At 69.0% G+C, this 114245-nt stretch carries 96 protein-coding genes and 16 pseudogenes; 57 read left to right on the top strand and 55 right to left on the bottom strand.

Features of this window, described 5'->3' with window-relative positions; all coding sequences use genetic code 11:
- Positions 1-471 precede the first annotated feature (471 nt).
- Positions 472-1089: a TOPRIM nucleotidyl transferase/hydrolase domain-containing protein gene (locus tag ACFVT1_RS31640; RefSeq protein WP_389801530.1), complete on the bottom strand. Its 618-nt coding sequence runs from the start codon at positions 1087-1089 to the stop codon at positions 472-474.
- 772 nt (positions 1090-1861) lie between these two features.
- Positions 1862-2833, bottom strand: a complete 972-nt coding sequence (locus ACFVT1_RS31635; RefSeq protein ID WP_389801527.1) for an SDR family NAD(P)-dependent oxidoreductase — start codon at positions 2831-2833, stop codon at positions 1862-1864.
- A gap of 55 nt (positions 2834-2888) precedes the next feature.
- Here ACFVT1_RS31635 and ACFVT1_RS31630 point away from each other — a divergent pair, with 55 nt between their 5' ends.
- On the top strand, positions 2889-3311 hold the full coding sequence (locus ACFVT1_RS31630; protein ID WP_389801524.1) for a MerR family transcriptional regulator: 423 nt from the start codon (positions 2889-2891) through the stop codon (positions 3309-3311).
- 431 nt (positions 3312-3742) lie between these two features.
- Entirely contained in the window at positions 3743-5173 is a 1431-nt protein-coding gene (locus ACFVT1_RS31625) for an alpha/beta hydrolase (protein ID WP_389801522.1), read from the top strand.
- Positions 5174-5814: 641 nt separating this feature from the next.
- On the opposite strand, the gene sigJ is transcribed toward ACFVT1_RS31625, so the two are convergent.
- A complete protein-coding gene (gene sigJ / locus ACFVT1_RS31620) occupies positions 5815-6732 on the bottom strand; it encodes an RNA polymerase sigma factor SigJ (protein ID WP_389801519.1) in 918 nt (305 codons plus the stop codon).
- A 101-nt stretch (positions 6733-6833) separates the two neighbouring features.
- Here sigJ and ACFVT1_RS31615 point away from each other — a divergent pair, with 101 nt between their 5' ends.
- Positions 6834-7214, top strand: coding sequence for a hypothetical protein (locus ACFVT1_RS31615; RefSeq protein ID WP_389801516.1), 381 nt, complete (start codon positions 6834-6836; stop codon positions 7212-7214).
- Between the two features lie 46 nt (positions 7215-7260).
- Here the strand turns inward: ACFVT1_RS31615 and ACFVT1_RS31610 are convergent.
- Positions 7261-7464: pseudogene (locus ACFVT1_RS31610) on the bottom strand (transposase); the annotation flags it as partial.
- 414 nt (positions 7465-7878) lie between these two features.
- Here ACFVT1_RS31610 and ACFVT1_RS31605 point away from each other — a divergent pair.
- From ACFVT1_RS31605 to ACFVT1_RS31595, 3 genes are all read left to right on the top strand, one after another.
- Positions 7879-9702: an ABC transporter ATP-binding protein gene (locus ACFVT1_RS31605; protein ID WP_389801514.1), complete on the top strand. Its 1824-nt coding sequence runs from the start codon at positions 7879-7881 to the stop codon at positions 9700-9702.
- Between the two features lie 332 nt (positions 9703-10034).
- A complete protein-coding gene (locus tag ACFVT1_RS31600; RefSeq protein ID WP_362211628.1) occupies positions 10035-10238 on the top strand; it encodes a hypothetical protein in 204 nt (67 codons plus the stop codon).
- Positions 10239-10261: 23 nt separating this feature from the next.
- Complete coding sequence (locus ACFVT1_RS31595; RefSeq protein ID WP_389801509.1) at positions 10262-11617, top strand: hypothetical protein; 1356 nt, start codon at positions 10262-10264, stop codon at positions 11615-11617.
- Positions 11618-12378: 761 nt separating this feature from the next.
- Here the strand turns inward: ACFVT1_RS31595 and ACFVT1_RS31590 are convergent.
- A complete protein-coding gene (locus tag ACFVT1_RS31590; RefSeq protein ID WP_389801506.1) occupies positions 12379-13953 on the bottom strand; it encodes a TIGR03086 family metal-binding protein in 1575 nt (524 codons plus the stop codon).
- 545 nt (positions 13954-14498) lie between these two features.
- On the opposite strand from ACFVT1_RS31590, the gene ACFVT1_RS31585 reads away from it, so the two are divergent.
- Together ACFVT1_RS31585 and ACFVT1_RS31580 are read left to right on the top strand one after the other, a co-directional pair.
- Positions 14499-14897 carry a GNAT family N-acetyltransferase gene (locus tag ACFVT1_RS31585; RefSeq protein WP_389801539.1) on the top strand — a complete coding sequence of 133 codons (399 nt, stop codon included), beginning with the start codon at positions 14499-14501 and terminating at the stop codon, positions 14895-14897.
- A gap of 881 nt (positions 14898-15778) precedes the next feature.
- Positions 15779-16985, top strand: a pseudogene (locus tag ACFVT1_RS31580) (NAD(P)/FAD-dependent oxidoreductase).
- Positions 16986-17244: 259 nt separating this feature from the next.
- On the opposite strand, the gene ACFVT1_RS31575 reads toward ACFVT1_RS31580, so the two are convergent.
- Positions 17245-18732, bottom strand: a complete 1488-nt coding sequence (locus ACFVT1_RS31575) for a carboxylesterase/lipase family protein (protein ID WP_389801503.1) — start codon at positions 18730-18732, stop codon at positions 17245-17247.
- Between the two features lie 86 nt (positions 18733-18818).
- On the opposite strand from ACFVT1_RS31575, the gene ACFVT1_RS31570 reads away from it, so the two are divergent.
- The gene (locus ACFVT1_RS31570; RefSeq protein WP_389801500.1) at positions 18819-19421 is read left to right on the top strand and encodes a TetR/AcrR family transcriptional regulator; all 603 of its coding nucleotides are present in this window, start codon (positions 18819-18821) and stop codon (positions 19419-19421) included.
- A 121-nt stretch (positions 19422-19542) separates the two neighbouring features.
- Here ACFVT1_RS31570 and ACFVT1_RS31565 read toward each other — a convergent pair whose 3' ends face one another.
- The gene (locus ACFVT1_RS31565) at positions 19543-20469 is read right to left on the bottom strand and encodes an NADP-dependent oxidoreductase (RefSeq protein ID WP_389801497.1); all 927 of its coding nucleotides are present in this window, start codon (positions 20467-20469) and stop codon (positions 19543-19545) included.
- A 152-nt stretch (positions 20470-20621) separates the two neighbouring features.
- Here ACFVT1_RS31565 and ACFVT1_RS31560 point away from each other — a divergent pair, with 152 nt between their 5' ends.
- Entirely contained in the window at positions 20622-21302 is a 681-nt protein-coding gene (locus ACFVT1_RS31560; RefSeq protein WP_389801494.1) for a TetR/AcrR family transcriptional regulator, read from the top strand.
- Positions 21303-21372: 70 nt separating this feature from the next.
- On the opposite strand, the gene ACFVT1_RS31555 is transcribed toward ACFVT1_RS31560, so the two are convergent.
- The 4 genes from ACFVT1_RS31555 to ACFVT1_RS31540 all read right to left on the bottom strand — a co-directional run bounded on the left by ACFVT1_RS31555 (position 21373) and on the right by ACFVT1_RS31540 (position 25818).
- Positions 21373-21633: a hypothetical protein gene (locus ACFVT1_RS31555; protein ID WP_389801491.1), complete on the bottom strand. Its 261-nt coding sequence runs from the start codon at positions 21631-21633 to the stop codon at positions 21373-21375.
- Between the two features lie 158 nt (positions 21634-21791).
- Positions 21792-23582 carry a glycoside hydrolase family 3 protein gene (locus tag ACFVT1_RS31550; RefSeq protein WP_389801489.1) on the bottom strand — a complete coding sequence of 597 codons (1791 nt, stop codon included), beginning with the start codon at positions 23580-23582 and terminating at the stop codon, positions 21792-21794.
- Between the two features lie 47 nt (positions 23583-23629).
- Complete coding sequence (locus ACFVT1_RS31545) at positions 23630-24955, bottom strand: MFS transporter (protein WP_389801486.1); 1326 nt, start codon at positions 24953-24955, stop codon at positions 23630-23632.
- Positions 24956-25026: 71 nt separating this feature from the next.
- The gene (locus ACFVT1_RS31540; protein ID WP_389801483.1) at positions 25027-25818 is read right to left on the bottom strand and encodes a tyrosine-protein phosphatase; all 792 of its coding nucleotides are present in this window, start codon (positions 25816-25818) and stop codon (positions 25027-25029) included.
- 188 nt (positions 25819-26006) lie between these two features.
- Here ACFVT1_RS31540 and ACFVT1_RS31535 point away from each other — a divergent pair, with 188 nt between their 5' ends.
- Positions 26007-26795 carry a GntR family transcriptional regulator gene (locus tag ACFVT1_RS31535; RefSeq protein WP_389801480.1) on the top strand — a complete coding sequence of 263 codons (789 nt, stop codon included), beginning with the start codon at positions 26007-26009 and terminating at the stop codon, positions 26793-26795.
- 432 nt (positions 26796-27227) lie between these two features.
- On the top strand, positions 27228-27365 hold the full coding sequence (locus ACFVT1_RS31530; RefSeq protein WP_389801478.1) for a hypothetical protein: 138 nt from the start codon (positions 27228-27230) through the stop codon (positions 27363-27365).
- Positions 27366-27664: 299 nt separating this feature from the next.
- Here ACFVT1_RS31530 and ACFVT1_RS31525 read toward each other — a convergent pair.
- Positions 27665-27811 (bottom strand): annotated as a pseudogene (locus ACFVT1_RS31525) (XRE family transcriptional regulator); the annotation flags it as partial.
- On the opposite strand from ACFVT1_RS31525, the pseudogene ACFVT1_RS31520 reads away from it, so the two are divergent.
- Positions 27803-27958: pseudogene (locus ACFVT1_RS31520) on the top strand (SAM-dependent methyltransferase); the annotation flags it as partial. The pseudogenes ACFVT1_RS31525 and ACFVT1_RS31520 overlap by 9 nt on opposite strands.
- Positions 27959-28483: 525 nt before the next feature.
- Here the strand turns inward: ACFVT1_RS31520 and ACFVT1_RS31515 are convergent.
- Positions 28484-29479 (bottom strand): hypothetical protein, encoded by a 996-nt coding sequence (locus tag ACFVT1_RS31515; RefSeq protein WP_389801475.1) that lies wholly within the window; start codon positions 29477-29479, stop codon positions 28484-28486.
- A gap of 458 nt (positions 29480-29937) precedes the next feature.
- On the opposite strand from ACFVT1_RS31515, the gene ACFVT1_RS31510 reads away from it, so the two are divergent.
- The 4 genes from ACFVT1_RS31510 to thpR all read left to right on the top strand — a co-directional run bounded on the left by ACFVT1_RS31510 (position 29938) and on the right by thpR (position 32651).
- Positions 29938-30603: a hypothetical protein gene (locus ACFVT1_RS31510; protein ID WP_389801473.1), complete on the top strand. Its 666-nt coding sequence runs from the start codon at positions 29938-29940 to the stop codon at positions 30601-30603.
- A 520-nt stretch (positions 30604-31123) separates the two neighbouring features.
- Positions 31124-31399 carry a hypothetical protein gene (locus ACFVT1_RS31505; RefSeq protein ID WP_389801470.1) on the top strand — a complete coding sequence of 92 codons (276 nt, stop codon included), beginning with the start codon at positions 31124-31126 and terminating at the stop codon, positions 31397-31399.
- On the top strand, positions 31396-31668 hold the full coding sequence (locus ACFVT1_RS31500) for a hypothetical protein (RefSeq protein ID WP_389801467.1): 273 nt from the start codon (positions 31396-31398) through the stop codon (positions 31666-31668). Before ACFVT1_RS31505 ends, ACFVT1_RS31500 begins: the two co-directional genes overlap by 4 nt.
- 386 nt (positions 31669-32054) lie before the next feature.
- A complete protein-coding gene (thpR, locus tag ACFVT1_RS31495) occupies positions 32055-32651 on the top strand; it encodes an RNA 2',3'-cyclic phosphodiesterase (protein ID WP_389801464.1) in 597 nt (198 codons plus the stop codon).
- 301 nt (positions 32652-32952) lie between these two features.
- Here thpR and ACFVT1_RS31490 read toward each other — a convergent pair whose 3' ends face one another.
- Positions 32953-33222, bottom strand: a complete 270-nt coding sequence (locus ACFVT1_RS31490; protein ID WP_389801461.1) for a hypothetical protein — start codon at positions 33220-33222, stop codon at positions 32953-32955.
- A gap of 373 nt (positions 33223-33595) precedes the next feature.
- Positions 33596-34531 (bottom strand): LysR family transcriptional regulator, encoded by a 936-nt coding sequence (locus ACFVT1_RS31485; RefSeq protein ID WP_389801458.1) that lies wholly within the window; start codon positions 34529-34531, stop codon positions 33596-33598.
- Between the two features lie 127 nt (positions 34532-34658).
- Between ACFVT1_RS31485 and ACFVT1_RS31480 the strand changes: the two genes are divergently transcribed.
- The 6 genes from ACFVT1_RS31480 to tpg all read left to right on the top strand — a co-directional run bounded on the left by ACFVT1_RS31480 (position 34659) and on the right by tpg (position 38976).
- The gene (locus ACFVT1_RS31480; protein WP_389801456.1) at positions 34659-35903 is read left to right on the top strand and encodes an MFS transporter; all 1245 of its coding nucleotides are present in this window, start codon (positions 34659-34661) and stop codon (positions 35901-35903) included.
- A 106-nt stretch (positions 35904-36009) separates the two neighbouring features.
- On the top strand, positions 36010-36609 hold the full coding sequence (locus ACFVT1_RS31475) for a cysteine hydrolase family protein (RefSeq protein WP_389801453.1): 600 nt from the start codon (positions 36010-36012) through the stop codon (positions 36607-36609).
- 361 nt (positions 36610-36970) lie between these two features.
- Positions 36971-37381, top strand: coding sequence for a helix-turn-helix domain-containing protein (locus ACFVT1_RS31470; RefSeq protein WP_389801450.1), 411 nt, complete (start codon positions 36971-36973; stop codon positions 37379-37381).
- A gap of 10 nt (positions 37382-37391) precedes the next feature.
- Positions 37392-38030 (top strand): hypothetical protein, encoded by a 639-nt coding sequence (locus ACFVT1_RS31465; protein WP_389801448.1) that lies wholly within the window; start codon positions 37392-37394, stop codon positions 38028-38030.
- Positions 38031-38082: 52 nt separating this feature from the next.
- A complete protein-coding gene (locus tag ACFVT1_RS31460; RefSeq protein ID WP_389801446.1) occupies positions 38083-38478 on the top strand; it encodes a hypothetical protein in 396 nt (131 codons plus the stop codon).
- 3 nt (positions 38479-38481) lie between these two features.
- A complete protein-coding gene (tpg, locus tag ACFVT1_RS31455) occupies positions 38482-38976 on the top strand; it encodes a telomere-protecting terminal protein Tpg (protein WP_389801443.1) in 495 nt (164 codons plus the stop codon).
- Positions 38977-39426: 450 nt separating this feature from the next.
- Here the strand turns inward: tpg and ACFVT1_RS31450 are convergent, their stop codons facing one another.
- The 3 genes from ACFVT1_RS31450 to ACFVT1_RS31440 form a co-directional block, all read right to left on the bottom strand.
- Entirely contained in the window at positions 39427-39867 is a 441-nt protein-coding gene (locus ACFVT1_RS31450) for a hypothetical protein (RefSeq protein ID WP_389801440.1), read from the bottom strand.
- Positions 39868-39878: 11 nt separating this feature from the next.
- Positions 39879-40166, bottom strand: coding sequence for a hypothetical protein (locus ACFVT1_RS31445; protein ID WP_389801437.1), 288 nt, complete (start codon positions 40164-40166; stop codon positions 39879-39881).
- 100 nt (positions 40167-40266) lie between these two features.
- Positions 40267-40872: a hypothetical protein gene (locus tag ACFVT1_RS31440; RefSeq protein WP_389801434.1), complete on the bottom strand. Its 606-nt coding sequence runs from the start codon at positions 40870-40872 to the stop codon at positions 40267-40269.
- A gap of 502 nt (positions 40873-41374) precedes the next feature.
- Between ACFVT1_RS31440 and ACFVT1_RS31435 the strand changes: the two genes are divergently transcribed.
- From ACFVT1_RS31435 to ACFVT1_RS31425, 3 genes and pseudogenes are all read left to right on the top strand, one after another.
- Positions 41375-41899: a hypothetical protein gene (locus ACFVT1_RS31435; protein WP_389801431.1), complete on the top strand. Its 525-nt coding sequence runs from the start codon at positions 41375-41377 to the stop codon at positions 41897-41899.
- 1007 nt (positions 41900-42906) lie between these two features.
- A pseudogene (locus tag ACFVT1_RS31430) lies at positions 42907-43029 on the top strand (hypothetical protein); the annotation flags it as partial.
- A gap of 136 nt (positions 43030-43165) precedes the next feature.
- Complete coding sequence (locus ACFVT1_RS31425; protein WP_389801542.1) at positions 43166-43861, top strand: hypothetical protein; 696 nt, start codon at positions 43166-43168, stop codon at positions 43859-43861.
- Positions 43862-43947: 86 nt separating this feature from the next.
- Here ACFVT1_RS31425 and ACFVT1_RS31420 read toward each other — a convergent pair whose 3' ends face one another.
- Positions 43948-44814 (bottom strand): alpha/beta fold hydrolase, encoded by an 867-nt coding sequence (locus ACFVT1_RS31420; RefSeq protein WP_389801428.1) that lies wholly within the window; start codon positions 44812-44814, stop codon positions 43948-43950.
- A 189-nt stretch (positions 44815-45003) separates the two neighbouring features.
- Here ACFVT1_RS31420 and ACFVT1_RS31415 point away from each other — a divergent pair, with 189 nt between their 5' ends.
- On the top strand, positions 45004-45678 hold the full coding sequence (locus ACFVT1_RS31415) for a transposase family protein (RefSeq protein WP_389801425.1): 675 nt from the start codon (positions 45004-45006) through the stop codon (positions 45676-45678).
- A gap of 319 nt (positions 45679-45997) precedes the next feature.
- Positions 45998-46610 (top strand): annotated as a pseudogene (locus ACFVT1_RS31410) (IS5 family transposase); the annotation flags it as partial.
- On the opposite strand, the pseudogene ACFVT1_RS31405 reads toward ACFVT1_RS31410, so the two are convergent.
- Positions 46606-46822 (bottom strand): annotated as a pseudogene (locus ACFVT1_RS31405) (transposase); the annotation flags it as partial. The pseudogenes ACFVT1_RS31410 and ACFVT1_RS31405 sit on opposite strands and share 5 nt — an antisense overlap.
- A gap of 131 nt (positions 46823-46953) precedes the next feature.
- On the opposite strand from ACFVT1_RS31405, the gene ACFVT1_RS31400 reads away from it, so the two are divergent.
- Positions 46954-47319 (top strand): hypothetical protein, encoded by a 366-nt coding sequence (locus ACFVT1_RS31400; RefSeq protein ID WP_384380804.1) that lies wholly within the window; start codon positions 46954-46956, stop codon positions 47317-47319.
- A 15-nt stretch (positions 47320-47334) separates the two neighbouring features.
- Here the strand turns inward: ACFVT1_RS31400 and ACFVT1_RS31395 are convergent.
- Positions 47335-47520, bottom strand: a pseudogene (locus ACFVT1_RS31395) (IS5/IS1182 family transposase); the annotation flags it as partial.
- A gap of 129 nt (positions 47521-47649) precedes the next feature.
- Positions 47650-48015: a DUF4440 domain-containing protein gene (locus tag ACFVT1_RS31390; protein ID WP_389801421.1), complete on the bottom strand. Its 366-nt coding sequence runs from the start codon at positions 48013-48015 to the stop codon at positions 47650-47652.
- A gap of 780 nt (positions 48016-48795) precedes the next feature.
- Between ACFVT1_RS31390 and ACFVT1_RS31385 the strand changes: the two genes are divergently transcribed.
- Both ACFVT1_RS31385 and ACFVT1_RS31380 read left to right on the top strand, forming a co-directional pair.
- Positions 48796-49905: a trypsin-like serine peptidase gene (locus tag ACFVT1_RS31385; RefSeq protein WP_389801419.1), complete on the top strand. Its 1110-nt coding sequence runs from the start codon at positions 48796-48798 to the stop codon at positions 49903-49905.
- A gap of 58 nt (positions 49906-49963) precedes the next feature.
- Positions 49964-50149 (top strand): hypothetical protein, encoded by a 186-nt coding sequence (locus tag ACFVT1_RS31380; RefSeq protein WP_389801416.1) that lies wholly within the window; start codon positions 49964-49966, stop codon positions 50147-50149.
- A 322-nt stretch (positions 50150-50471) separates the two neighbouring features.
- Here the strand turns inward: ACFVT1_RS31380 and ACFVT1_RS31375 are convergent, their stop codons facing one another.
- The 3 genes from ACFVT1_RS31375 to ACFVT1_RS31365 form a co-directional block, all read right to left on the bottom strand.
- Positions 50472-50657 carry a hypothetical protein gene (locus ACFVT1_RS31375; protein WP_389801414.1) on the bottom strand — a complete coding sequence of 62 codons (186 nt, stop codon included), beginning with the start codon at positions 50655-50657 and terminating at the stop codon, positions 50472-50474.
- A 73-nt stretch (positions 50658-50730) separates the two neighbouring features.
- Positions 50731-51309 (bottom strand): hypothetical protein, encoded by a 579-nt coding sequence (locus tag ACFVT1_RS31370; protein ID WP_389801412.1) that lies wholly within the window; start codon positions 51307-51309, stop codon positions 50731-50733.
- 278 nt (positions 51310-51587) lie between these two features.
- Positions 51588-52223, bottom strand: a complete 636-nt coding sequence (locus ACFVT1_RS31365; protein WP_389801408.1) for a hypothetical protein — start codon at positions 52221-52223, stop codon at positions 51588-51590.
- A 764-nt stretch (positions 52224-52987) separates the two neighbouring features.
- On the opposite strand from ACFVT1_RS31365, the gene ACFVT1_RS31360 reads away from it, so the two are divergent.
- On the top strand, positions 52988-54259 hold the full coding sequence (locus ACFVT1_RS31360; protein WP_389801406.1) for a transposase: 1272 nt from the start codon (positions 52988-52990) through the stop codon (positions 54257-54259).
- Positions 54259-54972, top strand: a complete 714-nt coding sequence (locus ACFVT1_RS31355; protein ID WP_389801403.1) for a tyrosine-type recombinase/integrase — start codon at positions 54259-54261, stop codon at positions 54970-54972. The genes ACFVT1_RS31360 and ACFVT1_RS31355 overlap by 1 nt, the downstream gene beginning before the upstream one ends.
- Positions 54973-56152: 1180 nt before the next feature.
- Here ACFVT1_RS31355 and ACFVT1_RS31350 read toward each other — a convergent pair.
- Entirely contained in the window at positions 56153-58501 is a 2349-nt protein-coding gene (locus ACFVT1_RS31350) for an ATP-binding protein (RefSeq protein WP_389801401.1), read from the bottom strand.
- Positions 58502-58715: 214 nt separating this feature from the next.
- On the opposite strand from ACFVT1_RS31350, the gene ACFVT1_RS31345 reads away from it, so the two are divergent.
- On the top strand, positions 58716-59573 hold the full coding sequence (locus tag ACFVT1_RS31345) for a hypothetical protein (RefSeq protein ID WP_389801399.1): 858 nt from the start codon (positions 58716-58718) through the stop codon (positions 59571-59573).
- Between the two features lie 1381 nt (positions 59574-60954).
- On the opposite strand, the gene ACFVT1_RS31340 is transcribed toward ACFVT1_RS31345, so the two are convergent.
- The 3 genes from ACFVT1_RS31340 to ACFVT1_RS31330 form a co-directional block, all read right to left on the bottom strand.
- Entirely contained in the window at positions 60955-61947 is a 993-nt protein-coding gene (locus ACFVT1_RS31340; protein ID WP_389801396.1) for an LLM class flavin-dependent oxidoreductase, read from the bottom strand.
- 419 nt (positions 61948-62366) lie between these two features.
- A complete protein-coding gene (locus ACFVT1_RS31335) occupies positions 62367-62906 on the bottom strand; it encodes a hypothetical protein (protein ID WP_389801394.1) in 540 nt (179 codons plus the stop codon).
- Between the two features lie 116 nt (positions 62907-63022).
- On the bottom strand, positions 63023-63526 hold the full coding sequence (locus tag ACFVT1_RS31330) for a GNAT family N-acetyltransferase (RefSeq protein WP_389801391.1): 504 nt from the start codon (positions 63524-63526) through the stop codon (positions 63023-63025).
- A gap of 51 nt (positions 63527-63577) precedes the next feature.
- Here ACFVT1_RS31330 and ACFVT1_RS31325 point away from each other — a divergent pair, with 51 nt between their 5' ends.
- From ACFVT1_RS31325 to ACFVT1_RS31305, 5 genes are all read left to right on the top strand, one after another.
- Complete coding sequence (locus tag ACFVT1_RS31325) at positions 63578-64156, top strand: TetR/AcrR family transcriptional regulator (protein WP_389801389.1); 579 nt, start codon at positions 63578-63580, stop codon at positions 64154-64156.
- Positions 64157-65013: 857 nt separating this feature from the next.
- The gene (locus ACFVT1_RS31320) at positions 65014-65310 is read left to right on the top strand and encodes a trypco2 family protein (protein ID WP_389801387.1); all 297 of its coding nucleotides are present in this window, start codon (positions 65014-65016) and stop codon (positions 65308-65310) included.
- Complete coding sequence (locus ACFVT1_RS31315; RefSeq protein ID WP_389801384.1) at positions 65307-68210, top strand: NACHT domain-containing protein; 2904 nt, start codon at positions 65307-65309, stop codon at positions 68208-68210. Before ACFVT1_RS31320 ends, ACFVT1_RS31315 begins: the two co-directional genes overlap by 4 nt.
- 54 nt (positions 68211-68264) lie before the next feature.
- The gene (locus tag ACFVT1_RS31310) at positions 68265-69323 is read left to right on the top strand and encodes a DUF6801 domain-containing protein (RefSeq protein WP_389801536.1); all 1059 of its coding nucleotides are present in this window, start codon (positions 68265-68267) and stop codon (positions 69321-69323) included.
- Between the two features lie 460 nt (positions 69324-69783).
- A complete protein-coding gene (locus ACFVT1_RS31305) occupies positions 69784-70239 on the top strand; it encodes a GNAT family N-acetyltransferase (protein ID WP_389801381.1) in 456 nt (151 codons plus the stop codon).
- Between the two features lie 466 nt (positions 70240-70705).
- Here the strand turns inward: ACFVT1_RS31305 and ACFVT1_RS31300 are convergent, their stop codons facing one another.
- From ACFVT1_RS31300 to ACFVT1_RS31290, 3 genes are all read right to left on the bottom strand, one after another.
- Positions 70706-71443, bottom strand: a complete 738-nt coding sequence (locus tag ACFVT1_RS31300; RefSeq protein ID WP_389801378.1) for an NAD(P)H-binding protein — start codon at positions 71441-71443, stop codon at positions 70706-70708.
- Between the two features lie 466 nt (positions 71444-71909).
- Positions 71910-72131, bottom strand: a complete 222-nt coding sequence (locus ACFVT1_RS31295) for a hypothetical protein (protein WP_389801375.1) — start codon at positions 72129-72131, stop codon at positions 71910-71912.
- Between the two features lie 660 nt (positions 72132-72791).
- Positions 72792-73238: a hypothetical protein gene (locus tag ACFVT1_RS31290; RefSeq protein WP_389801372.1), complete on the bottom strand. Its 447-nt coding sequence runs from the start codon at positions 73236-73238 to the stop codon at positions 72792-72794.
- Between the two features lie 487 nt (positions 73239-73725).
- Here ACFVT1_RS31290 and ACFVT1_RS31285 point away from each other — a divergent pair, with 487 nt between their 5' ends.
- Positions 73726-74199, top strand: a complete 474-nt coding sequence (locus ACFVT1_RS31285; RefSeq protein ID WP_389801370.1) for a hypothetical protein — start codon at positions 73726-73728, stop codon at positions 74197-74199.
- Between the two features lie 943 nt (positions 74200-75142).
- Here the strand turns inward: ACFVT1_RS31285 and ACFVT1_RS31280 are convergent.
- Positions 75143-75307 carry a hypothetical protein gene (locus ACFVT1_RS31280; protein WP_389801367.1) on the bottom strand — a complete coding sequence of 55 codons (165 nt, stop codon included), beginning with the start codon at positions 75305-75307 and terminating at the stop codon, positions 75143-75145.
- A gap of 35 nt (positions 75308-75342) precedes the next feature.
- On the bottom strand, positions 75343-75663 hold the full coding sequence (locus ACFVT1_RS31275) for a hypothetical protein (RefSeq protein ID WP_389801364.1): 321 nt from the start codon (positions 75661-75663) through the stop codon (positions 75343-75345).
- Positions 75664-75763: 100 nt separating this feature from the next.
- Between ACFVT1_RS31275 and ACFVT1_RS31270 the strand changes: the two genes are divergently transcribed.
- The 6 genes and pseudogenes from ACFVT1_RS31270 to ACFVT1_RS31245 all read left to right on the top strand — a co-directional run bounded on the left by ACFVT1_RS31270 (position 75764) and on the right by ACFVT1_RS31245 (position 80412).
- Positions 75764-76888: a reverse transcriptase domain-containing protein gene (locus ACFVT1_RS31270; protein WP_389801361.1), complete on the top strand. Its 1125-nt coding sequence runs from the start codon at positions 75764-75766 to the stop codon at positions 76886-76888.
- A gap of 477 nt (positions 76889-77365) precedes the next feature.
- Entirely contained in the window at positions 77366-78325 is a 960-nt protein-coding gene (locus ACFVT1_RS31265; RefSeq protein ID WP_389801358.1) for a helix-turn-helix domain-containing protein, read from the top strand.
- Positions 78326-78595: 270 nt separating this feature from the next.
- Complete coding sequence (locus ACFVT1_RS31260) at positions 78596-78766, top strand: hypothetical protein (RefSeq protein ID WP_389801356.1); 171 nt, start codon at positions 78596-78598, stop codon at positions 78764-78766.
- A gap of 305 nt (positions 78767-79071) precedes the next feature.
- A pseudogene (locus tag ACFVT1_RS31255) lies at positions 79072-80001 on the top strand (IS256 family transposase); the annotation flags it as partial.
- Positions 79990-80158: pseudogene (locus ACFVT1_RS31250) on the top strand (IS5/IS1182 family transposase); the annotation flags it as partial. The pseudogenes ACFVT1_RS31255 and ACFVT1_RS31250, both read left to right, overlap by 12 nt.
- Positions 80155-80412, top strand: coding sequence for a hypothetical protein (locus tag ACFVT1_RS31245; RefSeq protein ID WP_389801353.1), 258 nt, complete (start codon positions 80155-80157; stop codon positions 80410-80412). The pseudogene ACFVT1_RS31250 and the gene ACFVT1_RS31245, both read left to right, overlap by 4 nt.
- A 68-nt stretch (positions 80413-80480) precedes the next feature.
- Here the strand turns inward: ACFVT1_RS31245 and ACFVT1_RS31240 are convergent, their stop codons facing one another.
- The 9 genes from ACFVT1_RS31240 to ACFVT1_RS31200 all read right to left on the bottom strand — a co-directional run bounded on the left by ACFVT1_RS31240 (position 80481) and on the right by ACFVT1_RS31200 (position 91640).
- Positions 80481-80672 carry a hypothetical protein gene (locus tag ACFVT1_RS31240; protein WP_389801350.1) on the bottom strand — a complete coding sequence of 64 codons (192 nt, stop codon included), beginning with the start codon at positions 80670-80672 and terminating at the stop codon, positions 80481-80483.
- A 674-nt stretch (positions 80673-81346) separates the two neighbouring features.
- The gene (locus ACFVT1_RS31235; RefSeq protein ID WP_389801348.1) at positions 81347-82738 is read right to left on the bottom strand and encodes a serine hydrolase domain-containing protein; all 1392 of its coding nucleotides are present in this window, start codon (positions 82736-82738) and stop codon (positions 81347-81349) included.
- 140 nt (positions 82739-82878) lie between these two features.
- A complete protein-coding gene (locus ACFVT1_RS31230; RefSeq protein WP_389801345.1) occupies positions 82879-83772 on the bottom strand; it encodes a serine hydrolase in 894 nt (297 codons plus the stop codon).
- A 73-nt stretch (positions 83773-83845) separates the two neighbouring features.
- Positions 83846-85102 carry an MFS transporter gene (locus ACFVT1_RS31225; protein WP_389801342.1) on the bottom strand — a complete coding sequence of 419 codons (1257 nt, stop codon included), beginning with the start codon at positions 85100-85102 and terminating at the stop codon, positions 83846-83848.
- Positions 85103-85187: 85 nt separating this feature from the next.
- Complete coding sequence (locus tag ACFVT1_RS31220; RefSeq protein WP_389801339.1) at positions 85188-86831, bottom strand: helix-turn-helix domain-containing protein; 1644 nt, start codon at positions 86829-86831, stop codon at positions 85188-85190.
- A gap of 142 nt (positions 86832-86973) precedes the next feature.
- On the bottom strand, positions 86974-88077 hold the full coding sequence (gene menC, locus ACFVT1_RS31215; protein WP_389801337.1) for an o-succinylbenzoate synthase: 1104 nt from the start codon (positions 88075-88077) through the stop codon (positions 86974-86976).
- Entirely contained in the window at positions 88074-88925 is an 852-nt protein-coding gene (locus ACFVT1_RS31210) for a GNAT family N-acetyltransferase (protein ID WP_389801334.1), read from the bottom strand. Before ACFVT1_RS31210 ends, menC begins: the two co-directional genes overlap by 4 nt.
- 130 nt (positions 88926-89055) lie before the next feature.
- Positions 89056-90168, bottom strand: a complete 1113-nt coding sequence (locus ACFVT1_RS31205) for a M20 family metallopeptidase (RefSeq protein WP_389801331.1) — start codon at positions 90166-90168, stop codon at positions 89056-89058.
- Entirely contained in the window at positions 90165-91640 is a 1476-nt protein-coding gene (locus ACFVT1_RS31200; RefSeq protein WP_389801329.1) for an amidohydrolase family protein, read from the bottom strand. The genes ACFVT1_RS31205 and ACFVT1_RS31200 overlap by 4 nt, the downstream gene beginning before the upstream one ends.
- A gap of 102 nt (positions 91641-91742) precedes the next feature.
- On the opposite strand from ACFVT1_RS31200, the pseudogene ACFVT1_RS31195 reads away from it, so the two are divergent.
- Positions 91743-92078: pseudogene (locus ACFVT1_RS31195) on the top strand (transposase); the annotation flags it as partial.
- 18 nt (positions 92079-92096) lie between these two features.
- Positions 92097-92399, top strand: a pseudogene (locus ACFVT1_RS31190) (response regulator transcription factor); the annotation flags it as partial.
- 192 nt (positions 92400-92591) lie between these two features.
- On the opposite strand, the gene ACFVT1_RS31185 reads toward ACFVT1_RS31190, so the two are convergent.
- Both ACFVT1_RS31185 and ACFVT1_RS31180 read right to left on the bottom strand, forming a co-directional pair.
- Entirely contained in the window at positions 92592-93314 is a 723-nt protein-coding gene (locus ACFVT1_RS31185; protein ID WP_389801326.1) for a response regulator, read from the bottom strand.
- Entirely contained in the window at positions 93311-94537 is a 1227-nt protein-coding gene (locus ACFVT1_RS31180) for a sensor histidine kinase (RefSeq protein WP_389801323.1), read from the bottom strand. The genes ACFVT1_RS31185 and ACFVT1_RS31180 overlap by 4 nt, the downstream gene beginning before the upstream one ends.
- A gap of 274 nt (positions 94538-94811) precedes the next feature.
- On the opposite strand from ACFVT1_RS31180, the gene ACFVT1_RS31175 reads away from it, so the two are divergent.
- A complete protein-coding gene (locus tag ACFVT1_RS31175) occupies positions 94812-97025 on the top strand; it encodes an MMPL family transporter (protein WP_389801320.1) in 2214 nt (737 codons plus the stop codon).
- Between the two features lie 337 nt (positions 97026-97362).
- Positions 97363-99102, top strand: a complete 1740-nt coding sequence (locus ACFVT1_RS31170) for an alpha/beta hydrolase (protein ID WP_389801317.1) — start codon at positions 97363-97365, stop codon at positions 99100-99102.
- Between the two features lie 72 nt (positions 99103-99174).
- Here ACFVT1_RS31170 and ACFVT1_RS31165 read toward each other — a convergent pair whose 3' ends face one another.
- Positions 99175-99636 carry a hypothetical protein gene (locus ACFVT1_RS31165; RefSeq protein WP_389801314.1) on the bottom strand — a complete coding sequence of 154 codons (462 nt, stop codon included), beginning with the start codon at positions 99634-99636 and terminating at the stop codon, positions 99175-99177.
- Positions 99637-100105: 469 nt separating this feature from the next.
- On the opposite strand from ACFVT1_RS31165, the gene ACFVT1_RS31160 reads away from it, so the two are divergent.
- The 3 genes from ACFVT1_RS31160 to ACFVT1_RS31150 are packed head-to-tail and all read left to right on the top strand — an operon-like array spanning position 100106 to position 103189.
- Entirely contained in the window at positions 100106-100831 is a 726-nt protein-coding gene (locus ACFVT1_RS31160; protein WP_389801311.1) for a FadR/GntR family transcriptional regulator, read from the top strand.
- 46 nt (positions 100832-100877) lie between these two features.
- Positions 100878-102077 (top strand): CynX/NimT family MFS transporter, encoded by a 1200-nt coding sequence (locus tag ACFVT1_RS31155; protein ID WP_389801308.1) that lies wholly within the window; start codon positions 100878-100880, stop codon positions 102075-102077.
- On the top strand, positions 102074-103189 hold the full coding sequence (locus tag ACFVT1_RS31150; protein ID WP_389801305.1) for a hypothetical protein: 1116 nt from the start codon (positions 102074-102076) through the stop codon (positions 103187-103189). Before ACFVT1_RS31155 ends, ACFVT1_RS31150 begins: the two co-directional genes overlap by 4 nt.
- Before the next feature lie 471 nt (positions 103190-103660).
- Here the strand turns inward: ACFVT1_RS31150 and ACFVT1_RS31145 are convergent, their stop codons facing one another.
- Genes ACFVT1_RS31145 through ACFVT1_RS31135 form a run of 3 tightly spaced genes read right to left on the bottom strand, consistent with a single transcriptional unit; the run spans position 103661 to position 104294 of the window.
- Positions 103661-103903, bottom strand: a complete 243-nt coding sequence (locus tag ACFVT1_RS31145; protein ID WP_389801303.1) for a hypothetical protein — start codon at positions 103901-103903, stop codon at positions 103661-103663.
- Positions 103904-103928: 25 nt separating this feature from the next.
- Positions 103929-104114 carry an NUDIX domain-containing protein gene (locus ACFVT1_RS31140; protein WP_389801301.1) on the bottom strand — a complete coding sequence of 62 codons (186 nt, stop codon included), beginning with the start codon at positions 104112-104114 and terminating at the stop codon, positions 103929-103931.
- Positions 104115-104123: 9 nt separating this feature from the next.
- On the bottom strand, positions 104124-104294 hold the full coding sequence (locus ACFVT1_RS31135) for a hypothetical protein (RefSeq protein ID WP_389801299.1): 171 nt from the start codon (positions 104292-104294) through the stop codon (positions 104124-104126).
- Between the two features lie 385 nt (positions 104295-104679).
- Here ACFVT1_RS31135 and ACFVT1_RS31130 point away from each other — a divergent pair.
- Positions 104680-104951: pseudogene (locus ACFVT1_RS31130) on the top strand (hypothetical protein); the annotation flags it as partial.
- 46 nt (positions 104952-104997) lie between these two features.
- On the opposite strand, the gene ACFVT1_RS31125 reads toward ACFVT1_RS31130, so the two are convergent.
- The 3 genes and pseudogenes from ACFVT1_RS31125 to ACFVT1_RS31115 form a co-directional block, all read right to left on the bottom strand.
- The gene (locus tag ACFVT1_RS31125) at positions 104998-106380 is read right to left on the bottom strand and encodes a carotenoid oxygenase family protein (protein WP_389801297.1); all 1383 of its coding nucleotides are present in this window, start codon (positions 106378-106380) and stop codon (positions 104998-105000) included.
- A gap of 31 nt (positions 106381-106411) precedes the next feature.
- Positions 106412-107023 carry a TetR/AcrR family transcriptional regulator gene (locus ACFVT1_RS31120; RefSeq protein ID WP_389801296.1) on the bottom strand — a complete coding sequence of 204 codons (612 nt, stop codon included), beginning with the start codon at positions 107021-107023 and terminating at the stop codon, positions 106412-106414.
- A gap of 67 nt (positions 107024-107090) precedes the next feature.
- Positions 107091-107279 (bottom strand): annotated as a pseudogene (locus tag ACFVT1_RS31115) (transposase); the annotation flags it as partial.
- Between the two features lie 62 nt (positions 107280-107341).
- Between ACFVT1_RS31115 and ACFVT1_RS31110 the strand changes: the two are divergent.
- Positions 107342-108533 (top strand): annotated as a pseudogene (locus ACFVT1_RS31110) (IS3 family transposase).
- Between the two features lie 41 nt (positions 108534-108574).
- Here the strand turns inward: ACFVT1_RS31110 and ACFVT1_RS31105 are convergent.
- A complete protein-coding gene (locus ACFVT1_RS31105) occupies positions 108575-109054 on the bottom strand; it encodes an SRPBCC family protein (RefSeq protein WP_389801293.1) in 480 nt (159 codons plus the stop codon).
- Between the two features lie 46 nt (positions 109055-109100).
- Here ACFVT1_RS31105 and ACFVT1_RS31100 point away from each other — a divergent pair, with 46 nt between their 5' ends.
- Together ACFVT1_RS31100 and ACFVT1_RS31095 are read left to right on the top strand one after the other, a co-directional pair.
- Positions 109101-109709: a TetR/AcrR family transcriptional regulator gene (locus ACFVT1_RS31100; RefSeq protein ID WP_389801291.1), complete on the top strand. Its 609-nt coding sequence runs from the start codon at positions 109101-109103 to the stop codon at positions 109707-109709.
- 502 nt (positions 109710-110211) lie between these two features.
- On the top strand, positions 110212-111204 hold the full coding sequence (locus ACFVT1_RS31095; protein ID WP_389801289.1) for a hypothetical protein: 993 nt from the start codon (positions 110212-110214) through the stop codon (positions 111202-111204).
- Here the strand turns inward: ACFVT1_RS31095 and ACFVT1_RS31090 are convergent.
- Together ACFVT1_RS31090 and ACFVT1_RS31085 are read right to left on the bottom strand one after the other, a co-directional pair.
- Positions 111176-112224, bottom strand: a pseudogene (locus tag ACFVT1_RS31090) (ISAzo13 family transposase); the annotation flags it as partial. The gene ACFVT1_RS31095 and the pseudogene ACFVT1_RS31090 overlap by 29 nt on opposite strands.
- Positions 112225-112385: 161 nt before the next feature.
- Complete coding sequence (locus ACFVT1_RS31085) at positions 112386-114074, bottom strand: ISAzo13 family transposase (protein ID WP_389801286.1); 1689 nt, start codon at positions 114072-114074, stop codon at positions 112386-112388.
- Between the last annotated feature and the right edge of the window lie 171 nt (positions 114075-114245).

The raw sequence follows: 114245 nt of genomic DNA, 5'->3' as shown, positions 1-114245 counted from the left end.
ACACTGATCCTGAGTCAGGTCGTGACGGAGCGATGTGACAGAAATCGAATGCCGAGATCAGCGTCGGCGCCATTCCTCGCAGGGGGGAAGAGATCAGATAGGTCCATGATGCTGCCCACCACCGAGGCGGTAGCAGGCTTTCTGCTTCGTCCCCTTGAACTGGGCGCAGGCCGCAGTCCCGTTGGGCGGCTTCGGTTCACCGGACTGGCCGCGCTGTCCCCGCAGCGTTTCCACTGCGACACCGGGCGTCCCCCCTTCCTCGCCCGTCCAGGAGGGCCGCTTTCACTCGCCGGCCTTCGTTGCACGGCCCGGATTCCTTGTACGGCCACCGGGCCCAGTAGGCGTGTCCCTTCCTCCCGGAGACCTCATCCACATCGTGGCTGGAGCTTGACCAGACGGCGGCACCCGGTCAAGTCATTGGCGACCCGTGCTCAACCACCGTGGTCACAACAGCCCTCCTCGTCCACCAAGTCACAGGCTTGTGAGGAGGTCGTCGAGCGGCGTTGGTACCTGCTCGGGGTCGAGGGCCTCGACCAGGAGGCGGCCGTAGCGGATCTTGCGGCCTTTCTTCGTGCCGAGGAAGCGCCGCAACTGCTGCTGCCGGGGGCGAGCGTGCTGTGCGGGCTGGTGCAGGAAGGTCTGCCAGGCGCGTAGGTCGCCCTCGGTCCGGACGATCTCCTCGACCTTTGCCGTGCCGAGCGCGCGGATGAGCTCGTCCTCCAGGTCTGCCGCGCACACGAAGATGCCTCGGCGTGGCGCCTGTGCCCGCTGCAGGCCGCGGTCGAAGAAGCGCTGCTCGCGCTCGTCGCACAGTCCTGCCAGGTGCAGGCCGAGACCGGGTGGCCCGAGAAGGCCGGCGTAGCGGCCGACGCTCATCGCCCCGCCCATCGACACCACGCACACCCCCTCGGCGGCCAGGTCCCGGCCACGCCGTGCGGCCAGCGCCTCAACGGCCGCGAGGTCGCTCGGCCCTTCCAGCAGCACCGCCGTCCGCACCCCCAGCCGCGCAGCCAGATCACTCGCCGACCCGCCAGGGCCGCCGCTCGCCCAGCCACTGACCGCGTCCTGGAAATCCCGCATCTCCGCCATGGAGGGAGTCTGCACTTCCACCGACGGCACGGCACGGGATTATTCGACGGCCCCGCCCGGCATGGCCGGCGCCTCGTCACCTGGGCAGCCATCACCCCGAAAATCAAAGGCGCTTGGGATGGGCGAGGAGACGTACCGGCAGTTGGAGAAGACCGGACACCGGGGCCGTAGCAGCACGAGCTCTTCGACTGGTACCAGGACCGCTGCTTTGCGTGGGCGGAGTGGGCGCCGCCTGCCTTTGGCGCAACCCTCGATCGGCTGTGCGCGGCCGAGCAGCACACTCACGGGTGCTGGGAGGCAGAAGACCCGATTCGCGGCGCTCCTGAGACCGGAACTCCGAGCCAGTCGATCCCGTGACAACCACGGCCTGCCGGCCCCGCGACATCACGCCTCCGAGGTCAGTAGCGGCCCACAGGGTCGTGGAGTGCGCTGCGATCGACGGCCGGGGCGAGGCCCGCGTCAGCAAAGCAGGAGTGCCGCGCACCCCGACGGAGACGGCCCCGCTTCCTCGGCCCTCAAGTGCGAGGAGGTGTATTGCACCGACCAGGCGACGGTCGAACGGGCGACCCCGGATGCCTGACGCCACGGCATCCCTTCACGCCGGGAGAACCACGCCGGCGCGGCCGGCAAGCCGAGCCGGTACCTCGGACGCGCCTACGCCGCCTCCGGGACGACCGGCCCGGGCCCGGGATGGTCGTTATGAGGCCGAGGGCGGCTCGTACCACCCTGAACGCCGCAGCGGAAGACAGTGCGGCATAGGCAGAGCACGTGTTCATCGGGGGATCGGCGTGGCACCGGTCGCGGCGACGGACAGGTCCCAGAGCTGGGCGGCCTCGTCGGGGTCGATGGCGTACGCGCGGACGCCGCCGTCGTCCATGGGCTGGCCGGGGGCGGAGATGCGGGCGACGTCGCAGTCCTCCAGATAGAGCCCGCCCCGGCCGTCGAGGAGCAGGGACGTGGCGGCCCACAGGCCGGTGGCGGCGCCCTGGGAGGGGGTCTTGAAGTCGGCGCCGATCACGTTGCCGTGCTCGTCCACCCAACCGCGATCGATCTGCTCCTGAAGGGGCATCTCGCGCTGGAGACCGGTGATGATCTTGCCTGGGTGGAGTGCGAACGCGCGGACGCCGTCGTTGTGCCCGAGGGCGTCGAGGTGCACGGCGAACAGAGCGTTCGCGGTCTTGGACTGACCGTAGGCCAGCCACTTGTCGTAGCCGGTGCGGAGGTGCGGGTCGTGCCGGCGGATGGCGGTCAGGGTGTGTCCGGCGGAGCTGTTGACGACGACGCGCGCGCCGCCTGCGGCGGCCAGGAGCGGGTAGAGCTCGCAGGCGAGCGTGAAATGCCCGAAGTGGTTGACGGTGAGCTGGCCTTCCCAGCCGGGCCCGACGCGCCGCTCCGGTATGGCCATGACGCCCGCGACGGCCATCAGGAGGTCGAGCCGGTCGAGACAGCCGCTGATGTACGCGGCGGCCGAGCGGACGCTGCCGAGGTCGGCCAGGTCCATGGGGACGACCTCGCAGTCCTTCACCTCCTGGAGAGCGGCACGGGCGATGTGGGGGCGGCGGGCTGGAACGATGACCCGGGCCCCGGCGGCCGTCAGAGCCCGGGTGGTCTCCAGGCCGAGCCCGGAGTAGCCCCCGGTCACCACAGCCGTCATGCCGGAAAGGTCGCGGTCGGCCACGATGTCCTCGGCGGGGGTGGCAGCGGAGAAGGGCGAGCCGAGCGGCCGCTGATCAGTAATGGTCATGCCCCTGACGCTACGATCTAGAGCCGGGTCTAGATCAAGTCCAGGAGTGAGCGGCATGACGGCCACCGAAGCTGCCTCGCAGTCGCTGAGCATCGGCGAGGTGGCCGAACGAACCGGACTGAGCGTGCACGCCCTGCGCTTCTACGAGCGCGAGGGCCTGCTGGTCGGGCCGGTCCAGCGCACGTCGGGTGGCAGGCGGCGCTACACATCCATCGATGTCGACTGGCTGCTGATCTGCGTCAAGCTCCGCGAATCCGGTATGCCGCTGGCTGACCTCAAGCACTTCGCCGAACTGGTTCGGCAAGGTCCGGGCAACGAGGCAGAACGCTTGCGACTGCTCGATGCCCATCGACAGCGCGTCGACGCACAGATCCAGGCGCTGGAGGAGTGCCGATCCGTCATCGCATGGAAGGTCGGCGTCTACGCCGAGCATCTCGCCCGCGGCAAGGCCGGCGGGCTCTGGGACCCGACAGCCTGAGGCAAAGCCTGGACAGCCACGTCGTACGCGCTGTGCCGGCGACGGTGCGACAGGCCATGGCTCCACGGCTACAAGCGCCTGCCTTACCGAAAGCGTCAACGACGTCCTGTCCCACAGCAATTGGAAACGAATTGGCCGACCGGAGGTCCGGCGGCGGCGAGTACCCCCCTGGCCCCCGGATCATCCACACATTCCGTAAGGTCCGTTGTCCGGCGGACCTACGGCACCCCTGGTTCGTCCCTGACTTGCCCCGGAACGGCCCCTGACAACGGCACCAGGCGGCCGACAGTGCACCTAGCGTGCTCAAGGAGTCCAGGCCGGGTCGGCACATTTCTTGAGCACGTTCCTCACGTCCAGTCTCGTCAGGAGGATGGTTCATGCCGTTCAGAGGCAGGTCCGCGCTACGGCGCGCCGCCGTACGAAGCACAGCCATGGTCGCGGGAACCGCGATCGCCGCCATCGCCGGTTTCGCCACCGCACCCATCGTGAACGCGGCGCCGGTGACCGCCAGAGCCCTGCAGTGGGCTCCGTGCGACGACCCGGACAACCCGGGCGCCGAGTGCGCCACCCTCACGGTGCCGATCGACTGGGCCCACCCGGACGGGCCGACGTTCGGCCTGTCCGTGGCCCGCCGCCAGGCCACCGACCCCGGTGCACGTGTCGGCTCGATGGTGTTCGGCCCCGGCGGTCCCGGCGACTCCGGCGTGGTACGGGTGGTGAGAGGCATCAGCCGGTTCAGTCCCGAGATCCGCCGCAGGTTCGACATCGTCAGTTTCGACCCGCGCGGCGTGGGCCGCAGCAACCCGGTGACCTGCTCCAACGACCTGCTCGCCCAGCGGCCGTCACCGGAGCTGGCAAGCCAAGCGGACTTCGACGCCACGCTGGCCTACAACAAGCGGCTCCGCGCCGACTGCCGGGCACGCACCGGCCCCGTGTACGACCACCTTGACACCGCCCAGACGGTCCAGGACCTGGACGCCCTGCGGGCCGCCCTCGGCGAGGCCGAACTGACCTTCCACGGCAGCTCGTACGGCACACTGCTCGGGGCGGAATACGCCGAGGCCTATCCGCACCGGGTACGGGCGATGGTGCTGGAGAGCGTGATGGACCACAGCGTTTCCACCACCCCTGAGTTCCTGCGGTCCGGGGCGACCGCTGCACAGGACTCCTTCGACGAGTTCGTGAAATGGTGCGCGGGCGACTCGACCTGCGCACTGCACGGTCGCGACGTCCGCACGGTCTGGCAGGGGCTGCTGACCCGGGCCCAACACGGCGAGCTGGAGAACCCCACCAAGCCGGGAACCCCCCTCTCGTCAGCGGATCTGGTCAACAAGATCGCCTTCGGGAAGTTCTACGTCGTCGACTACGCAGGCCTGGCGAAGGACATCGCCGCGATGGCGTCGAGCAGCCCGCTCCCCGCCTCGCCCACCTCGGTAGCGCCGCTTCCGCCGACGACCCCCGTCTTCTGCGCAGACTGGCACCTGCCGGTGCACGACTACCAGGAATACGCCTCACTCGTCGGCGTGATGAACAGGACCGCACCCGACCTGCCCTCCCTGCTGCCGATCCAGATGACAGCGGCGTGCCTGGGCGCGCCGACCGCTAACCCGCAGCACCCCCTGGAGGCCCGTGGCGCCCCGCCGATCCTGGTGTCCAACGCACTCCACGACCCCGCCACCGGCTACCCCTGGGCGGTCTCGGTGGCCCGGCAACTCGGCCGCAGCGGCGTGCTCCTCACCTACGAGGGCCAGGGCCACGGCAGCGTCACCAGGGGCCCCTGCATGGAGCACGCCGTCGACGGCTATCTGACCGACCTGGCAGCGCCGCCACGCGGCACCAGGTGCCCGGCCGTGCCGTTCTGAACGGGCAGGCCTCCCGGCAACCCCGGCGGACGACGCGGACCGGCGGCTGGAGCGCCGAGTAGCCGGGGGAATCTCACCCCCGGCCACTCGGTACACCAGAGGGCCTCCCGACGCTCGTACGGCTTCAATACCCACGAGTTGTTCAGGAGGCCCTGCTCTCGTGCACCTGCCACGCCAGGCTCCGCCGAACGAGACTCCGGTTCGACCTGCAAACCCCGAGATCGGTAGGAAGCCAGCTCCTTATCGCTTCCTGGTTCTCTGTGCAGTGCGAGTGGCGTGCCGACTTGGTCCTGTCCGCGCCAGGTGTGTTCTTGGGCGACGCGCAGCCCGTGGTCGTCTCCGACGGCCTTCCTCTGCTGAAGCTCGGCATGCGGTCGACCGGGGCTGCGACCACGACAAGTACCGCCGCCTCGTCCGGGGTATCCGGAGTGAAGCCGCTGATCGCCCGCCGCAGCATCGAGCAAGGGTCCGGCCGGGGCTCTCAACGGCGTTTCGTGGAACGTGCGTTCGTCCATCTGCGCTGGTTCCGTCGGCTGCGGATCCGCTCGGAGGTACGCGACGACATCCACGAAGCATCCCTCACCCTCGGATGCACGACCACCTGCCAGCGGCGACTGCACGCTCTGCCGAGTGAGGGCCGATTAGCCCTCCCGCGCCCACGGCCGCAGCTTCTCCGGGTTCCGGACCACCCAGATCCGGGTGACACGCCCGTCGGAGACGTCGAACGAGGCTACGGTCATGACGACGCCGGCACGCTGGGCCACCAGGCCCGGCACACCGTTGACCGACCGCTCCAGGAGTTCGAGCCCAGGAGCCTTGTCGGCAATGGCGACCATGTACTGGGCGATGCGCGCGCCGCCCTCGACCGGGCGCAGGACGGTGCCGACCATGCCGCCGCCGTCGGCGGTCATCACGGCGGCCGGGTCGAGGAGACCGACGAGGGCTGCGATGTCCTTGGTCTCCCACGCCTCTTTGACGTGCCTCACCACGTCGGCCCGGCCGGTCGCCGTCACCGGAGCGCGCGCGACGCCCACCCGCCGCCGGGCAGAGGCCGCCAGCTGCTTGCACGCCGCGGGGGTCCGGTCGAGAACGTCGGCGATCTCGGCGAACGGGTACCGGAAGACGTCGTGCAGGACGAACGCCACCCGCTCGGCGGGCGTCATCGACTCCAGGACGACGAGGAAGGCCAAGGCCACCGACTCGTCCAGGACGATCTGGTCGGCGGGGTCTGCTGGGCCGGTGGGGTCGGAGCCGCCCGCGTGGTCCCACTCGGTGCGGTTGGGCAGCGGCTCGGGCAGCCACGCGCCGACATAGCGTTCGCGGCGGGCCCGAGCCGAGCCGAGCAGGTCCAGGCAGATGCGGCTGGTCACCGTCGTCAGCCAGGCGCCGGGGGACAGGATCTCCTCCTGCCGGCTTCGTGGCAGCCCGTACCAGCGTGCGTAGGCATCCTGTACGGCGTCCTCGGCCTCGGTCACCGAACCGAGCAACCGGTAAGCGACATTGATCAGTTGTCGCCGCTCGCCGGCTATCTCCGCTGTGCTGGTCCCGACAGTCCCCATGCTTCCGGCCGCCCCCTCGCCTTACCTTTCGCAGGCCCGCGTCGTCGGGCTGGTGAGACCTTATCGATCTACTGCCCGAGGGCGGAAAAGGGGACTGTGACATGGACACTCAGATGACGGCGACAGCGACGGCGAGCGCACAGCGGAGCTCCTCGTTCCTGCAGGTCGCGATCGCCCTGCAGACCCTGACCATCTTCCTTCAGGCGGTCTCCGCCGGACTGCTGCTGACCTCGTCCTACGGAGAGACGCTGCACAGTGCCGGAGCCCGTGTGATGTACGGGGCGTCGATGCTGTACGTACTCGCGGCGGTGCTGGCGTGGAAGCCGGGCGGCGGCTCGCCCCGGCCTGTCTGGCACGCGTCAGGTTTCCTCGTTCTCGCCTCGGTCCAGGTCGTGCTCGGCATCGCGCACGTCCCGTCGGTTCATCTTCCCCTGGGTGTCTTGATGTTCGGCCTGAGTGTGCTGGCGCTGGCCCGGCGCTGAGGTCCGGTACGGGGCCCGCCGGGCGACGCGTGTTGCGTAGGCAGGTGCGGATCCTGCGGGAGCCGTGGCCTTTGTCGCCGAAGATGTGGTCGGGTCGGGGGCGAGTGCGCGGGCGGCCGGGGCCGGCGCGCGCGATGTGGATCGTGTCCATGACTTGCTCGAAGCGTGTGGAGTCGTTGACGTTGCCGCCGGTGAGGACGGATCCGAGAGGCCGGTCCCGCCAGGCTCCTGCGCGTAGGGCAGTTACCAGTCCGAGTGATCAAGTACGACGAGTCGTTCGACCTCCGAGGTCAGAGGATCAGGCTAGGCCGTTTCGTTTGACTCGCCTCGCAGTGTCCTGCGTTTGCGCGAGTGAGGGGGCTCTACGGCTACAGGTAGTGCTGTCGCCGCGGAACTGAAGTTCCGCATGTTCAGCCGGTGACCTACGGCATCGCGCCGGCGCGGGTGCAGCCGGGTCTGACGCTTCGTGAGGCGCCGGAGCGCCTCGGCGTCGGTTTCGATCCCGATGCCGGCCTTCTCGGGCAGCTGCGGTGACCGAGGCTTTTGTGCCTCCCCGAAAATCAGAACGGGTCATCCGATCGAGTGGTGAGAGGCCGGAAAGAGCGGGCGTTCGTCAAGAATGGTGTCGGAGGCGCTGACGGCGGGGCTCGGAAAGGGGCCGACGGTGGCTGATCGACGTGTGGGTGTCCTGGTGTCCTCGGCGGCATTTGCTGTCCGTCTTGCCTGGCTGGCAGACCGGCGGGCGCTGGTCCATGTGGTCCTGGTGCAGGTTCTCCTGGCGGGCGCGGTGGCCGGGGGGCTGGTTGTGGTGCAGACGGTGTTCGGGTCGGTGCTGGCGCACGGCCCTGCGGGAGCAGGGCGGTCGCCCCTGCTGGTGCCGGCTGTCATCGTGCTGCTGGTGGCGGGCGCCGCGGCCGGTGCCCTGCGGTTGTCCGGGGCGGCACGGATGGCGGTTCTGACGGTGAAAGTGGACCGCCTGGTGGCGGGGATGGTGCTCCAGGCCGCGGTAGCGGCCGAGCTGCCCCGGTTCGAGGAGCCCGGATTCCACGATGGTCTGCAGCGTGCGGTGTTCGCCTCGCGTCGCCAGCCCGCCATGGCAGTCGTCCTCCTTGTCACCGCTTTCCAGGCGGCCTTGACCGTGGCGGCGGTGGGGGGAGCTTTCGTGGTCATGGCGTGGTGGCTGCTCCCGCTCGTGCTGCTCAGCGCCCTTCCCGCGATCAGGGCAGCGGGCAATGAGCGCAGCGCCCACCACGACCTGCACCACGGGCTGTCGGAGAACCGGCGGCTGCGGGAGTATCTCGAGCAGTTGCTCACCGGCCGTAGTGAGGCCAAGGAGATCCGGGCTCTGGACCTTGGGGCGGTGCTGACCGGGCGCTGGCAGGACCAGTACGCGCGCGAGGTCCAGGACACCGAGGCTTTGCTGAAGGCTCATGCGCGGCGCCGGATGGCTGCCCAGGCCACCGGAGGGGCGTTGACCTGTCTGGCGGTTGGCGGCCTGTGGTGGATGGCCGGTAACCATCTGCTGCCCCTGTCGGTGGCTGGGACGGCCGTGGCGGGAGTGTGGCTGCTCTCGGTACGGCTCAACGCGTTCGCGGGCATGCTCACCGGTATCGGTGAGAATCTGCTGCGTCTGACCGATCTGAGGAGCTTCACCACCTCGGCCCCCGGCATCCCGGAAGAGGCGACAGCACTGACCTGCGGGCAGAGGCCGTCGACGGGGACGGAGCTGGGGCCGTTGCGCGCTGAGCGCCTGAGCTACACCTACCCCGGCGCGGACAGCCCAGCGGTGAGGGAGGTGAGTCTGGAGGTGAAGCCGGGGCAGGTCGTGGCTCTCGTGGGGGTGAACGGGTCGGGCAAGACGACGCTCGCCAATCTCCTGGCCGGGCTCTACCCGCCGGACAGCGGCCGCCTGCTGCACGACGGGGTCCCGGTCACGGACCTCAGGGCCCATCGAGCGCGGACCGCGGTGGTCTTCCAGGACTTCACCCGCTACAAGTTCCCGGCCCTGGACAACGTCGCCTTCGGCCGCCCCCACGGCACCGCCGACCCTCACCGGGTACGGGAAGCGGCACGGCAGGCCGGCGCACTGGACTTCCTCCGAGAGCTCCCGGACAGCCTGCACACGCCGCTGGGCAAGGAATTCACCGGGGGCGCGGACCTGTCCGGCGGGCAGTGGCAACGCCTGGCCCTGGCCCGCGCCTTCTACCGCGACGCTCCCCTCGTCATCCTCGACGAACCCACCGCGGCCCTCGACGCGCACGCGGAGGACCAGCTCTTCACCCGCCTGCGCCAGCTCTTCACAGGCCGCACGGTGGTACTGATCTCTCACCGGCTGCGCAGCGTCCGCCACGCCGACCGCATCTACGTCCTGCAGGCCGGCCGCGTCGTCGAAGAGGGCAGCCACGACACCCTGCTGCGAGCGGACGCCCACTACGCGGCCCTCTTCCGCACCCAGGCCAGCGCCTACCACGACACCAACACCCCGTGACTCATCGGGAACCGCCGCCCACATCCCGCGATCAGCGAGTCGGCCTTCCCTCATTGTTTGTGACAGGTTCAGTTGACTCCGCATCGGCCATGATCGGCATCCGTTCCGGCGACGCCCCCCGGCAGAGGGCCGACCATGGGCCTGGCGAGGGACGGCCGCCTTCAGCTGCGCCCTTCTCTGTGACCTGTCCATCCGCCGTGTTCGCCAGTCGAACATCCGATGGCGCCCACTTCGATGCCGGCGGGGGCTCAGAACACCTGCCACAGACACATAGCCAAGCTTCATACGTGTGGGTGATACACACAGAGTCGCCGATCCTGCACTCTTTACGCATGGTCACCTACCTGCAAGAGACGCGTCCCCTCACCCCCGACACAGAGATGATCGCGGAGATCGAAGAGATCTTCACCGACGCCTTCATCGCCCCCAGCGCCTGCCGGATCCAAGGAGAAGGCTGCACCGGATCCGTCGGCTGCTGCCCCGGGCTCGTGTGTGTGTCCACCAACGGCTTCAGCGGCTTCTGTCAGCAGCCGTAGCCATGCTGCAACCGGGAGTGGTCGTGGCTGAGCTGGGCAGTGGCGGGGTCCTGGTGGACACCGGCAGGCCCGCCGCGGCCTACCTCAGTCCGACCGCCCTCGGCTGGCTCCGAGGCCGGCCCCCCGCCGCCGAACACCACGCCCAGCACACCCACTGCTTCACCCAGTGGCGGGCCGCCGGCCTCATCACACCAGACACCGAACCCGCCGAACCCGCGGTGCACGACGACCTGCAGGCACAGGCAACCGACTGCGCCGCGCTGGCGCCGTACCCGGTGCTCGTGGTGGCGATGGCCGCCACCTGCAGCTTCTGCACCCAGCTGACCGCCGATCTCACAGCGAATGCCTCCAGCCTGGCGCGCCTCGACGTGTCCGTGCTTCTGGTCGACGGTGACGACACCCGCCTGCTCGGCCGGCCCCTGGCCGGACCCGCACACCAGCACCTGACCCGCCTCGGCCAACGCGCGGCGCACCAGGGCACTCCCACCGCCGTGCTCCTGGCCCCTGGACGGCCACCCCGGGTACTCACCGGTTTCAACGAGGTCAGCCACGCCCTGGTCGAGCTCAGCGGCGCCGACCCGCAGGCCACCGTCGTCGAGGCGCCCACCAGCTGTTCGGTGAACGTCGCGGCCCAGCCTGTCGACGCGGTCCTCACCGCCCGGGTCAACGGCACCCGTCTGGGCATTGCGGTACGCGGTCACGAATCCCTCCAGATCGCCGAATCCGCCACCGGCGGTCTCTGCGACACCGGCTACACGCCCGTCACCCTCACCGTCGAACGCCCCGGCACCTTCTACCTCCTCTTCCGCGGCGGCGAACTCCTCACCCGGGCCCGTACCCCCATCGCCCTGCAGCAGAGCCTCGATGCAGTCCTCGCCGGCTATGCACGTCACACGTCGCCGGATCGGGGCGCGATCCCGCTGCTGTGCGGGGCCGCCGTGCACGACGGAGGGCATGCCGTCCTCTTTCCCCGCACCTGGATGTCCGACCTCGTCAAGCGCGCCCGGCAGTTGAACCAGGCCGGCTGGCGGCTACCGCCCGAGCCCTACACCACACTGCGGACCGTCCCCGCCACCGGTGTTCTCCACCTGCCTGATCGGGCCCGGCCCGGGCAACCCGGCCCGGCCGTCACCGCGGTTCTGACCGAACCGCCCCACGCCGGCTCCCCATCCACACGGGCCTGGCTGCTGGCATCCATCGTCAACTGGATCGCACGCCCGGCCACCACCGATGCCATTCACACGCTGGCCACATCCCTGGAACCCCTGCCCGTCCACACCGGCACCTGGCAAGAAGCCCTCACCCACCTGACACGCCCTCATACCCCCGAAGACGACCCGCACAGCAGGCACAACTCCTCGGGAAGCCGGAAAGAGTAGCCGGAGCGCGTATTCCCCGGCCCGGCTGATGGCGGAGGCCCCGGGAGTACAGCGCCCCGGGGCCTCCGCCGTGCGGAGCCGGTCGAGGGCAAATAGGCGTTGGGGCCGATGGCTGGTCTGGCCTGGCACGGGAAGGGACCGAAGGTGCCGACGCTGCGGGATCTTGCGCGCTATGCGGCTCCGAGAGCTTCCAGCCGCGAAACGAGCCCCCCCGGCCGACTGCCTGCTGCGGACGAGCGGTGGGTGTTCATGCCGAAGCGGACGGGCCGGCGCGCCATGGTCCACCTGCCCGGTGACGGCACCGTGCTCCTGGACGGTTTGACGGACGGTTCGGCTGCCCCGGGGCGGGGCTGTAGCCACAGGTACGCTGCCGTCGCTGGTGGTGGGCGCCGCAGACCATGGAGTCGAGCCCGTCAGCGTCTATCTGTGGGAACGGATGCTCGGCGACGCCAGCACGGCAACCTGCCGGAGCTTCGGCTACGACCTGCTGAGGCGGCACCGGGTGCTTCCTCGGCATTATGTCGAACGGAACCAGCCGCCGAGGTGGTGGCGGCGCACGATCGAACCCCCTCGGCCAGGTGCACGGAGAGGTGCTCGCTCTGCGTGGGTGTGTCTGACTTGTCGAATGCCGGGGCCACGCGCATTTCAGGGTGTGTGGCAGGCCCGCCTCCAGGGAGCCCCGCGATGTGGCGGCGCTCCCCGGACCGCGGTCCCCGTCCCGGAACTGGGGCGGATGCTCTCGCGCTGGGGCTGCTGGACTGTCAGGAGAGGGTACGACCAAGGTAGGCGGCCAGACGGTCGAGTGCGCTCGCGTCTTCGGGCACCGACTGTGGCGGAGCGAAGGACCCGGCGGTGGTTCGGGGCAGGTCGCCGTAGATCTCCCGTACGACCGGAAGGGCCGACTCGGCAAGATCCGGGACGAAGCCGTGGGGGCGTCCGATGGCTCGGGCCAGGTCCCAGCCATGGACCAGCATCTCGATCACCAACTGCTCGACCAGCCGTATCCCCGGCGCCGGCCCGTACCTCTGCTTGAGCATGCCCGGTCGGCCGAAGGCGCTCAGTGCGTTCCGCGAAGCGGTACGGAACGCCTCGACGTGGTCGTCGCCGAGGTGATCGGCGGTGAAGTCGGAGCGAGGGTCGCCGTTGGCCAGGCCGGCCCACAGCAGGTTCTCCCAGACCAGATGGTTGAGCAAGGTGCGTACGTCCCAGTCGGCACATGGCGTCGGTCGGCCGAACTGGGCCGGGGCCACGGCGGAGATGAGGGTGCTGACGGCATCCAGGACCTTTTCGCAGGCGTTGAGCACGCCTGCCGGTTCCCATGCGTCGTCCCCGGCGTCGTACACCTCACCGAGTTTCGCGGCACGCGCACCGGGCGAGGGGTTGGATAGCAGCGCCGTCTTCAGCCATTGACCGGCGGCAGCCATGCTCGGCCGCCTGGGCCGGCCGTTGATGACGCACAGCAGCTGCCAGTACCGCTCGACGTGTGTGTCGGAGGCGACGTCGAGCTGTTCCAGAAGCAGGCTCCGCGCCTGCTCATCGTCAACGAGCACCTTGGCCGTCGTAGACGCCTGTGTGGGAATCCAGGCCGCGACGATGGCGGCGACGACGGGGTCGGCCGCCGGCGAGTCCGGGGCGATGCCCTCCTCCGTTGCTGTTTCCACCCGCTGCAGCCAGTCGTCGGTCGCGTGCTGGGCCTCCTGCAGCACGCCTCCGTCGTGCTCGCCCGGGTTGCGCTCGGCGGCATACCGGGCCATGCGGCGCATACCAGCGCGCAGAGCAGGGTCCCTTACGAGTTCGCCCAGTTCGAGCCACGCGTCCACCTGCTCGTCGGTGGGGTCGGCGGGAAGGTCCGGGGCCACCGCCAGCAGGCCCTGACGGTAGGTCGGAACATCGAGCTCCCCAAGGGCTTCCGTCACGAAGTCGTGGATGATGGTGCGGCGTTCGGCGGCGGACATGCGCGCCAGGTCGGTCATGGTGGTGAGTCCCTCGGTGGTGGTGTCTCGGCGGGTGACGGAGCGCAGCACGGCCTGCTGCGATCGCAGCGTGCGGATCTGCGCCTCCAGCGCATCGACGTGGGTCGCGGCCACCTCCGCCAAGGTGTGTTCGCGCTCCAGTACGTCCCGGATCGTCGCCAGGCCCAGGCCGAGATCCCGCAGTGTGCGTGCCAGTTGCAGACGGGCCAGGGCTTCGGTGCCGTAGACCCGGTAGCCGGCGGAAGTCCGCTGAGCCGGGTGCACTACCCCGACGTCGGACCAGTGCCGGATGACTTTCACTGTCAGCCCGGTCTTCCGCGCGACTTCTCCAATGCTCCAGAACGTGTCGTCACCGACGTGCATGCGCTCCATCCTTGGGTCTCCCACGGTGGGAGAGTCAACCAGCCGGGCACTCGGCCTTCGCCGCGGCTCCGAACCGCACTTTCGTGGCACCGGATGACCGATCGGCCGGTGAAGCACAAAATCCGGCCGAGTGCCGGGCGAACACGACGCAGCGACGTACCGGTTGCGTGGGTACCTACCGGTGAACATGGGTGGGGAGAGCCACCTGTACGCCGAGAGGCGGCCTGGTGTCCCAGTTGTCAATGGGTCACGACCCTGCGGGCCGGGGACCCTGCAAGCTGAGGTTGACCGGCGCGATGCGAGCCAGCCGCCGGCCGCAGGCTCTCATCGCGTTTCTGACAGAGGAAGGTGAGGGTGAGGTCGAATCCTTCGATCTCACCCTCACCTTCCTGCGCAGCAAGCGCGAACAGGACCGGCGCTTCCAGCGCGCTGGACCCGTCTCCCTGGGAATGTCCGTCCTGCCTCGCGCACGAGATGACGGACGAGCGGTGGCAGGACACCGCGGTCGGGACGAGTCCAGATGCCCAGCGACCTACGATGCGGCCATGACGATCACGTATGAGTGGCGCGGTGACTTCGACAACACAGACCTCAACGCACTTCATGCGGAGGCGTTCGGGCACGGCCAAACGCTCACCGACTGGCACACACAAGTGAATCGTCACAGCCTCGGCTGGGTCTGCGCGCGGAAGGCGGGCAGGCTGGTGGGCTTTGTCAACGTCGCCTGGGACGGCGGTGCCCATGCCTTCATCCTCGACACGATGGTCGCTCAGGACCTGCGCGAGGCCGGCGTCGGAACCGAACTCGTGGCAGCAGCAGCCCGAGGTGCCTGTTCGGCGAACTGCGAGTGGCTCCACGTTGATTTCGAAGAGCACCTGCGCCCCTTCTACTTCAACGCCTGCGGCTTCAGGCCGACGGACGCAGGACTCATCGCTCTGCGCTGAACCAACTCCGTCCCCGACCACGGGCGCGGTTGGCGCAGAGAAGGATCAAGATCCGCAATGTGCGCACCGTCGACGTGGCCGTCCGCGGCTGGGTGCCCGGCCGAAGCCGGCTCGCCGGACTTCCCGGCGCAGTCCTCGTGGGTGCAGCGGCAACAGGACGGTGGCCTGCGGTACACAGGTAGCGGCGGCGCCGGGCGGAGCGACAGAGAACGCACAGCCCCGCCCGCCTGCTCCAGGCCGCCGCGACCGGCATGGCATCTTCGTCCGCCCGCTCACGGACCCGCCGCTCCCGCTCCTCGGCGACTTCGAGATTTCTGATCCGCACGGTGGGCTGCCTCCACATCAACCAGTCCGAATCGCTCGACCTGGCGGCAGTTCCAGCTCGAACCAGACCACTTTGCCGGTCGAGAGCCGTGTCGCTCCCCACCGCCGGGCCAGCCGGTCCACGACGAGCAGGCCGCGGCCGCCCACCTCCAGCGGCGGCGAGTGGTCCGGGCCGGTCGGCCCTGCAGGTCACCCTCTCCGTCCTGGAGCACTACGCCTACCGCCCCCGCCAATGCGGCCTGTATCTGCGACCCATCCCATCACCACGACCCCACCCTCCGCAGTGACTCCGCAGGTCATTCAGAGTGGCGGTCGCCCTCCGGGGCGGCCGGGGATCGCAACCACTCGGGCCCGGTGGAGCACGCGAGCGGCCCCCACGACGCGGCGGTCGCCCTCCGGGGCGGCCGAGGATCGCAACTCGATATGGCCTTCTTGATCCGGAGATTTCCGACGGATATCGATTCGAACTGTGGTGTGCATCACATCGATCTCTTGTCGCGGACGGGTGGTCCGCTTCCATCTGGTGGTCGTCGGAAGCGATGGAGGAGGACGGAACGATGAGCACACAGCAGGAAACCGGCGTGACGGTCACACACCGTGTGGTGGTTCTGGGGGCTGGGTACACGGGCATGTCCGCGGCCATCCAACTGGCGGCCCGGGGCAAGCGGCGCGAGGGGATGCAGGTGACCGTGGTGAATGCGCAGGAGCGGTTCACCGAGTGCATGCGGCTGCACATGACCGCGACCGGGCAGCGGCTTGCCGAGCTGAGCATCCCGGAGCTGCTGGGGGGCACGGGGGAGCGATTCGTACGGGGCTGGGTGACGGTGGTGGACGCGGACGCCAAGACTGTGCGGATCGACGACGACCGGGTCCTGCACTACGACACGTTGGTGTACGGGCTGGGCAGTGTGGCCGACACGTCGGCGGTGCCGGGGGCCGAGGACCACGCGTACATCCTGAGCAGCGCCCGGGACGCCGAGTTGCTCGCCGACCGGCGGGGGCAGCTCGGCAGCGGCACGGTGGTGGTCGCCGGTAGTGGGCTGACCGGCATCGAGTCGGCCGCGGAGATTGCCGAGCGGCACCCGGAGTTGGACGTCGTGCTGCTGGGCCGGGCCGAGCCAGGTGCGGCCATGAAGCCCAAGGCCAAGGCTGTACGTGCACGCCGCGCTCGACCGGCTGGGCGTCCAGGTGCGCGCCGGGGTCGAGGTGGTGAAGGTGCTGCCCAACGGAGTGGAACTGGCAGGCGGGGAGAGCATCGCCGCCGACGCGGTCCTGTGGACGAGCGGTACGCGGGTGCCGCCGCTGGCGGCCGCAGCCGGGCTGGCCGTCGACCGGCGCGGACGCGTTGTCACCGACGCCGCACTGCGGTCGGTGTCCCACCCCGACGTGTACGCGATCGGTGACGCGGCCGCGATCCGCCAGGGCTACGGCCTGATACACGGCACCTGCCAGGGCGGCATGCCGACCGGGGTGCACGCTGCGCTGTCCATCGACCGTGTGCTCAAGGGCAAGCAGCCCAAGCCGTTCCGCTTCGGCTTTTACCACACGCCGGTGAGCCTGGGACGCGGCGATGCGGTGGTGCAGTTCGCCCGCCCCGATGACAGCCCGCGCCGAATCTGCCCGACCGGCCGCCTGGCCGTCTGGTACAAGGAGACGGTGACCGCCTCGCCCTGGCGGGCCTGTGGCCGTATGAAGAAGATGCCCGCCTCGGGTGCGTTCTGGCCCCGCGGGGGCCGCTTCACCCGTGTTCGGGAGGCCCGGTGACCAACCTGTCGGCCCTCCCCGACCGGCAGGTCTTCCACAAGCACCGCAGACGGCTGTTCTCCGTGGCCTACCGCCTCCTGGGCACTCGGTGAACCTCACGATGGGTGCCCCGGCCGCGAGCACGGCGAGCAGATGGCCACCGCGGTGAGTACGTGATCCCCGCTACATTGTGGCTGGTGTCTGAGCTGGAGCACCGGGGCCATGGTGGACAACTCCATGCCCCACCTGCCGGGAAGACCCAGGCGGACCGGATCCTCGTCTACGTGAGGTCAAAGGGGGCCGGGTCGTGTCCCTCCCAGACCTGGCGAGAGGCCTCTTCTGGGTAAGGCAAGGTCTTCGACTCGATATCCAGGACGCGAGTCAGCTGTCGCTCGGGCCGGTGGGCGGGCCACCCGGGGTCGCCGGTCGTGGCGAAGCGGACCCATGCCCGCTGCAGTGCTGAGGATACTGCCGAGACCTCCGGCGTTGGCCGGTCGCCGAAGAAGTGCCGGCCGGCGGGGCTGTCCAACGTGCCGAACGCCAGGGGAACGTCGAGGCTGTGGCAGGCGCCCAGGACTCCGCCGGACGCCGGAGCCGCCAGTTGCAGCTCGAAGAGAAACGACGTGCCTCCAGCCGCTTGGTTCGCCTGGGCCAGCTTGAGTGAGGGCATCCGGAAGAGGGCATCGGAGTACACCAGTTCGAGCAGTTCTTCGGGGGTGGCCTGTGGGTAGGCGGCGCGGTAGGCGTCGGCGCCGTCCGGTGCCGGGGCGAACAGATCGAGGGCCGTGTGGGCCTCGTCCTCGGTGAAGGTGCCCAGCCGCCCCATCATGACGCTGAACAGCCGGAATTCATCTCGGGTGTGGCCGACGAGGAGCTCGATCCCGCCTGTACGGCCGCCGGTCAGCGCTCTCCAGGGCGTTTCGGTGAGCACCACGCCGTCGAGGACCGGGCACACGGCGACGCCGATCTGCGAGAGCCGACCCCAACTCTTGCGGTGGCGGGGAAGGCCGACGCCGAGGGCGGTGAGCTCGCCGGCCAGTCGCAAGGGGTCGATGCCGGACAGGGCTTCAGCGTCAGGTGCCGCACCGACCCGGCCCGCGAGCGCGGCGGCGACTTCTTCCGCCAGCGCGCGGGTGCACAGCGATCCCGGCACCGAGTGCACGATGGCCCTGCGGACCAACCCGTGCGCCCGCTCCATCGTCAGCAGGGCCGCGATCGACCCCGCCCCTGCGGACTGTCCCGCTACTGTGACCCGGTCAGGGTCTCCGCCGAAAGCGGCGATGTTGCGCTGTACCCATTCCAAGGCCGCGATCTGGTCGAGGAACCCGCGATTGGCCGGGGCGCCCTCGACAAGAGCGAAACCCTCGACCGCCACCCGGTAGTTGATGCTCACCAGGACCAGGCCCGCGCTGGTCAGGGCCGCAGGGTTGTACATCGGGTCACTGGAGGCCCCTGCGATGTAGGCACCACCGTGGATCCACACCAGCACGGGCAGTCCGGCCGCCCCCGGGGCCGGGGTGCTGACGTTGAGTGTGAGCCAGTCGTTACCGACTGAGCTCTCGGCCGTCGGTCCCGCCTGCGGAACCACGGGGCCGAACTCCGTGGCCTGCCTCGTCCCGTCCCACCCCTCTACCGGGGCAGGCGCCTGGAAGCGCAGCGGCCCGACCGGCGGCTGAGCATAGGGGATGCCACGGAACACCGCATGCTCTCCCCGCCAGCACCCTTCGACGAGGCCCTCCGCAGTCCGTGCTCTCGGTCGTTCGGACATGCCACATCCTTCCTCCACGAACGGACTCCCAGCTTTTACCGGTCAGCTGTATTATGTCAACTGTATTGAAACAGAGGAGTCCAACGATGCCCAAGCAGGTGGATCACCGCGAACGCCGCGAGACGATCGCCCGAGCGCTGTGGCGCGTAGTGGAACAACGCGGCATCGCGCACGCGAGCGTCCGCGAAGTAGCCCAGGAAGCAGGCATGTCCCACGGTGCGGTGCAGCACTACTTCGCCACCCGAGAAGAGATGTTGGTCTTCGCCATGGACTTCGCGTCCGAACAGACATCACTACGCGTCGCCGAAGGCGTCAGAGAACTCGGCAACCCACCACACCCCCGTGACATGCTCCGAGTGATGCTTGCGGAGATGCTCCCTCTGCATCCCGACGCACGCGCGACGAGCCGGATGAGCGCCGCCTACGTCCTGGAGGCACTGCACAACGCGAACATCCATACGCGCGCACGCGACGGGTTGACTCACGGCCGCGACCTCGTCGAGCAGATCGTCCGCCAGGCAATCACCGATGGCCACATCAGCCCCGACCGCGACCCGGCGACAGAGACCAACCTGCTCCTGGCCCTCACCGGCTTGACCCCGCTCATCGAACTGGGTGTGATCGAGCCCCAAGAGGCCCTGACCGCCGTCGACCAGCACCTCAACCGACTGTTCACCAGCAAGACCTGACCGCACCCAATCGCCGGCCGGCGCCGGCGCGCGGTCCTGCCCAGGTCGCGCCGGCGAAGGCCACGGTAGCCGTGGCCGCCCTGCTTCGGGCCGCTGGTTGCGGCCCGAAGCATCCGCCGTGTCAGGGCACGGTGATTACGATCTTGCCGCGCGCGTGGCCGGTGGCGCTGACGTCATGAGCTGTGGCGGCCTCCTTCAGCGGGAACACGGCGTGCAGCGGGACGGTGAGGCGGCCGTGGTCGGCGAGGTCGGCCGCCCGCGGTAGTCCTGCCCAGCCCGGCGACTCTCCAGCTTCGGAGCGGGAGAACCGCACTCCGTGCCGGCCGGCGTCGAAGTCCGCGATGGTCACCACGCGGTGCGGGTCGCCGGCGATGGCCACCAGTTCGGCAAGAGAGCCCTTACCGGCCGCGTCCAGAACCACATCGACACCGAGCGGAGCCAGTGGGGCAAGGCGATCGGCCAGCCCCGCCCCGTAGGTGACCGGTACGACGCCGAGCTGGTCGAGGAAGCCGTGGTTGCCTTCGCTCGCGGTGCCGATCACGGTGAGGCCGCGGGCCTGGGCGAGTTGCGCGGCCGTGGTGCCGACGCCTCCGGCGGCACCGTCGATCAACAAGGTCATGCCTTCGGCGGCTTCCAGCGCGTCCAGTACACGTGTGGCCGTGTCGATATTGCCCGCGGCGCCACCCGCTTCCTCGAAGGACCATGACTGAGGCTTGGACGCCCACGCTTCCAGCACGGCGTACTGGGCCGCGGCACCTCCCTGATCCACGAAGGGGACGAGGCCGAAGACGGCATCTCCCACGGCGGTGCCGGTCACCCCCTCTCCCACCTCGTCGACAATTCCCGCGGCATCCATGCCGGGTACATGAGGGAAGTCCACGGTGGCGATGTCCCGCAGCATCCCTGAGCGCAGGTACCAGTCAGCAGGGGTGACGCCGGTGGCACGCACCGCGATGCGGACCTGACCTGGCCCGGCGTGCGGCTCTTCGACCTCCTCGAAGCAAAGGACCTCGGATCCGCCATAGCGGTGGTACTGCACAGCAAACACGGACAACCTCCATACACATGGCACGTAGTTCAGCAGGAGAACTCGCAGCCGCTCACCTCTGCGGCAGAGAGCTGACCGCGGGGCACCGCGGCACCAGGTCACGCTAACCCGCTAAACGGTCGGCCTCTTCCGTTTGTGATTAAGTGGGAGACATGCCTGCCCAACTGTCTCGGAACCCGCCCCCCTCCGCCTCCGGCCCTCCCGCCCCGGGGCAGAGAGCCGACGCCCGGCACAACCGCGCCCGGCTCCTCCAGGCCGCCCGCGAGGCGTACGCCCTCAACGGCACCGACGTATCTTCCAGCGCAATCGCCCGCAGAGCGGGCGTGGGTGCCGCCACCCTCTACCGGCACTTCCCGACACGCGGCTCACTGATCGCCGCTGCGTTCTCCGAACAACTCAGCCAGTGCGTCGCAGCCCTCGACGAGGCCCTTCAGGACGACGATCCCTGGCACGGACTTCGCAACGTCCTCACCAAGGTGTGCGCGATGCAGGCCCAGGACCGCGGGTTCAGCGCCGCGTTCCTCTCCCAATTTCCCGACGCGCCCGACGTCCATCGTGAGCGTGCCCGCGCCGAGGCATGCCTTGCCCAGCTGGTACAGCGTGCGAAGGACACCGGACAGCTGCGCAAGGACTTCGACCCCAGCGACGTCACCCTCCTGCTCCTGGCCAACAACGGCGTCCTGCGAGAGTCCCCGGCGGCCTCCATGGCCGCATCCCGCCGCCTGCTCGCCTACTTCCTCCAGTCCTGCCTGCCGACGGACGGCACCCCCCTGCCCCAGCCCGCGCCACTCCGCCTTGACGACCTCTACAAGCCACCGCATCGAACGGGGTGACCGCCGGCGTCCGCCCGGGGGCACGCGCCCCTGACGTGGATGTTCCTCAGACCCCACCACCGCACTGCCGTCATTTCTGCTCGACATTTCGGAGCTCGTGATCGCCAATCGCCTCCGAAGACCGTCGACAAACGCTGTTCCTGGAAATCAACGAAGCCGGCAGGCGGCCGTCGCCCTCAACGCCGAGCGCATGGGTGAGCAGCGTGTGCCCGAAGCACCTTTCGTGCGGATCCGTTCCGGATGCGAGAAGCACGGTGAGCGCCTCGTAGCGACTGGCCTCCACCGCCTTGTGCGCAGGCGTCCCATTCGAGTCGTTGGACGTGTCGATCACCTGAGAAAGCCTACGAGGACGCTGCTTATGCAGGCCGGGGCCCTGACACTTTCGCAACAGGCCCAACGGCTCGGATTGGGTGAGAGCGGCCTGCCCGTCCTGTATGCCCCAGAGGCGAGCCTTCCGCTGCTGCACCCGCGGATGTGACCGGGAGGGCGTCAGTGCGCGACCGCGCTGTGCCCGTAACGGAACAGCGGTTCGGAGGTATCGAACGGGACATCCTCGCGGGAGTCCTCGACGGCCCGCATGGAGGAGGGCAGGTCGAAGGGGAGGGTGCCTTCCGCGGTCGTGCGGCCGAAGGCCACGTCGAGGACGATGTCGTCGTCGGCGCCGAAGCTGCCGAGGAGCAGTATCGCTCCGGTGGCGAGCCCGGTGAGGACCGCGGGCCGGTCGAGGTGCACGTCGATCACTGTGGGGACGGTCGCGGACAGCGCCTGCAGCCGGGCCAGTTCGGCGGCGGGGAATTCGAGGGACCCGGCGTGGAAATGCTGCTCCAGGAATCCGTCTCGCTTCTCGTACGGGGCGGTCAGACGCAGTACCGCGAGGTCGGCGTCCTCCGGGCGGTCGACGAGACGGCCGTATCGGGCGGCGACTTCGGGGGCGATGTTCTCCACGTAGAGGGCCGGTGTTTCGGGCAGCGCCGTCAGTGTCTTCGCACGGTCGGTGAGCTGGACGAGGGAACGCAGCTGGACCCGGCGGCCCAGGCGACGGGTCTCGGCCGCACCGACCAGGGCGCTTGCCGCGTCGGTGTCGACATAGGGGTCGTCGAAGAGGCCGAGGCGGAACTTGTCGCGCAGAATGCGGCGTACGGAGGTGTCGATGCGTTCCTCGCTGACGGCGCCGGAGCGGACGGCGTCGACGATCCAGTCGGGGCGGGTCTCGCCGCCGAGCTGGTCGACGCCGGCGTCGAGCTGCATGAGGACCTGCTCGGGGAGGGAAAGGTCCTCGACTCCCCAGTTGCGGGGCGGGAGCCGGACGATACCGGGGATCTCCATGCCAGTAAGGGAGTTGAAGTCGGTGCACACCACGCCTTCGAAGCCGTAGCGGCCACGGAGAAGCCCGGTGATGACCTCGTGGTTGAAGTTCGCGGCGACCTCGGGCAGGCCGCTGCCGGTGGGGATCGAGTAGCAGGGCATGACCTGAGCGGTGCCGGCGGCGAAGGCCGCTTCCCAGGGCTTGAGGTGGTATTCGAGGTTGTCGCCGGGGAAGGCCTGATACTTGCCGTAGGCGAAGTGGGAGTCCTCCCCGCCCGCCTGCGGGCCGTGGCCGGGGAAGTGCTTGGTCATGCAGGCCACGCTGTCCGGCCCCAGGGCGTCGCCCTGCATACCGCGGATGTAGGCGGCGAGCATCCGCGCGGCACGGTCGGCGTCCTCGCCGAAGGTGCCGCTGATGCGGGCCCAGCGCGGCTCGGTCGCCAGGTCGGCCATCGGATGGATGGCCACGCGGATTCCGACGGAGCGCAGTTCCCGGGCGGCGGCCGCGGCGAATTCCTCGACGAGCGTGGGGTCGTCGGTCGCGGCCAGGCCGATCGGTTCGGGGCCGGGGCTGAATCCGCCGTCGGTGTGGGCGGTCATGGGGTTGGCGGTGAATCCGTGGCGGGGGTCGGAGGAGAGGGTCACGGGGATGCCCAGACGGGTGTCGGCGGCGAGGTCCTGGACGTGGTTGTTCCACGCGGCCATGGCGCCGGCGGAGGGGACCTGGATCATTGCGAAGTGGGTGAGGTGCCGTTCGGCGATGAGGTCGGCACCGGACGGCATGAAGCCGTCGTCGCCGGCGGCCATCCGGCCGTGGCACATCTGACCGGCCTTCTCCTTGAGCGTCATCCGGCCGAGGAGGTCGTCGACGCGGTCGTCGACGGGGAGGTGGGGGTCTTCGTACGGCTCCATGGTGCCGTTGTGATTGAGGTCGCGAAACGGTGTGCCGTCGTGGTGGCGGAGGCGGGAGGTCACGGTCGTGCCTTTCGTCGGATGCCGGGGGATGCGGTGGTGACGGAGTGTCAGTCGCGGGCGAGGCGGGGGTGCCGGATCAGCGGGGTCAGGGCCACGGCCGCGAGTGCGGCGAGGGCCCCGCCGAGGTAGAGGGCGAAGTAGTTCTTGCCGTCGGCCGCCGGTCCGATCGGGTCCGTGCCGAGGTCCAGGAGGAGCGGGGCGAGCAGGGGGGCGATGGACTGCGGCAGGGATTTGGCGATGTTGAACACGCCGAGCCAGCGGCCGGCGTCGGTGCTGGTGGGCATGGTGCGCAGGACCAGGGCCATGTCGACGGCGTAGAAGGCGCCGAGGCCGATGGCGGCGACGGCGGTGGAGAGGTAGATCGGCCACACGGACGCGGACAGCATCTTGATGACCATGGCGGTGGCCATCAGCAGGCCGGAGGCAACGACGAAGGCCCGGTAGGCGCCGGTGCGGGAGGCCAGCTTCCCGAACGCCGCCGCGGCGACGACGTTGCCGACGACGGAGAACATGCCGGTGACCGAAACGAGGGCGGCGGCCTCGGCCGTCGACATCTCCAGGCGGGACATCAGGTAGTAGAGGCCGAACGTGCCGATCAGGGCGTTGGCGCCCTGGAGCAGGAAGCGCTGTAGCCAGACCGCGGTGAAGGCCGGGGAAGTGCGCGGGTCGAACAGCAGGCTGGTGAAGATCGAGCGCAGGCTCACCGGGCGCCGCTCCCCGGCGGGGACGGCCTGCTCGCCGCGCAGCAGGGTCCAGGACACGGCGGCGCCTGCGGCACCGGCGATGCCGGGGATCAGCAGCAGGACCGCCGTGTTGTCGGGTATGAGGCCGACGAGGAAGAAGGCGGGGAAGACGGAGGCGAACTGGGCGGCTCCGAACAGTCCGGACACGGTGGCCTGTTGCGTGGCCGGCACCCGGTCGGCGATCACCGCCGCGAGGGCGGCGAGGGCCGCGTTGTACGCGGCCTGGGCGAGGACCCAGCCCAGCATCAGCTGGGCGGCCGAGCTTGCCGTGGCCATCACCACGGTGGCCGGCAGCCCCGCGGCGAGACCGCCGAGGATCCACGGCCTGCGTCTGCCGAATCGCCCGACGGTGCGGTCCGACAGGTGGCCGAAGACCGGGTTGAGGACAAACGCGGCGACGGCCCCTGCCGCCATGACGGTGCCCAGCACGCTCTCCTTGGCATCCGGTGCGATCTCGTTGACCTTCAGGCTGAGGGAGGCGACCAGAGGCATGGCGAACCCGATCCCGATGAGGAGCTCGGTGAAGACCAGCCCGGCGATGACCCGGCGTGGAGCAGGGACCTCGCCCTGGGGAAGGCGGTCGGGGGGCAGGGGTTCGGGGACGGGGGCCTTGCGCAGGATGTCGGTCATGAGAGGGGGTTCTCCTGTCGGGCGGAAGGCGGCGGGGCGTGGGGGAGTAGAGGAACGAGGGAGAGGACGGGTCAGGGAGCCGCAGTGGCGGTCGTGGGCAGGGCAGCCTTGGCGCGGAAGCGGTCGATGACCGCAGGCTCGGCCCCGCAGCTCAACAGGAAGCCCTCGGCGCTGCCGTGACGGGCCCGCACGGTCTTCTGGAAGACCTCGATCGCCTCCCGCGGGGCCTGGAGCAGTGGCGCGGGGACGACCGGTCGTCCCGCCGTCCCGTGCCCCTCGTCGCCGCCCGTGTCGTCGGCCGTACCGGCGTTCAGCGCGATGCGATGCCGAGTGGAAAGCGCGGCGAGGATCTCCGGGAGCGCCATGGCCGTACGGACGTAGTCGTCGGCGATCCCGTCGTCGGACACTCCGGCGAGTTCCAGCAGCAGTGCCACCGCGAAACCGGTGCGGTCCTTCCCCGCGGCGCAGTGCACGAGTGCCGCGCCCGGCCCGGCGGCGGCCCGGACCGTGTCGGCGACGGCCGTGGGGGCGGACTCGGCCAGGTCGGCGTAGAACCGGCCCAGGTCGGCGGAGGTCCGCAGGGAGGCGATGTCCGGGCTGGCCCCGGCGCCCGTGTCGTCCGGAACGATGGGCGCCCGGACGACGGTGATGCCCGCCTCTTCGGCGGCCGCCCAGTCGTCGTCCCGCTCGTCGGGGCTGCGCAGGTCCACGACGACGCGGATGCCGTGGGTGAGCAGCTCCCCGATGGTGCCGGCGTCGGCGACGGGATCGGGCTGGGCGGAGCGGAACAGGATCCCCGGGCGGATGCGGTCGCCCCGGGGGTCGGCGACGGAGGCGGGGTCGCGGAAGTTCAGCAGCGGCATGGGAGCCTTCCTGAGTCGGTCACTTCGCAGAACAAGTAAGACATCTAGATGTCTACATGCCTGCTGTGGGGTTCTGTGTAGAACTCAGTGGTCGGTCCGCTGAACCTTGGATGAACGGGCGTTCCACCGGGCCGCCTTCATGTGTGATCGAGCAGGTCGTCGCCGTGGCGACCTCGTAGGATCCAGGGGTGTCGAACCGCAGAAGAGCCGCCCCGATCTACCTGCAGCTCGCCCGGCGGATCCAGGACCGGATCGACTGCGGCGACCTCTCAGCAGGCTCCCGGCTGCCCAGCGAGGCGGAACTGTGCGAGGAGTTCGGCGTCAACCGGCTGACGATCCGCCAGGCCATCGCCGAGCTCGAACGAGCCGCCTCCATCGAGATTCGCCGGGGTGTGGGAACGTTCGTCCGCACCCCCATCGCGCGCTTCTCGATCGCGGTCGACCCGCGAAGCCAGCGCTTCGACATGGGCAGCCTCACCACTGCCGTCCCCCACGGCACGGCGGCCGACGCCGGTGACGTCGTGGACGGCGGCGAACGGATCACCGCCCTCACCCCCGCGCCCAACACCCCGGCCGACATCGAGGCCGCGGCCCACCTGAGATGCGATCCCGGCGAACTCTCACGCCTGGAGAGCGTCATCGTCATCGGCGCCGAGCCGTGGGGCGTCAGCAGCTACTGGCTGAAGTCCTCCCTCCTGCCTGAGAAGTTGTCCGCCCCTGCGCGGGTGGACAATGTCGTCCGGGTCCTGACCCGGAGCGCCGGCGTCGTCCTGGAATACGACTGGCGGGCCTTCAGCGCCATCGGAGCCGACATCGGCGACGCCGACCTGCTCGGCGTCCCCGCGGGCACCCCGCTCCTGGTCCGCGAAGGCGTGAGTTGCGCTCCCGGCGGGCAGCCCGTGCTGTTTGTGCGACGCCGCATCAACGGCGAACGCGCCCGCTTCGTCCTCAACTTCCGCCCGGACGGGGAAGGCTGAGGAACAAAGCGGCCTGCCTGGCTCCGTCGGGTCGCGTCCTCGTAGATACAGGTTGCGCGCGTGTCTGACGGCTGTGCTCAACGGCGAGCACCGGCCGGGGACGCGCCCGCCCTGTGCGACGGGCACGGCAGGTACCCGCCGCGCTCCTCCCAGGAGGACTTCCACCGACCCGGTACCGAGGTACGGAGAACGACTGCACGGACCCAGAGCGGGACGCGATCCGCGTCTACGTCCGCCGGGGCGGCAGACGTGTGATTGCTGCCTGTCACGAGTCAGTGCTCAGGGCCTTCGCGGCTGTATCCGAAGACACGTCATGGCCTGAGGCAGGAATAGGAAGAGGCCCGGCCGGGCCTCGCGGGCCTTCGGGCCGGGCCCTCCACCGAATGCCGCTGGAAGGCCGTATCCACAGGTGCATCGCAGGAGCCCGCGGTCATGGCCTTCCCCGGAGCACCGCAGCAGAGTCACGTCCCGCCGCCGTACGCGGCCCGGCTGTTCGACGCGCAGGCCGTCGGCGCCAACGAGCAGCAACTGCAGAAATCGGCGCCGAAGGACTCCAGAAGATGTACTTGAGGGACCGCGGCCGTGCTGTGCCCCCGGCCTCTTGGTGGAGCTCACCGAAATCGCCTGCACCGAGCCTGGCCTACTATCGCCGCACAGCACCGCAGGCCGCTGCACCTCCCTGAGCCGCAGCACGACAGCTGTCACATAGGCAGGCTTGTTGTCATCGGGGAGGCCGCGGCCCGTTGTCGATCACTGCGGCCGGCTGCTCGGCGTGAGCTCCCCGGGCGTCGCCTACAGCGACCACGACCTGGTCGTCTTCCTCGAAAAGGCCGGCGTCACCGACGCGCATACAGCATCTCTCGCTGAGTTCACCGGCGGCTCCCGGCCTGCGGCGATCGATGAGGGTCGGTGCGTACGTGGGCACGTATCCCTTGCAGGCCGAACAGGATGAGGAGTTCAACCGCGCCACCGTCGGCGCTGCCCAGCCAGTGGGGCAGGGACGCGTCTACCCGAGCCCGCGGGAAGTTGCCGCGGCTATGGACCTGGCTCCGGAGACATGGACGGTCGAGCGGGCCGACGCACCCCGCCGGATCGCAACCGGGCCACACGGGCGCACCGCCGAGGTCACCGACCACGTCCTCCTCATCCGCCGCACCGCCTGACACGGCGGCCGGCGCCCGCCCCCCGAAGGGCCGACCCGCTGCGCCGAGGAGCCCGAGCCGGCTCAGTGAGGCATACGCCGCAGCGAGCGTTCAGCCAGGGCCCGCCCGGGCATCGCGGCGGATCACCCGGGAGTCTCGTATCACGGCCTGGACCGGGACAGGCCCCTCGGTGCGCACACCGGATCGACCCCGACTTGATCGGCGGCGGCCCCGATCACCTCAGCGGTCACTATGCCCGCGTGCGGACCAGTCGGGGCCGCCGCCCCGCCATTCGGTCAACGGTGCAGTAGCGACGTCGACATCCTCCAGACCCGCGCGGCGTCTTCTTTTCTGGTGACGGAAAGGCTGCTGAACGAGCACTTGTGACAAGCCGGGTGCCTCGGTTGTGGCAACCAGGCTGCTTCAACCACTCAAATTCGCCGGCTCATCCGGCCTGCCGGTGACAACTCCTGAGCTCCGGCTCACTCCACCAGGTCCGGTCCGCAACGCTGCGAAGCTGCCGCGCTTCGAAGGACCGCCCGTAGATCAGCCGACCGTCTCGGTGCCTTTCTGCGCAGCTGACTCGGCGGCGTGAATGCCGTCGTCCAGGACGATGCGGACGGTGCGCTGTCCCGTTCCGGGAGTGATGGTGTCGAGTTCCGTGGCAATCCGGCTGTAGGCGGTGGCGGCCAGTGCCCAGTCGGCAGTGAGCGGGTCCGCCTGATCGCGCGTTTGCCAAAGGGCGATGAGCAGGGCAATCAAGGAACGGCCGGAGAGGGCTGCTTGTACACGTCCGTCCTTGACGTCATCCACGGAGGGCGGGGTACGGAAGTGGGTCTGGTTGGAGCTCAGCCCGGTGAGGTACTCCCAGGTGTCGCGGTGGCAAATGAGCTCGGCGAGGGCGACTCCGGCCGCCTTCATCAGTCGTGCTCCGTGCAGGACTTCCGGCGAGGGAGCCGGGGTGGTTGCCTCTTCCTGCTGCCGTCCCTGCTGAGGGATGGTAGGCAGAGGAGGGCGCGTCGTTGCCGTTCCTTGGTAGGCCTCTTCTGATGCCGCCTTCAGCGCAGCACCGTCCAACGCCCCACTTCGGTCGCCTTCGACGCGACCCGTACCGCCCGTGCGGTCCGGGCCGTTAGCGGCGTTCTGGTTCATAAGCTCCCCTTCGGGACTGTCACTGGCCGATGGTCGAGTCCTGCTCTCCGGCTGCTGCTCGTCGCCGCCCATCGCCGGAGGCTCTCCCGCTTCGGGAGCGGGCTGCTCTGCGGGAAGGGCCATCAACAAGGACTGCAGCCCTTGGGAGAGCTCCAGACGCAGCGCACCGATGTCGGCGCGGGTGTCGGCGAGATCGGTGAGCATCCGTTCCTGTCGGCGGCGCAGCTCTTGGTTCTCCTCGCGGAGCCCGGTTGTTCCGGCCTGGACGGTTTCCAGCGTCTTGTGGCCCTGCTGATGCAGGGCCGGCAGACCGCTGGCTTCATGCTGAAGCTGCGCACCGATCCCATGGAGTATCAGCCCAGTTTTCTCGAACTCTTGCTTCCACCACATGTGTCCACCTGGTCACTTTCCGTTGATGGCTGCGGGAGTCTCCCCATCCGACGGTCCGGTAATGCGATCGTTTTCAGCCCTCCGTACAAGGGCTGCTCAGGGCATCTGCGGACAGTGGATGGCGGTTTCAATTCCTGGTTGGCGGATGGCCCTCTGACCGGCGCGAGCCTGCGCGCGGGCCCCATATGAGAAGGGTGTCCACCCCCGGCAGGGGACGGACACCTGCGTCGGCCGGTGCGGGCCCTTGCAGGCATTTGTCACTGACCTTGCCCCGCCGCAGGGACTCCCCGTTAGACAGGTTTTACGGGTTCGGGTCTCACCGGCTGGCGTCGAGGTCCAGATTTGGGCAGAGGGCTGGTTGAGCTGGCGACGGAAGCGTCGCCAGAACCGCGTGGCGGTGGCAGTACAGCCACCGGGCAGGATCTCCGAGTGTCAGAGGCATGCGCTTGGATGTGCGTGTGACCGTTTATGACGTTGCTCGGCGTTTGCCCGAGATAGCCGCCCTCCGAGATCACTGCCGCTCCATGGCGATGCTGGAGGCGGTGCTGAGTCCCGACTGGGCAGACCGCTGCTACTCCTTCGATGCCCATTGGTCCGAGAGGGAGTCGATGGCCTCGATGCGTAGCGGGTCGGGCGACGAGTATTCGATCGTTTTCTCGGCCGCGGGCGCCTATGTGCGTGGGTTCGATCACGAATCATCGATGAGCCCCTATGTGGAGGACGGGCCATGGCCCGGCGTGCTCGACGATGTTCCCGGAGTCTTCCGTTCGTATGTTGAGGAGCCCGCGTTCTCGGACGAGGACGGGATGCCCGTCATCACTGCGTGCATATGGCGGGAGACGGGGGACGAAGCCTGGAAGACGGGGACGATCGACTTCCCCGAGGAGACCGCGGGAGATCCGGACGGCGCCGGATACTTGTTCCATCTGCTGGTGGACCGCTCGGCGGAAGCGTTTCAGCGGTGGGCTGAGGACTACTACGAGGTCCCGGTCGACTTGGAGGCCGTTCGGCACGTATTTTCCTCGCGCCCGCTGACCGCAGGCGTGGTCGGCGCGTTGAGCGCCGAGGTCACGCTTGCAAGCCTTGAGGGGTGCATCGCGGAGATCGGCTATCCACTGGGCTGAGACCGGCAGATACCGGGCTGGGCTGCCTGAGGAACCGTCCTGACCCCGATTCGTTACCGCGAGGGCTCCGAGCAGTGGCTCCGTCTGTTCGAGGCCGGGAAGAACGAGTGGGGCGCCGGCCTCGCAGAGGTGTGTGCCGGTGGAGCGGCCAGTGCTGACTGCCAGGACGCGCACCCGGTTTGCCGGGCCGGCAGCGACATCGGCGTCAGCGAAGGCGACGTCACCCGCTACGCGATCCTCAAACAAGAACCGCTCGTCGCCGAACACGAAGCCTTCCGCGACTTCGTCCTCGGCCACAGCCACCACACCGCGACCTTCAACGGCGGCCTGCACACTGTCCTCGCCGCCCGCACCGTCCCCCAAGCCTCCCGTGCCGGCGCCACCACAAATGTTCAGGCAGCGCCTGGGCCTCCTCCGGATCGGCCGGTGCCCGTACTGCCACGCCGACGCCGCATCCATCCGGTTCCCGAACCGGGCCTTCGCGTAGGACACTCGGGGGAGAAGAGGGAAGGAAAGACCTGTGACGGCTCAGCCCGAACACCCCGCGGACCCCCGGATCACCGCTATCCCGCACACCATCAATGCGATTGGTGACGCTTTGACGGGTGCTGAGCGTGCCCGGTTCTACACCGAGGTCCTGGCCGCCGAGGAGAGCGCGGTACCGGCGTCGATGCGTCGCTGGTGGAAGGTGGCGATGCTGCACCGAGCCCCCGTAGTCGTGCAGAGCAGGGCCAATGCCGAGGCCGGCCGCTCTCTCGTCTCCGTCGACGAACTGCTCGTGGGCGAGGCTCAGTGAGCTGGACCGTCTGGACCGAGGAGATCCCGGCACGGACCGTACTCGACATGCCCGTCGATCTCCGCAGGAAGGCCGCGAACTTTCTGAGCGCCCTGGCCATCGAGGTCGGTGGCGCGATCGATCTCGGCAGGCAGCCGCCCGGCGACGCGATGGACGACTTCGGGGTTCGGTACTCCCTCGAAGTCCCGGGCGAGCCGGTCATCATCGAGTACATGGTCATGCGGGACGCCAAGGAGATCCGTGTCCCGGTCCTGGTCTGGTTCCACTGAGGAGTATGTGGGACAGGCCCCGGCTCGCGGTGACGGGACGTTGCGCGGCTGCACTTCGGCGCAACGGCTGAGCGGGGCCCGCACCGTCGAAACCGGCGGCGGTCAGTACGCTCACCGCCATGGGACTGGACATCAGCGTGCTGCCCCTCCCCGACTTTCAAAGCTGACCGCGGGCGAAACGCACCGCTTGGACCGCGCGATCGTCGCGATCGGCGCCACCCCCGGCCCGGCACCGAGGGATGCCGACCGGGCGGGTCCATCGCGTGTAGCGACCCGGCCTTGTCACCGCCCGCCAGAAGCAGCTTCCTCAGCATCGCGACCGCGAGCTCCTCTCCTGGAGTACCCGGGTCGTCGCATCCACCACCGGGTGCGGTACGAAGTCCGGTGTGAACGATCAGACTCAGCCCGCGACTGTTCGCGTGTTCATCGCGCTCGCCCCGCCCGACCACGCGAAAGAAGAACTGGCCCGGGAGTTGCGCCCGGCCTATGACACACACCCTCATATGCGGTGGAACCGTATCGAGGACTGGCACATCACCCTGGCGTTCCTCGGGGAATTGCCGGCCGAGACAGTTCCGCTCCTGCGCCCGCCTCTCGCCGACCTCGCGGCGGGCCACGAGCCATTCTGTCTGGCACTGCGTGGTGGCGGAGACTTCGACGACCGGGTGCTGTGGAGCGGAATCGACGGAGACCTCGATGAGCTGCACAGGCTCGCGGCCGGCGTGCGTACTGCCGTCAAGAACTGCGGTGTCGCCTTCCCGGATCGACCCCTGCGCCCCCATCTGACGTTGGCCCGTGCCCGCCGAGGGGATCGAGCTTCGGCAGGAGAAATCGCCGAAAGCATCGCCGGATTCGCCGGGCGTCAGTGGCCTGCCGAACGTCTGCACCTGGTCGGCAGCAACGTCGGCCGTAGCCGAGGACCGATCCACTACCGCGACATCGAGGCTTGGGCCCTCGGCAGCGGGAACTCCACTGGATCTTGAACGAACCGACGGCGGCCTGGGGAGGCGTGATCACCTCGCTGTCTCCCGCAGGGCTCGCGCGTCAAGCGCTGGGCGGATCACGGCGCCGTGTCTCCTTCCGCACTTGTGAGGCAGCCTTCATGCTCCCGGACGAGCCACCTGTCCGTCCTCATCCGCGCCCCGTTTCGTGTCTTGCGCGAGTACGCCGTGTTCAGGGGCCGGTGAGGATGCTGTGGCCGCCGATCCGGCGCCACACGATGTGAGGGATGCCGGCCAAGAGGGTGCGGCCTGGGGTGGCGACACGCGGTCGGCGACTTTTTCCTCACCGCTGTTGGGCGAGGACGGCGGTCGGGTTGTCCTGCGGGGTCGGCTGAGTTTCACGGGCGATGGCGGGGCCGTGCTGGAAGAGGCCGGCGCTCACATTCTGCTGGATGAGAAGGATGCCCAGGCTGCCACGGCAGTGCTGGTGTGTCAGAGAAAGGTCTCCGGGCCGGTGGGCGCGATCGTCATCCCGGCCCAGCGCGACGGCGTGCTGTTCACCGTTGGCGGCCGGGACGGCGGGCAGTATGTCAACGGCCGGGCGCTCACCCATCAGTGGGCCGACGACCTTCGGACCGAACTGCCGGAGCCGGCCTGGGATGCCGCCCGGCTCCGGGCCATGCGTGCAGAGTGGCTGGGCGCGCCGCCCCCGGGCCGCACGCCGGCGCCGGCCGGGAGCTGCCCGGAGCCGAATTGCCGCCCCCTTCCGCGCTCCCCGGCGGCGCGTGCTGCTGGCCGCTGCCGGCTCACTCGTTGTCGGTGGCGTCCTTGTCGCGCGGCGGCCCCAGGCCGCCGGGCAGGTCGGGGAGTTGGAAGGAGTAGCGGCCCGGCACGTTGATGTAGTGGCGGACGAACGGGGAAGGGGCGGGCGATGTCCTCGTCCCCGACGCCGAACCCGTCGGCGCGCGGGTGCGTGATGGTGGCGTTCAGCGTGGAATCACCCAGCTCGGTTCCCAGGTCCCGGCGGCGTCGTGGCCGGCCGCTGTGGTGGCGAGGTGGGCGCGGAGGGTGGACAGCGCTGGGTGGGGGTTGTCGCGGTGCCAGAGGAGTGAGTGCGGGTAGACGGGTGTTGGGTCGGTCACCGGGATGCGGCGCAGGCTGTGGCCGGCGGGCCAGACGAGGCGGGTCTGCTCGGTCGTGAAGGTGGCCAGGGTCGGGGTGTCGGCGATGGTGTCGAGGAGCGTGTCGGAGCCGAAGTTGGGGCCAGTTGCCTCGATGGTGAGGCCGAACTCGGCGACGAGGTCGTCGTAGTAGGCGGCCCACTCGGTTCCGGGAACGATGCCAGGCATCCAGATCCGGTGCCCGGCGAGCTGGGTGACGGTCACCGAGCGGGCGCGGGCCAGCGCGTGGGCGGGACCGGTGAGGAGCTGGTGCGGCTCGTCGAGAACCCGGACGGACTCGATGCCCTCCGGGAGGGGTCGGCCGGGCATGGCGACGGCGCGGAAGGAGGCGTCGATCGCACCGGACCGGATGGCGGCGACGGCCGTCTCGACGTCGAACAGCATCACCACGTCGAGGTCGATCTCGGGGTGCGCGTGGTGGAAGCCGCGCATCAGGCCCGATGGTGCGACGCGCGAGGCGATCACGTCGACGCGCAGCGGACGGCGGCCGATGCGCACGGAGGCGACCGCGCGCTCTCCGACCCGCAGCAGCTCGCGCGCATGGGGTAGGAACGCCTGCCCGTCGATGGTCGGCTCGGCGCCGCGGGGCGTGCGGGTGAACAGCCGCACGCCGAGGTTGCGCTCCAGCGCGGCGATGCGTTTGGAGACGGCCTGCTGGGTGATCGAGAGGTCGGCGGCGGCTTTCTGGAACTGGCCCGCTTCGGCGACGGCGACGAAGGTGCGTACTGCTTCGAGATCCACACCGATCCACCTTAGTGAACAACGGATGGTTGTGAATAGCTGGCAGTGCAGTTGTTTGACCTGTTGTTGTGCTGCTCGCTTAGCTCTCACCGGTCAACGTCGGTTTGTTCGGGTAGGAGCGCTGAGCATGGTGGGCAGGAGACGGTTGGGCCGGCAGTTCGGCTGGCTGTGGGCGGCGTACGCGGTGAGCGCTTACGGGTCCGGGCTGGGGTTCGGGGCGTTGCCGCTGATCGCCGTGCTGGCGTTGCACGCCGGCCCCGCCGAGGTGTCCGCGCTGTCCGCGGTGGGGCCTGCGGTGGGCGCGCTGATCGCGGTGCCGCTCGCGCCATGGGTGGAGTTCCGGCGCAAGCGCCCGGTCATGATCGCGATGGACCTGGCCCGGTTCGCGGTCATGGCGACGATTCCGGTCGCCTACGCCTTCGGCCGGCTCGGTTTCGCCCAGCTGCTCGTGACCTCGGCCGTGGTCGCCGCGTCCAAGATCGCCTTCAGCGCGGCCAGCGGCGCCTACCTCAAGGCCCTCGTCCGGCCCGATGACCTGCTCGTGGCCAACGCGCGGTTCGAGTCCACGAACTGGAGCTCCATCGCGGTGGGGCCACCGCTGGGCGGGGCGGCGATCGGCCTGTTCGGTCCGGTGACCACCGTGGTGGCCGACGCGCTCAGCTACCTGTTCTCCGCGCTGGGCATCATGGCGATCCGCGACCGGGAGGAAGTGCCGCCGACAACCGGCAGGAGCCCGGTCCGGGCGGGCGCACTGCTCGACGGCTGGCGACACATCATGGGCCATTCCGTTCTGCGGGCGCTCTACCTCAACCAAATGCTCGTCGCCGGTCTGATCATGGCCACCGAGCCGCTGTTGGCCGTGCTCCTGCTGAGCGAACTCGGTTTTCCGGCCTGGCAGTACGGCCTCGCCTTCGCCGTCCCTTGTGCCGGCGGACTCATCGGCTCCCGGCTGGCCCCCCGGGTCGTGGCCCGCTACGGCCGGTACGGGGTCTTCCGGATCGTCGGCACCCTGCGCGCCGTCTGGCTGATCGGCCTGGCCTTCGTCCGTCCCGGCGTCGTCGGCCTCGTCACCGTGATGGCCGTCGAGCTGGCGATCATCATCAATATGAGCCTGTACACGCCGGTGCTCGCCACCTACCGGCTCGAACACACCCCCAAGCACCTAGTCGCCCGCACCCTGTCGGCCTGGTCGATCGGCCAGCAGGCGTCCATCGCGGTGTGCACGGCGTTCGGCGGGCTGCTCGCCGACGTCACCGGCCCACGCACCGCGATCGTGGTCGCGGGACTGCTCATCCTGATCACCCCGCTCCTGCTTCCCCGGCGCGACCACACGCCGCAGCACGAGCCGGAACCGGCCCGCAACCACTCCTGACTCACACCGCAACTTGCCGCAGCCGGCCCGTCGATGCGGCTTTGCGGCGACCAGGCACACCATGAGTAAGACGACCAGAAACACCACCGGTAAGGAGAACACCCGCGTGAGCACTGCCCCAGCGCTCGACCCCGCGCACACCGCTCTTCTCGTCATGGACTACCAGCCCGCGACATTGGCCGTGCTGCCCGAAGGCGGGGAGCGCGACGCCCTGCTCGATCGCGTGGAAGGGGCCATCGCCGACGTCCGCGCAAGCGGCGGCACCATCGCCTACGTACGCGCCGGCTTCACCGAGGAGGACTGGGACGCGATCCCGGCCACCAACAAGTCTTTCGCCGTACTGGCCCAACACCGCGTGATGCACCACGAGGACCCTGCCGCTGCCATCCATGAGCGCCTGACTCCCCGGGACGGCGACATTGTCGTGCGCAAGACCCGCTACGGAGGCATGTCCACCACCGACCTCGACCGGCAGCTACGCGAACGCGGCATAACCGCCTTGGTCGTGTGCGGCATCAGTACCAGCGGCGTCGTCCTGTCCACGGTCATCGACGCGGCCGACCGCGACTACCGGCTTTGCGTCCTGTCCGACGGCGTCGCCGACCCGGACGCCGACGTCCACAACGTCCTGCTCCATCAGGTGTTTCCCTCACGGGCTCACATCATCGACACCGCCGAACTGCACGCCCTGCTCCGGGCCGAGTGACTCGGACCACGAGCCGACCCCACCCACGGCCGCCGCACCCACCCGGTGTGGCGGCCGCCCGCGCGCCTTCGTCTCCTTCGAGCTGTCCGGAGCCACCGTGCGCGCCTACCGTACGGGTGGCTTCGGCCACCTCGACGAGGCCGGCACGCTGCACTTCCGGGGGCGTAGGGATCGTCAGCTCAAGATCCGAGGCCACCGCGTGGAGGCGGCGGAGATCGAAGCAGCCGCCGCGAGCACCTCGCGGTGCTCCCCTCACCCAACGCCGCCGAGACGGCACCCTCCGCCAACTCGTCCTCCACGTACGGATGTTCACTCCTGGCGCGCTCCCCTGACACCACATTCAGGCTGGAGGTAGGGACACATGGCATCTGAGGAAGAGCTGTTCGCTTCGGTCGACGCCCTGCTGGAGGAGGAGCCGCAGCTCCCGCCCCCAGCAGAGCGCGCCCGACTTCGCGAGGCCGCCGGCATTACCCAGGTCCGCCTCGCGGCCGCGCTGAAGACGTCGACGCAGTCGGTCAAGAACTACGAGAACGGCCGTTCCGAGCCGAAGTTGCCGCGCCTGGAGGCGAACCAGCGGTTGCTGAACGGCTGGGCGGCGAAGTACCCCGCCCACGGCACCCCCGCCGCTGAGCCCATCCCGGCCGCCGCGCCACAGCCGGCCCCGAAGACGTTCACCGGCCCGGCCGCACCCGAAGTGCCCGCGGCCTCGGGATTTACGCCCAGCGGGTCATCACCCCGCGCGGCAGCACGGCCGTGTCCGGGCTGGGGCTGATGACGGCGCTGTGCCCGCCGACCCGATCGAGGCATACCTGCGCCGGGAGACCGGGGCGTACCTGGATCCGTGGCACGACCGGCTCAAGAACGCGTATGTCGACACGCTCGCCGACCTGGGCGTCACGAAGGACCTCACCGACACCGAGTTCCTTGCTGCGATGGAGCAGCACAAGCAGGCCGACCCGGCCCTGGCGGCCGTGCTCGCCGCCATCAAGGGCACCGTCAAGGGCGGCATCGGCAAGCTCCGCGAGGGCCCGCAGGGCCAGCAGTACCGTGACGGCGAGACGTGGCCGGCCCTTCCGCGGCCGATCTGGCGCCCGGACATCCGGGCCGCCGTCATCAGCAAGGCCCGGGTCAACATGCACCGCAAGCTCAGCAACATGGCCAAGATGACGGGCCTGTACCCGCTGGCCGTGCTGTCCGACTGCGTCGTCCACCCCTCACCCGGGGCCTCGCCGATGGACTTCCTGCCGTACGCCGCCTCCGGAAAGCCGCAGCCGGGCGGCTTCCGCCTCGGCCTCACCCCGGGCCTGGCAAAGCTGGAAGGCGTCCAGGAGATGGCGTGGGCGGTCGACCTGATGGAGAAGGGCTTCAACCCCGCTCGCCACATCAAGGGCGGCGACGCCGTCCTCGAAGAGGGCGAGTAGGCCGTACTCCGACGCGCCCTCACCGGAGATATCACCGAAGGAGCCGTACCCGATGAACACCACCGACGCCACGGCCTTCCCGCAGTGGGCCGCTCCCTCTGCCCCGCCCACCCATAACCCGGCGCTGTTCGCGCGGGCGATGCGGAACATGCGTCTGACTTGGCGTGCCCGCGGGGTCGTGGCCGAACCCACCACCGGCTACACCCCCGGGCAGGAGCCCACGGTCAGCGATCTGGTTTCCTTCACCCGCGATGAGCACCTGGCCGCTGAGGGCCGCGATGCCTTCCGTGAAGCGGTCGGTGAGCTGCGCGGCCTGGGCTACCTCTCACCCGACGCCACCACGGCCTCCGATGTGGGCGAGTGCCTGGTCGTGGACCTCGCCCCGGCTGCAGGCGCCTGTTCGATCCCCCAGCGTTACGGCGACAGCCTGCTCACGGACGGGAGCTGACCAGTGGGGGAGATCGAGGACGCGATCCAGCGGGCCGACCAGGAGGCGTTCACCCGACAGCCGCCCCAGGGCCTGAAGGCTTGCATCAACTTCCTGCTGAGGCAGATGAAGACCACCAAGGCCGTCGCCACCGAACTCGGGGTCAGCCAGCGCTCGGTGGAGCGCTACCGCACAGGCGAGCGCAAACACCCGCCCAAGCCCATCGCCGACCGGATCGAAGCCGCCGTACGGGCCCGCTGGCAGCCGAAGGCCCGAGGGCGCCACCGGAAACAGGCCGCCACCGTAACCGGCATCACCATCGAGACACGAGCCCGGTTCGGCTACACCGCGCCCGTCGGTACCACCGACGACGGACGGATGCGCCGCCTGACTGTGTGGGCAGTGGAGCCCGCTGTGATGTGCAACCCGGTGGGGAGTGGAGCCCACCGCGGTGCGCATCGGATAGGAGCGGATTTTACTGCGACGCCTGTCGGGTGGGAGTGGACTCCACTCCGGTGAGCACTGGCCGGTGGGGGAGTGCGGGACATCCCGACATCCGGTGCGCGCACTCGTCCCGGTGGCGCGCATTGTGCGGTGACGATGCACGGCATCGTGCGCACCGGTGAACCCGGGCGCGCGCACCGCATTCCCGGTGAGCCCCCGTCAACTTGAAGTCGCAGGTCAAATGGCTGGCACGACCAGCTCTCGGGGTGCTCACCCGGGTCGTGGGCGGCAGTCTGGGGCGTAGATCGTTTGTCAGCGGTTGACTTCGAGGTCCGTCAGAACGGGCAGAGCGCGCAGGAGGTGGGCGGCGAGGGCGGGGTCGGCGCGAAGTTTGGTGCGGGTCCGCCAATTCTCGAGGTGAGCGAAACCATGTTCGACCGATGCGCGTCCTCGGCGAGGGCTCGGTTGGCGGTCTTCTGGCCGGGGTGAGCTTGTGGGCCCGGGTGGCGGCGAAGCCGGTGACGATCACGGGGTCGCGCATGCCGTTGTCCAGGCCGCGGAGGCCGAGGTCCGCGAGAGCGACGAGACCCGCGGCGCGCAGATGGGCCAGGACATGGTCGTGGCGGGCGGCGGTGATGTCGTGGGTGCGACCGGGCCGGCAGCGGAGATCCAGATAAGGCGGCCATTATCGTCGGTCATGGCGAGGAAGTGCAGGCCGTGATGGTCGTGTTTGCCGGAGTGGTGGCGGTGGTTCGCTTTGCCGGTGCGGCGCTGGGTGGGGATGAAGGTGCCGTCGATCAGGACCGCCTCCCCGCCCTGCTTGACGATCTTCTTGAGGGCACGGTCCAGGCGCGGGGCCTGCGCGGCGAGCAGGGCGATCAGCTCGTCCCGCCAACGGCGGACGGTGGGCTCCGACGCGTTGTTGCCGCCGGCCATGTCGGCCAGGCGCTGGTCGTGACGCAACACGGCCAGGACAATCAACCGCGATCCTCCCGGGCGGCAGGATCCGCCACCTGGACCGAATCGCCTTCAGATGGGATCACAGCCTGTCCGCTGACCCGTCCAGTGACCCGTCCAGGTGCCGGCGCGGCCGAGGCGCGCTCGTCGGCGAGCGGCTTGTTCATCCGCTCAAGGACGTGTTCGGCGACGGCGAGTTCGTCCCGTTCGGCCCGTACCTCCGCGAGCTGCTTGGCCAGCTGTTCTTCGAGTTCGTCCAGTTCCGCACGTCGCGCGGTGATCCGTCTCAGCATCTCGGGATCCAGCATGCACCGGATCGTAGAGGCCGCCCGGCTACGGCGCGCAGGAACCGGCTCTTCGGGACTTTCGGCTTCCGAAGAGCCGGCGCTACGGGGCCGTTGACGCTCCTCAGATGCGCTGTGCGGTCAGCCTCTTTCCATCTGCCCCAAGGACCAGGATGTTTCTGGCGGTTCCGTCCCGGCCGTGATCGCCGTCCCACCACTCGACGAAACTCTGGGCAAGCGATTCAGATCCAGGATTTCCGGACCCTGCCGAGTAGTCCGTGCTCAACTCAACGTCGTAGTCCTGTTCGGTCAGTTGGACTGTGGCGAGCATGCGGACGTGGTCGACTTGCTGCGCCTCACCCTCGGTGCGAGCCCAGGCACGGAACCGCTCCAGCATCTTTGCATCCGTGGTCCGCTTGGTCATGGGGCCGGTGGGCAACTGCTCAGGGGTGTTGGCGACGCCGTTGAGGCAACCTCGCACCCAGGAGCCACGATCCTTCTCGGCGGCGCTGCCGGCCCGCAGGGCCCGGCGGGTACAGCCGCCCCATACGGTCTCGCGCACGGCCGCCCCCTTGCCCGAGGAGTCGTAGACGGCCTTGCCCGCGGTGTATCCGGCACGGTAGGCAGCAACGTACTCAGGTACGGCAGACGAGCGGGACTCGGGCGCGGGGCCGTCGAAGGGCTTACCGCTGCCGCAACCGACTAGGCCGATTAATGCGGCGGCAGTCATGCCGAGTACACGGCCTGAGCGATGATTCATTACTCTCCCTGGGTGCGGACTGTTACCCAATGAGATGGCATGGTGGGCTCATAGGTCGCACCGGTCGAACGTGGATTCGCCCGCTTCGAGAATTGGCGGACCCTCACCAGACTTCGCACCGACCCCGCCCTCGCCGCCCACCTCCTGCGCGCTCTGCTCGTTCTGACGGACCTCGAAGTCAACCGCTGACAAACGATCTACGCCGCAGACTGCCGCCCACGACCCGGGTGAGCACCGCGAGAGCTGGTCGTGCCAGCCATTTGACCTGTGACTTCAAGTTGACGGAGGCTCACTGTGGGGCGCGTCGGGTGCGCGGTGGAGTCCACCCGGTACGCATCAGGGTGGGGAGTGCCGTCCATCGTGCACAACTCATCGTGCCGCGCGCATCGGTGCGCATCCGTGCGCCACCGGGCCCGGTGGTCGGTGGGCGTGGCGCGCTTCGGCCGCCGGACGTCGCCTCTGCGATCTGCCCGTGGGCCGGACCCCGGCGCAGAAGGCCGCGAAGGCGGCACGCGGGCAGCAGCCGAAGAAGCGGCCCGGCAAGGCACAGCACGAGGCGGTCAAGACGGCGCAGGCGGCGAGGAAGGCCAGCGGCGGGAAGCCGACCGCGAAGAAGGCCGCCGTGAAGAAGACGACGGCGAACAAGGCGGTGCCGCTGCCGCGCGGCTCCATCCGAGCCGCGTACCCGGGCACCTGCCCGGCCTGCTTCAAGGACCACGGTAAGGGCGAGGTCATCACGAAGGTGGCCGACGGCTGGGGACACCCCGGCTGCGCGCCCCGGCAGCTGTCGGGAGCCGAGCGGGAGTTCGTCAGGAACAAGGCATGGATCGAGAGCGGCGAGACGTTCCGCGCCCAGAAGCCCTCGGACTGCCGGCGCGGAGCCTCGCCGTCCAGCACCCGCCCGCTGACCCGGGTGCTGGGCGATGTGGCGTCGGCCATAGGCAAACCGCCCGGAACGATACTGGCCAAGGCGAAATCGGACATCCATCAGCGTTGACCGTCAGACCGCGGACAAGGGGTGCTTCCTCACGGTGGCCCCGGCCCGTACGCAGATCCGCGCGCGGACCGGACGACCGCCGACCCGGCCAGCAGGCCGGAGAATCCGAGGACACTGTGCCCGCACCCGACCGACCCGCCCCTTCCCGCCGCCGCGCCCGTCCGCGATCCTGGAGCCCGGCCCGCCGCCACCTCACCGTCCGGCCCGGCCGCGCGCACCGCGTCGGCTGCTGTGCAAGCCACGGTGAGCTCCTGCCGCCGGCGCTTGCGTGTCCGGCAGCCGCGAGTCACGCATTTCCCCTTGTCGCCAAGGGTTCTCAGGGCCGCGCTGGATTGCCACAACCCTCTTCTCTCCCCTGTGATCTGAGTTGGTTGTCGGTAGCGCAGGAGATCACCGGGTCTGGGGCCCGGTCCCCTCCGCCGGGGGCCGGCGCCCGGCCGCTGGCCGGACGCGGACGACGGGAAGGCGATCCTGATGGAGGGCAAGCGCAAGGCGAACGAGGCGGGATCGGCCAACAACCTTCGCGGCGACGTGCTGCGCGTGCTCGGAGTGCTCAAGGTCGCCATGGCCGACCAGATACAGCGGCTGGCTTCGCCACACCTGACCTACCGGCACACACTCAAGGAGACGTCCGCCCAGAGGAAGGGAGCGCGCACCGCCTCCCATCGTGGCGCGGTGAACGACCTCCGGTGCCACGGCCTGGCCGTTGACAGCGGTCGGACTCGAGGCGGTGAGGAGATCCGGCTGCCCACCAAGGACGGGCTGGGCGCCGCCGCGATGGATCTGGGACCGCCTCCCGGAGAAGATGGGCGGCATGCCCAAGAGCGCGGGCCGCTCTGGTGCCTCCCACGCGGTGACGGTGAACGAGGCGATCACCGCGTTGATCGGACCGAAGCCCGACCCCGACCTGGTCACGGGGGAGCCGGCCGAAGCGGTCGACGCCGCACGGGCCGCCACCGACGCCCCTGGACGGGATCGGCAGCCTCACTTCCTACGCCGCCGAGGTCGTGCTCCTGGTGAAGGGCACCTGGAAGAACCCGGCGATCGACAGTGCCCGCGCCGACGTCGTCGTGATCGCACCGGACGACGATGTACCGCCGCTGTTCATCGAGGTCGACAACTGCACCGAGGAAGCCGTCCTGATCGCCGCGGAGTTCGACAAGTACGCCCGGTTCTTCCAGCGGAAGGAGAAGGACGCCGACAGCATCGAGAAGCCGCTGTGGCGCACCCGCTGGACCCGCGCCTCCTTCCGAGGAGTACGAGCGGGTGCACCCGCCGGTCCTGCTCGTCTTCCACCAGGTCGGCAAGCGCTCCGCCAAGAGCCAGACGGAGAGGGTCGCCGGCCTCACCCGCCACCATTGGCAGGGCCGGTGGCATCGCGAGGGCGGCTACCACTCCTACGACGGCTGCATCCCGACCGTGGCGACCACACTGGAGCTGCCGCGCGAATATGGCCCGGCCGGGCCCGCGTTCCGGCGCTTCGGCCGTGACCACCGCGAGCCGTTGCTGGAGGCGATCGGCAACCCGCGCCGGAGCGCCTGCCTTGCCCGCCGCCGCCAAGCCGCCCGGGAAGAGCAGCGGCGCCCTGAGGAACGGGAATCCGCGGGGCGGGAGGCGCGGCGTCCGGTGTGCAAGGACTGCGGGCGCAAGTTCACCGACGACCGGTGGACGGCGGTTGAGTACGCCCGGGACTGGAGGACCCGCCAGTCGTCTCCGCACCTGTGCGAGGACTGCCAGAGTCGGGCCGTCGCAGCCGAGCAGCAGGCCGAAGCCGACGAACGCGAGCGCCAGGAGCAAGAGTTCCTCCGCCAGGAGGCGGAGGGACAGGCCACCGCGCAGCAGGCCGCAGCCGGCTCTCCCGCTTTCGCGCCTGGCCCGGGCAAGCCGGCCACACCGGCGGCGCTGGGGCAGGACATGGTGGTCCTCACTCCGCGTACGTGTTGGCGACCGGGATGCTGCTGAACGGTTGGCTGGCTGCCCGGAGACGCTCTGTTGCACGTCCCGTTGTCGGCGCACCCGACAGTAGCCACGGAGTTCGGACAGGCGGGCTACCTCAGCGGGGTGTCGGGGGCGGGCTCGCCCGTGCGCCCCACCAAGGTGGCCAGGTATTCGGGCTGCTCTTCAACCACGAGGTGTCCGGCTTCTGCGACCACGCCCAGTTCGGTGCCGAGTGTGGCCCGCACGGCCGGGCCGAGCCGCCGCGGGGGGAGGAAGACGTCGTGCTCCCCGGTGACGATCAGGCGGGGGATTGGCCGCGCGGGCAGGGTGGCAGGGCCGGGCGCCCCGCTGGATCGGGAGTGCCGGGCGACCAGTGTCATCCACGTCACCAGTTCTTCGCGGGGTGGGTGGCCAGGCGCGAGCATGGCGCGCAGGAGGCGGGCGCTGTGCGTCGGTGCGGGCCGGAGGAACCAGGCGGCCGAGGCTGCCAGCACGGTGGGGGGCAACCTCAGCCTGGTCAGTCCGCCGGGGGAAACCAGGACGAGCCGGTCGATCCGGGGAGAGCCACTGGACAGGGCAATGGCGGCACCAAAGGAGTGGCCCATCACCGCTACAGGGTTCGGCGAGATCTTCTCGACCACCTCACTCAGCCATGCGCCATACCAGGACAACTGGCCGCCGGCGAGACTGCGTTCGCCAGAGCTCAGGCCGGGCTGACCCGGGATGTCCACCGGCACGACCCGGTAGCCGGTGGCGACCAGGGCCGTGGCCAGCGGCAGGGACGCGGCGGCGTTGAAGTTGGTGCCCGGGACGAACACGACCGTCGTGGCGCCGGAGCCGGCTAGGACCACGTGGGTCTGTGCGTCCTTGGCGGTCACCGTCTTCCGTTCGTGCGGCACTGGCCACGCGGCGAGCTGGTCGAGGCACCAGCCTCGGATGAGCTCCTTGCCCGTCGTACTGCGGTAGATCGAGTCCACGGGTCGAGTATCGCGCCTCGCCCCGCCCTCGTCCCGGTTGGGGCCGCCCGGGGGAACTGTGAGTGGGCCTGGTTGGGTTGTGACATGAGAAGGGCCGCACGGGTTGGGCGAGTTGTGAAGCTGATCTGGGCCCGTGCGGCCTGTTCCCATCCTGCCCTATCCGGTGTCTCCCGCGCACTTTTCGGCGATTTGCCCGAAGAACTCGCTCACCCGTGGGCGACCGCCAGGGAGTCCGTGCTGCGTGCCGAGCGCGGCGGACCTCGCCAGCGGGCCGTCGGCGCCGGGCGCAAGCCGAAACTGGTCTTCGTCGACCGGCTGCTGGTCACGCTGATCCATCCGCGGCACGGGCTGCCGCACGCGGTCCTGGCCGAGTTCTTCGACGTGGACCGTTCCACGGTGTCCGCTGCGATTCGACAGGTCCGTCCTCTGCTCGCTGCCCGGGGCTTCGCCGTTCCCGGCCGGCCCAGCCTGCGGCTCAAGACGCTGGAGGACGTCTTCGCCTATGCCGACGCCGAAGGGGTCGAGCTGCGGTTGGACGGGGCGGAGACTCAGGTCCGCCGTCCGCGGGCAGGCCAGCCCGGCCGCCGGGCGTTCGTCTCGGGCAAGCGCAGGCAGAACACGATCAAGACGACGACGTTCAGCGACGGCCAGGGCCGCATGTTGCTGTCCGTTGTCGTCCGGCCGGGCCGCATGCACGATCAAACCGCCGTCCGCAGCGAGGGCATCGCCGAGCAGTTCCGCCATCGCCCCCGTGTGAAAGCCGAGGTCGACTCCGGGTACCAAGGACTGGCCAAGGAGTTCCCCCGCCAGGTGACGGCCCCGCCGAAGAAGCCCAAGGACGACGCCTGCGACGGCGACAAGTAAGCCTGGCACGAGGCGCGGCGCCGCCAGTCCTCGGCCCGGATCTGCGTCGAGCACACCAACGCCGAACTGAGGCAGTGGGCCCCGTTACGGCGCTTCACCGGGCGTCGTGAAACCTATGCCGAGACCCACATCGCGATCGCCTGCCTGGTCTCCGACCGAGCCGCCAAACGCCCTACTCGCCGCCGGGAGAGCACCGAACTCGTCCTCGCCCGCGAGACCGCCTGATTCGCCCACCAGCCGAACCGCCAGGCCGGCACGCCCGAACTCAATTCCTCCCGAGGCCGTTAGGCCGTTTCGTTTGGATCATCTGATCGTTGGTCTGGATGTGTCGTTGATTGACGCGCAGTGGGCGCGGATCGAGCCGTTACTTCCGGACCGGTCGCCAAAGCGGAGTGGACGGTGGCGTGACCATCGACAGGTGATCGACGCGATCGCTTTCAAGTTCCAGACGGGCTCGCAGTGGGTGCACCTGCCGGAGAGGTACGGCAACTGACGGGGCGTCTACAACCGGCTGCGGATGTGGGCCGTGGACGGCACCTGGGAGCGGGTGTTCACCGCGCTTATGGCCCAGGCCGATGCCGACGAGGACCTGAACTGGGCCGTCTCGGTGGACTCGACGATCGTGCGCGCTCACCAGCACGCTGCCGGGGCTGCAAAAAGGGGCCCCGGCCGGCGAGCCGCACGACCATGCCATCGGCCGGTCCCGTGGAGGACTGACCACAAAGATCCACCTCGCGTCCGACGCCCACTGTCGGCCTCTGGCCTTCGTCCTCACCGCCGGACAGGCAGGCGACGCGCCCGCTTTCCCTGACGTGATGGCCCAACTTCGCGTCCCTCGCCCACTCGGGCGGCCCCGGACCAGGCCGGACACGATTCTGGCCGACAAGGCGTACTCCTCCCGCGCCATCCGCGAGCACCTGCGCAAGCGCGGCGGAGGAAGGACTGCCAGCAGCGGTCGACGTCTGTGGTGGTGGCGCCGGTGTCGGACCACCACAGCCAGAGCGGCTTGTTCACCCCGCCGCTGGGCAGCTTCTCCACGATCAGCCAGATGACGGTGCCCTCGATGATGGGGAGTGGTCAGCCGGGGATGCAGCCGGTCCCACGCCTGCGCGGTGGCCTTCCCATAGAGGCGGGTGACGGTGACGGCCGGGCGCTGCGCCGCTGAGTCAGCGACCGCTGCGGCGGCCAAGGGGTCCCACGCGGGTATCCTGCTGCGGGAGTTGCAGGTGACAGGTACGAGCGGACGTAGTTTCAGTCGGAGGCAACGTGGTGCGCGTGCTTAAGGCGGTAGTCCCGGTCCTCGCCCTGGTGGCGGTGACGGCCGGGTGTTCCTCGTCCGAGGGCAAGGACGAGCAGCGGCTGACCGCGCAGCGGGAGAACTACTGCACGCAGCTGGGGGCGTGGCAGAAGGCGCGGAACGCGGCGGGCACGGACACGCCGGAGTCGTCAGGGTACGACGAGGTTGGGGCCGTCGCTCAGGACGCCTTCCTCGCGATGCGACCGCTCCGGGATGAGACCGTTGGCGGAGGCCGCACCTTGGCGGAGGCGACGGTGGCAGCGATGAACAACAGTGACTCCGAGGCGGAGGGGCGCGTCGTGCAGTACTGCGAAGATGTCGGCTTCGAGACGCTGACCCGGTAGGGCGTTTCGTTTGGATCAGCGGGCAGACCAGAGGAAGATGCCTGCGATGTGAAGTCCGGCGAGGTAGATGGTCGTGGTCTTCTCGTAGCGGGTGGCGATGCCGCGCCACTGCTTGAGGCGGTTGATGCACCGCTCGACGGTGTTGTGTTGCTTGTATGCCTCGCGGTCGAAGGATGGCGGTCTGCCGCCCGCCTGTCCGCGCTACGGCTCGATCCGCGCCCACTGCGCATCAGTCAACGGCACATCCGGACCAACGACCAGCTGATCCAAACGAAACGCCCTAGCCGCCCAGCCTCGGTGGCCGCCTTCCAGGCGGTGGGCACCGACCGCTCAGCTCGTCAAAGTGCCCTGGTGGAAGTACATGCGCCAGCCCACTTCCGTCAGACGCCACACGGAGCTCCGCCATGCTCGGCGCCCGCTGTGGTCAGCGAAGTACGTCAGATGAACGATGCCGGGAGCGAGTACGGCCCCCGACATATCGCTGACCTCGACCGGAGCTTCGGGGGCCACCGAACCGTCACTCGTCACCGAGAGAATGGACGTCGCGTCCCAGCGCCGCCCCGACGCTCCGATCTCGAGGAACTCCGGGTCCAGGAGCTCCAAGACCAGGGCCGGCGAAGCACGCACGTCAGGGTCGAGAAGCCGCATCTCCGCCTCAATGGCCGCTTGAACGGCCCGCTCACTCGCGTTTGTCATGCGCGAACCCTACGGGCGTTCCTCGCCACGTCACAGCGAATAGTTCACGCAGCCCGAGCAGCGACACCGGCAACGACATCGTTTCTCGTCAACATTTGTGACCGGGTTGATCACCAACTGCCTCCGGAACCCGTGCACAAGTGCTGTTCAGGCCGGTCAGGATCTGGTTGCGAATGTCTTCTTCACGCAACTTGCCACTGTGTTGGGGTTGCGCTCCAGCCCGTCTCGGATGTGCGTGACGGCCCGTAGTATCTCCTCGTAGTCGTCCGTTGTGAGAGTCGGCTCGGGCTTGAAGGGGTTTGTTGCGTCCGGGCGGGGTCGGGGACACGAGCTTGCGGCGGCTGATCGCTGTCGCACAGGCGGGTGGGCCCTCGCGCTGACGGACGGAAGGAGACGGCGTTGTGAAGCTGCACAATCCCGTCCGGGCCGCGGACGACCTGTGGGAGCGGCTCGTCGAGCGCCAGCCGGGCATCGTGGCCGCGCTCGCCTTGAAGGTGCGAGAGCTGCCCGAGGGCTGGTCGCTGCGAGTGCTCGGCTTCGGCTGCCCCGAGGCCGCGCTCGCGCGGGAGACGGGCACTGCTCTTGTGTGCGGCCCCGGGCTGTACAGCACGCCCCGAACCGTTCTTCACCAGTTCGTGACGACCCGGTGCCTCCCCCGCGAAAACCGTCCGTGTCCGGCACGAACCGCCGAGTCCGGCACACACCGCCGACCGGCGGTGCGGACGCCGCCTTCACGCTCCTCTGACCGCTTCCTGACATCGCGTGACTACTGTCCCGCGCATGCGCACACCTCCTCACCGCCCATGCGGTCACCAGGACAGCACCCGCAGGGCCCTCCGGCACGCGATCGGCGCCACCGTCGCGGTGTCGGCAGCCGTCGTCGCACTGGTCACGCCGGCCGCGGCCGCCAATGCCGCACCACACGACCCGTCGTCCACCAGCCGCAGCGCGGCAGGAGCGGACACCATCACCACCCACACCGGCGCCACGACCGCACAAGAGCGCAACCGGATCAACACCTACTGGACCTCCGAGCGGATGAAGCTGGCAGGCGCTCTGGTCCCCGAGATCACCCCCGTGCCCGAGGACGACAACACGCCGGACGACCCGCGGCCGCTTCCCGTGAACACGCCGGACTCCGGGGCCGTGTGGACACACGGCGGGGCGGTGGGGAAGAACGTAGGCCGCCTGTTCTTCACCTTCTCCGACGGTTACGACGGCAGTTGCACCGCGACGGTCGTCACCAGCGCCAACCGCAGTACCGTCATCACGGCAGCACACTGCCTGAGAGGCGTCGGGTCGCCTTCTGCCGACGACACCTGGAACCACAACTTCTACTTCGTGCCCGGCTATCGCAACGGAACGAAACCGCTCGGCGGCTTCAGCGTCAGGGCCATGGCCACCTCTTCTCGCTGGGACGCCGATCCGGACACCACGGAATCGTCGGACATCGCTGCCGCCGGCTACGACACGGGACTCCTCGTGGCGAACCTCGCTGCCGGGGAGCACCCGATCGCGGACGTCACCGGAAGCCAGCAAATCGGGTTCGGCCAGCCCGTCGAGGACGAGTTCGTCCACGTCTTCGGGTACCCGAACTACGGACTCAACGACCCTGGGGACAAGTACGTCGGATCCCGCGTGATCCACTGCGCGGGCACGAGCCACCCCGGTCCCAAAATCCCCTTGCTGTGGGGTGAGGCCTGCGACATGTCGGCCGGGTCGAGCGGTGGCCCTCACCTGGCCCACTTCGATACCCGCACCGGTACCGGCACCGTTGTGGGCGTCACCACCACCGACGAGGAACTCGCGGGCGGACAGCCCCCCACGCTCTACGCCACGCGCCTGGGTGACAGCGCCCACCGTCTCTACGACTGGGCACAGTCACTTTAGGGCGCGTATCGAAAGTGCATTGACCTGGGCGAACCTGTCGCTCGATACAGTCGCGTCCATGGCGAACCCTTGGCTACGGGCGATCGAGGCGGGCGGGCGCATGGTGGACAACGCGACCGAAGAAGACCTTCACAATCTTCCGGCAGACATGAACCTGCGCCATCGCCTCGTGATCCTTGAAAGACTCGACCTCGAACCCGCAGATCAGCGCTGCCTGCAGGTCTACCCAAGGGCTGTCCCGTAATCCCTGGCGGGCGTGCAACGACGGCTACGGCACCTTGCCGCGTTGTCGGGACGCCCGAACACATCCAGTATTCGGGCGTTCCTCCGCCTTGCGGTGCACCGCACCCGACGCCGCACGCTGATCCACCAGGGATCACGGGGCAGCCCTTGAACAGTGATATGAGCTACCAGATCGAGTATCGCGAAGGCAGCGCAGACAAGCTCTACCAGGCCCACGTTCCGAAGCCACCTGAAATGATCGGCCCGGAGCCCATCGCAAAGCTGATGGCTGATTGGGTGCGTCCCGCATCCAGGACCGCACCAGGCAGGCCGAGGTCGGTGACTCAGCCCTCGGGCAGCAGCGCGGTCAGCTCCCGGGCCTCCTGGGCGCTTCGGACCAGGGCGTGCAGGACCGCGAGTCGGGGTGAGGCTGCGGCCAGGCCGGGACAGGGCCGCACGACCCCGTACGGGGGCCGTCCCTTTCCCGTGGCACAGACCGCCACCCCGTGGGTGTACTCCGGCGCAATCATTGGCTTGTCCGGGATTTCCACCCGCTGGTTCGACTTACGCCATGCGTGCTCGCGACTGCGGCAAACAGCTCCTTCATCTGCTGCTGCGGCAAGCGGCGCCACCATGCCCTCGCCGTTTCCAGCGCCGACCGCTCCCGCTCCTCCCGCTTCGCCTGCTCCTGGGCGAGACGCGCGTCTTCCTCCGCTTTCTCCCGGGCTCGGCGCGCATCCTCCTCCGCATGCCGCTGGCGCGCCGTCTCCCAATAGACGCGGGGCTCCTCCTCCCGCTTCTTGCGCAGGCGTTCGCCTTCCCGGCCTCCTCGGCCTTCCGGGCCTGCTCCTGCTCCTCCAGCACCAGCCGACGGCGCTCGGCATCCTCCTCCCGCTCCTTGCGGCGGGCCTCCCGTTCCACCTTCGCAGCCTCTTGGCGCTGCCGCATCGCATCGTGCTTGTCCTGGGCGCCGACCGACTGCAGCGACACCCACCACTGGCTGCGCCGAAACCGCAACTGCTGACCGTCGATGGCGCTGTAGACCCGCCGGTACCGCGGCAGGACTGACGCAGGGAGGAGCTGCTCGTGCAGCGCCCAGCGCACGAACTGAGACTGCGTCGCCTGACGGAAAACCCAGCTGCCGGCGGCGAAGTCGAACCCGGCGAGGCCGTCGTCCACCATCCAGGACTGCTCCCGTTTCTTCCGGAGGACGGACCCGAACTGCTGGCACCGGGCTATCCACTGTGGCGGCCGTTCGTACGGGGATACCCAGCACACCCGGACGCCGCGGTCCCGAGCTGAATGTTCCGGGAAGGGATATCCTCCGGTTGGGGGCCAGACGAGAATCCCGGCCCGATTGCGGCGGGCCGGGATTCTGTGTTGTGTGTCTGGTCGGAGGGTCGCGGTCCGGTTGTGGTGGGCCGGGGTTCTCCGGTATGTGTCTCAGGTGGTTGCTGGTTTTAGTAGTCGCCGAAGTCGCCGCCCTCGCCCTTTTCGTCGTGGTGGCGCTTGATGACGCGGAAGCTGGCGACGACTCCGTTCTTGACCTTTACGCCGTCATTCATCTTCTCGTGGTGCTTGTTCTTGTGGTGCTCGTCCTTCTCGCAGTCCTCGTCCTCGTCCTTGCCCGGGCGGATGTTGTTGGCGGTGCTGAAGCGGCCGACGGTGGCGATGGGGGCGCCGTTGTCGCAGACGGCTCCGCGGAAGACCTCGACTTCGTTGCGGCTGTCGTTGCGGATGTTGAAGCTCTTGGCGCCCAGGCCGCTGACGACGGTGATGCAGCCGTCGGGGCGGCCGGAGTATTCGCGCTCGTTGATGTGGATCCTGCCCTCCTCGTGGTGGCGCTTGCCCTCGCGCTCGTTGCCCTCGCGCTCGTTGCCGCGGCGCTCGTTGCCTTCGTTGCCCTTGCCTTCGTTGCCCTTGCCGGTGTTGCCGCCCTCTCCGCCCATGGGGGCCTGGGCGGTGATGGCGGCCGGGGCCACCTGGGCCTGCGCCTGGGGGGCGGGGACGGCGGAGGCGTAGGTGATGCCGGTCGCGGTCAGGGCCGCGGCGGCGGCGACGGCCGTGGCGATTGCGTGGGAACGGGTCATGATCATGTCGCTTGTTCTCCTTCTCGGACCTCAGAGACAGTCCCGCTGTGACAGCCGGTGTGTGACTGAACGTACTAACACCTCTTATTCCTGTCATATCGAGCAAATCGGGAGCCCTGACTTCGTGGGGCTGATCGGGTATGCAGAGCCCCTTTAAGTCCTTCCGCGACGAGCTGGCCAGCCGTCAACTCTCCATGAAATGCTTTGAGTTGAGTGACCATTAGTCCTTGCAGGTGATCTTCTGACGCCTGCTCACCCGATGTGGCGTTGGTGTGCCGGGAAGTGTCGGCAAGTCGCTGCTTGACATGTGGGCTGTCGTAGGTTCCAAGAGGGCTGCATGGGCGGTGGCTGTCCGGCAAACGTGACCGCGTGCAGCAGGGTTCGTCCAGGTGGGGCGGTGGCCGACGCCGGCGGGCACGGCCTGCCCGCCGCGGCCGGGGCCGACCGCCTGGAGGACCCGGGCGGGCAAGCGCCAGGACCTGTCCGGGCGCGCAGACCATCTGCGGGGACCGACCCGCCCCCTGCCGGGCACCGCCCATACGATCGCAGCGCCCGGGACAGGCGGCTCGGGACGGTGCGCGCACCACATCCTCGGTGCGCCGCGCCCAGTGCACGGAGGACGTGGTGCCGCAGTCTTCCGTGTCGTTGCCCGGGCAGTCCAACGTGGCGGCTCGGAAGCGCCGTCCGGCTCACCAGTTCGGGAACGCCGCTGACGATCCGATGCGTGAGCGCCGGTGCCCGGCCGATATGACGGAGCGGATTGGGCCGTCGTGTGCCTGCTGATGCCGGTGCCGGGCTGGATGCGCGGCCGGGGCGGACAGCCGGAGACGTACTGCCACCGGCAGAGGCTGGACGCGATCCGCTATCTCGTCTTCAACGGCGTCAAGTGGCGTTTCATGCCGGCCGACTTCCCGTCGTGGGGCCGGGTGTACGCCTTCTTCCGCCGCTGGCGCGACCACGTGCTGGTGAAGGAGTTCCACGACCGGCTGCGCGGCCGGGTGCGCGGGGTGCTGGGGCGGGACGCGGAGCCGACGGCCGGTGTGATCGACTCGCAGTCCGTCAAGGCGGACGCCGTCGTGGGATCGGACAGCCGGGGCTTCGACGGCGGCAAGCTCACGGGCGCGGACGTGTTCGTCGCGGAGATGCCCGGCTGGTTCCGCCTCGACCGCACCGAGGGACAGGAGCACGCCCTGTACGGCGCCGCAGAGAAGGACACCCTGCGCGGGCAGCTGACCGGCCGGCTCGCCGACGCGGGCATCCCGGTCCTGGTGGTCCGCGGCTTCGGCTCCCAGCCGTACGCCGACGTCGTCCCCGACCGGGTCACCGCCGATCAGCGCGACGGGGTTCTTCTGGTGGTCGTTCTCCCGGGCTTCTCTGAGTGTGGCGTGACGTGCATTAGTTGTGTGACCTGGGGTTTTCTAGCATCTCTGGGGCTGTCGCGAATGTTGCGGCACCTTGCACACGAGATCGGAGGGGACCTGTTGAGGGCGTCTCCTGTTCAACTTCCGTCCGGTGTCCGGTACCGGACTGTGGTGGACGACGACGTGGCCGTGGTTCCGGAGTCGGACGCCTTCCTGCGGCACGTACGGTTCGGCCGGGACCAGGCCGAGCTGACGACGTGTACGTACGCCGGGCACATCGCGTTGTCCTTGCGGTGGTGCATACGGACGGCCCGGGACCGGCCGGTGGCGGCCGAGGAGCTGGGGCTGTTCGTCGTGTGGCTGAAGTTCGGGCCGAAGGCGGTCACAGGCATCGAGCCGCCTTCGGGGACGGGGCTGGTGCACCCGGGGCGCGGGGCCGATCCCGTGCGGGAGCCGGCTCGGATCCGGAACGTGCTGACGGGGGTGCGTCAGTTCCTGCTGCACGGCATCACGACGAAGACGGTGCCCTCGTCGGTGACGGCCCAGCCGTATGAGGTGGCGGAGTCGTGGGACCTGCCGGGGCAGGCTCGCGTAGAGGACCTGACCGACTACCGGATGCGCCGCGCCACCGGGTCCAGGTCCCGTGCAAGAAGGGCGAGCGGGCCACCGGCCGGGAGATAGTGGAGCTGTTCCCGGCCTGCCGCAATGCCCGGGACCGGTTCATCGTGCTGCTGCACGGCCGGGCCGGGCTGCGGCCGGGAGGCGCGGCCGGGCTGCGGCGCGAGGACATGCACTTCATGCCGGATTCGACGGCGCTGGGCTGCCCGCGGCCGGGCTCCCACCTGCACACTCTTCGGCGGGACAACATCAACGGGGCCCGGTCGAAGCGGCAGTCGGCCGTGGCGCCGGGCCGGCGGAAGCCGGTGGACCACCTGGTGGTGCTCGCCTACGACCAGTACGTGATGGAGCGGATGGCGCTGCCACACGGCCCGGACAGCGGCTTCGTGCTGGTGAACCTGTTCGCCGAGCCGCTGGGCGCTCCGATGGCTCCTGACTCGATCACCGAGTTGTTCGGCCGGCTGTCGAAGCGCGCCGGGCTGAGCCGGAACGTCACGCCGCGGATGCTGCGCCGGGCCGCCGGCAGCAACCTTTTGGACGCGGGCGGCGGCCGGGACGAGATCGCCGCGCTGCTCGATCACGCGCGGCTGTCCGGCGCGGAGCCCTGCCTGACACTGGCTCCCGACCGCCTTCGAAGCGCGGTGGACGCGGTGCCTTCGCCCCGCGCCCTCACCGGCGGTGCCCGGCGAGGGTGCTGCTCACGCCCGTCGTCACCGAGCCGGTCCCGCGAACGGATGCCTCCGACGCCGAGCTGGCCGCCTTCTTGTGGTCCATGATTCAGAGAGGACTTCCTCGCTGAGGCGGGCTGGAATGCCGAGCGCCGTGTGATGACGCAGGTGGGCCATCCCACCATGGGCGGCCGACGCTGCCCGGTGTCCGGCGTGGCTGCAGCCTTGCCCGCTGTACGGGGTCGTGGACACGTGGCGGGCCCGGCTCGCTGCCGCCCCGGCCGTGGACGTGTTCCTCGCGGGCGGCTGCGACGTTTCCGGCGGTGTCGCCTCTGGAGCAGGTCTTCGGGGCCCGCTCATGAGGTGACCGGCCGTCCTGGCCCGCACGACTGCCACTCCCTGCGGCCGGCTCTGTCGGCGAACTTCCTGGTCATGCCCATGAGATGGTCCGGGATGTCCTGGACATCGCCGGCCGCGACCCGTGATCGGGGCCAGGCGCCGCTCTTCCTGCCTCCTGGCACCGGTTCGCACACAGTTCAGTTCTGGGCCGCTACGTTTGCCGACCTGTAGGCCCAGGGATTCTGAAGGTCGTAGGCAGTAGTCCTGCGGGCCGAACACCCCGTCAAGTGTGCAAATGGCGGTATCTGACCGGGAGTTCCGGCCGGGAGACGCCGAGACGGTCGGTCCTGGCGGTATGCACACCACCCAGGCGCGCGGGCCTCTCGTCGATGTGCTGCTGCAGGGCTGCGCCCGAGACCACAGCACCGGCGTTCGTCGAGGTCAGCGGCACGGTGGTGAGAGCGGTGGCGAAGAGTGAACATGACCGTTCCACACGTCTCTTTGAGGGAGTCGGGTGAGCGCACAGTGATGGGTTCACCAGCGCAGGAAGACTGTGCGCAAGCACCTTGCCTCCGAACAGGAGAGCCCGGCTGTCCCGGACAGGAGCCTGCCATATGGCCTGGTCACGGCCTCGGGCACAGCTCGTCCTGGACATACCGGGGGGCGTGGGTGCGGTCGTCACCGGGGTGCTCGCCATCCCCGGAGGACTGATGAAAATCTTGGCGAGGGAGCGTCGGGCTGTTTGGCCGGGTGGCTCCTTTGCTCCTGCGCCGGCCTGGCCGAGGTGCTGCGCCCGCAGTTTCGTTTCCGGAGGGGACGCCGATGGTGCTCGACCCGGTCCCAACCGGCAGATCCTTGCAGGGGCTTGTATGCGGTGGGGGCTGGAGTGTGATGTGCCTGCCGGGTGCCGTTCAGCGTGCCGGTGTTCGCCTTGTGGGCCGGACCGCTGTCAGCTCCCGGCGGGCTTGTCGCGCTGCTCGTAGGTCCATACCGCCAGCTGCGTGCGCGAGGTGAGCCCCAGTTTGCCCAGGATGCGTTCGACATGGTTCTCCGCGGTGCGCCGGGCGATCGTCAGGCGCACCGCGATGTCCTTGTTGGTGAGGCCTTCGGCGACCAGCTCCGCGACCTGGCTCTCGCGCCGAGTCAGCCTTGGCTTCCCGGCTGCGTCGTCCAGTACGTAGGCCATGGCCTCGTCCATGGGGGCGCGCGCCCCGCGGCGGAACTCCCGTTCGAAGGCGGCGCCGGGCAGCGCGTCCCGCACCGCGGCCTCGAAGCGCAGATGCTGCGCGCGCATGAACGGTGCCGAGCCGAGTCGCCCGCCCAGCGACTCCCACAACAGGTGCAGCACGCCCAGGAGCCGGGCCGCGCGTTGGGGGGTGTCCTGGGTGCTCCACGCGATGACCTCCACGCACATGGCCACGTCCCACCAGTCCTGGAACGGGCGCAGCCGGGCGATGGCCTTTCTGGCGTGCGCGATGGCGTCGGCGGGCGCGTCCGCGCGCCGGGCGAGCAGGGCGCGGGCGAGCAGGGCCATGCCGTGCAGCCACGACTCGCCGTGCGTGCGGGCGGCCGCTTCGACCTCACCGCACGCCTCGTCGGCCTCGGTGACCTCACCTCCGTAGGCGTGCGCGATGGCGAACTTGACCCGGCATTCGAGTGCCGCGTCGAGGCAGCCCTGCGCGCGGAACTCTGTGCGCGCCCGCGCGAACAGCTCGGCGGCGCTCGCGAAGTCCTCGCGCCAGACGGCGAGGATTCCGCGGTGGTGCCACACCCACGCCGACTCCCGCCGGTGACCGTCTCGCCGGGCCGCCGCCTCGCATGCGGCGAGCGCGCGCTGCACATCGGCGTCCGGGGCACCCTGCAGGATGCCCAGATACGTGTCGGTGACCTGGGCCTGTACGCGGATGGCGGTGTCTGGGCCGGCCGCGTCGTCGCCGACCTGCGCGTGGTCGGCGGCGAGCAGCAGCGACAGCCAGCGGCGGCCCTCGGGCAGCAGGCCCGCCGTGATCCAGTAGTGCCGGGGCGACACGGCCAGGGCGAGACCGGCCCGCGCCTGTCCGGATTGCTCCAGACAGAACTCCAGTGCCGCGCGCAGGTTCGGGTGGTCCAGACGCAGCCGCGTGAACCAGTCGACCTGCCGGGGCCCGAACCACTCCTGCCCGGCCCGTGCGGTCAGTTCGGCGTAGTGGTCCTGGTGACGGCTGCGGAGCGCGTAGAGAGAGCCCGACGCGGCCAGCCGCTCGTGCCCGTACTCCCGCACCGTCTCCAGCATGTGATAGCGCGAACGCCCATGCTCCTGGCGGCAGTTGACGATCGACCTGACCACGAGCGCGTCGAGGGTGTCGAGCATGGCGACGGGCGGCAGATCAACGTCCGTGCAGACCCGCCGCAGACCCTCCAGGTCGAAGCCGCCGCGGAACACCGAGGCCCGCGCCCACAGCAGCCGCTCGCGCTCCGCGCACAATTCGTGGCTCCAGTCGATCAATGTCCACAAGGTGCGCTGCCGGTCGGTCGCGACGCGGCTGCCCCCGGTCAGCAGCGCGAACCGGTCCGTGAGCCGCTCCAGGATCTCCTGCGGCGTCAGGCTCCGGACGCGGGCCGCGGCCAGCTCGATCGCGAAGGGCAGCCCGTCCAGACGGCGTACGAGTTCGGCGACAGCGGCAGCGTCGGACTCGGTCACGGCGAAGCCGGGCAGCACGGCGGCGGCCCGCTCGACGAACAGAGCGACCGCCGGATTGCGGTTCAGGGCGCCTACACGACGCCCCGCGCCCCCGGCTTCGCCCGCGTCCGGTACAGGCAAGGGCTCCACGGGGAAGATCTGTTCGCCCGCGATGCCGAGCGGCTGCCGACCGGTCGCCAGCACGCGCAGGCCGGGTGCGGCCCGCAGCAGCGTGTCGGTGAGGCGGGCGCAGGCGTCGATCAAGTGCTCGCAGTTGTCCAGGACGAGCAGCACGCGCCGCTCGCGAAGGCGGGCCGCGAGGGCGGCCGCCGCGTCGGTACCGGGGCGCCCCGGGTTCGCCACGTCGAGGGCGCCGAGGACGCTCGGCGCGAGCAACTCGGGGTCCTCGAGGTCGGCAAGTTCAGCTACGTACACGCCGTCGGGGAAGGATCCCGTCATGTTCGCCGCCACGCGCAGCGCCAGCCGGGTCTTGCCCACGCCGCCGGGCCCGCTGAGCGTGACCAGGCGTGCGCCGGAGAGCAGACCGGCGATCCGGGCCGTCTCCGCCCGCCGCCCGATCAGCGACGTCAGCTCGCTGCCGACCCCGACGAACGCCCCCGCGCCTGCCCCCGTTTCCATGGGCGGCCATTTTACGGACGCACGACGACCGCACCGCCACCGCACAGAAGTCGAGCGGCCGAGCAGCAGGCGTAGTTGAGTAGTTCTCCCGTATCCCTGCGCGCACACCGGTCCGAGACTCGACGACGTGGAACCGGACGATCATGCGAGGTGTGTGTTGGCGGCAGACGCGGCGGCGGGACGTGACGAGCGGCCCGGGCGGCTGGGAGAGCGAGTGTGGACGTATCAGGGGGCTCTGCCAAGGCGGCCCCTCACCCTGCTCGTCCCGCTCGTCATCGTGTTCATCGTGATGTGCACCATCGCCGGTGACCACTACGGCGAAGAGTCCTCGTTCCGCCTCGCTTTCTGGGCGATCCCCGGGGCGGCCGCGGTGTGCATCGCACTCAGCATCCGGCACACCCGCATCCGGATCCACGAGTACGAGCACGGCTTCGAGCTACGACGCCCCGGGCGTCGCACGCAGTGCTACGCCTGGCACGAGATCGCCTCCGTCGAGGCGACCAAGGTATCCGTCCACATCAACCTGGGCCACTCGCACGACGTGCTCAAGACAGTCATCCGTCCGTACGAGGGCGGCCCGATCCGCCTCAGAGGCATGGACTACGTCAAGGTCCGTCAGGAATCCGGCTTCTGGCGCCTGGCCGCGGCGGCGCCCCTCGGCACTGCCCAAGCGTTCTCCACGCGCGCGTCGCAGGGCGTCGCCGAGGCCCTCGCGGGGCGGCACCTGGAGGAGCTGGCCGCGGGCGGCGAACTGCGCTGGGGAGCCCTGGCGTTCACCTGCGACGGGCTTACGCTCGCGCCCTTCCCCGGACTGCTGGACTGGTCCCGGATCACCTATGTGTCCGGGAACCCGAACAACGGCGTCCGGCTCGACGTACGAGGACTGGCCGCGCATGTCGGCAGCCCGGCCCTGCCGGCGCGCGCCACCAGGGCCGGCTACCGCACCGAAGGCGACCGGCTGGAGGTGTTCATGCCCGTCCGCCGCCCCGGATCGGACTATGCGGCGCTGAGCGTCCTGCTCGCCTGCGGCCCTTCCCTGCGGGGCGAGCGGTACGAAGGACCTGAGCGGTGACCAGGGGAGAGGACACGTTCCGCGGCCTCGGCCCAGTGGTCAGTCGGCACGCGGTGGACCACCGGAAGCGATGACGCGAGCTGCGCACCGCTGATGGCCATCCCGTCCGGCTGGCTGGGCGTGTGGAGTCTGTCCACGACCATCGAGGGGACACCCGGCAGAAACAAGGCGATCGGCCTGTTGCCCGGCCTTGCACTGGGCACCGTGGTCATCGCGGCGGCCCAGATCGTACGGGCGCTGCTCGGCGAGTACTTCGAGGTGCGCGAGGAGGGCCTGGTCCACGGATCCCGGCCAGGCGCCGCCGACTGGTCCTGGAAGCGCGTCACCTCGCTTCCCATCGACGGCGACGCCGTGAGCGCGCTGACGACCCGGCTCGGTAACGGCTACCGCATCGAGATCGGCCTCGACGACGGCACTTGGCTCCGAACCGACGGACTCGCCGAACGCGCCGGAGACCCGGGACGCGTCCCGTTGCTCATCGAGGTGGCAGCACCACACGTCTCACATCCGCCCGCCCTCATGCCCCTCAGCGCATCGCCGTCACATCAGCGCAGCACAACCAGGCCGGCCAGGGCGCCGCCCTTCACCCGACCGAGTACCCGCCCCTTGACGGCCGCACCACCACACCCCTGGGCTGCCCCGTCGGCCCGGGTCCGACGGCGAGGGCAGCGGACGCCGGATGACCGACGGCACCATGCCCGGAGCCCACGGCAGACAGGACCGGTCCGGCAGCGATCCAGTCGCCGCCGTGCGACGGTTGTGCGCCACGGGCAGCACGAGCCTCCTGCGCCGCGCCCCGGCCTGCGGGCGCGGGGGAGCGGCGAGCGCGGTGCGGTGCCGCCCCAGCCACTGCGGCAGCGGATCCGTCCCCGCCCGTCCAGCCCCCACTCCTCCATCGGCGCACCGACCTGCGCGAGCCACCCCGACCGGGCCCGCGTATCGCGCGCGCCGACCTGCTCGAAACGCAGCAGCACCTGCGCGGGCCGCACCGCCTGCGGCAACGACGCCGGCGGCAGCACACGCAGATCCCGGGCCCCGGACCCACCGGCTCGGCCCGGCGCCCCACCTGGGCACCGACGGCTGCGTCGTCCACCGGTGCGCGGCAATCAAGAACGCGTCGGCGAACAGCTCCCTGCCGGCCCGCCCGAACCGGCGCTCCATACGCGCCTGGTCCCGGTACGCCGCGGCAACCTCAGGCACCAGCCCCAGCCGGATCCCCGCCGGGCCCTCACCACGGTGGTCGTCACTGCAGTACACATGCCGTACGCACGCGCTCCAAGCATCCCGCGCCATCGACCACGCCTGCTCCTGGCCCCCTCGACCCGCTCGCACAACCGGCAGCAGCGCACCGGATGACCTTCGAGATCGGGGCGTTCCCGGTTCAGGGGCGGGGGGCCAGGACACGGGCGAGCGAGTCGAGGGATGCCAGGGGATCGGGGCCGGTGGGAATGAGGACGACGCTGGTCGCGCCGGCTGCGTGGCGGGCCTTGATCGCTTCGCGTGCCTGAGCCGGGGTGCCGGTGATGCTCAGCCGGCGAACCCAGTCGGCGGGCATGGTCTGTGCGAATCGCTGGGCGTCGGCGCAGGCGGCGCGGTGTTCACGCAACTGCGCGGCGAAGGGCAGGGGGTCGATGTGCGCGGCCCAGGCCGGCTCTCCGATGGCGGTCAGGCCGTCGCGGACGCGGGCGAGAGCGGCGGTGTCATCGTCGTCGACGGCGGCGGCGTCGTAGGTGACGACTTCGGGGCTGCTCGTGTGAGGAGCACCGTTCATGTGCTGCAGCGAGGAGGCGATGTATGCGGGGGCTGCGGGTTCGGCAAGGAGGAGCCCGTCGGCCACCTCGCCTGCGGCTGCCTGCGACTTGGGGCCTCGTACGCCGAGGACGACCGGGGGGACGATGTCGGGGGTTTCGGTGATGACGACGCCTTCGCAGCGCACGTAGCGGCCGCCTGCAGGGCCGGGCTCGCCGCGTATGAGCAGGCGCAGCGCGGTCGTGTACTCCTTGATCAGTGTCAGGGGGCTGGCGGGCCAGGCTCCGGCCTGGCGCATCCAGTCGGGCATGCCGTGGCCGATGCCGGCGATCAGCCGGCCGGGGTAGAGCTGGGCGAGGGTGGCCAGTTCCATCGCGGCGAAGCACACGTTGCGGGCGCCGGCGGGCATGATGCCGATGCCGACGGTGATGTGGGTGGTGCTGGCGAGGACGGGGCCGGCCTGTGCGAGTCCGCCGCGCCAGCCGAGGTCTTCGACCACCCATACCTGGTCGAATCCCAGTTCTTCTGCTCGCCGGGCGAACGGCAGCATGTCCCGGACGGGCAGGTCGCGGGGGAGCATTACGCCAATGCGGCCGCGGGCGGGGGCGTCGTCTGATTCAGGCATGGCAGTTCCTTGTGCGGATGGTGGGCTTTTCCTTTGCCCGGCCCGGCAGCCGGGCCGGGTGAACGGGGGGGGGCAGGGCGTCAGGGCGGTGCCGCCCGAGCGGTCGGTGGATTTCCGCCCTCCCGTGCGGGCGGTCGGATCCGGCGCGGGACTGCGGCGGCCGCGGCCGCGGTCACACGCAGTGGGGTTGGCGGCAGGAAGGCGTGGTCGAGTGCCGTGAGGCGGGCAGTCCAGCCGATGGCGGCGTACCAGGCGAGCGTGCCGAGGCAGCCGAGGCCCGGCGCCGCGGGAGATGTCGGGGCCAGCGGCGAGGGGTTGGCGTACCTTGCTGTGCTGAACAGCCGAATGCGGCCACCGGTGTTCGCACCGCCCGCCCCGGATGCTTCGCCCTTGATTCGGCGCAGGCATGAAGGACTGCGTCACAGCCAGCCCGCCTTCCTGGTCACCTCGGCGGCGACCTCACCGACCGGGCGCGTGGCGGCGTCGACGGTGAAGTCGTCGACTGCCGCCTGTTCGAGGAGCGCGGTCAATTCGCCGGCCCTGGCCAGGTGCCATCGCAACGTTTCGGGCTCGTTCTCGTGGCGTCGCATGAGTCGCCGGTGGACGACGGGCAAATCGGCATGGAGCCGGCACACAGAAAGCTCGATACCGAGTGCGTCGCTGCACAACTTCCGGTCCTCCGGGTCCTCGATCACACCGGCGAGGACCAGCCGAACTGCTCCCGCAGCGAGGTAGTTACCGGCGATGCTGTGCAGATTCCGCAGCATCATGCCGAAGTTGAAGCGGTCTTCTGAAGGCCTTGGCCAAGACTGCCTCAGCCAGTCGAGGTCGATGACGGCGTTGGGTATCTCGGCGGCGGCGAGAAGATCGCCCACGCCTTCGGCCACCGATGTCTTGCCAACGCCGACAGTGCCGTTGATCAGGAGGGCGCTGGGCTCGGGAGAACGTTCTGCATGCATGCATGAGACCCTACGACCCACTGGCCACGAACTCCTTCACACGGTCTCGGCGAGCGCGGGCAGAGTCACACGACACCGCGCGCCCCGGCTGCCCGCCGACGGGGCTGAACGGCACCTCAACAGTCTCGTTGCAGGCGACGCCGCCAGGTTTGGCCGACGAGGTCGTGACCGAAGTTGTGGTGGGGCTCCTCGGCGACGAGTTCGAAGCCCTGCTGCTGGTAGATGCGCCGGGCCGAGCCGAGCACGTCGTTGGTCCACAGAGTGATCGCCTCGTACCCGGTCTCCCGCGCGAACGTCAGGCACTCCTGGACCAAGCGGGCTCCCAGGCCCAGGCCGCGCGCCTTCGGATCGACGAGCAGCAGGCGCAGCTTCGCCGTCCGGTCGTCTTCGCGTACGCAGAAGACGCAGCCGGCCCGTACCCCGTCGACCTCCACGATCCAAGCCGCCTGCGGCCCGGGGGCCTTTTCCTCGGCGTAGTCGGCGACGATCCGGGCGACAAGCGCCTCGAAGCTTGTGTCCCAGCCGAACTCCCGGTCGTAGAACTCGCCGTGCGCCATGACTGCCCAGCCCAGGTCGCCGGGCCGGCCCAGCGGCCGGATGGCCACCACACGCTCCGCCATCGTGTTCTCACTTCCATTCGACTGAAACGACTGTTTCAGTAAACTAGCCTGGTGACTCGATCTGAATCAAACCCCTCCCCGCGAAGGCAGGAACTGCTGGAAGCGGCCTACTCCCATGCCCTGCGCAGCGGCCTCGGTGAGCTGTCCCTACGCCCGCTGGCCGAAGAGATCCAGACCAGCCCGCGCGTGCTGCTCTACCTGTTCGGCAGTAAGGACGGCCTGATCCGCGCCCTGCTCGCGCGGGCGAGAGCCGACGAGCTGGCACACTTGCAGCAACTCACCGGCTCACAGGACGAGGCCCAGGGGCTACAGCCAGTCGCATGTGAGCTGTGGCGGTGGTTGTCCGCCGACGCTCACCGCGGCCTGTTGATGCTGTGGGTCGAGAGCTACGCCCGTTCCCTCATCGACCCCGACGGGTCGTGGGCCGGTTTTGCTCGCGACACGGTCGGCGACTGGCTGGCACTTCTCGCCGCCGGCCAGCCCGCCGGGCTACGTGACACCGAGGCCGGCCTGGCGCAGCGCACCGCCGTCCTCGCCGTCCTGCGGGGCGCGTTGCTGGACCTGCTTGCCACCGGCGACGTCACGCGCACCACTGCGGCGGTACACCTCCAGCTGGCCGCCCTTGGATGACGGGTCGGTGGCTCCGATTGGGCAGGACGATGTCGTCTTCGGTCCCAAACGCGACGACGCGTGCCTCCGCCGGCTTCGGACCGAGGTGAAACCTGTGCTGCTCTTCCCCGAAGGAGCGGTTGCGCAGCGGTTGGAAAGGGACCGCGGCCGGCGTGCGACGCAGGCGGGGCATGCGCAGATCCACGGCGCATCTTCTCTCGGCCCCGCCCCCCTATGGGCAGCCGCAGTCAGCCGGCCGGAAGAACCCTTTTCCGCAGTGGAGCGAAGCGGCCCCACACCCTGATCGAGGCAGAAATCCCCCTGGACCGCGCCCCGCACGAAGCACTCGTCACTACCGTCCTCGCGTGGAAGAACCCGGACCCCGCCCCCCACGACTGCGAGCAGACCGTCCCCCACAACTGACCGGGCACGCCCGCGCCGCGGCCGCCGCCACGCCGCCGCACTGCCCAAGAGCGGCGGCCGCGGCGGCCTCGCCGAAATCGTCCTCCGCGAAGCCGGCCGACGCCTGTCCGCACCACTGGAAGGCACCGCCCGCCGCGCCCAGCACCGCGCCCGGCTCGCACAGGCGCTCTGCACTCGGCCAGACCGCCGGACAGGCCCCCTCCCGGCCGCCCGTCCCTGACGGGACTCGACGGGCCGTGGGAGAAACTACAGCCCGTAGCCGTCGGCAGGTGAGCACTCCAAGCGCCGGAGCCGTTCGAGTTCTGTGGTCGGACCGTGCCCCGGCCGGTCGGGCGGCCCGACTGCGAGTCCGTGGACGAATCGGCGCGGATTGTCGGGATCCGGGATCGGCCGAGTGCGCTGAGATACATCATGGTGGTGGCATCAGATGGTCGACCGGTAGGAAAGGGGCGGAGTTGATCGAGTTAGCCACGGTGATCCGGGATCTGCGGAAGGAGCTGGAACGCGCGGTCGTCGCAGCCGAGGGTGAGGCACTGCGCTTCGAGCTGGGGGCGATCGAGCTGGAGATGACGGTCGCGTTGGAACGGTCCGGGCACGCGGGGGCGAAGGTGCGCTTCTGGGTGGTGGAAACGACCGCGGAGGCGACCGCGGGCGCCATTTCCACCCAGCGGATCAAGCTGGCACTGCAGCCGACCTTGGCAGGATCGGACAAGACGTTCATCAACGGCGTCGCCGAGGAACATGAGGGGTGAGTACTGCGGAACGCAGATTCTCGGAGCCGGTCGGGCTTGATCCGCGGCGGGCGGTCCAGGTCCTCACAACGGTGGAGACGGGCACGGGCACGGGCGCGCAGCGGCGCGGTTCGGGTTACCGGGTGACGGCGGACGCCGTGCTCACGGCCGCGCACGTGGTGCGTGACGCGTCATTAGTTCGCTTGCGGTTCTTCACCGAGGGCGGTCGGACAGTCGAGCTGCCCGGCACGCAGGTGTGGATCGACCCCGTGGCGGACATCGCGGTACTCGGGATCGAATGTGGCCCGGGCCTCGACGGACTGCCGGCCAGGGATGTCCCGCTGGTGCGGTTCGCACACATCACGGGGGTGGTGGATTGCGATGCGCTGGGTTTCCCGAAGTTCAAAATGCGCCGGGGCCCTGCCTCGGCGGTGAGCGGCCCTCCCACGGTGTACCGGGATTCCCACCATGCACGCGGTACCACCACCTCGTTTTCCGACGTGCGCCAGGGGACTTTGGAGCTCTCGCTGCGAGCGCCGGAGTACGACATCGATCGGGACCGCTCCCCGTGGGAGGGGATGTCGGGGGCTGCGGTGTGGAGCGGCGGATGCCTGATCGGAGTGGTCAGCGAGCATCACCGCACCGACGGGCTCGGCACCCTCGCAGCCAGCAGGGTGCACCGCTGGTACGAACTCCTCCCACCAGACCGGATCCGCGAACTCAGCGAGCTGATCGGCCTGCCCGCCGGCGCCGCGCAACTCGAACAGCTCCCGTTGTCGCAGAGCGAGCCATGGCTGCGAGCGACGGCGGGGAACCTCGCCTCATGGGTGGAGAAGCAGTGGTCGTCCGAGGAGGAGCGGCGGAGCGTGCACGACCCGTTCCCGATGGGTGTGTGCTTCCGGAACGCCACCGGCCCGTTCGACAACTGGTCCAACATCCGCCAAGCCCCTCCCCATTCGCAGGTGCCGTCAACGCCTCTCGACCTGGCGGGCCCCCTCGAACGGATCGTCGAGGTGTACCGGAAGGTCCCGTCCCGCCGACTGGTGGTGCTCGGTGAGGCCGGGGCGGGCAAGACGATCCTTGCCCTGCGTTTCGTGCTCGACTGGCTGCGTGCCCCCGTCCCCGGCGACCCGGTGCCGGTGATTTTCAGCCTTGGTTCCTGGGATCCCACTACCTCGTTGCACGACTGGATGTGCAGCCAGTTGGTGCGCGACTACCCAGACCTCAATGTTCCGGCTCCGAACGGCAGGAGCCTGGCCGATGCCCTGCTCCAAGGACACCGGATTCTTCCGGTCCTCGACGGCTTCGACGAGATCGCCGAAGACTTGCAGTCCGCGGCGCTCCGCGCGATCAACGCCACAGCCACGGGCCTGCTGCTCACCAGCCGTCCGAAGGAGTACACCAAGGCTGTACAGACGGCAGGGGCGGTACTCAGGGGCGCCGCCGGAATCATGCTGGACTCTCTTGGCCTGAACGACCTGGCCATCTATCTGCGCCGGGCCAGCCCACCCGCGCCGGGGGGTGACGAGACGAGCACCGCATGGGAGCCGGTCCTGGCCGAGCTGGGCAAGAAGCCGCGCAGCGAAGGTGCAGAGAATGTTGCCAAGGCATTCAGCACCCCGCTCATGGTCGCCCTGGCCCGCACCGTCTACCACAGCGCGCACACGCAGCAGCCAGAGAGCAAGCCGCAGCCGGAAGACCTGCTGGACACCAGCTGCTTCCCCACCTCCACAGCCGTGAAGGACTACCTCCTGTCCGCGTTCGTCCCCGCCGCCTACGACCCACCACCAACCAGCTCACAGACCGCGGGCGCAGGCACCGTCGAGCGGCGCCGGCGGAGCTGGGATGCCGAACGTGCCGAAGACTGGCTCGGATACCTCGCCCGGCATCTCGACCTGCTCGGCCCGGACGAGCGAGTCACCCACGACCTGGCCTGGTGGGAACTGGGCACCACCATGCGCCGTTCCTCGCGGGCGCTCGCCGTCGGGGGCCTGGCGGCCGTGGCCTTCGGAGTCACAACCGCGATCGGGAACATCCCCGTGGACCTGGTGGCAACCTCGCGAGGTCTGGACTTCGCACTGGCACGGGGAGTCGTGGTCGGGCTTCTGCACGGGCTCGCGGCCGGACTGATCTTCGGGCTCATCTACTGGTTCATGTCCGGGCGCGAGGGGCTCAAGCCATTGCAGGTGCGGACGAAACTCTCTCGCGGAGCCTGGAAGAGACGCAAGGAGTCCCTCCGCGGCGCCGCGGTCGGCGTCGTGGTCGGTGTCGTAGCCGCGGTGATACTACTTGTCCTCGACCGGGTCGCGGTCCGGGGCCTCGGGCTCGACGACGGTCAAGGCGGCGGCCGGTTGGCAGCGCTCGTGTTCATCGCAGAACTCGGGTTCGGGGGCGGCCTCGTCTTCGGCCTGACGGCCCTCCTCGAAGCTCCTCTGCAGTCGGAATCCGCGGCCCGGCCCACGGATCTACTGAACGCCAATCGCCGACGCGTGGCCTTCCGGTTGACGCTCTGGGCACTCGTCATCGGGCCCGCAGTCGGGCTGGTCGAGGGAATCTGGCACGGCGCCCTGCGCGGGATCGAGGTCGGGGCCGTGTTCGGGCTCGAAGCCGCCTTCGGCGCCGGGCTGGCCTATGGGTGCGGTCTGACCGCGTGGGGGCAGTGGGTTGCCCTGGCCCGGATCTGGCTACCGCTGACCGGGCGGTTGCCCTGGCACCTGATGGCCTTCCTGGACGACGCGCACCAACGTGAGGTGCTGCGCCAGGCCGGCGCGGTGTACCAGTTTCGTCATGCCAGCGTCCAAGACCACCTGAGCAGCAAATTCCAGAGACGCTCTGCGGGAGAATCCATGGGTGACCCCGGGAACCCACCGGTGTCGCGCCCGCGTCAGTACAACAAAGGCACATATCGGAAGCTTCACTGATCAAACGGTGGGGGAGTCATGGGATTGGCGGGCAGTCCAGGAAGGTCGGTGGCAATGCTCGCCCTCGGGGCCGCGGCAGCCGTACTGGCCGTAGGCGTGGGCGTAGCCGGATCCGGTGTCGCCACCGCGCGACCGGTCTCACGCACCCTGCACTACACCTGCAATTTCCCGGTGATCGGAGGCCAGCCTGTCACGGTGCAGGTCAATGCGGATGTTCCGCGCTCGGACACTGTCGGCGTGCCCACCGGGCCGTTCCCCATCGACGTGGTGGCGACGGTGAGCAGCCTGTTCACCAAGGGGCTCAACTTCCTCGGTGCGCACTCCGTCGAGGGCACGGCGCAGGGGAACGTCAACGTGGCCGCACCGCAGGGTGACTTCAGTGTCGGGATCCCCTTCACCATCCCCAATACCACCGTTCCGGCATCCGGTTCCTTCCGCGTTCCGGTGACCGGCTCCGCGCCCTCGCTCAGGTTCACCCGGCCGGGCACCGGACGACTCACCGCCGGGGACATCAACCTGCACCTTGCTGCGAGGGATGCCAACGGCAACCCGACCTTGGGGAAACTTGATCTGCCCTGCACCTTGGACAACGGACAGAACGACGTGATCGAGTCGTTCGACGTCAAACCACAACCGGCGGCAACACCCACATCCACCACGGTTACAGCGCCTGCCTCCTCTGGACGGGCAACCTCGGGAGACGGTCGGAATGGGGCGAAGGAGGGCTCGGCCGCCACGAGCGTTCCGGGGCCGGCGGCCTCGGGAAGCGCAGGCACCTCAACCGGCGACGGCTCGACCGCGGCGAGCACCTCCAGTAGTCCGGTCACACCTCCGACCGGCTCGGCTTCGGCAACCACGGCGAAGCCCACGATGACGTCCACAGCCGACGCTACGTCCCTGAACGCAACCGGGGGCGGGACCAGCAACGTCAGAACCCCGATCCTGCTCACCGTGGGCGCTTGCGTCGCGGCGGTTGGCGCCGCCGGATACGGCCGGGTGCTGTGGCGCCGCCGACATGCCAGCAGCGAGGGATTCTTGACATTGAGCCAGCTGGAAGAGGTGCCAGAGCAGGATCAAAGACGCCAAGATCCTCCGACTGCGCCGCAGCCCTGAACCGTGCACTCCGGGTGCCGGGCAGGACCCGTTCCCGCACCGGTCGCTGCCCTGCTGCCGGAACACATAGCGAACCGCGACAACATGAACACCGCCACCAACCAGGCATCCCACTGGCTCTTCCCGGAGCGCCGAGCAGGCCAACCGTCCCGCCCGGATCACCTGTCCGCGCTCTTGAACGAGGTCGGGACCCCGACCGCCGCGGCCCGCGGCGCCGCCATCCGGCAACAACTCCTGGAGATGCCCGCCCCGTCGTCGCGGCTGCTCTCGGTTACCACAACAAAGCCACCACCCGAGTCCTCAGAGAGACTGGCGGAGCATGGAGCCGGTACGCCTCAGGAGATCACCTGCAGTCACCATCCGGCTGGACCCTGCAAAGTCCTGGCGCTGGGGCGCGACCGGGGTCTGCCGAGTGAAATGCCTTCGCTCCAGAAGGGCAGGGCGGGTGATACTCCGCCCCATGAACGAGATCATCTTACGAACTGCTGAGCCCGATGAGGCGGGAGTGCTCACGGCGCTGACACGGCGGTCGAAGGGGCACTGGGGTTATCCACAGGCGATGCTGGATCGGATGTCGGGAATGCTGTCGGTCAGCTCCGCCACCATTCGTGACGGGCATGTCGTTGTCGCCGAGCAGGACGGTGTGGTGGCGGGCTATTACCAGATCACAGGCGAAGCTCCGCACGGCGAGCTGGCAGACCTGTTCCTCGAACCTGGGATGATCGGCACCGGGCTGGGGCGGACGCTCTGGGAACACGCCGTCGCCTCGGCCCGCAGCGCAGGCTTTCACACCCTGACCCTGGAATCCGACCCTCACGCCGAAGGGTTCTACCGGCGTATGGGAGCCGAGCGCATCGGCGAACGAGAGGTCGCCCCAGGCCGGGTGCTTCCGGTCTTGAGGGTCGCCATCCAATGAGAAGCAGTACGGAGTGCCCCGTGGACCGGGCAAGCGCACGGCAAAGTTCCACGTGCCTGCCTTCGTGTTCATCCTGCGCTGGGTTCTTGAGGCAGTGCAGGTCGACAGCATCGGGGCCGGCCCGGTCGAGCAGTGCTGTGTCCACGCGGTAGTCGGCGAACCGGAGGCGTCGCTCGGCCTCTTCGTCGGGGCGGTAAATCGCGCCCAGACCTCCGGCACAATCAGGTCGGGATCGCTCATCGTGAACTCCTTGCATTTGCGGAACGCAGATTCAGCATCAGCGGGACGTCCTGCGCGGTGCTGGGCACGGTCAACTCGACAGTTCGGGACGAAACCGCGCCGCCGGCGAAATTGTGTGCCGGTCCGGGCGGCGGTCATGCTGATGCTGTTCTGCGGCGGCCCTGGCCTCTACCGGTCGCCGGTATGCCCGTTCATGAGGGATGCGGTGGGTTTCGAGATCCGCGTGCTATGGACGGTCGTCTTGCTGTACAGGGGATTCGCCGGAGCCTTGGCTGCCGGAATCCACCAGGCGGTCAGGGGCTGCCGGATAGGTGAGGGCGGTGACTGCTTCGTCGATGGGGGTGTGGCCGGAGATGAGTTCCAGGGTCCGGCCCGAGGTCGTGGGGGTGGCGAGCAGGGCGACGAGGACAGCGGCCGCGTCCGCTCGGTTCACCTCGCCGATTCCGGTGGTTTCGGCGAGACGTACCCGGCCGGTGCCCGGGCCGTCGCGGAACCATGCTGGCCGCAGCACGGTGCAGTCCAGAAGGGAACGGGAGAGCAGGTTCTCGTCGGTTTCGCCCTTGGCCCTGAGATATGTCTCGACGAGCGGGTCTTTCGGGTAGCGACTGGCGGGGTCGGCCCCCATGGAGGAGAGCATGACGTAGCGGCGGACTCCCATGAGTTGCGCCGCGTCGGCGAGGGTGAGGGCTGCTTCGCGATCGACCGGGTTGGCCCGGCCAGGGGCATCGCCCAGACCCGCACCGGCCGCGTAGAGCACCGCGTCCGCACCTGCGAGCCGCTCGGCGAACTCCTTTGTCGTGGCCGTGGCCAGGTCCAGGAGGATCGGGTCCGCTCCGGCGGCCCGGACGTCGTAAGCCTGTTCCGGGCGGCGGATGAGCCCGCAGACTTGTCCGCCTTGGGCTGTGAGTAGACGGGATACTGCGAGGGCGACCCGGCCGTGACCGCCGGCGACAACAACACGCATGACACGAATGGTAGTTGCCTGAGCACTCTGTGTTCAAGATGGTGTCGTCGGTGTGCGCGGCCTGCGCGGCTCGGTGCGTCAGGAGCCGGAGACACTCCGGCAGGCAAGCGTCGTGCGCTTGCCAACCTCCATGCTTCTCCGCCCCCGGGGCTGCTTGCCCGGGACGGAACGGGAAGGGAGCGCCTGGTGAGAGGAGTAGGCGACATCGGGTCAGGTGTTTGCCGAGTGCTGGGGGATCGCCGGGATCCTGCACCGGGCGAGCGTTGCTCCCCCGGTACAGGGGCGCGTGCATGAGGTCGCAGCTCTGGTCGGGCTCCTGGTCGCGCCTCACGTCGCGCTTCCGGTCGCGCCTTTGGCCGCACCGGGAGCCATCGCCGAGGACGGCTCCGCAGGGCCCTGACCCGGGGGACAGAGGGGGCGTTTGGTGATCTAGCCGGATGCCGACCACTTTCCTGGGGGGAGTCTTCTACGCGGCGGCCCACTCGCGTGGCCGGCCCCCGCGCCACTCCACCCATGAGGCGTCGTCGAGAGGGGGACCCGGATCATCAGGCCCGGCTTGCCGCAGGAACTCGATGACAGCGACATCGCTGTACGCGATCCCGAGGATGTGCGTCTTGCCGCCGCTGCGGACGGAGACGCGGCGGCCGCCGTCGGCACCGATGTGGTCGACGACGACGGACGGGTTCAAACTGTGCCAAGGCCATGCCCCGCTCGAAGGCCTCCACGGGCGCCGTGGACGGCATCATGGGCTCCCCGGTTCCCTGGGCCAACGGCGTGACGCCGAGCTGCTCCAGACGCTCGCACTGACCCTCGGCCAGGGCCTGCCAAACATCCTGTCTTTGCTGCCGGGCCAGCCACTTCACGATGTCCACGCCGTGGACCGTGAACCCGGACAGGACTTCCGCCCTGCCCTCTTCGCCAACCATCAGCTCGCGCAGCGTGGCGTAGTGCCGCTGTCACTCCGCCGGTTTCGCGGCCTCCAGGTTCTCCTGGAACCGCTCATCCGCGAGGCTCCAGACCCGGCCCGGCTTTTCCAGCCGCTGGGCGCGCAGGCCGGTCATCTGCCCCGCCCCGTACGCCCGCCGCTGCCCGCGACGGCCCGCAGCGACAAGCGGTTCTGCTCACGGGCCTGCGAGCCTGCGGATCTGCGGTGGCACCGCTACCGCCTGAAGGCCGTCGCGATCGGCTTGTGGCACTCCCTGGGCGTGGAGACCGAGGCCGTAATACGGTGCCCGGCGAGCGGCCTCGGCCACGGTCACCGCCGCGACACGGTCTACTGCCGACCGGCGTGTCGCCAGGCCGCCTACCGGGTGCGCGAAGCTGTCGCCACCCCTTCCGCCGTGACGGTTCACGGTACCCGCTCCACGTCGCTGGGCAGCACAAACGCGAAGGCGGACAAGGCCTCCGTGGGGACGCCGGGCCCGCGTCGGTCCTCCGCGCCGTCCTCGTCGTCGATCCCGGTCGCGACCGGGTCGCGCAGCGGGCGCAGACCGCCGTCGGCCGGAACCGAAGCGCGGACGCTGTAGCGATCCAGCACGTCGAGGTTGACGTGCTGGATCGGGGAGAGCCGGGCGACGTCCCCGTCCAGGACGTCGTGCTCGCGCGGGTGCGGGTCCCCGCCCGGCGTTCGGTCCGTATTTGCTGGTGGGGTTCCTGCGTGTGCGCGCGCTGAGGCGGGAGCGGCGGAGGGCGTGGAGGAGTGCGTCCGGGGCGGCAGGCGATGATCGAGGTGGTGAGCCGACGCGGGAGGCCCGAGGACTGGGGCCCACTGCTGGAGGAGCTGACCCGTCTCCATGGCCCGTGTGGGGCTCCAGCGGCCGAGCGCCGTCGGTTCTCGTGGACAGAGCCCAATTCCGTTGATTGCCGGCCGCTCCGCGGAACCTGCGCCTCAGCTGCGGGGCACCTGGTTGAGTTCGTCGATGGTGACGGCCCGCATCTCCGGCGTGTACGCGGCGGTGACGTCATCAGGGTTGACACCGAGGCCGAGGATGGCGGCGCCTCAAGGGGTCTCGTCGACGGCTGTGCCACAGCAGCGGTACCTCTCAAACTGTGCTGTCCAGCCTGATGAAACCGGGATCGTTGTCTGGCTGTGCATTTTTGTACTTCTGGGGGGTGAGGCCAGCGTGGCAGGGTGGTCGCGGGTTGATCACGAACGGCCACAGGGGGCTGCGCGGCCGTCGTGACGACCTCATGAGCATGGGGAGCGGTTGGCGCTCCTCTCGGTACAAGGGGGGAACTACGTGTTGAAGATGAACGGGATCGCGCGGATTGCCGTGGTAGCGGTGGCTGTTCCGGTTCTCGCGCTGGCGTCCACCACGTCCGCGTCGGCATCGACGGCCGGGAACGTCGTCTCCTGGAAGAACGTCGCGACCGGCAAGTGCCTCAACTGGTCGGACTACTGGGCCACCCAAAACCCCAAGGCGATGGTCGGGGGCTGCGACACCGGCTTCACCCAGGCAGTCTCCAACTGGCGGGAGGTGCCGGTGGATGGGAAGTACTGGACGTTCCGGACCACGCGTATCGATCAGTCCGGTAACGGCGACAACCTGTGTCTGACCTCGTACAACACCCTCGTCTACCTGGAGACATGCCAGAACGGCAACTGGTGGCAGCAGTGGGAGGAGATCTGGACGGAGAACGGATGGAAGCTTCAGCACCGCGGCGACGGCTGGGTGAAGGGCTTCTTCCTGGACACCGATGGCTCGCGCTTGTACACGGAGCCCCCGAACAAGGGCATGAACCAGGTCTGGAACTGATCCGCAAAGCCCCGGCTGAGCCAGCCGTGGCGGGGGATACAAAGCGCCGCAACGGCGACGAGATGAGCGATGTGATCCCGGCCTCGGGTCCCTGCGTCGCGCGTCGACCGGTCAATGAGGCAAGCTCTCGCCCGATCCCCTGAGTAGTCACAGTGGGCCGTCACCGCCTGGTGGCGGCCCACGCTGCTGTTCTTGCTCAGCAGGTCCGGGAGCTGCCTACACAGGATGTGGCCTTGCTCCTCCTCAAGCATCTGGCGCGGGAGAGTGGGCGTGCCCACATGCACACGGCACGACCAACCTGACGACGTATCGGCCGGCAACCCAGACGGGAGTGTCCTGCGCGGAAGGCCGGGCACGCCCAGCGCCGCCCTTGTCCTCAGACTTCCGTGTCCCGGAAGGACGCCTCCTTCTGTAAAGGAGCTCGGCGGAGGGCCGGAAGGCGCGGGTGGGGGGGATGACGTCGGGGCTCCCACCGGTGCCCGTGCCGGCCTTTGCTCCAGTGCGATGTGCCGGTTTGGTGTAGCGGGTTGGTGTCGGCGACGGCATGTCAGGTGGGTGTGTTTGTGCTGGTGGCGGCGTGTTTGGAGGGCAGGTCACTGACGTGGGGTGGTGTGTGCGGTGGGCGTGGCTGTCATGGGGGCGGCACATCCTGTCCTGTTCCACTGGTATAAAACCGCACTTCTGACCCTTCGGTGGCTGCGCGGCTGCACCGTGGTGGGTGTTGGTGTCCGCGGCGGCGGGAGGCTGTTCGGTGGGAGAGCCGGGCGTGTGGGGCGAGGTCGCGGCGGGGTTGAGGGTGTCCAGGCCGGTGCTGGTCAAGCACTGCCTGCCGCACCAGTACATCCGAGAGACGATTCCCGACTTCCCGCCGGAGAAGGCGCCCGGTGTCGACGTTGAGGAAAGGCACCGGGGTACCCGCCAAGAGGCGGGTACCCCGGTGTATTCAGATCGTCCTTGCTCCTGAGCTTCCGCGGATCCGGCGTATCGCGTCGACGACGAACGAGGCGGAGCCCACCGCGAAGATGACGGCAAGTACGGTGTCGTGCTGGATGGCGAGAGCGACGACCAGGGTGGCCGTGACAGTTGCCGCCACGACTTCGGCAGTCAACGCGAGACGGTGTCTCGCTCTCTCAGTTGGTTGTCTCAACACCGGCGTGTCCAGATGGTCGGAGGGATGGGAGTGTAGCTGGACCCACAGCGTGTCACGCCAGAGACGACGGTCGCGCACTTGCCTTGAGCCACCGTGTATCCGGTGACAAACCCGAAGTACCAGAGGTATCCACGGACCGCCACGATGGCGTACTTCCAGGGCCCCGGGACCCATTTGATGCCCTTGGCCCAGCTGATGAATCCGATCGCCCAGTCGAGCCCGAGTGCGGCGAGCTTGTCGGCGGTGAGCTTGGCGCGGCGGCTCTTGCTTTGGCTGAGGAGCACCCCGAGCTTCGCCTCTGACCCGTTCTGCAACGCCCCTACGTGGCCCCTGGAGACTGTCGCAGAGCCGGTGCGGGCCCTTGTTCTGCACCAAGGGCTGCCACGCCCCATATCGAAGGCGTTCACGGGCGCCGTGGACGGCGTCACGGGCACCTCCGCCTCCAGCGCCGGAGCCAGGGGCACCCGGGGATATCGCTGGGCGCTGGATGCGGACATCGAGGCGTGTTTCGACTCGATCGGCCACACGGCCCTGATGGACCGAGTGCGTCACCGGGTGAAGGACAAGTGTGTCCTGATGCTGGTCAAAGCCTTCCTCAAGGCCGGGATTCTTACTGAACTCGGTGAGAACAAGGAGACGTTGACCGGCACCCCGCAAGGCGGCATTCTCTCCCCGCTGCTGGCGAACATTGCTCTGTCGGCGCTCGATGAGCACCTGCACGAGTCGTGGGATCCGGGCGGGACGATGGCCACCGAAGGTAAACGCGCCTACCGGCGCCGCAAGGGTCGGCCGGCGTGGCGGGTCGTCCGCTACGCGGACGACTTCGTCGTCCTGGTGCACGGCACCGAGGCCGACACCGCGGCACTGCGCGAAGAAGTCGCTGACGTGCTTGAACCTCTGGGATTGCGCCTGTCGCAGGCGAAGACCCGGATCGCGCATATGAGTGATGGGTTCGACTTCCTGGGCTTCCGCATCCAGTGGAAACGCAAAGGAGGCACGAACAAATGGCACGTCTACACCTTCATCGCAGACCGGCCCATCCGGTCTCTGAAGGCGAAGGTCCGTGCTCTGACAGGCAGGACATCGCAGCAGGATCTTGCCACCGTGCTGATCAGACTCACACAGATCATGTGCGGTTGGGCCAACTACTTCAAGCACGCTGTCGCCAAGCATGTCTTCACCAAGCTTGACGCCTTCGTGTGGTGGCGTCCCATCCGCATGCTGCGGGAACGTCACCACTGGAGTTGCGGCGACGTCCGCCGCCGATTCACCACCCCCACCGGGCGGTGGCTACCGATCGTGGCGGACGGGATCGAGCTGTTCCAGATCGCATCGGTCACGGTCAGCCGTTACCGATACCGGGCCAGCACGATCCCCAACCCATGGCACCCTGCCAACCCCCCTGACGGCAGAAACTGTGGAGAGCCCATTGCGCTGAGAGGCGCACGGCGGGTTCGGCGAGAGGTCCGGAGAAACGGACCGGGAGCAATCCCGGCACCGCGCTCCGGGCCTACTCAGCGACGCGACCACTCTCAGTGATCCGCCTCGCCTTCGAAGTCCAGGTGGCACGTATGGTTGTGCCACCTTCTGTCTTCTGTGAATGCCGTTTCGATTCCCTTCCGGGAGTTATCTCGCGTTGCTCGGCAAGATGTTGCCACTGAGCTGCCTGGGTGAGAGGGGGCGCGTGTGTTCGTCGCCGGCGAAGGCCCGCGAAGTTCATGGCGGCGTGTGCCAGGGTGCTGGCATGACTTCGACACCGGATGGACGCCCTATCCGACCCGCACATGCTGGCGAGTGCGCCATGCTGGAGTCGTGGCTCGACTTTCACCGTGCCAGGTTGGCTGCTGGCCGTCGACTGGCTGGTCGTGCCATTCATTGTCGAGGCCTGAGTCAGCGCCGCACGTGATCAGGGCTGGCAGCCGGCGCGGGGAGGACCCGCGTTGTTGATCCAATGTTTAGCCGTAGCGCGTCTACTGGTCGACTCAAGCCGGGGGAGTGACGGTGATCGTAACCAGCGTGACCACGGATGATCTACCCAATGCCGACCGGTTCACCTGGTGGCATGAGATGACCAGGGCAACACTGATCCCGACCTTGCTTGCCAGCGACCACACGGTCGACTTCCGGGCGGCGGCGAACGTAGTGGACCTTGGGGCCGCACAAGTCACTGCTATGACGTACCTGCCGTTGACTTCGGCCAGAACATCAAAGCTGATCAGGCAGAGTGATCCCGAGTACTGCCAGCTGTCCCTGACCGTGCGTGGGGACATGGGCCTGTCACAGTGTGGCAGGGAGGCGACGTTCGGCAGTGGTGAACTGATGCTGTACGACTCCTCTTTTCCGTTCGAAGGATGGACCGCAGCAGAGGACGGCAGCGTGGCCCATATCGTGGCTCAGATCCCGAAGACACTCCTTCCGTTCCCGGCACGTCTCCTCAACCGGCTCTCCGCCAGCCGGATACCGGCAGATGAGGGGTTCAGTGAACTGCTTGCGACGTTCCTCACCCAGGTGACGAGCAATGCCCATCGGTACCGGACGTCCGACGGGGTACGTCTGGCGATGGTCCTGATCGACCTGCTCGGAGGCACGGTGGCTCACTGCCTCGAAACCGACAATGCACTTCCGCCCGAGAGCCGCCATCGCGTTCTGTTCCTGCAGGTCCAAAGGTTTATCCGGCAGCATATCGGCGATCCGGATCTCTCAGCCGAAACCATCGCGCTTGCTCACCACATCTCGGTGCGCTCCCTGCACCGGATCTTCCAGCAGGAGGGCACCACGGTCCGCGCCTTGATACGCAGCCTCCGATTGGACGGCTGCCGCCACGACCTCGCCAACCCCTTGCACCGCCACCGCACCATCCAGGGCATCGCCGCCCGCTGGGGTTTTCCCAGGCCCGCTGACTTCACCCGCGCCTTCCGCACCGCTTATGGCATGCCCCCCAGCGAGTATCGCCACCAGGTACTCCGACAGGCCTGACATCCCTGTGGCCTCAGCCTGGCGCGTGACGCCAACAGGCTGGCACGCACTGCTAAGGATTCGCTGACCACCCGGAGAAGAATGACTGCCGCGTGGGAAAAGCCCCCATGCTCACACCACTATGACGGTCAGGAACAGTGATCTGACCGGAGAGGTGACGTAATGCGTATGCGTTTTGGCCTCGCGAGTGCCGCTCTCGGAACAGCCCTCGCAATCGGCGCCCTCGCGGCACCAGCCCAAGCCACTGAGCCCACCGCACAGACAGCTCAGGTGTCCAGCACAGTCACCAACCCCATGGCCGCCTCGTGGCACTTCTACGCGAGCTACTGGACCAAGCCCGAATGCGACGCTGCCGGCAGGACCTACGGCCAGACCTACAAGTGCACGTACGGGAAGGGCACTGACGGCAGGTACAAGTACAGCCTCTACCTGTGGTACTGATCCTGGCCTAGGCAGACGACAAGAGTCACTTCCGGCTGCCGAGCTCAGAACAAGGGCCCCCACCGCGGTGGGGGCCCTTCTTTCATCCGGAGTGCTTGGCACACATTTCTGCTTCGGCAGATCGATCCCGGTCTGTTGGTTGCCGCACGGATGGGCTCCGACTGGCGCCGGGGCCCTGGGTCCTGAGCAATGCTCAGCACTTGTGGATTGGTTCCAGAAGCGCATGCAGAAGGCGTACCCTCCCGAATGATCCTCAAGGTCTCCGAGTAGGCCCGCGTTGCAGCGCGGGTCGCGAAGGTACGCCCGTGCTCAGCGTAGTCACCGACGACGGCTCCACGCAGTCTGGCTCCCTGATCGACGAGATCATGCGGGAAGGCGCCCGCCGGATGTCGGCCGCCGCGCTGGAAGCGGAAGTCGACCAGTACATAGTGGAGTTGTCGGCTGAGACCGACGAGTACGGCCGACGTCTCGTGGTCCGCAACGGCCACCACAAGGCAAGAACCGTGGTCACCGCCGCCGGACCGATCGAGGTCAAGGCCCCGCGGATCAACGACCGCCGCGTCGACGATGAGACCGGCGAGCGCAAGCGGTTCTCCTCGGAGATCCTTCCGCCGTGGTGCCGCAAGTCCCCGAAGATCTCCGAAGTGCTGCCGCTGCTCTACCTGCACGGCCTGTCTTCCGGCGACTTCGTCCCGGCGCCGGAGCAGTTCCTGGGCGGCGCGGCCGGCCTGTCGGCCGCGACCGTGACATGGCTGACCAAGAAGTGGAGCAATGACCACGCCGCCTTCCAGGACCGGGACCTGTCCGACCGCGACTTCGTCTAGGTGTGGGCGGACGGCGTGCACCCGAAGGTCCGGCTCGGCCAGGCCCACTCGTGCGTCCTGGTCCTGTTCGGAGTCTGTCCGGACGGCACGAAGGAGCTGATCGCCCTGTCCGAGGGCCCGCGCGAGTCCACCGAGTCGTGGGCCGACCTGCTGCGCGACTGCCGCCGACGCGGGATGCGTGACCCCGAGCCGGTCATCAGCGACGGCGCCATGGGCCTTTGGCGGGCGCTCGCCGAGGTGTTCCCGGCGGCCAGGCCGCAAGGGGGCTGGGTTCACAAAGCCCGCAACGTCGCCAACTGCCTGCCCAAGGCCGCGCAGCCCGGCGCGACGAAGGCGATGCAGGAGATCTACAACGCCGAGGACCGCACCCACGCCGAGAAGGCGATCGAGGCGTTCGCGAAGACCTACGGGATCCTGATACTGCACCGGTGTCTGGTCCCGCGACTACGAACACCACCCGACCTCCTCCGTCTCCCGCGTCCACTGGGCGATGACCCACGTCATGGTCCGCCGGATCACCAGCACGACCACCCCCACCTGGCGCGACCCGCAGGCCGTGCCCGCATGAACATCCAGCCCTTGCTCGACGCGCTCGACATCCAGGAAGAAGCCGCCCGAGCCCTGGCCGACGAACTCCGCACGCAGATCGGCGAACTGCAGGGTCGACTGCGGGAGGCCGAAACCCACCTCGAACACCTGGCTGTCACCAAGAAGACCGTCACCGCCTTCACCGGCCGGCTTCCCACCCAGGCCACCTCACCCGACCTGCCCGAGCACCCGGACTACCCCAAACGGATATCAGCTCTCGGACCCGTCCTCTGATCACCTGGCCCAAGCCTCACCCCGACGATCACGGAAGACATCCGGATCCACGTGCGTCGCGCCTCGGCTCAGCTCTCCCTCGGCACCTCGATGTCGTAGACCAGCGCATACACGATGTCCCGGGCCTGGCGTAGGTCGTAGCCCGTCGTGTCCACGATCACCTTGAGCGCCCGGAGGGTGTCGCCACCCAGCATGAACATGCGCGCGTCGGCCTGCGCCTCGGCCGGAACCGGCAGGACACGGGCTCGCCGTGGATCCACGCTCCGCGGGATCCTCGGCAGCCCGCCCTCCTTTTTTCTGCCCCCGAACACCTTCAGTCCCCAACCCTTCACCCGTACGACCAGTTCGTGGAGCGCATCCTATGCGGACGGGCGCTCCGGCAGATTCAACGTCCTCGCCAAAGCCGACGCCGACGGCTTCGCCAGGGAGCAGCAGCCGACCAGGCCGACGACCGGCAGCCTTGCTCCAACCTCACCCAGAAAAGGACATCAACTCACGAACCGTCCTCTGACAGGGATGCCCGGGTCGTACTGGGCCTTCGCACAGCACGGCGCCACGACCTTCGTATGCGGGGATGTGTCCGGCTTCCACAGCATCTTCTACGCGGAGCGCGGCCCGCACACCGCGTGGTCCACCGGTGTCCCGCAGCTCGCCGGCCAGCACGGGGCGGACCCGGACCTCGCGATGGTGGCAGCCCGGCTCGTGGCGGGCCCGGAGCACTGGCCCGGACACACCGTCTACCAGGGAGTCTCCGCTGTTCCCGGCGGGTTCGGCCTCCTGCTGGACGACGGCCGGCGCGAACTGGTCGACGTGAGCGGCATCGAGTGGTCCCAGACCCTGGCCGGCGGCGCTGAAGCCTTCGGATGGCAAGCTGGTCACGCTTCCAGCCGCCAGCGGTCGTGCGGGCGGCTTCGATCTCTTCGAGCGATGACGTTCACCGGCTCACCCGCCGATCGGCCCGGCCGGTGTGCAGGAACTGCGCCCGCCCGTTCCCGTCGTCACCGACGAACGCGTGCACCATGTGCATGCCGTGCTGCGGCTCGGCCGGGATCAGCATGTCGCCGTCGTACGCGACCAGTTCGATCCTTTCCGACGGACCGCCGTCGAGCTCGACAAACACCCCCTTCGGGTTTCGCTGGACCCACAGCCGGCCGTCGGCGTCCTCGCTGACCACGGTGTCACTGACGGACGACGAGTACTCGCCCACGAACCTCGCCGTCTCGACGCGTGGGGCGTTGGCGTCCGGCACCGGGAGCGCCGGCATTTCCACTCCGGCCAGCTCGCGCAGTACTCGGCCGACGAGTTCGACGTACAGCGGGAGCGGATTGCCGCCGTTGGTCAGCAGTGCCACCGCGATGTCGCGGTCGGGAACCACCCGCAGGAAGGCGGACTGGCCGAGCGTGCCGCCGTCGTGGCCGACTACCGCGCCGCCCGGCCAGTCGAAGAGCGACCAGCCAAGTCCCCAGGCGTCGCCCATCAGACCGAGATCCAGCAGGTCGACCTCGCGGTGCCGCATGGCGAGCGCGCTCTCCGGCGTGAGCACCGCCGTCCCATCGGGCCCCCTGCCCCCATCGAGATGCATCCGCGCGAACGTCAGCAGGTCCCGCGCTCGCATCGCCAGCATCGATCCGGCGGGCGCGTTCGACCGGGGCAGTGCCCAGGCCTGCGCGGGCTGCGGTTCGGCACCCTGCTCCGGCGAGAGGTGCCCCAACGCGGCACGGAACCTGACAGCCTCGTACGGGCTGGGGGCGGTGTGGGTCAGCCCCAGTGGCGTGAACAGGTGGTCGCGCAGGCAGTCGTCGTAGGACTTGCCGCGCAGCACCTCGACGATGCGTCCGAGCACACAGAAGGCGGCGTTGTTGTACGAGAACATCTCGCCCGGCGCGAACAACTGGGGCACGCCGGCGAGGAGGGTGACGAGCTTGTGCACCGCGTCGTCGCCGCGTCCGGTGTCGAGGAAGATGTCGCCCTCGAAACCGGAGGTGTGGCACATCAGCTGACGGACGGTGATCTCCGCGGACGCCGTCTCGTCACCGACGGCGAAACCAGGCAGGTACGCCCGGACCGGCGCGTCGATGCCGAGCGCGCCCTCGTCGACGAGCTGCATCGCCAGCGTGGTCGTCCAGACCTTGGTGATCGAACCGATCTGGAAGACGGAGTCCGCAGTGGCATCGACGCCGGTGTCCTTGTTCAGTACCCCGGCCGCGCGGTCGATCATCTCGCCGTGTGCGTATACGGCGATCGATGCGGCCGGCACCTTGTACTCGGCCAGCAACTCGAGAAGGCGACTTTCCAACCAGCCGCAGAGTTGGTTGAGTTCGGGCATGTGCACCTCTTGTCTCTGTGAGGGAGAGCGGGTGATTCCGGGAGAGTACGACCTGCGCGCTCATGGCCGATTCGTGAGAAGCGACGAGAACTGGCGGAACCTTCATCGCGGCCGGCGAAACACCCGGCCGCCGGTAGGGGTTACCGCCGAAGCCAGTCCACCGCCCGGGCGGCGGCGAACCCGATGAAGGCGTCGCGCTCGGGAACCCTCGATCGGGCGTCGACGGCCCTGGTGAAGACACCGACTGCGTACCGGCCACCGTCCGGGTACTCCACCACCCCGATCTCGTTGCGCAGCGAGGGCAGCGTTCCGGTCTTGCCGCTGATCCTGACGTCGTCGTCCGCGAAGCCGGAGCGCAGTCGGTGCGGCCACAGCTGCAGTTCCAGCCAGCGCCGGACGTCGGCGCACGCCGCCGCGGGGGCTGCTTCGTCTCGCCAGATCAGGCCCAGCAACCGGGTGCTTTCCGCGGCGGTGGTCCGGCAGGTCGCTTCGGGTGTCAACGCACGGAGCCCGGCGAGTTGTTCGGCCGGCAGCGCGGCCAGGATCCGTTCGTCGTCCTGGTAGTCGATCCCGAGGTCCTCGCCGATCGTGCGCAACAGCTCCCCGCAGTCGTGGGGGACGGCCGTGTGCGGGAGGTCGAGCCGCCGCAGCGTCTTGGCGACCGCGGCCTTTCCCACCTTCCCGAGGATCAGGTCCGTGGCGACGTTGTCGCTGATGCCGATCATCAGGACGGCCAGGTCGTACCAGGACATCGTGACGTCGTGGCGGAACGTCGCAAGGCCGTACGGGCTGGCGGTCGGATGTCCCGGTGCCACCGCGATCCGCTCGGCGAGGTCGCATTCACCGTCGGCCGCCTGCCGGGCAAGTTCCACTGCCACGGGAACCTTGAACACGGACGCGGTGACCACCGGCTCCTCGGCGTCGATACCCACCTGTCGTGGGCCGTCCAGATCGGCCGCGTGCAGCCAGACGCGGACGCCGACTTCCGCCGCTCGGGCGGTGATTGTCGCGACCAGTTCCGATTCGGTGACCATGGGGTGATCCCTTCTGTCTGTCCGGTGCGGACTTTCTGTCCGGACCGGATCTGTTTGCTGGTGCGCCGACCGACTACTTGGTGCCGGTCGACGGGAAGTTGAACTGTTCGGCACGCTGCGGGACCCAGAACGCGATCACCCCGGTGAGCAGCGTGGTGCCGATCAGGAAGCCGAACGCCGCGGTGTAGGAGAACGCGTCCGCCAGCCAGCCCATCGCCAGCGGCGCGATGACTCCGGCGACCTGGCCGCCGAAGTTCGTCATCCCGGCACCGAGTCCGGCCACCGCCGTGGGAAGCACCCGCAGCGGAAGGCCGAAGACGCACATCGTCGCCATCCCGAACACTCCGACGGCCAACGTCTCGTAGACCGTGAATGTCGCCGCGCTGCCCGCCGACACCATCAGGGCGAGCAGGACCGCGGTCACCGTCGCGATGGACACCAGGTACCACCTGGCCTTGTCATGGAAGTACCGGTCGAACAGCCAGCCGCCGAAGATGGTCGTCGCGAAGCCCACCAGGCTCGGGATCGCGGACAGCACGCCGGTCGCGTTCAGCGACAGGTGTCTGGCCTCGAGCAGATAGCTGGGCACCCAGGTGACCAGGCCGTAGCTGAGCATGTTCATCGCGCAGAACAGCACTGCGAACTTCCACACGGCCGGGGACTTCAGCACTTGCGCACGCGAGACTTCGGGCGTCGTCACCGTCGCTTGCGGGAGCCGGCTGAGCCGGTCCGGCAACGCCTTGGGCAGGAGCGCCCACAGCCCGATGCTGATGGCCGCGCCACAACCCGCCATCCAGAGGAAGGTGTGCCTCCAGCCGATGGCTGTCAGCAGTGGGGCGACGAGCAGGGGTGCAAGGCCAGCTATCCCACTGGCGGACAACATCACGCTGGTGGCGGTTCCCCGTCTCTGCGGTGTCGTTCGTTCCGCGACGGCTTTGAACGACGCCGCCGGGAAGGCGCCCTGACAAGCACCGAACAGGCCACGGAACAGCAGGAGCAGACCGAAGGTGCCGGCCATTCCGGTCAAAGCGGTGAACAGCGACCACAGCACGAGCGTGATCAGCATCGGTTTGCGGGAGCCATACCGATCGGCCAGGTAGCCGGCCGGTATCTGGCAGATCATGTAGACCAGCGCGAAGACGGTGACCAGCGAGCCCTGCGCGGTCTTGCCGAGATGGAACTCCTCTCCGATCGACGGCAGGGCCATGCTGATGGAGAACCGGTCGATGTAATCGATCGACCAGGCGCACAGCATGACCACCATCGTGATCGTTGCTGTCCGGTTGACCCGCTCAGGTGTCCAGGTGTCCTCGGTGACCACCGCGGTCATGGCTGCCTCCGTACCGCTGCGTCGGGGGTGATGGCCCATCCTGGGCATCAGGTGACCCAGCGGATTCGTGGAGTTCCACAAACCTTCAGGTGGTGTTCGGGCGGTGCGGACGAATGCTGACTCGTTGCGGCGTCCGGCTTCTGCTCATGGAGCCGGGCGTGTGGAGCCGGAGTTGCAGCATCGCCGCGAACCGCTCGCCAGGGTCGTCGAGGTTGATCTCACCGACCTCTGCGACGCGTCGCAGTCGGTACCGGAAGGTGTTTTGGTGCACGTACGCCGCGGCGGACGCGGCGGCCACGTCGCCGAAGGCATCCAGCCAGCACGACAGCGTGTGGACGAGTTGCGACTGGTGCCGGGCGTCGTAGTCGAGCAGGCGGGCGACGGGGCCGGTCGCCACGTCCCCGCGCGCGGCGGCCAGATCGGCGAGGTCCAGCATGAGCGCGTCGACGTGGACGTCCTCGGCCGTGGCCACCCGCCGGTTGCCCCCGTTGGCGAGCAGCACCCGCAGCGCCCGGTCCGCGCCGTCGCGCGAGCGGCTGAGTCCGGAGCCGTCGAGTGCGGGCGGACCGATGCCGATCGCCGCGTCCACGCGCTGCCCGGTGCGCTCCAGGAAGGTCGACGCGACGCGGATCGACCGCTCCTGACAGTCCGCCTGGCCTCCCGGCATCGGCACGATGCCGTAGGCCACGTCGCCCACCAGCGCTACGGCCGAGCGCGCCTGGACCGCACTCAGGTGCATGGCCAGCGCGTCCGCGACCCGCTGGCGATCCGCGACCCGGCGCGGACCGTCCTCCGTCGACGGATCGGCGTCCGAACCACCGAACAGCCCCAGCGCCAGCACGATCGCGGGCTGCCCCACCAGCCCGAGCCGCGCAATCGCCTCCGGTGCCCCCGCGCCGCCTTCGAGCGCGGTGCTCACCAGGTCGGCACGCAGGCGGCGTTCGACATCGGCGCCCGCACGCAGACGCAGCATGTGGAGAGCGACGAGCTTGCCGGCGTCGATCAGCGCCTGCGTCCGCTCTTCGGACAGGGGCCCGGGCACCGCCGCCCAGATCGAGCCGAGGATCTCGTCGCCGGCCCGCACCGCCAGCGCCACCCGGGGAACGGTCATCGTCTCGTCGTGGAGCGGATCGACGTACACGGGCGCATGGCCGCGATGGAGACGCTCGAAGACACCGTTGCGCGCCAGGCCAAGCGTGAACCGTTCCGGTACCTGGCGGCCCAGGATCGTCTCCACTCGGGACTGGTCGGCCTCGTCCTGGCGGCCGGAGAAGGCGAGCACCCGTGAGCTGCGGTCCTCGATGGTGACCGGCGCGTCCAACAGCGCGGCCACGGCGTTGGCCAGCGCGAACAGGTCGCCCGACGGCATGCCGCCCAGAGTCTGCGGCGAGATGTCGCCGATGTCTCCCTCGACGAGCAGGGTGCGGAGCATGGCGGCGACCTGCGCCCACGAGGCGCCTCGGGCGAGTCCGAGCAGTGCGACGCCGGACTCGTCGGCGGCCCGCCGGATTTCCACGGTCGCGGTGAAGGGTGACCGGACGACGAGCGCCGCAGCGCCCTTGCGGCCGAGTTCGTACAGGAGGCGGACCACGTCGTCCGGTTCGTGGAAGCCCACCCCCAGGACGACGGCCTGGGCGGGGAACTGCGCCTCGTCGAGCGGGTCGTGGATGACTACGCCGCTCAGTTGCCGGCGCGTGCCCCCGCCGCCGGCTATCGACTCCAGCAACACGTCCCCCAGGTCTTGGAGAACGCGCGCCAGGTTTGTGTGTGGCTTGCCAGACGTCGGTGTCAGCACCGCCCAAAGGTAACTCCGGCCGCACCAGAAACTGTTGGTCCGATCCGACCAGATTGCACGGCGAGTTCGTCGCGTGCTACGAACCGAGCCACACCGTCGAGGTCGTGACCTCCGCCAGCAGGTCGGGAATCGGGGTGACGCCGAGGCCCGGCCCCTGGGGCACGGGCAGGTGTCCGTCCTTCAGGACGAACGGTTCCGTGATGTCGGTCCGGTAGAACCGGTCCGACGCCGAGGTGTCGCCGGGCAGGGTGAACCCGGGCAGCGAGGCGAGCGCGACGTTGGCCGCCCGCCCAAGCCCGGTCTCGATCATGCCACCGCACCACACGGGGATCCCGTGGGCGGCGCAGACGTCGTGCACCCGCCGTGCCTCCAGGTAACCACCGACCCGGCCGGGCTTGATGTTCACGATGCGACAGGCACCCAGCGTGATCGCGTCGGCAGCGGAACGGGCGGACACGATCGACTCGTCGAGGCAGATCGGCGTGCGGATGCGACGGGCCAGCTCGGCGTGGCCCAGGAGGTCCTCCTCGTCCAGCGGCTGCTCGATGAGGAGGAGCTCGAAGGGATCCAGTCGGGCGAGCTGGGACACGTCGGACAGCGTGTACGCCGTGTTGGCGTCGACCTGCAGCAGCACATCGTCGCCGAAGCGCTCCCTCACCGCTCGCACCGGCTCGATGTCCCAACCGGGTTCGATCTTCAGCTTGATCCGCACGTAGCCGGCGTCGAGATAGCCGCCTACGACGTCCAGGAGTTGTGGGACGGAGTCCATGATGCCGACCGAAACCCCGCAGGGCACGGAGTCCCGGGTGGATCCTAGCTCGGCGGCGAAGGACAGGTCGTGTGCTCGGAGTTCAGCGTCGAGCACGGCCATTTCGAGTGCGGCCTTCGCCATCCGGTGACCCTTGAACCTGGCCAGGCGGGGCGCGACTCGGCTCGCGGTGACCCCGCCCTCCATCAGGGCCGGCACCAGGAAGTTCCGCAGCACGTGCTCGGCCCCGTCGACGTACTCCGAGGAGTAGAGCGGCTCTCCCATCGTGACGCACTCGCCCCAACCCTCGCCGTTCGGTGTCACGACTCGTATCAGCAGCAGTTCCCGTACGCTCTGCGTACCGAACGACGTCCGGAACGGTGCCACCAAAGGCATCTGGACACGCAGAAGTTCCACACCATTGGGCTTCATGACGACTTCTCCCTCGAGACCACGTACCAGCCGGCACGATCGAATCCGATGACCCTGGCTTCCTCCGCCATCAGGCCTCCCAACACCTCCCGCAGCGCGACGCGCCACGCTTGGCCCTGATCCGGGTCCGTGCGCCGGAGTGTCTCGATGTCGGGCGGCACGGCGACCAGTACGACCGGCCCGTCGGCCACTGCGGTCAGCGGTCCCCCGTCAGGTGCGACCGACAGGGCAGAGGCCGCACCGCGCTCTCGCAGCGCGGCTACTTCGACTCGGGCAGGCTCACCGAGCGAAGCGGCGGACGCCGCCGGGCCGGAAAGCTTCCAACGGACCATCAGCCGGTCGGTGTCACCCGCGCCGTTGATGCCGTCGCGCATCGGCCCGTAGAAGTCGGGCAGGTAGCGCGCCGGGCCGGCGCCGAGTTTGGCCAGGTTGAAATACGCGTTCCGCCGCACCAGGGGATCGAACGTCCAGGTGACCAGCGAGACGCCCTGGCGCAACGCCCAGGCGCGCTGGTGCAGTTTGAGGGCGAATCCGATCCCCCTCCCGAGCCCTCGCGGCGCCACGCCGGCGATGTGGCTGTGCAGGCTCGCCGTGGCCGGGCTGCCGAAGAAGCCGAGGCAGGCTCCCAGCAGCTCCTCCCCGTCGTACGCGCCCGCGACATAGTTCCCCGCCGCGGCCATCGCCCGCAACAGCTCTGTCGTCACCGGTTGGGCACCGGTGCCCGGCTGCCAGATCGATGCGAAGAGCCGGCAGACCTCGGTCAGGTCGGACACCTCGGTCAGGTCCCGGATCTCCACACGTGAGGCGGCGGCAGCAGCGGTCGCGGCGGCCAGTGCGGCTGCGCTCACGGCCGGGGAAACCAGACCTGACTCATATGTCGCAAGATCTCTCACGGTGCTTTCCTTTCCGGGCTTACCGGGCGGGTCACCGTAGTGCCGCACCAGGGTTGTCCGCCGCGTTCGTCGTCACGCACAGAGTTCACTTCGCCAGCACGGCGTCGATCAGGGCGGTGAGCAGGGCGGTGCGCCGCGGCAGTTCGGCTACGACGACGTGTTCGTCGTCCGCGTGCGCACCGCCGCCCACACCGCCGAGGCCGTCGAGGGTGGGGATCCCGAGGCCGGCGGTGAAGTTCCCGTCCGAGGCGCCACCGACAGCGGCGGCGGTAAGAGCTCCGAGGCCGAGTTCGGCAGCGATCGTTGCAGCGAGGTCGAACAGCCTCGACGACGCGTCCGCCTGCAGCGGCGGGCGGTTGATGCCACCGGAGATGCGGATCCGCGAGCCCTCGAGTACGGGGCGGAGGTCCCGCACGGCCCGGTCGACCCGCCGCTGCTCCGCCTCGTCCCACACACGTACGTCGACCGCCACGCTGGCTTCTGCGGGAACCGTGTTGGTCGTGGTGCCGGCGGAGAGGACCGTCGGCACGACGGTCGTGCCCCGCTCGGCGTCGGCCAGTGCCGCGACTGCGAGGATCTGGTGCGCCGCCTCCACCCCGGCGTTCACCCCCTTCTCCGGTTCGAGCCCGGCGTGCGCGGCCCGGCCGTCCACTTCGATCCGGTACAGGGAGGCGCCTTTGCGGCGGCACTTCAACGCTCCGCCGCCTGCCGATGCCTCCAACACGAACACCGCGTCGCAGCCGCGAGCCTCTTCCTCGATCAGCCGCCGCGACGACGGCGAGCCGGTCTCCTCGTCACCGGTGACCAGGATCGAAAGACCCGACCGGTTCCCGGCGGCAGCGGCGGCGTGCAGCGCCATCACGACACCCGCCTTCATGTCGAAGCAGCCCGGCCCGCGCAGCACTCCGTCCCGGACGGAATACGGGTGTGTCTCCAGCGATCCGGTGGGCCACACCGTGTCGTGGTGTCCGAGCAGCAGCACACGCGGCGCCTCGCCGAACCGCCACCTCAGGTGCGTGCACCCGTCGATCACCACGCGATCCGGGTCCGTGTCCAGCAGCCTGCGCCCCAGTGCCGCCACGACGTCTGCGCTGCGGGCGACGGCTTCGTGATCGGACGACGGCGACTCGCACCGCACCAGGGTCTCGATGTCCGCGACGAGGGCCTCCACCGCCACCTCGGCGCGCGTCGCCGTCATCGCGGCTCACCTCGCAGCGGCTGCCCGGGAAGCGCGTCGACCTGCAATTCCCCCGCACTGACCACCGGGACACCACCGACAAACAAGTGCCGTACGCCCACAGACGGCCGCGTGGGGCCGAAGTAGGTTGCGCAATCGGTGATCGCCACGGGGTCGAGTACGACGATGTCGGCGTCCGCGCCGACCCCGAGGTGTCCTTTCGCCCGAGCGCCCGGCGCCACCTCGTCGAGGACCCGCGCCGGCAGGTGGGCACACCGCCGGAACGCCTCCGGCCAGTCCCAGGCACCGCTCTCCCGCACCATCACGCGCAGCGTCTTGGTGAACGTTCCCGCGGTGCGCGGGTGCGTCGTTCCCCCGGGCGGCAGTGGCCACTCGGTGCTGTCGTTGCTGCCGTCGGGCCAGAAGACGGGCATCGCGTCACTGGCGACAATCGCGTCCGGGAAGGCCATCGCCTGGTGCAGCATCGCGAGCTCGCGCGGGTTGCCCTCGTCGAGGAACTCCAGAATGCAGGGCGCCCCGGGGTCGCTGTTCCGCAACTGCCGCAGGCGCCCCTCGTCGGCGATGCGCTCCCCCGATTCGAGCATCACGACACTGGACGGGGACAGGCCCTTCATCCGCAGGCGTTCGGCGTCGAGGAAGGCCGCTCCGATCGCCGTGCTGCCGGCCCCGTACGGGTAGGCCTCGACCGTCACCCGAGATCCCGACCGCCGTGAACCGTGCAACGCGGCGAGTACCCGGTCGATGTGGTGGCCCGAAGTGCTGTTGACGTGGCAGTGGTGCATCGCCGCGCCGGTCTCGGCCGCGGCGATGACGATCTCCTCGGAGCCGTCTGCGGGAGTTCCGGGATCCACCTCGACCAGCTCGCGTACGTGGGTGTACGTCGGCACGCCGGCCTTCGCGGCAAGCCGGGCGACAGCAAGGAACTCGGCAGGCTCACTGTGGGGCGCGTACCCGAGGAGGACTCCGATGCCGAGCGCTCCGGCGCTCAGCTCACCCTCGATCAGGGCCAGCCACTCGGCGAGTTCACGATCGGTGGAGGAGCGCTGCCATGCACGGTTTCCCAGCACCGCGAGGCCGCTCCCGATCTGTGCGTCGGGCTGGATGCCGGCGAGCACCTGGGCCCGGGCACCACCCCACGAGGCGGAGAAGCCGTAGTGCAGCGGGCGTCCGTCCGCGGCGGCCTCGGCGTACGCACGTCCGATGGGCATGAGGCCCGCTTCCAGGTCGAGGGCCGTCGTCACGCCGTCCATGGCCTGCAGCCGCTGCCCCGCGATGGAGTGCACGTGGCTGTGCAGGTCGACGAACCCCGGACCGACGACCAAACCCGTGACGTCGACGACCGCGCATCCCGGTGGCGCGTCGAGCCCTGCGGCGACGGCGCTGACCACGCCGTCGGACACGAGGACGTCGGCGATGCCGTCGAACTCTGTTCCCGGATCAATGACACGGCCGCCACGCAAAAGTGTCTGCATGCTTTCGTCTCCTCGTCGAGGACGCACTGGAGCACCTGCTGGCCTCCAGTGCGACCCTAGGAGGGAGATCAGGCACCGCTGTTGGTCCAGGCCGACGAAGCTGTGACGACCTATTCATGCACCCCGACGAACCCGGCACGAAGTACTGCTACTTCTCCGGGCTGGACATGCCCGGGACGACCGAGCAGCGCAAGATACCGGGACGATGCGCCCGGCGTCCTGCCCTGTCGGAACGGCTACTGGCGTCCGGCCGCCGCTTCGGTGGGATGGCTGCGGAGCAGCGCACGCGTGGCAGACCGGTGGCAGCGATGCGAGGAAGGACTGCTGGCGTTCTACGACTTCCCGGCCGAACACTGGATCCGCCTGCGGACCACGAACCCGATCGAGTCGACGTTCTCCAGGGTCAGGCTCCGCACCGAGGTCGCCCGCGGAGCCGGCGGCCCCGCCGCTCTTCGCCTGCGCCAGATGGTCACCGCCCGCCCGCTGGGCTCCGCCGAGGCGCTGCCGCAGGCTGCGCCGACGGGCCGGGAGGAGGTGCTGCGCTTGATGGCCACCGGCCTGTCCAACCCGGAGATCGCGGAGTCGCTCACGGTGAGTCTGGAGACGGTGAAGACCCACGTCGGGATGGTGCTGACCAAGCTCGGCGCGCAGAACCGGACCCACGCGGTGGTGATCGCGTACGAAAGCGGCCTGGTCGTGCCCGGGGTCGCGGGCCGACGCGACATCAGGTGGCCTGACCGGGCCTGCCTGTGCCGCTGAACCAGCGTCCGGGGCAGCCCACGCTCTGGACGCCTCCCCACCCCGGGGCAGGCCCGGCCATGGGAACTTGGGGAGTTACCCGCCCTCGCGGCGGGAGAAGTCGGCCGCGTAGGAGTTTCGGGAGGCCCTGCCGATGGCCCGGCCCTCCTCGACACCACCCTGTGCAAGCAGTGAGCGCACCGGTCGGCCCGGCTATGGGGTGTTTCCGTCGCCGCGCGGGTTGCCGGTTGCCGCGCGGGCGGTGACCAGCCCCGATTCGTAGGCCGCGATGACCGCCTGGGCGCGGTCACGGACGTCGAGCTTGCCGAAGATGCTGGTGATGTAGTTCTTGACCGTGGAGACGCTGATGTGCAGGTCGTGGGCGATCTCGGCGTTGTCGAGACCGGTGGCCATCAGACGCCACACCTCGACCTCCCGGGGTGTGAGTTCGCCCAGGTCGGTGGGGAGTGGCTGCGACGCGCCGTGAGGGGCCCGTACGTAGGTGGAGATCAGCCGGGTGAGCAGACGCGGCGCGACGACGGCCTCGCCTGCGTGGACGGTGCGGATCGCCGCGCTCAGGTCCTCCGGCGAGCTGTCCTTGGGCAGGAACCCGCAGGCTCCGGCGCGCAGGGCACCCACGACGTACTCGTCCATGTCGAAGGTGCTGAGGGCCAGGACCCGGCAGCCGGGCACGGTGGCGGTGAGTTCCCCGGTCGCGCCGACACCGTCGAGGACGGGCATCCGGATGTCCATCACCACGACGTCGGGGCGCAGCCGGCGGGCGAGGGCGACAGCCTGCGCGCCGTCCTCGGCCTCTCCCACGACCTCGAAGGACGGGTCGGGGGAGAGGATCAGCGACAGGCCGCGCCGGACCAGCGGCTGGTCGTCCGCGATCAGCACTCTGATCCTCGGTGTGTTCGGCCGGGTCCCGGTCATCGGTGTGCCCCCTCGTGCTGGACGGCTGCTTCGGCCGCCTCGTCCGTGGTCAGCGGCAGGTCGGCCACCACTGCGAACCCACCGTCGGCCTGCGGGCCGACGGCGAGGGTGCCGCCGTGCAGGGCGACGCGCTCGCGCATGCCGATCAGGCCGTAACCGCCCGAGCCCACCGATGTCGCCCCCTCCTGCGGCGGTGTGCTCCCACCGTCGTCCCGCACTTCGACGGTGACCCGATCCTGGCGATACGTCAGCCGTACGGACGCGCGGGCGGGCCCCGCGTACTTGCGGGCGTTGGTAAGGGCTTCCTGGGTGATCCTGAACACCGTGAGGCCGACGGTCGGCGGCAGCGGGCGCTGGGGCCCGTGGACGCTGAACTCGGTCGGCAGTCCGGCAAGGCGGGATTCGGCCACCAGACGGTCGAGGTCGTCGACGCCCGGCTGGGGCTGCGACGGCGCGGACTCCGGTTCGTCACCGGCCCGCAGCACATCGAGGAGCTGGCGCATCTCGCGCAGGGCGAGCCGCCCGGAGGATTCCAGAGTGACCAGGGCGTCCCGGACCACCTCCGGTCGGGCGAGGTTGGCCCGGGCTCCGCCGGCCATCAGCTGCATGGTGGTGATGTGATGGGCCACGATGTCGTGCAGCTCCCGTGCGATGCGGCGGCGTTCGTCGGCCACCGCACGGTCGGCGAGGAGTCTGCGGTTCGCCGCCACCTCCCGCTGCCAGCGGTTGACCGCCATGGCGGTGCCGACGACGATCAGGGCGGAGAGGGGCGTGACAGCGGCGTCCTGCCAGGGCGGAATCCGGCCGTGGCTCTGGCTCAGCAACGTCAGCGACACCGTCGCGACGGCCGCGACCGCTGTCACCGGGCCGGTGCAGGCCCTGGCGACCGAGTACAGGGCGACCAGCAGGACGGCACCGAAGTGTCTGGGCAGCGGCGCGGTCAGGGTGGCTGTCGTATCGAGTGCCAGTACGGCAGCGAGCGCCACCACCGGGTGGCTGCGCCGGACGAGCAGCGGCAGGGCTGCCAGCGCGACGAGGAGGAACCCGGCCACGCTCACGGCGTATCGGCCGTCGGGGTCGTCGAAGAACACGTAGCTGAGCAGGTTCATCGCGCAGGCCCCGCCGGTCACGAGCGCGTCGTTGCGGGACCACGGCGGCCCGGCGCTGTCGATGTGCAGCGGCTCCCGGGCATCGCCGGGCCCGACGTGTCGGCGCCTGCGCATGTCTGTTCTCCCTGTGTCCGGCCTTACGGCCTCCGGTACAGAGTTGCACAGCAGATGCAGCACTGGTGGCAGCACCGTCGGCGGCAGCTCGCGGCCCGCGACCGGGATGGGGACCAGGACCTGGGTCCTGGTCCCGGGCCGGGGCAGGACCCAGGGCCCCGGCCCGGATCATCCGCTGCCAGGACGCTTCCCGGCCCCTCGGGGTGATGGTCTGGATACCGGCCGGGAGCCCCCGGCAGACGTCCGCATGCAAGTCCGTCCGCCGGAGGACATCGTGATCCGCGCCCTGACCGGATACTCCACCAGACACCCGTGGAAAGTCATCGCCCTCTGGGCGGTGCTGGGTGTCGTGCTGAGCGCCCTGGCCCCGACACTGATCGGCCGCGTCACCCAGAACCAGACCGGGGATTTCCTGCCCAGGAGCTACGACTCGGCCGCCGCTCTGGAGATCGCCGAGGAACAGTTCGGGGTGAACCCCGACGCCACCACCGTGACGATGCTGGTCGCCCGGTCCGACGGCAAGGCTCTCGGCGCCGCCGACCAGAAGCGGGTCGAGGCCGAGGCGGCGAAGCTGGCGCAGCGCCGGGTGATCATGCCCAGGGAGGACGACAGACCGAAATTCCTGGTCCCGGACCGCTCCCAGACACCCCGGATCGCCCCGGCGACGGTGGCACCCGACCGGAGTTTCGAACTGCTCTCCGTCGAGCTGATCGGGAACCGTACGGACAAGGGGGTCCAGGGCGTCTACCGGGCCTTCCGGGACGCAGCCCGGACGCAGTTCTCCGAGGCGGGGATGCGCACCGGCTTCACCGGAAGTCTCGCCGACACCGTCGACACCACCGATTCCCACGAGACCGCCGCGAAGGTCGGGGGCGCCCTCCTCATGGGGCTCATCCTGCTGATCAACGTGTCGGTGTTCCGCAGCGTGCTGGCGGCCCTGCTGCCGCTGGTCGCGGTCGCCATGATCATCGGCGTGGCGGGGGGAGCCGTCGCGGGTGCCGCGATACTCACCGGGCGCAAGCTCGACGCGGGCACCCCTGATCTGATCAGCGTGGTCCTGCTCGGCATCGGCATCGACTACCTGCTGTTCCTGCTGTTCCGCTTCCGCGAGCAACTGCGCGCCCGGCCGGAGCAGTCCGCCCGCGAGGCGGCCGGGCAGGTCTCGGGACGGGTGGGCACCGCGATCACCTCGGCGGCGCTGACCATCGTGGCCGGGTTCGCCACGCTGGGCGTGGCGACCTTCGGCCAGTTCCGCTCGCTGGGCCCCGCCATCGCCGTCGCGGTCCTGGTGATGCTGCTCGGCAGCCTCACCCTGCTGCCGGCGCTGCTCGCGGCCGCCGGGCGCAAGATGTTCTGGCCCTCCAAGGCCCTTGGCCACGAGCCCGATGAGGGCCGTGCCGCCCGCTTCGGGGCGCGGGTCGCACGACGACCGATGACGATGACGTTCGCCTCCGTCGCCCTGCTTGCCGCGCTGGCCGCCGGGCTGATCGGGATCCGCATGGACTACGGCCAGGGCAACGCCGCTGCCAAGACCCCTGCGGCGGCCACCGCGACCGAGATATCCCGTGCGCTGCCGGCCGGAGTGTCGGACCCGACGAGCGTCTTCGTCACCGCCACGGACGGCGGCACCCTCACCGCAGGCCGGCTCGACGGCCTCTCCCGTGCTCTCACCCAGGTCAAGGGCGTGGGCCAGGTCGCACGGACCGTCCTGAACAAGGACCACCGCGCCGCTCGGATCGACCTCTACCCGACCGCGGACCCGCAGAGTCAGCAGGCCCGCGACCTGGCCTCCGGACCCGTGCGGGCAGCGGTCGCCCAGCACACACCCGCCGGAACGACGGCACACGTGGGCGGAACGGCGGCGATCTACGCCGACATCTCCACCGCCGTCGACCACGACCTGAAGATCGTGTTCCCGGTCGCGGCCGCACTGATCGCGCTGATCCTCCTGCTGCTCCTGCGCAGCCTGCTCGCACCGTTGATCCTGATGCTCTCCGTCGGGCTCGGCTTCGCCGCCACCCTCGGCGCCGCCACCCTGCTCTTCCAGCACGTCCTCGGCAAGCCGGGCGTCAACTTCTCCCTCCCGCTCGTGCTGTTTCTGTTCGTCGTGGCACTGGGCACCGACTACAACATCCTGATCAGCGACCGGATCCGGGAGGAAATGCAGCGACCGGGCCCGGCCCGCGCCGCCGTGGCCCGCGCGGTGCAGCACACGACACCGGCCATCGCGACCGCAGGTCTGGTCCTTGCCGGCTCCTTCGCCACCCTCGCCACGACCCCGGGCAACGAGCAGACCGCCTTCGCAATGACGCTCGGAATCCTGCTCTCCGCGCTCGTCCTCTCGCTGGTGCTGGTCCCCGCCCTTGCCGCACTCCTCGGACGGAGCATCTGGTGGCCGGTCCGCCCACGGCCCACCAAGGGCGGCCACCCGCAGCACCGTGCGAACGCACCTGCCCCGGAACCCGACCGGGTCATGATGGCGGACTGACCGAACGGCTCGGGTGACCCGTGAGCACCTCATCTGTCCGGCGTGGCCTCGCATGGTTGAGCGTGCGCACCCGTGACAGCCACCCGATGTTTCAAGAGCCGTCAGAAACACCCTGGAAGCCCACTGGAAATCTTGAAATCGCGCCCGGCCCAGGCAGGTTTGCCCCGATCGATATTCAGGGGCGAAGCGGTTGAGTCAGGCAGTCAGAACAAGATCCTCACCGGACTTCCAGGTCCACAGCAACGAGGTGCCTGGTACCGAGCCGAAGCCGACTTCCGCGCCGCCCTGGACATCGCGTTCCGCGCCACCGACCGTACCCGCCAACCCAAGGAGACCTGTGACCGTCCTCAGCCCCACCGCGCGGCGCGCCTCCGCCGCGAGCCTCACCCTCGCCGCCTGCTTCATCACTTCCCCCGCCCTGGCCTCAGCTTCGGAGGCCCCCGCCAAGAACGGCACCGGAGCCGGGCTCCACCAGTACTACCGGCAACACCTCGGCTGGGGCAGCTGCGTCACGGGCCCCGTCGACACGACGGGCCGCGATCTGGACAAGGCCGGTGTGCAGTGCGCGGACGTCACCGTGCCGCTCGACTACGCCCACCCCGCAGGGCGCACGATCACCCTCGCGATATCCAGGCTCAAGGCCACTGACACCCGCCACCGCATCGGATCGATCCTGCTGAACAACGGCGGGCCAGGAGGACCTTCCGTGCAGTCGCCGCCGGACGTCCGCAAGGCGATGAAGGACGTCGGCGCGCGCTACGACATCGTCGGCTTTGACCCGCGCTTCGTCGGCCGCAGCACCCCGCTGGACTGCGGCTGGCCCGTCGGCACGTCCTGGTTCTCGGCCGGCACCAGCCGGGCGAGCTTCGAGCGCCAGGTCGCCCTCCAGAAGAGCCTTGCCAAGAAGTGCCGCACCCATGACGCCTCCGTGCTGCCGTACATCAGTACCCGCAACACGGCCCGTGACATGGATGTCGTCCGCGGAGCGCTCGGCGAGCGGAAGATCTCCTACCTCGGTTACTCGTACGGCACCTACTTGGGCACGGTTTACACCCAGATGTTCCCCGGCCGCTACGACCGCGTCGTGCTCGACGGCGCGGTCGCCCCCGCCGACTACGGCCCCCGCCTGACGAAGGGCACCGAGCGCGCGAGCGAGAAGGCGCTGTCCGCCTGGGCCGCGTGGGCGGCGGACCACGACGCCGAATACGGCCTCGGCCGCACCCGCGCCCAAGTGCTCACCACCGTCGACCGCGTCCTCAAGGCGTCCGCCGGCGGCCCGCTGACCGTCGGCACCGGCCCGGACACCTTCCGGATCGACGACACCCAGGCGCCGGTCCTCCTCTACTCCGGCATCGGGGACGACACCGACCCGACCCGGGCGTTCCTCGCCGAGCAGCTGGCCGTGCTGAGTAGGGCCGCACGGGGCACGGCGCCGACGCCGCTCTCGCCGGAGTTCGCCGCGACGCTCCGGTACCTACTGCACGGCGCGACCGAACCGTCGGGAGTCCAGGCCGCGGTCCTCTGCGGGGACGTGGCCGCCCCGCGCGACCCCGAGGTCTACTGGCGCGACATCGAACGCAGCCGGGCCGCGCACCCGGTGTTCGGACCAATGACCAACAACATCGGCCCCTGCGCCTTCTGGGACCGGCCCCGCGAGGAACCCACCCAGGTGCGCCGCGACGCCCTGGTACTGATCGTGGCAGCCACCGGCGACCCCCGCACCACCTACAAGAGCAGCGTGACCCTGCACGAGCAACTGCCCGGCTCCAAGCTGCTCACCCTCAAGGGTGCCAACCGGCACGCCCTCTTCGGCCGCTACGGCAACGCCTGCGTGGACGACGAGGTCAACAGGTACCTGGCCACCGGCAAACTGCCGACGGAGAATCAGACTTGCGTCAAGCGCGCCGGCGAGGCGTCTTCGTCGGATTTGATGACGACGAAGGCGTTGTCCGCGCCGATGGGGGCGTCGATCAGCATCAACACCGCGGCGATCACTGGTGTATCCGCCGCGCTGATCGCCGCTGGTGGCGGCACCGCCGTCGTAGTACGCCGCCGCAAGACCCGCCGCGCCGCCTGAGCGGAACCGGCGCAACTCAGGGGCGGCATCCCCTCGGCGGGGTGCCGCCCTTCGCCGGCGTCTGGCCCACCGTCATCCGCCCCCAACCCCCGAACCGTTCCCGCAGCATCCGGATCTCGGTATCGGCCAGCACTCCGAACCAGCCAGGGAGCACTGCGACCACTGAACCGTTCCGGGTTTGATCGAGGCTCGGTGTCCTGCGACGCGCCGGCGGCGACTGGACGACCGCCGGCACACGCATCCAGGTCCGCAGCGTCTCGGGCCGACGTTCAGATCAGCCGCGACGTGGAAATAGCCGACGTCCAGGCACCGACTGCAGCCGACCTGCGACGTGACGGCCATGTGCGCGAACGGCTTCAGGCCCGGGCCGACCGCGTCCCACGCCCCCACCCTGGCTCCGAACTCCAGGTTGTCCTGGGTTGCTCGGGGGCTCTGCCACAGCACCTCGACGTTCTCGGGCACGACGCCCAGCTGCTTGATCGTGTTCTCCTTGAGCTCGATGGGGAGCTCGGCCTTCGGCAGGCGCAGCGTCATGCTGTCTCTCCTTGCTATGCGCCCCTTGTGGGGCTGTTCGGCATGAAGACACCGCCCGGCCCACGCATGTGACAACCACCGCCGCCCCGGCGTGCCCCGGCCGGGCTGCTGTTCTTGCTCGTACATGGCGTTCTGCACCCAGGCCGTATCAGCCATCGCGGGCGGCGTGAACAGGCTATCGCCGCAGGGCTCCAGCAGTCAGTCCGTCGTACCGGACGGCGCGAGCGGCCACAGGCCTGACAAGAGGTTCGATTCATCGGGCATGTGTTCATGAACCCCGTTGCGGCGCCGGACCCCTGCGAGGGGCCGGCGATGCCGCCGCCCCGGCCGCGTGGGCACGTTCCCGTGTGCCTGGCTGGGCACCGAGAGGTGTACGTCGGCCGCACATCGCGTGATGTGACGTAGGTCACCCTGCCGCATGGGAGGCGTCATGTGTTTATCTACAGCTGTCCAACATTTGGAGGTTTGCATGGAGGGGTTGAGAGAGCCGCGCCGTGCCGCGACCCTGTCCGCCCAGGCCGCTGATCAACTACGGGAGCAGATCGCCTCCGGCCGCTGGCCGGTCGGTAGTCGCATACCTCCCGAACACGAGTTGGTCGCGATTCTCGGGATCAGTCGCAACACCGTGCGAGAGGCCTTGCGCGCTTTGGTGCATCTGGGCCTGCTGGAAGCCCGTGCCGGAGACGGCACCTACGTCCGGGTCGCCAGCGAGTTGGAGGCAGTGCTGGTGCGCAGGGCGGCAACGGCACACCTGTCCGATGTCTTCGAGCTGCGCGCGGTATTGGAGGAGCATGCTGCGGGGCTGGCCGCGCGGCGTCGGACGAGCGCAGACGTGAAGCGATTGCGGGAGCTGCTGCACAAGGCGCAGGAGACCAACTGTGCCGGTGAGATGACCGCGTTGGCTGACCTCGATGGCTCATTCCACCTGGCGGTGGTGGAAGCCGGCGGGAACGGGTTGCTTGCCGAGGTCTACAAGCACTTGGGGAGCGCGCTGGCCGCAGCGGTCGCCGGGCTGACCTGGGGCAGGGATATCGCCGCCGAACACGACCACTGGCACACCACCCTCGTAGAGGCCATTGCGGCGGGAGATGCGGCGACTGCCCGCTCCGCCGCCTCCGCGCTCGTGCAGATCAGCCGTCGCGCAGCGCTGGGGCAAGAGGGGGTGCATGAGCGTGACTGTTCCGAAAGGCGCTGACGCTCCCGGGGCCGAATCCGACGGTCGCCGGGGCGGAGCGCCTCGCGTGGGGTTGCTCCTGGTTGGGATCTTGCTTGTTGCGGCGAATCTGCGGGCGCCGCTGACAGGTGTCGGCTCGGTGCTGCCGATGATCGAACACGACACCGGCTTGTCCAGCACCGCGGCAGGACTGCTCAATGCTTTGCCACTACTGGCTTTCGCGGCCACGTCACCGCTGGTGGGCAGGAGTGCGCAGCGCCACGGAACCGAGCGTGTCTTGTGCATCGCTTTGCTGGTGCTGACGGTCGGCATTGTGCTGCGCTCGCTGCCAGGCGTGGTGACCTTGTTCGTCGGCACCGTGGTCATGGCAGCAGCGATCGCCTACGGCAACGTGCTGCTGCCCTCGCTGGTCAAGAGCACTGTTCCCGAACGGCGGATCGCCGCAGTCACCGGGCTCTACGTCACTGTCATGGGGTTGATAGCCGCGGTCTCCTCCGGGGTGTCCGTGCCCCTGGCTGACCATCTTCCCGGAGGATGGCATACCGCGTTGGGCTGCTGGGCGGTGCTGGCGCTACTCGGGGTCCTGGCCTGGGCACCGCAACTGGCCCGTCGCCGGCCCGTAACATCCACCGCCCCCGGAGCGGCGCAGGCGCATACTCTGTGGCGTTACCCACTGGCCTGGCAGGTCAGTGCGTTCATGGGACTGCAGTCCCTCGGTTTTTACACCACGATCGCGTGGTTGCCCAGCATCGTGCACGATCACGGCGCCTCCGAAGGCGCCGCCGGCTGGCAGCTGTTCCTGCTCCAGGTGACCGGTCTGGTCTCCAGCAGTACTGTGCCGATACTCGCCCGACGACTCACTGACCAACGGCTGCTGGCCGTCAGCGGTTCATTGATGTGCGCCACCGGATACCTGGGGCTGCTCCTGGCCCCCGAGATGGCGACCGCGTGGAGTGTGCTGATCGGCCTTGGCGGCGGCGCCTGCCTGGTGTTGGCGCTGACGTTCCAAGGCCAGCGTGCGGCCGACGCGTCCCAGGCCGCCGCGCTGTCCGGCATGGCCCAAAGCGTCGGCTACCTCCTAGCCGCCGTTGGGCCCCTGCTGTTCGGCTCAGCCCACGACCTCGCCGGTGGGTGGACTGTCCCGCTCGGCCTTCTTGTCGCGCTGACCCTCGTTCAGGGCCTCTTCGGCCTTGGAGCTGGTCGCGCCGTCCGCCTCCCGCAATCAACGACTGCCCAGCCGGCACCGGAAAGGACTCGATCCGCATGAACGGAACGACCTGCTTCAGTTACTTGGACACTCCCATGGCAGCACCGCTGTCCATCACCGAACTCATGCCCGGCGCCTATAACGTCATGGAGTACACCGCCGTTGCCGCCGGCGAACAGGTGCTGATCCTGACGGAGAACTCGGTGGACCCTGTGGTGGTGCAGGCACTGGCGGCAGCAGCCGCCTATCGCAACGCCGAGGTGCACGTTCTGGCCGTTCCCCCGTTCAGCGCGGGTGGCTGGGACTCCGAGCGGCCGTCACCAATGCTGTCGGCCATCCACGCCGAGGCTGATGTGGTGCTCTCCTGCACATGGTGGGGTGAGGTGCACAGCGACCGCTTGTTCTTCGACGAGGTTGCCAAGCGCAAGGCCCGGTTCCTCTCACTGCACCAGACCGCGACCGCATCGGCTCTGGCCACCGGTGCCCGCTTCCCGCTGGAGCTGTATTTCGCCTTGGAAGCCAAGGCGACCGCACAACTCGCCGCAGCCAGCGAGATCCGGGTAACCACCGCTGCAGGCACCGATGTGACCTTCCGTGACTTCGCCACCAGTGGCCATCACGCTCCTCTCATCGCTGGAATGTGGCGGCCCTTCCCTTACGGTGGCGTCAACTTCTACCCCAACCGCACCGACGGGCTGCTGGTCATCGAGGAGTCCACGGTCACCGGCACACCGGCCGAGCCCACCACGATCGAACTCACCAACAACGTGGTAACAGCGATCGAGGGCGCGACTGCCGCCACCGAGCTACGTCACTATTCACCAAGGGGCTACTACCTGCGGCACGCCCTGATCGGACTCAACCCGAAAGTGCGCTCAAGCGGTGGCACCCAGTTCGAACGGGAGAAGCACGCCGGTGCGTTCTACCTTGGCCTGGACGCCCTGACCGAGGAGGGGGAGCCTGACCGCAGCGGGCCAGGACACGCCCACTGCGACTGCCAGTTCGACAAGCCGACCATCACCATTGACGGCACACCCTTTATTGAAGACGGCCGCCTCCGCCTTCTCGAAGATCCCGAAATCCGCGAACTGGCCGCACGTTTCGGTCCCGCCGATGTGCTCCTCGATTCCAATCCCCGAATGGTGCTGCCTGCCAGATACACACGGCATTAACTAACCCCCTGCGGTAGCCCCAAGCCATTGTGTATGGCTGCCGAGGCTGAACTCTTGTCCGCATCGACGTCCAAGGAAACCCAACTCGTCCTGGACGCCCTGGACATGGGCCTTGGGGAACGCGACCGCGAGGGCCACCCCTCGCGGTCGCGTTGCTGGCCGGCCTGACGCCCCTTCGACCGAACAAGCAGGAACACGCAACTCGGGTGACCACTGCCCGGCACGAAACCCACACCGCCGAATTGCGATTCTCGTGCTCTGCCCGTGGGCCCGTGCGTAGCGCCCAGCACAGAACACGCCGTGCCTTGTGCAGGGCTTGCGAGGCAAAGGATGTCACGGCGGGCACAACCTCACTACGGTGGTCGGGGCGGGCGGGTGTCAACCGCGGATACGGGCCTGTCGGGTCAGCCGACCGTGTTGAGCGTTCCCGCATGGCCGAGCTGATGCTGCGCCGGACGAATGTGCTGCTGGTCACCATCCGATTCCCTCGGCGGGGATATCAGTGATGGGGGACGGTGCTGCGAGCGGGATGCCCCATTGCTCGTGGGCCAGGCGGGCGGCTTGGGCCGCCTGTTGGCAGCCCTGGTCGCCCCAGCCGAGGAGCGCGGCGGCCTGCTCGGGGGTGGCCAGGAGCCGGGCGTACCGGCGGCCGCTGGCAGGGTCGATCGCGGACGGGCCGACTGCTGTGATCGGCGCTGCCCATCGCAGCCGCACACATTCGCCGATGCCGCCATAGACATCACCGGTGGCGTCGTAAACCCATCCCAGCCGTTCGGCCTTTCCCCGGGGCCAGGGTCAGTTGTGCTTCTTCGGCGGCCTCGCGTACCAGGGCGGCTTCCGGGGATGCGCCTGTGGCTTCGACCGTGCCGCCGGGCAGTATGGCCAGCGGCAGGCACCTGTCGACGGCGTTGCTGGACGAGACCACGCTGAAGGACTACGGGCGGGCAGTCGGTCGGCTGGACGCCCATCTGTCCAGGCTGGGCAGCGATGTGCTGTCGGCGGTGGAGTCGGATCTCGTGTCGTACCGCGACCAGCGGACCGGCTCGGCGAAGTCGGCGCCGGGCAGGCCGCGCCAGCCGTCGGTGGTGGCGGGAGTGGAACGCATGCGATGGGTCTCCTTGAGGTCTCAACGGGGCCGGTGCATCGAGAGTTTGAGGTCGCCTGGTGGGCCCGGGGCAGGTGAGGTGGCCAGCCAGCCGTCCAGGCGCGCGGGCCGGATGCCGGCGAGTTCGCGGCCCGCGGGGTCGCGGGCTTCTCCTCCGGCGGCGTGGACAGTCAGCGCGGCCGCGGCGCAGTCCCAGGGCGCAGCGCTGCCCCGGGCCGCGGGAAGGTAGTCGGCGGCCCCGGCCGGAGACCCGTGCCACGACGAGCTTCGTGCCCAGGCGGGGCCGGCCGGTTCTGCCTGCTACCGGGTCCGGCGCGGGCCGTGGTGCCGGCAGGATCCGGGTGCGCACGTCGGTGAAGCCAGCGTCCCGCCAGGTGCCGGCCGGCGTGCTTGGCCGCCTCGTCTTCCCGAGCAGCCCATCTTCTGCCCGGTCTTCAACGAGGACTACACGATCAGGATCGCGAGGGACTGGAACGTGAGGCACGACGGAGCCGGGTTCGTCACGCGGTTCGAGGTCGAGTCGGAGTTCCTGCGTCGCTACCCCGTCCAGCAGGCCGGCGGGCGGACGATCCTTGAGCTGTGGATCCCCGCCGAAGAGCTCGGCGATTCAGCGCTCACATCGTCGGCGAGATCCAACTGGTCCGCGAATTCCGGTAATTCGTCGGCTTTGGAACGCCCGGTGGCCGGCCGGCCCGCCGGGCCGTCAGTCGGCTGCCGGGTGATCCGACCGGGTGTCCGGTACCCAGCTGCCGTGGAGTCCGAGGGGGACTCGTACTGGTAGGTGGATGACGGCGACCGGGTCCGCGGTGAAGTCCTGTGCGGAAAGGATCACCAGGTCGGCGACACCGCGTTCCGGGTTGTGGACGTATGCCATGATGTATCCGTCGTCCTCCGCGCTGGATGATTCGGCCGGAACGAACACGGCTTCGCCGACCGCGGCGTACCGACCGAACTCGTGGGCCTCGGTGGTACCGCGTTCCAGGTCGTGTTTGAGCAATGCGTTGCTGAAGCCCTCGTCCGGCCGGTAGTCGTCGGGTCCCGCGGGCGGCGCGTAGAGCTCGACGGCAGCGGCGTAGCCGTAGCGGTAGGGACGGGAGGTGTGCCGGGAATTGATTCGGGGGAAATCCTGGATGCGGTCATCCAGTTGGAGTTCCTGTACGACACCGGTGCTCAGGTCGATCGTCCAACGATGCGGAGTGGGGCGGCTGATGCCGACGTTCCTGATGTCGAAGCCCTCGGGCTGCCGGATGAAGTCGACGACGACCGTCGAACCGTCCTCATAGGCGTTGAGGGTGTGGCCCACCATGCTCGGTGCGACCTCGAACCAACGCACCGGGCCGCCCTCGCGGGGCATCAGCCCGACCCGGGCCCGGCGGTCGTGGTCCCACCGGAAGGGGATTCCGGTGGTGAGGTGGGCGGGGCTGAAGACGACCGGTGAGTCGAAGAGGATCACGTGGTGCTCGGTGAGCGCGAAGTCATGCATGTACGGGTTGCCGGGCACGGGGATCGTGGTGGTCCGGAGCACCTTGGTGGTGTCGTCCATGACTATGTGCTGGACGTTGTCGGAGCCGTAGAGGAATGCGAGTGAGTGCAGCTCACGGGTACGAGGGTCGAAGATCGAGTGGGCGTTGGCGCTGAAGCCCTCGGTGGTCGCTCCGAGGTCGCAGGGACCGATCGTGTCCAGCTCGTAGGTGAGTTCGTACGGACGGATGCCGCCTTCGATGAGAGTGAACGTACGGTCCGCGAAGCCCACGACGTGGACGTTCGGGGCGAAGTCCATCCGGTGGTCGACGGGGGTTCCGCGGCGCGGCTCACCGAGCCGGTCGGCGACGGATGTGGAGCGGACCCAGCGGTTGCGGTACCACTCGGCGCGGCCGTCACGGATGCGGACGCCGTGCACCATGCCTTCGCCGAGGGTCCAGAGATGGGTCGCTGCGTCCTTCACCCCCAGCGGGTTGGGACCGGTACGCAGATAGCGGCCGTCGAGGTGCGCGGGTATGTGACCGGTGACGGGAAGATCGTGGGCCGTGATCTCTTGGGTGACGGGGGCGAAATTTCCAGCGAGGTAGCGGTTGACCGTAGTCATAAGGTCCGTCCTTGGATCGTGCGGGTGGCGTTCATGAGGTGCCTGCCTGGAGTCCCTGGCCCACGGCCTTCATCAGCGTTTCGTAGCGGCGGGTGGCGAGCTCCGGTGGGAAGTGCCCGGCGATCTCCAGGCTCACCGCTCCGTGTGCGGCGGCCCAGAAGATCTTCGAGATCTCGGTGGCGTCGCCCTTGGGGAAGATGCCGGCGTCGATGCATGCGGCGACCGCTTCGACCGAAGCGTCGAAGGCGGTTTCGGCCACGGCGAGAGCTTCGGCGCTCGGCTGGAATCCGGGCAGCGTCTGCTCGAACATCACCCGGTAGTAGGCGGGTTCGGCCAGTGCGTGCTCGCGGTATGCGGTGCCCAGGTTGTTGAGATGGGTCAATGGGTCGGCGGCGCGCTCGATGTTCTGCTGAGCGCGGCGCAGCCGGGCGAATCCCTCCCGGTAGAGGGCGTCGACGAGCCCTTCCTTGCCGCCGAACATGGTGTAGAGGACCTTGGTCGACGCTCCGATCTCGGCGGCGAGCCGTCGCATGGTCAGTTCAGAAGGGCCTCCTGCGATCAGGAGGTTGATGGCGCGGTCGAGGATCACGACGCGCACGGCTTCCTGGCCGAGGCGCTGGGCGTCCTGGTAGAGCCTGTTCATGGGTAACACTGTAACCGATGAGAAACGGCGTTATCAGCGGTCTGGGCGGCTGGCCTCTCAGGTCGTCGAGGTGGATCACGGCTTCGGAGCGGGTGGGCAGGGCTTCGTAGTCGCGGACCAGGCGGCGGTGAAACATCAGCCATCCGTGGGTTCGCTCGACGGCCCACCGCTTCGGGACGGGGGTGAAGCCCCTGGTCCCGGGCTTGCGTTGGGTGATTTCCATATCGATGCCCAGGGTCGCGGCGTGCTTGAGGTGACCCTTGTGGTGTGGACACACCTGACAACGGATCTTGTTGATCCTGGAAGGTGTAGATCTACGTGGCACGGCCCTCGAAGTACGGTGCGGAGTTCCGGCCTGACGCGATCGCGTTGTGGCGGGCTTCGGCCGGCAGGCGGACGTTCAAGGAGGTTGCGGCTGATCTGAACGTCACCCCCGAGACGCTGCGGACCTGGGTGCGTGATGTCGACGGTCGTCCAGTCGCCGTCGGCGCGTCGCAGGACACCGAGGCCGAGTTGGTCCGGCTGCGGGAGGAGAACGCGCGGCTGGCCAAGGCGGAGAAGGAATGGCAGCTGGAGCGGGAGATCCTGCGTCGGGCAGCGGCCTATTTCGCTCGGGAGATGAAGTGAAGGCCGCCGCTTGGGACTTCGTCTCCGCCCATGCCGAGATGTTCGGCATCAAGCGGATATGCCGGGTGCTGGAGGTCTCCCGCTCGGGCTACTACCGGTGGATCGCCGGCGCCGAGGCATGGGCGGGGCGGCAGTTCGAGGAGGACGCCCTGGTCGAGGAGATCCGCGAAGTCCATGCCGAACACCGCGGGAACTACGGCGCGCTTCGAGTCCATGCCGAACTGCGCGGCCTTGGCCACACGGTCAACCGCAAGCGCGTGGCCAGGCTGATGCGCAAGCACGGCATCGTCTGCCGTCACCTGCGGAAGAAGAAGCGCACCACGATCCCGGACCGCCTCGCGCCGCCGGTAGCGGACCTGGTCCAGCGGGACTTCACCGCCGGGACGCTGGACGAGAAGTGGTGCGGCGACATCACATACGTGCAGGTCGGATCCGCGTGGCTCTACCTTGCTTGCGACACCGATATCCGGTCGCGCCGAGTGCTCGGCTGGTCGATGGCCCCGCACATGCGGGCCGAGCTCGTCATCGACGCACTCCAGGCCGCGGTCGCGACCCGCGGCCGCGACGTCACTGGAGTGATCTTCCACGCGGACCGCGGATCGCAATACACCTCGGCCGCGTTCGCCCAGGTCTGCGACCTGCACGGCATCCGCAGAAGCATGAGCAGGGTCGGCTCCAGCTACGACAACGCCCTGGCCGAGAGTTTCTGGCAGGGACTGAAGCGAGAAACGACGTACCGGAGAGTGTTCGTGACGATGTCTCAGGCAAGGCTCTGATATTCCGGTGGCTCACCTACTACAACGCCCGACGCCGACACAGCGCGCTCTTCTACCTCTCCCCGATGGAATTCGAACAACACCACCACAGGACAGCTAAACTCTGACTCGCAGCATGAACCCCTGTGTCCACACTCTGGGGGCCACCTCAACCGGCGTCAGGATCCGGCAGTGCAGTGGACACGTGGCGAGCCAACTCGGTGGCCAGGCGTCGCATGACCGTGCGGTTGGCGCGCCGCATCGTGGCCCGGACAACGGGTGTCAGCAGGCGGTCGGCGAGTGGGGCGCGCGCCCAGGCGTACGTGAACGACACCTGACTCCCGCCGGTCCGCAGCGGTTCGATGGTGTAGGTGCCGTAGGTCAGACGTCGGCCGGCCGCGCTGACGTTCCGTTCGACAATGCGCCGCAGCGGGTCGGCCTTGACGACCTCGATGGTGACGTCGGTCTTCGTGCCGCCCAGCATGGCTGTGACCGTGGCGCACGATCCGATGCCGCGGCTGGGGCCGCTGTAGCGCCAGCCGGTCAGGTAGTGGTTGGTGAATCGCTCATGGTGAGCCATGACATTGAGGAAGTCGTAGACGTGTTTGGGCGTCTGCGGTACGTCGATCGACACGGTGACAGACTTCATGTACCACACGGTACATAGGGCATGTACCAATTGGTACACTCGCGACGTGGTGAAGACGAACGGCTCGCATCCTGAGGACGAGGCCGCGCCTGGCACGGACGGGGACCGGCGCGCTCAGCTGGTGAACGCTGCCGTCGACTACGTCGCGGCACACGGCATCGCGGACCTGAGCCTGCGCGGCCTGGGTGCCGCGATCGGCGTCAGTCACCGCATGCTGATCCACTATTTCGGCTCCAAGGAACGGCTGCTCATCGAGATCGTCCGGACGTCGGAGCAGCGCCAGCGTGATCTGCTGTCCCGGCTCCGCCTGGAATCCGGTCTCTCGCCAGCCGGTGCTGCGCGGTTTTTCTGGCAGCAGCTGACGGACCCTCGACTGGCCGGTCAGGAGCGGCTCTTCTTCGAAATCTGCGTGCGCGCGCTGCGGGGCCGCCGCGAGGCCGCCCCGGTCCTCGAAGGGCTCGTGAACGACTGGCTGGAGCCGCTCGTGGCCGCCGAGGTCGCCGCAGGGGCGGACCCTGCCGTGGCCCGGAACAGCGCCAGGCTGGGACTCGCCACTGTCCGCGGTCTGCTGCTCGACCTGCTCGCCACCGGTGACCGCGCCGGCGTCGACGCGGCGATGGAGGAGTTCCTCCGGCTGTACTACGGCTCGAAGTGACGGAGTCGCCGATCAGGCCAAGCGGCTGGGTCGGACGACGACCACCTTTCGAACAACGGTCGCCGAGGTAGACGCACGCCTCGACCTGCTTCGCAGGCTTTTTGAGACACATTCGAAGCGTCTGAAGAACCGTCCAGTTTGGGCTCGTACCACCAGTCCGGTCCGTCGTGCAGCGTCGGGGCTGCCTGGGCCAACGCCACCTTGATCGGGAACTCCACAGAACCGATCCTGCGAGGCCCGAGCCACGGCGGCACGCCGAACAGTCCGAACGACCTACGACACGATCGCCATTGGCCGCCCGACATCCGCCATCCGTTACGTCGGGGGCAAGAGCGGCCAGGCCTATGCCACAACCAACGCGGCATACGACAATCTCTACCGTGTCCTCAAGGAGCAGTACACGGTCAGCAAGTCCGAAGGCGCACTCGCTGGCACCGGCACCTGGACCATCAGCAACGCCTACAACCTCGACGGCACCCTCAAGAAGCGCGACATCCCCGCGATGGGCGGACTTGCCGCAGAAACCCTCAGCTACGGCTACACCGATCAGCGCCTCCCTAACACTCTCAACGGCCTGACCGGCATTGTCCGCAACACCGACTACCTGCCCGCCGGCGAGCAAATCCGCACCACCCTCGGTGTCTCATCCAGTGCCAAATGGACCGAGGTCAACAACTCATATGAGGACGGCACGAAATGCCTCGTCCGCCAAAGCGTGATCTCCGAATCTCACACCGGTACGGACTCTGACGCCAACTACCGCTATGACCAAGCGGGCAACCCCCTTGAGGTCGACGAACGCACCACATCACCAGGCGACAAGCAATGCTTCATCTACGACGGACACCGCCGCCTGAAGAGCGCCTGGACAGCCACCGGAGACTGCACGACCACGGAGCCCACCAAGGACAAGGTCGGCGGCCCGGCACCGTACTGGCAGTCCTTCACCTACGACTCCGCCAGCAACCGCAAAACAGCCACCGACCAGCTCGCCAATGGCGGACCAGCCACCACCTATACCTACAAGACAGCAGATCAGCCGCGTCCCCACGTACTCTCCTCGACAGAGACGAAGAACGCCAGCGGATCGACAGTCAGCAACAGCAGCTACACCTACGACGACGCAGGCAACACCCAAACCCGCGCCCTCAACAAGCAGACCCAAAACCTCGACTGGGGCCTTGAAGGCGACCTGTCCATGGTCACCGCAGTCGACAAATCCACGACATCATTCCTCAGCGATGCGGACGGCAACCGCCTGATCCGCCGCGACGCCACCGGGACCACCCTCTACCTGGGGGAGACCGAACTACGCCTGGACAAGGCCAGCAGCACAGTTGCGGTGACTCGCTACTACGTCCACGCCGAAAAGGCCATCGCCGTACGTACGCCGACAGGTCTGACCTGGATCGTCAGCGACCACAACGGCACAGGCAGCGCACAAATAGATGCCACCACCCAAGAGCTGTCGGTGACCTTGATGCCGGTGTCGTAGGTGCCCGGGTCGAGTTCGGCGTGAACTTTCAGCCCGGTGCGGGTTGTGGTCGCCGCGATGCTGTTCACGACGACGTCGTGGCTGGTCAGCGGGCGGCCGCGCCAGTTCATGGAGATGTGGGAGAACAGCCGGTGCTCGATCTTGTTCCACTTCGAGGTGCCCGGCGGCATGTGGCAGACCGTGATGTCCAGGCCCGTCTCGGCGGCCAGGGCTGCGAGTTCAGTTTTCCAGGCGCGGGTGCGGTAGCCATTGGAGCCGCCTGCGTCCGCAGCGATCAGCAGGCAGGTGGCGGTCGGATAGTCGTGCCGGCCTTGGGCCTGCCATCAACGTCGGATAGGGGCGACGGCGAACGGGGCAGTGTCGTGATCGGTGCCGACGCTGACCCATCCGGTGTTCGCTGCGACGTCGTAGATCCCGTACGGGATCGCCTTGCCCGGCCCCTGCCGGTCCAGGAAGTCATGGGTCTTGACCTGGGTCGGCATTCTCTTCGGATGCCACTCGCAGCCCCCGTTCTTGTACTGGCCGACCAGCTCCTTCTTCTTGGTGTCCACACTGATCACCGGGTCGTCGGCGCCCATATGCTCCTTGGCCCGGTCGTTGATGTAGCGGAACTGGGCATCCTGGTCGGGATGCTGGGTGCCCTCGATGGTCTTGGCGTTGGCCTGCAGACTGAAACCCTCCTCCCGTAGCAGGTCGGCGACGGTATCTGCAGAGGCGCGGTGACCCTGGCTCGTGAGCTCGTCGGCGAGTTTGCGCGTCGATTTCGTCGTCCATCGCAGCGGCGACATCGGATCCCCGCGCACGTCTGGCTCGACCAGCGCCAACAGCGCGGGCCGCAGTCCCGGATCTACCTCGACTGCCCGCTTGCGCCCGCCACCGGGACGGCGGACCCGACCCAGCGGTTCCGCCCCCCGCTTCCAACTCGTCAACACCCTTGCGAACGGTGGTCTCGCTGGCCTCGGCCGCCTGGGCGGCGGCCCGGATCCCGCCGTGCCCCAGAATTCGGGCTTCGGCGCCCATCAGCAGACGGCGCTGCCGCTCGTCCAGATGTGGGAACAACTCCTCAAACTTCACCGCGAGTTGGCCACGGGCCTCGTTGGATATGCGCGTACCACACCAACGAGCCGAACCACGGGAAGCAACACCTTGATTCTCTGCGAGCCCTTAGGGCGTGCAGATCTTTAACTCGTCTTTTTGATCTTGGTTGAGGTGGGGTCGGGAGCGAGGAACGTCGTGATGTCTGCTGGTGTGCGGAAGCGGGCGGTGGAGGCATTGATGCGATGGCCGTGTGCTTCCAGGAGTGGGCGGACTTCCTGACTCGACCGGCAGATGGTCATCGCGGTGACGCCGAAGAGCTGGCCGAGGAGGTCCATGGTCGCGAGTTTGCGCAGGTGGAGCACGGTGGCCAGGATCCGGTCGGCTGGGGTGAGCTTGGCTTTGGCACCTGTGCCAGGGGCGACCAGGCGCTCGTGACCGCGACGTGTGCGGAGCACTTGCTCGCGTTGAACCTCCAGCGCGGGAGTCAGGGCGTCGATGAGCTCACTGAGCCGTTGGCGGGTCATACTGGTCAGTTCTGGGTCCTGCAGCAAACGCCGCGTGAGGCGAGGCGGTCTGCTCGCCGGGGCCTGGTCTGACGTGCTGTCGGTCGTCGCCGCCTCCATCGGATGCTGAGGATGGAGGGTGTAGTTCCAGTCGCCGTGGAAGCGGTGCCGGGTGATCGGCAGGGCTGCGATTTCGTCGTCGCTGACCTGGATGCCGGTGGGGTACGGGTTGGTGTCGAGTTCGGCGTGCACGGTCAGGCCGGTTTTGGTGGTCGCCGCGATGCTCTCGACGATGACTTCGTGACTGGTCAGGGGCCTTCCACGCCAGTTCATGGTGATGTGGGAGAACAGCCGGTGCTCGATCCGGTTCCACTTCGAAGTGCCAGGAGGCAGGTGGCAGACGGTGACCGCCAGACCGGCCTCAGCAGCGAACCGGGCGAGTTCGGTCTTCCAGGTGCGGGTGCGATACCCGTTGGAGCCGCCCGCATCGGCGGTGATCAGCAGCCGGCCGGCCGTCGGGTAGGTGGCCCGCCCGGCTCCGTTCCACCAGCGGCGGATCGACTCGACAGCGAACGCGGCGGTGTCGTGGTCGGTGCCCACGTTGACCCAGCCGGTGTTCGCGGCGACGTCGTAGATGCCGTAGGGCACCGCTCTGCCCAGCATGGGGTCGGGGAAGTCGTGGGTGTCGACTCGCACCGGCTCGCCTCTCGGCTCCCATTCACGGCCGTTGTTCTTGAACAGGCCGACCAGTTCCTTCTTCTTCGTGTCCACGCTGATCACCGGAGCCCCGCAGTCCTGGTGGTCGCGGGCCTGCTCGTTGAGGTAGTGGAACTGTGCGTCCCGGTCGGGATGCTGCTTGCCTTCCAGCGCCTTGGCGTTGCTCTGCAGGCTGAAGCCCTCCTCGCGCAGGAGGTCGCCCACCGTGTCGGCGGAGATCCGGTGGCCTTGCTGGGTCAGCTGCTCGGCGAGCTTGCGGGTGGATTTGGTGGTCCAGCGCAGCGGCGACATGGGATCTCCGCGGACGTCGGGCTCGACCAGTATGAGTAGTGCCTCCCGAACGGCTGGGTTCCGGTCGACGACCCGTTTGCGGCCGGCGCCGGGCCGGCGGATGCGTCCCAACGGGGCCTCTCCGGCGTCGAGATCCCGCACCCCGGCAGACACAGTGGCCTCACGAACACCGGCGGCACGGGCGACTGCTCTGATCCCGCCGTGGCCGAGGGAATGGGCCTCCGCCCCTATCAGCAGGCGACGCTGCCGCTCGTCGAGGTGCGGCAGAATCGCCTCGAACTTGGCTGCCAGCACGGCCCGTTGCCCATCCAACCCGCTCATGCCAGACCAACGAACCACCTAACGGAAAGCCACGAGTTAAAGATCTGCACGCCCTTACGAGCTGGTGCGTGATAGTGGGTGATGTGTTCTTGCTGGTGGGTGGCATGATCCGGATGTGGCGATCATGCTCAGTCGGACGGTTCTCGCGCATCAGGTGTTCACAGGGGTCTC

This window comes from Streptomyces sp. NPDC057963 (assembly GCF_042887155.1).
GTDB lineage: Bacteria > Actinomycetota > Actinomycetes > Streptomycetales > Streptomycetaceae > Streptomyces.
The sequence above is the reverse complement of the archived record's forward strand: the minus strand, read 5'-3'. Positions and strand labels throughout refer to the sequence as shown.

Bases quoted from the DNA above. Each gene is read 5' to 3' on its own strand.
- ACFVT1_RS31150 (WP_389801305.1), top strand. From the start codon at position 102,074: ATGAACGGAACGACCTGCTTCAGTTACTTGGACACTCCCATGGCAGCA.
- ACFVT1_RS31230 (WP_389801345.1), bottom strand. From the start codon at position 83,772: ATGGTCACCGAATCGGAACTGGTCGCGACAATCACCGCCCGAGCGGCG.
- ACFVT1_RS31350 (WP_389801401.1), bottom strand. From the start codon at position 58,501: ATGGAAACGGGGGCAGGCGCGGGGGCGTTCGTCGGGGTCGGCAGCGAG.
- ACFVT1_RS31540 (WP_389801483.1), bottom strand. From the start codon at position 25,818: ATGCCGCTGCTGAACTTCCGCGACCCCGCCTCCGTCGCCGACCCCCGG.
- ACFVT1_RS31560 (WP_389801494.1), top strand. From the start codon at position 20,622: ATGCCTGCCCAACTGTCTCGGAACCCGCCCCCCTCCGCCTCCGGCCCT.
- ACFVT1_RS31085 (WP_389801286.1), bottom strand. From the start codon at position 114,074: ATGAGCGGGTTGGATGGGCAACGGGCCGTGCTGGCAGCCAAGTTCGAG.
- ACFVT1_RS31200 (WP_389801329.1), bottom strand. From the start codon at position 91,640: ATGCAGACACTTTTGCGTGGCGGCCGTGTCATTGATCCGGGAACAGAG.
- ACFVT1_RS31630 (WP_389801524.1), top strand. From the start codon at position 2,889: ATGACGGCCACCGAAGCTGCCTCGCAGTCGCTGAGCATCGGCGAGGTG.
- ACFVT1_RS31640 (WP_389801530.1), bottom strand. From the start codon at position 1,089: ATGGCGGAGATGCGGGATTTCCAGGACGCGGTCAGTGGCTGGGCGAGC.
- ACFVT1_RS31160 (WP_389801311.1), top strand. From the start codon at position 100,106: ATGGAGGGGTTGAGAGAGCCGCGCCGTGCCGCGACCCTGTCCGCCCAG.
- ACFVT1_RS31165 (WP_389801314.1), bottom strand. From the start codon at position 99,636: ATGACGCTGCGCCTGCCGAAGGCCGAGCTCCCCATCGAGCTCAAGGAG.
- ACFVT1_RS31185 (WP_389801326.1), bottom strand. From the start codon at position 93,314: ATGACCGGGACCCGGCCGAACACACCGAGGATCAGAGTGCTGATCGCG.
- ACFVT1_RS31105 (WP_389801293.1), bottom strand. From the start codon at position 109,054: ATGAAGTCTGTCACCGTGTCGATCGACGTACCGCAGACGCCCAAACAC.
- ACFVT1_RS31235 (WP_389801348.1), bottom strand. From the start codon at position 82,738: ATGCCCGAACTCAACCAACTCTGCGGCTGGTTGGAAAGTCGCCTTCTC.
- ACFVT1_RS31390 (WP_389801421.1), bottom strand. From the start codon at position 48,015: ATGACAAACGCGAGTGAGCGGGCCGTTCAAGCGGCCATTGAGGCGGAG.
- ACFVT1_RS31490 (WP_389801461.1), bottom strand. From the start codon at position 33,222: ATGGGTGAGCGCCCGGCCGTTGACATACTGCCCGCCGTCCCGGCCGCC.
- ACFVT1_RS31310 (WP_389801536.1), top strand. From the start codon at position 68,265: ATGCTCGCCCTCGGGGCCGCGGCAGCCGTACTGGCCGTAGGCGTGGGC.
- ACFVT1_RS31335 (WP_389801394.1), bottom strand. From the start codon at position 62,906: ATGCATGCAGAACGTTCTCCCGAGCCCAGCGCCCTCCTGATCAACGGC.
- ACFVT1_RS31445 (WP_389801437.1), bottom strand. From the start codon at position 40,166: ATGCTGGATCCCGAGATGCTGAGACGGATCACCGCGCGACGTGCGGAA.
- ACFVT1_RS31625 (WP_389801522.1), top strand. From the start codon at position 3,743: ATGGTCGCGGGAACCGCGATCGCCGCCATCGCCGGTTTCGCCACCGCA.
- ACFVT1_RS31180 (WP_389801323.1), bottom strand. From the start codon at position 94,537: ATGCGCAGGCGCCGACACGTCGGGCCCGGCGATGCCCGGGAGCCGCTG.
- ACFVT1_RS31245 (WP_389801353.1), top strand. From the start codon at position 80,155: ATGAACATCCAGCCCTTGCTCGACGCGCTCGACATCCAGGAAGAAGCC.
- ACFVT1_RS31635 (WP_389801527.1), bottom strand. From the start codon at position 2,833: ATGACCATTACTGATCAGCGGCCGCTCGGCTCGCCCTTCTCCGCTGCC.
- ACFVT1_RS31120 (WP_389801296.1), bottom strand. From the start codon at position 107,023: ATGAACAGGCTCTACCAGGACGCCCAGCGCCTCGGCCAGGAAGCCGTG.
- ACFVT1_RS31380 (WP_389801416.1), top strand. From the start codon at position 49,964: ATGGCGAACCCTTGGCTACGGGCGATCGAGGCGGGCGGGCGCATGGTG.
- ACFVT1_RS31590 (WP_389801506.1), bottom strand. From the start codon at position 13,953: ATGCACGTCGGTGACGACACGTTCTGGAGCATTGGAGAAGTCGCGCGG.
- ACFVT1_RS31290 (WP_389801372.1), bottom strand. From the start codon at position 73,238: ATGGAGACGGGTCAGCTCCTCCAGCAGTGGGCCCCAGTCCTCGGGCCT.
- ACFVT1_RS31460 (WP_389801446.1), top strand. From the start codon at position 38,083: ATGAACACCACCGACGCCACGGCCTTCCCGCAGTGGGCCGCTCCCTCT.
- sigJ (WP_389801519.1), bottom strand. From the start codon at position 6,732: ATGGGGACTGTCGGGACCAGCACAGCGGAGATAGCCGGCGAGCGGCGA.
- ACFVT1_RS31585 (WP_389801539.1), top strand. From the start codon at position 14,499: ATGACGATCACGTATGAGTGGCGCGGTGACTTCGACAACACAGACCTC.
- ACFVT1_RS31135 (WP_389801299.1), bottom strand. From the start codon at position 104,294: ATGCGTTCCACTCCCGCCACCACCGACGGCTGGCGCGGCCTGCCCGGC.
- ACFVT1_RS31545 (WP_389801486.1), bottom strand. From the start codon at position 24,955: ATGACCGACATCCTGCGCAAGGCCCCCGTCCCCGAACCCCTGCCCCCC.
- ACFVT1_RS31530 (WP_389801478.1), top strand. From the start codon at position 27,228: ATGGCCTTCCCCGGAGCACCGCAGCAGAGTCACGTCCCGCCGCCGTAC.
- ACFVT1_RS31615 (WP_389801516.1), top strand. From the start codon at position 6,834: ATGGACACTCAGATGACGGCGACAGCGACGGCGAGCGCACAGCGGAGC.
- ACFVT1_RS31300 (WP_389801378.1), bottom strand. From the start codon at position 71,443: ATGCGTGTTGTTGTCGCCGGCGGTCACGGCCGGGTCGCCCTCGCAGTA.
- ACFVT1_RS31480 (WP_389801456.1), top strand. From the start codon at position 34,659: ATGGTGGGCAGGAGACGGTTGGGCCGGCAGTTCGGCTGGCTGTGGGCG.
- ACFVT1_RS31370 (WP_389801412.1), bottom strand. From the start codon at position 51,309: ATGGTGGACGACGGCCTCGCCGGGTTCGACTTCGCCGCCGGCAGCTGG.
- ACFVT1_RS31330 (WP_389801391.1), bottom strand. From the start codon at position 63,526: ATGGCGGAGCGTGTGGTGGCCATCCGGCCGCTGGGCCGGCCCGGCGAC.
- ACFVT1_RS31440 (WP_389801434.1), bottom strand. From the start codon at position 40,872: ATGACTGCCGCCGCATTAATCGGCCTAGTCGGTTGCGGCAGCGGTAAG.
- ACFVT1_RS31575 (WP_389801503.1), bottom strand. From the start codon at position 18,732: ATGTCCGAACGACCGAGAGCACGGACTGCGGAGGGCCTCGTCGAAGGG.
- ACFVT1_RS31375 (WP_389801414.1), bottom strand. From the start codon at position 50,657: ATGATTGCGCCGGAGTACACCCACGGGGTGGCGGTCTGTGCCACGGGA.
- ACFVT1_RS31305 (WP_389801381.1), top strand. From the start codon at position 69,784: ATGAACGAGATCATCTTACGAACTGCTGAGCCCGATGAGGCGGGAGTG.
- ACFVT1_RS31095 (WP_389801289.1), top strand. From the start codon at position 110,212: ATGGGCGGACTTGCCGCAGAAACCCTCAGCTACGGCTACACCGATCAG.
- ACFVT1_RS31225 (WP_389801342.1), bottom strand. From the start codon at position 85,102: ATGACCGCGGTGGTCACCGAGGACACCTGGACACCTGAGCGGGTCAAC.
- menC (WP_389801337.1), bottom strand. From the start codon at position 88,077: ATGAAGCCCAATGGTGTGGAACTTCTGCGTGTCCAGATGCCTTTGGTG.
- ACFVT1_RS31365 (WP_389801408.1), bottom strand. From the start codon at position 52,223: ATGATCATGACCCGTTCCCACGCAATCGCCACGGCCGTCGCCGCCGCC.
- ACFVT1_RS31340 (WP_389801396.1), bottom strand. From the start codon at position 61,947: ATGCCTGAATCAGACGACGCCCCCGCCCGCGGCCGCATTGGCGTAATG.
- ACFVT1_RS31470 (WP_389801450.1), top strand. From the start codon at position 36,971: ATGGCATCTGAGGAAGAGCTGTTCGCTTCGGTCGACGCCCTGCTGGAG.
- ACFVT1_RS31385 (WP_389801419.1), top strand. From the start codon at position 48,796: ATGCGCACACCTCCTCACCGCCCATGCGGTCACCAGGACAGCACCCGC.
- ACFVT1_RS31600 (WP_362211628.1), top strand. From the start codon at position 10,035: ATGGTCACCTACCTGCAAGAGACGCGTCCCCTCACCCCCGACACAGAG.
- ACFVT1_RS31125 (WP_389801297.1), bottom strand. From the start codon at position 106,380: ATGACTACGGTCAACCGCTACCTCGCTGGAAATTTCGCCCCCGTCACC.
- ACFVT1_RS31515 (WP_389801475.1), bottom strand. From the start codon at position 29,479: ATGTGGTGGAAGCAAGAGTTCGAGAAAACTGGGCTGATACTCCATGGG.
- ACFVT1_RS31205 (WP_389801331.1), bottom strand. From the start codon at position 90,168: ATGACGGCGACGCGCGCCGAGGTGGCGGTGGAGGCCCTCGTCGCGGAC.
- ACFVT1_RS31570 (WP_389801500.1), top strand. From the start codon at position 18,819: ATGCCCAAGCAGGTGGATCACCGCGAACGCCGCGAGACGATCGCCCGA.